63 protein-coding genes and 1 pseudogene (1 of these 64 only partly in view) are annotated in these 87,853 nt (G+C 71.3%); 32 read left to right on the top strand and 32 right to left on the bottom strand.

From position 1 onward, the window contains the following. Both CHF15_RS22820 and CHF15_RS22825 read right to left on the bottom strand, forming a co-directional pair. Positions 1 to 37 carry the start of a RipA family octameric membrane protein gene (locus tag CHF15_RS22820; protein ID WP_089225719.1) on the bottom strand. It extends 377 nt beyond the left edge of the window, so the window shows 37 of its 414 coding nt (coding positions 1-37); the start codon lies at positions 35 to 37; its stop codon lies off the left edge, out of view. A 61-nt stretch (positions 38 to 98) separates the two neighbouring features. Next, the gene (locus CHF15_RS22825) at positions 99 to 1,382 is read right to left on the bottom strand and encodes a S1 RNA-binding domain-containing protein (protein ID WP_089225720.1); all 1,284 of its coding nucleotides are present in this window, start codon (positions 1,380 to 1,382) and stop codon (positions 99 to 101) included. A 221-nt stretch (positions 1,383 to 1,603) separates the two neighbouring features. On the opposite strand from CHF15_RS22825, the gene CHF15_RS22830 reads away from it, so the two are divergent. Further along, positions 1,604 to 2,821: an AfsR/SARP family transcriptional regulator gene (locus tag CHF15_RS22830; RefSeq protein ID WP_143681617.1), complete on the top strand. Its 1,218-nt coding sequence runs from the start codon at positions 1,604 to 1,606 to the stop codon at positions 2,819 to 2,821. 45 nt (positions 2,822 to 2,866) lie between these two features. On the opposite strand, the gene CHF15_RS22835 is transcribed toward CHF15_RS22830, so the two are convergent. The 3 genes from CHF15_RS22835 to CHF15_RS22845 are packed head-to-tail and all read right to left on the bottom strand — an operon-like array spanning position 2,867 to position 12,455. Beyond that, on the bottom strand, positions 2,867 to 5,404 hold the full coding sequence (locus CHF15_RS22835) for an ATP-binding protein (RefSeq protein WP_089225722.1): 2,538 nt from the start codon (positions 5,402 to 5,404) through the stop codon (positions 2,867 to 2,869). Then, the gene (locus tag CHF15_RS22840) at positions 5,401 to 8,751 is read right to left on the bottom strand and encodes a phospholipase D-like domain-containing protein (protein WP_089225723.1); all 3,351 of its coding nucleotides are present in this window, start codon (positions 8,749 to 8,751) and stop codon (positions 5,401 to 5,403) included. The genes CHF15_RS22835 and CHF15_RS22840 overlap by 4 nt, the downstream gene beginning before the upstream one ends. After that, a complete protein-coding gene (locus tag CHF15_RS22845) occupies positions 8,748 to 12,455 on the bottom strand; it encodes an AAA domain-containing protein (RefSeq protein ID WP_089225724.1) in 3,708 nt (1,235 codons plus the stop codon). The genes CHF15_RS22840 and CHF15_RS22845 overlap by 4 nt, the downstream gene beginning before the upstream one ends. A 371-nt stretch (positions 12,456 to 12,826) precedes the next feature. Between CHF15_RS22845 and CHF15_RS22850 the strand changes: the two genes are divergently transcribed. From CHF15_RS22850 to CHF15_RS22865, 4 genes are all read left to right on the top strand, one after another. Next, on the top strand, positions 12,827 to 13,150 hold the full coding sequence (locus CHF15_RS22850; RefSeq protein ID WP_089225725.1) for a CATRA system-associated protein: 324 nt from the start codon (positions 12,827 to 12,829) through the stop codon (positions 13,148 to 13,150). A gap of 37 nt (positions 13,151 to 13,187) precedes the next feature. Further along, positions 13,188 to 14,735 carry a CATRA conflict system CASPASE/TPR repeat-associated protein gene (locus CHF15_RS22855; protein ID WP_089225726.1) on the top strand — a complete coding sequence of 516 codons (1,548 nt, stop codon included), beginning with the start codon at positions 13,188 to 13,190 and terminating at the stop codon, positions 14,733 to 14,735. 47 nt (positions 14,736 to 14,782) lie between these two features. Beyond that, positions 14,783 to 17,458 (top strand): CHAT domain-containing protein, encoded by a 2,676-nt coding sequence (locus CHF15_RS22860; RefSeq protein WP_089225727.1) that lies wholly within the window; start codon positions 14,783 to 14,785, stop codon positions 17,456 to 17,458. A gap of 73 nt (positions 17,459 to 17,531) precedes the next feature. Continuing rightward, entirely contained in the window at positions 17,532 to 18,293 is a 762-nt protein-coding gene (locus tag CHF15_RS22865) for an NUDIX hydrolase (RefSeq protein ID WP_089225728.1), read from the top strand. A 27-nt stretch (positions 18,294 to 18,320) separates the two neighbouring features. Here CHF15_RS22865 and CHF15_RS22870 read toward each other — a convergent pair whose 3' ends face one another. The 3 genes from CHF15_RS22870 to CHF15_RS22880 form a co-directional block, all read right to left on the bottom strand. After that, positions 18,321 to 18,905 (bottom strand): hypothetical protein, encoded by a 585-nt coding sequence (locus tag CHF15_RS22870; protein WP_089225729.1) that lies wholly within the window; start codon positions 18,903 to 18,905, stop codon positions 18,321 to 18,323. A 101-nt stretch (positions 18,906 to 19,006) separates the two neighbouring features. Beyond that, on the bottom strand, positions 19,007 to 19,753 hold the full coding sequence (locus tag CHF15_RS22875) for a hypothetical protein (RefSeq protein WP_245938978.1): 747 nt from the start codon (positions 19,751 to 19,753) through the stop codon (positions 19,007 to 19,009). A 290-nt stretch (positions 19,754 to 20,043) separates the two neighbouring features. Then, positions 20,044 to 20,502, bottom strand: coding sequence for a hypothetical protein (locus tag CHF15_RS22880; protein WP_089225730.1), 459 nt, complete (start codon positions 20,500 to 20,502; stop codon positions 20,044 to 20,046). 194 nt (positions 20,503 to 20,696) lie between these two features. Between CHF15_RS22880 and CHF15_RS22885 the strand changes: the two genes are divergently transcribed. From CHF15_RS22885 to CHF15_RS22895, 3 genes are all read left to right on the top strand, one after another. Then, positions 20,697 to 21,341 carry a dihydrofolate reductase family protein gene (locus tag CHF15_RS22885; RefSeq protein WP_089225731.1) on the top strand — a complete coding sequence of 215 codons (645 nt, stop codon included), beginning with the start codon at positions 20,697 to 20,699 and terminating at the stop codon, positions 21,339 to 21,341. 303 nt (positions 21,342 to 21,644) lie between these two features. Further along, a complete protein-coding gene (locus tag CHF15_RS22890) occupies positions 21,645 to 22,043 on the top strand; it encodes a hypothetical protein (protein ID WP_089225732.1) in 399 nt (132 codons plus the stop codon). Beyond that, complete coding sequence (locus tag CHF15_RS22895) at positions 22,040 to 22,234, top strand: helix-turn-helix transcriptional regulator (protein ID WP_089225733.1); 195 nt, start codon at positions 22,040 to 22,042, stop codon at positions 22,232 to 22,234. Before CHF15_RS22890 ends, CHF15_RS22895 begins: the two co-directional genes overlap by 4 nt. Positions 22,235 to 22,491: 257 nt before the next feature. On the opposite strand, the gene CHF15_RS22900 is transcribed toward CHF15_RS22895, so the two are convergent. The 6 genes from CHF15_RS22900 to CHF15_RS22920 all read right to left on the bottom strand — a co-directional run bounded on the left by CHF15_RS22900 (position 22,492) and on the right by CHF15_RS22920 (position 33,199). Next, complete coding sequence (locus CHF15_RS22900) at positions 22,492 to 29,472, bottom strand: glycoside hydrolase domain-containing protein (protein ID WP_245938994.1); 6,981 nt, start codon at positions 29,470 to 29,472, stop codon at positions 22,492 to 22,494. Between the two features lie 416 nt (positions 29,473 to 29,888). Continuing rightward, entirely contained in the window at positions 29,889 to 30,296 is a 408-nt protein-coding gene (locus CHF15_RS22905; protein WP_089225782.1) for a hypothetical protein, read from the bottom strand. A gap of 83 nt (positions 30,297 to 30,379) precedes the next feature. Then, the gene (locus CHF15_RS22910; RefSeq protein ID WP_245938979.1) at positions 30,380 to 31,126 is read right to left on the bottom strand and encodes a hypothetical protein; all 747 of its coding nucleotides are present in this window, start codon (positions 31,124 to 31,126) and stop codon (positions 30,380 to 30,382) included. A gap of 376 nt (positions 31,127 to 31,502) precedes the next feature. Next, the gene (locus CHF15_RS22915) at positions 31,503 to 31,928 is read right to left on the bottom strand and encodes a hypothetical protein (protein WP_245938980.1); all 426 of its coding nucleotides are present in this window, start codon (positions 31,926 to 31,928) and stop codon (positions 31,503 to 31,505) included. After that, positions 31,865 to 32,182, bottom strand: coding sequence for a hypothetical protein (locus tag CHF15_RS45030; protein WP_179279907.1), 318 nt, complete (start codon positions 32,180 to 32,182; stop codon positions 31,865 to 31,867). Before CHF15_RS45030 ends, CHF15_RS22915 begins: the two co-directional genes overlap by 64 nt. Positions 32,183 to 32,281: 99 nt before the next feature. Further along, the gene (locus CHF15_RS22920) at positions 32,282 to 33,199 is read right to left on the bottom strand and encodes a DUF6891 domain-containing protein (RefSeq protein WP_089225735.1); all 918 of its coding nucleotides are present in this window, start codon (positions 33,197 to 33,199) and stop codon (positions 32,282 to 32,284) included. Between the two features lie 138 nt (positions 33,200 to 33,337). Here CHF15_RS22920 and CHF15_RS22925 point away from each other — a divergent pair, with 138 nt between their 5' ends. Next, positions 33,338 to 33,574: a hypothetical protein gene (locus CHF15_RS22925; protein ID WP_143681618.1), complete on the top strand. Its 237-nt coding sequence runs from the start codon at positions 33,338 to 33,340 to the stop codon at positions 33,572 to 33,574. 29 nt (positions 33,575 to 33,603) lie between these two features. Here the strand turns inward: CHF15_RS22925 and CHF15_RS22930 are convergent, their stop codons facing one another. From CHF15_RS22930 to CHF15_RS45810, 5 genes and pseudogenes are all read right to left on the bottom strand, one after another. Further along, positions 33,604 to 33,933, bottom strand: a complete 330-nt coding sequence (locus CHF15_RS22930; RefSeq protein WP_089225737.1) for an immunity 53 family protein — start codon at positions 33,931 to 33,933, stop codon at positions 33,604 to 33,606. A 966-nt stretch (positions 33,934 to 34,899) separates the two neighbouring features. Further along, complete coding sequence (locus CHF15_RS44455; RefSeq protein ID WP_143681619.1) at positions 34,900 to 35,214, bottom strand: hypothetical protein; 315 nt, start codon at positions 35,212 to 35,214, stop codon at positions 34,900 to 34,902. 239 nt (positions 35,215 to 35,453) lie between these two features. Continuing rightward, positions 35,454 to 35,969, bottom strand: a complete 516-nt coding sequence (locus CHF15_RS22940; protein WP_089225739.1) for a hypothetical protein — start codon at positions 35,967 to 35,969, stop codon at positions 35,454 to 35,456. A gap of 573 nt (positions 35,970 to 36,542) precedes the next feature. Further along, positions 36,543 to 36,713, bottom strand: a pseudogene (locus CHF15_RS43960) (IS701 family transposase); the annotation flags it as partial. Between the two features lie 317 nt (positions 36,714 to 37,030). Beyond that, positions 37,031 to 37,267: a hypothetical protein gene (locus CHF15_RS45810; protein WP_245938981.1), complete on the bottom strand. Its 237-nt coding sequence runs from the start codon at positions 37,265 to 37,267 to the stop codon at positions 37,031 to 37,033. A gap of 73 nt (positions 37,268 to 37,340) precedes the next feature. Here CHF15_RS45810 and CHF15_RS22955 point away from each other — a divergent pair, with 73 nt between their 5' ends. The 7 genes from CHF15_RS22955 (at position 37,341) to CHF15_RS22985 (ending at position 47,437) form a co-directional block, all read left to right on the top strand. Next, positions 37,341 to 37,691 (top strand): ankyrin repeat domain-containing protein, encoded by a 351-nt coding sequence (locus tag CHF15_RS22955; RefSeq protein ID WP_322975698.1) that lies wholly within the window; start codon positions 37,341 to 37,343, stop codon positions 37,689 to 37,691. A gap of 179 nt (positions 37,692 to 37,870) precedes the next feature. Next, positions 37,871 to 38,683 (top strand): tetratricopeptide repeat protein, encoded by an 813-nt coding sequence (locus CHF15_RS22960; RefSeq protein ID WP_179279920.1) that lies wholly within the window; start codon positions 37,871 to 37,873, stop codon positions 38,681 to 38,683. Between the two features lie 296 nt (positions 38,684 to 38,979). After that, positions 38,980 to 39,513, top strand: a complete 534-nt coding sequence (locus CHF15_RS22965; protein ID WP_245938982.1) for a DUF4262 domain-containing protein — start codon at positions 38,980 to 38,982, stop codon at positions 39,511 to 39,513. A gap of 151 nt (positions 39,514 to 39,664) precedes the next feature. Further along, positions 39,665 to 40,141, top strand: a complete 477-nt coding sequence (locus tag CHF15_RS22970; RefSeq protein WP_089225743.1) for a hypothetical protein — start codon at positions 39,665 to 39,667, stop codon at positions 40,139 to 40,141. 252 nt (positions 40,142 to 40,393) lie between these two features. Further along, entirely contained in the window at positions 40,394 to 44,611 is a 4,218-nt protein-coding gene (locus tag CHF15_RS22975; protein WP_089225744.1) for a carboxypeptidase regulatory-like domain-containing protein, read from the top strand. Between the two features lie 499 nt (positions 44,612 to 45,110). After that, the gene (locus CHF15_RS22980; protein ID WP_089225745.1) at positions 45,111 to 45,911 is read left to right on the top strand and encodes an SDR family NAD(P)-dependent oxidoreductase; all 801 of its coding nucleotides are present in this window, start codon (positions 45,111 to 45,113) and stop codon (positions 45,909 to 45,911) included. 794 nt (positions 45,912 to 46,705) lie between these two features. Continuing rightward, on the top strand, positions 46,706 to 47,437 hold the full coding sequence (locus CHF15_RS22985; RefSeq protein WP_245938983.1) for a TetR/AcrR family transcriptional regulator: 732 nt from the start codon (positions 46,706 to 46,708) through the stop codon (positions 47,435 to 47,437). Between the two features lie 166 nt (positions 47,438 to 47,603). On the opposite strand, the gene CHF15_RS22990 is transcribed toward CHF15_RS22985, so the two are convergent. Both CHF15_RS22990 and CHF15_RS22995 read right to left on the bottom strand, forming a co-directional pair. Beyond that, on the bottom strand, positions 47,604 to 50,408 hold the full coding sequence (locus CHF15_RS22990; protein WP_245938995.1) for an ABC transporter permease: 2,805 nt from the start codon (positions 50,406 to 50,408) through the stop codon (positions 47,604 to 47,606). Positions 50,409 to 50,413: 5 nt separating this feature from the next. Beyond that, positions 50,414 to 51,112, bottom strand: coding sequence for an ABC transporter ATP-binding protein (locus CHF15_RS22995; protein ID WP_089225748.1), 699 nt, complete (start codon positions 51,110 to 51,112; stop codon positions 50,414 to 50,416). A gap of 69 nt (positions 51,113 to 51,181) precedes the next feature. Here CHF15_RS22995 and CHF15_RS23000 point away from each other — a divergent pair, with 69 nt between their 5' ends. The 4 genes from CHF15_RS23000 to CHF15_RS23015 all read left to right on the top strand — a co-directional run bounded on the left by CHF15_RS23000 (position 51,182) and on the right by CHF15_RS23015 (position 53,684). Continuing rightward, positions 51,182 to 51,772, top strand: a complete 591-nt coding sequence (locus CHF15_RS23000; RefSeq protein ID WP_089225749.1) for a PadR family transcriptional regulator — start codon at positions 51,182 to 51,184, stop codon at positions 51,770 to 51,772. Positions 51,773 to 51,936: 164 nt separating this feature from the next. Then, the gene (locus CHF15_RS23005) at positions 51,937 to 52,392 is read left to right on the top strand and encodes a GNAT family N-acetyltransferase (RefSeq protein ID WP_265737403.1); all 456 of its coding nucleotides are present in this window, start codon (positions 51,937 to 51,939) and stop codon (positions 52,390 to 52,392) included. A 77-nt stretch (positions 52,393 to 52,469) separates the two neighbouring features. Then, on the top strand, positions 52,470 to 52,997 hold the full coding sequence (locus CHF15_RS23010) for a hypothetical protein (RefSeq protein WP_089225751.1): 528 nt from the start codon (positions 52,470 to 52,472) through the stop codon (positions 52,995 to 52,997). A gap of 195 nt (positions 52,998 to 53,192) precedes the next feature. Continuing rightward, complete coding sequence (locus CHF15_RS23015; RefSeq protein ID WP_089225752.1) at positions 53,193 to 53,684, top strand: FBP domain-containing protein; 492 nt, start codon at positions 53,193 to 53,195, stop codon at positions 53,682 to 53,684. Between the two features lie 150 nt (positions 53,685 to 53,834). On the opposite strand, the gene CHF15_RS23020 is transcribed toward CHF15_RS23015, so the two are convergent. Further along, positions 53,835 to 54,701 (bottom strand): AraC family transcriptional regulator, encoded by an 867-nt coding sequence (locus CHF15_RS23020; protein WP_089225753.1) that lies wholly within the window; start codon positions 54,699 to 54,701, stop codon positions 53,835 to 53,837. Positions 54,702 to 54,971: 270 nt separating this feature from the next. Here CHF15_RS23020 and CHF15_RS23025 point away from each other — a divergent pair, with 270 nt between their 5' ends. Both CHF15_RS23025 and CHF15_RS23030 read left to right on the top strand, forming a co-directional pair. Then, on the top strand, positions 54,972 to 55,166 hold the full coding sequence (locus CHF15_RS23025) for an Lsr2 family DNA-binding protein (protein ID WP_220093315.1): 195 nt from the start codon (positions 54,972 to 54,974) through the stop codon (positions 55,164 to 55,166). A gap of 155 nt (positions 55,167 to 55,321) precedes the next feature. After that, positions 55,322 to 55,849 (top strand): GNAT family N-acetyltransferase, encoded by a 528-nt coding sequence (locus CHF15_RS23030; RefSeq protein ID WP_245938984.1) that lies wholly within the window; start codon positions 55,322 to 55,324, stop codon positions 55,847 to 55,849. A gap of 16 nt (positions 55,850 to 55,865) precedes the next feature. Here CHF15_RS23030 and CHF15_RS23035 read toward each other — a convergent pair whose 3' ends face one another. Both CHF15_RS23035 and CHF15_RS46715 read right to left on the bottom strand, forming a co-directional pair. Then, the gene (locus tag CHF15_RS23035) at positions 55,866 to 56,348 is read right to left on the bottom strand and encodes a hypothetical protein (protein WP_089225756.1); all 483 of its coding nucleotides are present in this window, start codon (positions 56,346 to 56,348) and stop codon (positions 55,866 to 55,868) included. Positions 56,349 to 56,444: 96 nt separating this feature from the next. Next, a complete protein-coding gene (locus tag CHF15_RS46715; RefSeq protein WP_089225757.1) occupies positions 56,445 to 57,200 on the bottom strand; it encodes a helix-turn-helix domain-containing protein in 756 nt (251 codons plus the stop codon). Positions 57,201 to 57,437: 237 nt separating this feature from the next. Here CHF15_RS46715 and CHF15_RS23045 point away from each other — a divergent pair, with 237 nt between their 5' ends. Beyond that, positions 57,438 to 58,103 carry a DUF4097 family beta strand repeat-containing protein gene (locus CHF15_RS23045; protein ID WP_089225758.1) on the top strand — a complete coding sequence of 222 codons (666 nt, stop codon included), beginning with the start codon at positions 57,438 to 57,440 and terminating at the stop codon, positions 58,101 to 58,103. Positions 58,104 to 58,230: 127 nt separating this feature from the next. Here CHF15_RS23045 and CHF15_RS23050 read toward each other — a convergent pair whose 3' ends face one another. Further along, positions 58,231 to 60,069, bottom strand: a complete 1,839-nt coding sequence (locus CHF15_RS23050) for a LamG-like jellyroll fold domain-containing protein (protein ID WP_322975699.1) — start codon at positions 60,067 to 60,069, stop codon at positions 58,231 to 58,233. An 888-nt stretch (positions 60,070 to 60,957) separates the two neighbouring features. Beyond that, the gene (locus CHF15_RS23055; RefSeq protein WP_245938985.1) at positions 60,958 to 62,154 is read right to left on the bottom strand and encodes an MFS transporter; all 1,197 of its coding nucleotides are present in this window, start codon (positions 62,152 to 62,154) and stop codon (positions 60,958 to 60,960) included. Between the two features lie 47 nt (positions 62,155 to 62,201). Between CHF15_RS23055 and pdxR the strand changes: the two genes are divergently transcribed. Next, the gene (gene pdxR, locus CHF15_RS23060; RefSeq protein WP_089225760.1) at positions 62,202 to 63,626 is read left to right on the top strand and encodes a MocR-like pyridoxine biosynthesis transcription factor PdxR; all 1,425 of its coding nucleotides are present in this window, start codon (positions 62,202 to 62,204) and stop codon (positions 63,624 to 63,626) included. A gap of 37 nt (positions 63,627 to 63,663) precedes the next feature. Here pdxR and CHF15_RS23065 read toward each other — a convergent pair whose 3' ends face one another. After that, entirely contained in the window at positions 63,664 to 65,853 is a 2,190-nt protein-coding gene (locus CHF15_RS23065; RefSeq protein WP_245938986.1) for an acyltransferase family protein, read from the bottom strand. Positions 65,854 to 66,233: 380 nt separating this feature from the next. On the opposite strand from CHF15_RS23065, the gene CHF15_RS23070 reads away from it, so the two are divergent. The 5 genes from CHF15_RS23070 (at position 66,234) to CHF15_RS23090 (ending at position 74,546) form a co-directional block, all read left to right on the top strand. After that, entirely contained in the window at positions 66,234 to 67,487 is a 1,254-nt protein-coding gene (locus tag CHF15_RS23070) for an MFS transporter (protein ID WP_179279921.1), read from the top strand. A 677-nt stretch (positions 67,488 to 68,164) separates the two neighbouring features. Continuing rightward, the gene (locus CHF15_RS23075) at positions 68,165 to 71,059 is read left to right on the top strand and encodes a helix-turn-helix transcriptional regulator (protein WP_089225762.1); all 2,895 of its coding nucleotides are present in this window, start codon (positions 68,165 to 68,167) and stop codon (positions 71,057 to 71,059) included. Continuing rightward, entirely contained in the window at positions 71,040 to 71,984 is a 945-nt protein-coding gene (locus CHF15_RS23080; RefSeq protein WP_089225763.1) for a metallophosphoesterase family protein, read from the top strand. The genes CHF15_RS23075 and CHF15_RS23080 overlap by 20 nt, the downstream gene beginning before the upstream one ends. Then, positions 71,981 to 72,706, top strand: coding sequence for a 4'-phosphopantetheinyl transferase family protein (locus CHF15_RS23085; protein ID WP_089225764.1), 726 nt, complete (start codon positions 71,981 to 71,983; stop codon positions 72,704 to 72,706). The genes CHF15_RS23080 and CHF15_RS23085 overlap by 4 nt, the downstream gene beginning before the upstream one ends. Positions 72,707 to 72,884: 178 nt before the next feature. Continuing rightward, a complete protein-coding gene (locus CHF15_RS23090) occupies positions 72,885 to 74,546 on the top strand; it encodes a flavin monoamine oxidase family protein (protein ID WP_089225765.1) in 1,662 nt (553 codons plus the stop codon). A 28-nt stretch (positions 74,547 to 74,574) separates the two neighbouring features. On the opposite strand, the gene CHF15_RS23095 is transcribed toward CHF15_RS23090, so the two are convergent. The 4 genes from CHF15_RS23095 to CHF15_RS23110 all read right to left on the bottom strand — a co-directional run bounded on the left by CHF15_RS23095 (position 74,575) and on the right by CHF15_RS23110 (position 78,586). After that, positions 74,575 to 75,633 carry a sulfotransferase gene (locus CHF15_RS23095; RefSeq protein ID WP_089225766.1) on the bottom strand — a complete coding sequence of 353 codons (1,059 nt, stop codon included), beginning with the start codon at positions 75,631 to 75,633 and terminating at the stop codon, positions 74,575 to 74,577. Between the two features lie 58 nt (positions 75,634 to 75,691). Further along, the gene (locus CHF15_RS23100) at positions 75,692 to 77,095 is read right to left on the bottom strand and encodes a class I adenylate-forming enzyme family protein (RefSeq protein ID WP_089225767.1); all 1,404 of its coding nucleotides are present in this window, start codon (positions 77,093 to 77,095) and stop codon (positions 75,692 to 75,694) included. A gap of 235 nt (positions 77,096 to 77,330) precedes the next feature. Next, the gene (locus CHF15_RS23105; protein WP_089225768.1) at positions 77,331 to 78,014 is read right to left on the bottom strand and encodes a thioesterase II family protein; all 684 of its coding nucleotides are present in this window, start codon (positions 78,012 to 78,014) and stop codon (positions 77,331 to 77,333) included. Beyond that, complete coding sequence (locus CHF15_RS23110; RefSeq protein WP_089225769.1) at positions 78,011 to 78,586, bottom strand: sugar phosphate nucleotidyltransferase; 576 nt, start codon at positions 78,584 to 78,586, stop codon at positions 78,011 to 78,013. The genes CHF15_RS23105 and CHF15_RS23110 overlap by 4 nt, the downstream gene beginning before the upstream one ends. 452 nt (positions 78,587 to 79,038) lie before the next feature. Here CHF15_RS23110 and CHF15_RS23115 point away from each other — a divergent pair, with 452 nt between their 5' ends. The 3 genes from CHF15_RS23115 (at position 79,039) to CHF15_RS23125 (ending at position 82,116) form a co-directional block, all read left to right on the top strand. Then, on the top strand, positions 79,039 to 80,049 hold the full coding sequence (locus CHF15_RS23115) for an ABC transporter ATP-binding protein (protein ID WP_089225770.1): 1,011 nt from the start codon (positions 79,039 to 79,041) through the stop codon (positions 80,047 to 80,049). Beyond that, on the top strand, positions 80,046 to 80,894 hold the full coding sequence (locus CHF15_RS23120; RefSeq protein WP_089225771.1) for an ABC transporter permease: 849 nt from the start codon (positions 80,046 to 80,048) through the stop codon (positions 80,892 to 80,894). The genes CHF15_RS23115 and CHF15_RS23120 overlap by 4 nt, the downstream gene beginning before the upstream one ends. A gap of 211 nt (positions 80,895 to 81,105) precedes the next feature. Beyond that, positions 81,106 to 82,116, top strand: a complete 1,011-nt coding sequence (locus CHF15_RS23125; protein WP_245938987.1) for an ACP S-malonyltransferase — start codon at positions 81,106 to 81,108, stop codon at positions 82,114 to 82,116. A gap of 76 nt (positions 82,117 to 82,192) precedes the next feature. Here CHF15_RS23125 and CHF15_RS23130 read toward each other — a convergent pair. Next, positions 82,193 to 87,853: type I polyketide synthase (locus tag CHF15_RS23130; RefSeq protein ID WP_143681623.1), on the bottom strand; the 5,661-nt coding region annotated here is incomplete at its 5' end.

The raw sequence follows: 87,853 nt of genomic DNA on the forward strand, positions 1-87,853 counted from the left end.
GGTGCAGCTCCGCCAGGATCGAGGGTTCGCTGTTCATGGTGCCGCTCCTTCCGGCCTGCCGGCGGCCGCGGACGCGGCCACCGGCAGGCCTGGTCGTGTCAGGTGGCCGTGGCGGGTTCCTGGTCGTCGAGGTCGGCGATGTCGCGGACGGAGATCCGGTCGCGCTCCAGGTCGATGTGGGTGATCTCGACGTCGAGCACCTCCCCGCGGTCGACACCGCCGGCGTTCAGGTCCCGGCGCAGCTCCGCCGTCATGGCCGAGCAGTGCAGGAACACCGGCCGCCTGCGTCCCTCGACGGACAGCAGCAGGTAGCCGCCCTGCCCTTCGGGCGCCACCTTCACCACTTCGCCCTCCAGCCGGTCCCCGACGGCGAGCACGGGGCCGGAGTCGGCCCGGCCCTGCGGGGCGGCCGGTGAGGTGCCCTGCGGGGCGGGGCCGTCGAGGTGGAGCGTGATGCGGCGCCGTCGGGCCTCGATCTCCGTGACCGCGACCTGCAGCCGGGCTCCGGGGACGGTGTGGAATCCCGGGGGCAGCGCACTGCGTGGTACGAGTCCGTTGAGGGGTCCCGCCACCCGCACGAAGACCCCGGCCTCGCGCACGCTGTGCACCGTGCCGGTGAACGCGCGCCCCACCGGGTGGGTGGTGGCCAGTTCCTGCCACGGGTTGGGCCGGCCGGTGAGCAGGGTGTACTTGGCTCCGCCGCTCGGCGACATCTCGAACGCGCCGTCCAGCCGGTCGCCGACGTTGTAGAGCCGGGTCATGTCGGGGACGATGCGCGCCCAGTCCACGTCCTCTCCGCCGAGCACGCCGTGTGCGCCGTCGTCGCCGCGCACGACCACGAACTCGCGGCTGACGGAGACCACCTGGGCGCGGGCCGGCACCGTTCCGCCGGTGGCCATGGGGATGAGGGCCATCTCCTGGACGGGCTCCTCGCAGACCGCCTTCAGCTGTACGCGCAGCTCGTCGCGCATGTGCGACATGTCCGCGTAGCTGTTGCTGTAGGGGATGTGGCGCAGGCCCCGGATGTCGCTGGGGATGTCCTCCGCGCTCTGGGACAGGTAGACCATCCGCTTGCCGATCAGCTTGGCCGCCATGTACTCCATCGCCACGTTCGGGGCGCGGCAGGAGAAGTCGCAGACCACCGCCTCCGCCTGCTGGATGGCGCGCCAGACGGCGTCCAGCACGGATGCCGGCCCGTAGACCGAGTCGGCGCGGACCGGCTTCATGCCGGCCTCCCGGATGGTGGCGCTGACGACCTCGGTGTACAGCCAGTCGAAGTCGAACGAGGTGCCGTCCTGGAGCGCCTTCGTACCGAAGGGCCCTATGTACAGGACGGTGCCGGGGATGGGCTGTTCGTCGCGGGTGAGGCGTATCTCGTGCATGGTGCTGTCCTTCCGGTTCGGCCCGGGGATGTCGCCGGGCGGGGATGAGGACAGGTAAGCGGCGCCAACCGCGGTGTGGGGAAAGGCCGGTGCTGAGGTTTTCGCCCGGCCGGGCACGGATCTTCCGGAAAACCTCAGTACGCCGTCAGCGTCTATCGCGACGTGACATGATGTGACATGGTGGGATAGCCGGGCCGTGCCCGTCGGTCGGGGGTGGGTGCATGAGCGAATCGGCTGGTCTTTGGCGGATCCGGGTGCTGGGTCCCCTGGAGTTGACGCGGGACGGAGACCCCGTCGCCGCCCCGGGACCCATACCTTCCGCGGTGCTGACGGCGCTGGCACTGGCCGGTCGCCGCGGACTCCACGTCCGCGAGTTGCTCGGCTCGGTGACGACGCGCAGCGGTGAGCCGGCGATGCGTCTGCGCAACACTCTGGAGCGGCACATCTCGGACCTGCGCCGGCTGGGGTTGCCGATCCCCAAGTACGGTTCGCTGGTCACCGAGGGCTATGCGCTGCCACCCGATGTGGCCGTGGACGCCTGGGAGTTCAGTGCCGGGGTCGCGGCCCTGCCGCCCGTTCCGGCACCGCGGCGGGTCGCGGAGCTCCTGGCCCTGTGGGCCGAGGATCCGCGCTCGGTCCATGTCCGTGTCGCCCCACGCCGCTGGGACCGGGTGATCCGGGCCCGTGATCAGTTGCTGCGGCTCGTCGAGAGCACCGGCCTCGGCTCCCCCGAACTCGCGGACTTCGTGGCCCTGTTCCCCTCCGACCCGGCGTGCGCCGCGTTGCGGGACCGGTTCGCCCGGCAGGCCCGCAAACGCCTGCTGGTGGTCGAGGACCAGAACCTCTCCCTCGTCGTCAGCGCGCTGGACGGCTACGACTGCCTGCCCGTCGCCGGGCGCGACGCCTGGTACGAACTGGTCAACTCCCGCCGCGAGGACGTGCTGCGGCTGGACGGCGCGCTCATCGACCTGCATCTGACCGACGGATACCGCGACGAGCAGGGGCTGGACATCGCGGAGTGGCTGGCCGATCACACGGCGACGCCCGCGGCCCTCATGACCATGGCCCCGCCGGCCGGTGATCTGGTGGAGGGCACGCAGGTTCAGCGGGCCCGCTACCGCCTCACCCAGATCATCTACAAGGGACGCGACGGACTGGACGTGACGGGGATCAGGAACGCCGCCCGCGTGCTCACCTCCGACGAGGACCGGCATGTGCGGGCGCGCCTGCACACCTCTGTCGCCTGGGCGCGCTTCCACGCGCAGGAGCGGCTGGCCACTCCGCCGACCGATCGGACCAGGCGCCGGCTGCAGGAATGCGAGCGGGAGGCCGAGGCCGCTCTGCGCGAAGTGCGCGCCGGTGACCTGCGGCAGGCGCAGTCAGCGGTGCGCGAGTTCGTCGACCGATGGCAGCCCCGGGAGGGCTCCGTCCTGCGGTGACCCCTGACGGGCGTCCGCTCGGGCGGGGCTGTGTGCGGCGGCGCTTCACGCCGGGGGCTCGCCGCCGTCCGGGCCGGATGCATCAGGCGTCGGCGTCCCGGCGGGCGCCGTGAGGCAGGGCAGCCACACCCGCAGGTGGGCACCGCCCAGTGCGGAGTGCGTCAGGATGTCGACGGTCCCGCCGCTCTCGCGGATCATCTGCCGTGCCGACCTGAGCCCTGATCCGGCGCTTCCGTGCCGGGAGAACTCTCCCCCGCCCAGCAGGACGGTGCGCTCCTCATCGGTCAGTCCCGGCCCGTTGTCCTCGACGTCCACGACGCACCACTGGCCATCCTCCCCCTCGGGTCCGCTCTGCGCCGTGTGGACCTTCATCGTGATCAGGGGGAGGTCGGGAGGTGCTGCTCGCACCGCCTGGACGGCGTTGACCAGGAGGTTCTCGAGTGAGATCTCGATGTAGGAGCGGACGGCGTGGACCTGCCGGGGGCCCGGGCCGTCGCTGAAGTGCCGGATGCGCACGCCGGTGTTGAACTCGACCCGTCGGGTGAGCGAGCGGGTGAGCTCGTCGAGGTCGAGCGGTGCCGGGGGCTGGCCGTACTCCTCGAGCGCCTGCCGGTACTGCTCTCCGCTGAGTTGCCTCACCTGGTCGATGAGCCGGTCGACCATGCCGCGGGTCTGGCCGTCGGCCGCCTGCGCGACCTCGCGCAGGTCTCCGATGACGCCGGCGACGATGTTGTCGTTGCGGTGGCCGATCGTGGCGACGGCCTGTTCGGCGAGCGCGGTCCGGGCGTGGGCCTGTGCGTCTTCGGAGCGTTCGGACAGTTCCCTCAGCGCTTCGCGCGCCAGGGTTTCCGCGCCTTCGGCGAGCAGTGCGCCCAGGCCTGAGTCGAGTGTGGTGTAGGTCTGCTTGTCGCGCTGCAGCAGTCCTGCCGTCTGCAGGCGGGACAGGGAGCGGGCCGGGGTGATCTGCCGGGCCACCCTCTCCCCCGCTTCATCGGTGACGCCCATCAGCGGCAGGTCGGTGAGGAGGTCGTCCTCACCGAAGGGTTCTGCGCGGTGCAGGGTGTAGGCGATGCCCAGGACCGCACGGTCCTCCGGATCCAGCGTGCCGAGGGCCTGCCGGCGGACCGCCTCGCGTATGCCGGCGCTGCGGATGGCGTCGAGCGCCCGGAGCTCCAGTCGGCGGGTGTGCGCCGGCAGCGGGGTGAGGAGCCGGCTGAGCACCTCCCGGAGCACGGCGGGGTGCCCGCCGGTCTCGTACAGCAGGATGTCGATGACCACGGCGTCGGCTGCCACTCCGCACAGGTCGAGGAACCAGGAGAGCGCCTCGCGCGGTGCCGCTCCCGAGTCCAGCACGATGCCGTCGTCGGGTGAGGTGAGCTGTGCGTGCGCGAGTTGCGGGACGAGGTGGCGCAGCAGGTTGATGCGGTAGGTCGGGGTGCTGCGGACGGTGCCCCGTGCGGGGCGGGCCAGCAGGGCGAGGAGCTGGGCGGCGGTGAGCACGGCCGTGCCGCCGTCTCCTTCGGCTTCCGGTGGTGTGCGCTCGGGGTGGCCGACGTCCCGTACGAACCAGATGACCGGCCGGGCCAGTTCGGCCGGTGGGGGCGTGTGCGGACCCGCCACCCACAAGGGCATGCCGGCGCGGCGGGTCAGGCGGAAGCCGGGCAGCCGGGCGTCGCCGAGACCGACGAGGGTGGTGGCGAAGCCGTCTTCCAGGGCGGTGACCGGCGAGCGGACGTCCTCTCCCAGGAGCCGTCCGAGTGCGGTGGCGAAGGCTCCCGCGGTGGGTGCGTCGAGGTGGGCCGCCAGGTGCCGCAGGGTGTCGACGACTTCCTGGCCCGCGGAGTCGACCTCGGTGACGCGGGCCAGGTGGGGTGGCAGCGGTGGCCGGACGTTGGGCCGGTAGTGGAGCAGGACGACGTCCAGGTCCCGGCCGAGTGCGGAGTCCCACAGGGGAGGCCGGGCGACCGTCGCGGGGCCTCCGCTGTAGCCGTCCGTGACCTTGGACCGCAGCAACTGCCGGGCGGTGGGGAACTCGCCGGCCACGATGCAGGCCTCGACGGCCGCGGCGTGATCGGGGTCGAGGGCCTTGCTTCTGGTCTCCGCCAGCAATTCGGCCCGGAGTGCGTCCTCCGCTTCCTCGACGAGGCGTTTCGTGGTGGCGAACGCTGCCGCGATGTCGTCCGCGGGACCCGCGGTGAGCGGCTGCGAGCCGAGGCTGAGGTTCGCCCTGCGGGCCCGTTCGACGAGGGTGGCCGTCTCTTGGTCGATGGCGGCCCGCCGGTTCCGGTGGGCGCCGGCGAGGGCCTCTTCGATGCGGTGGCGCGCGGCGGCGGGGATCTCCGTCCAGACGGAGGCCGCTGTGTCCTCCTCCGCGAGCAGGTCGTCGACGAGGGCCAGTTCGCCGTCGGCTATGAGTTGTTCGATGCCCTCCGTGACGCTCAGTGGCGCGGCGAGGCCGGCCAGGATGCCGCGGGTGACCAGGGGGTCGTCGAGGGGCTCGCCGGTGTGCACGGCCCGGGCGAGCCGCGGGTAGCGCCACCGTCCGGACCAGGAGGCGAGGATCTCGTGCAGTGGGTGCGTCAACGGGACCCCCAGCGGGCCAGTTCCTCGATGTCGTCGAGGAAGGTGCGGGTCAGGCTCCGCTCGGGACCGGTCATGTGCGCCGTGGCCTCGCCGAGTGCCTCCCAGCGGGAGGCGAGCCAGCGGCCGAACGGCTCGGCCCCCGGGGGAAGCGCCGCCTGAGTGCCCTCCTCTTCCCCGTACAGAGCAAGGACGGCCTGAGTCTGCGCGATGACCGGGTCGAGCCGGTTCAGATAGCGCTTGAGGTGCGCGCCGTGCATGGGCGGGTGCTGGGGTGAGACCTTCGCGCCGGTGCTTTCCACCAGGCGCACGGGATCGTGAACGGCCTCGGCCGTCTCGCGCCAGGCACGCAGGCCGTCGGCGGTGCGTTCCCCGGCGATGCCGGTCAGTTGCGCGAACTCGCCCTCGACGTTGTCGAACAGGTGGCGGTGGGTGCGTGTGCTGGTGGTGTTCTCGAACGTCAGCGCCTTCGCGTGGTGCAGCAGCCGCTGGAGGGTCTGCCACGCCGCGTCGAGGGTTCGTTCCCGCTCCGAGCCGCCGAGTGCGCGCCGCACCTGCGCCAGGGGTATGGGCTGGTAGGCGCGCTCCCAGTAGGTCGTCGTCTGCTCGGCCAGCTCCGCCCAGACCTCGCGGAGTTCGGCGCCGAGCAGGTTGACGACGTCCAGCGCCTCGAGGTCGCCGCGCAGCAGTATGGCCGTGGCGGCGGCCGCGAGTGCGGTGTTCCGCTCGTCCTCGTCCGGGTTGTCCAGGGCGAGTTCGGTGAGGGCATCGGTGAGGAACGGGGTGTGGCGGGCGGCGGCGAGGAGGGTGAGCGGGACCCGTGGCCGGTGCTGTGGGGCGGGCAGTGCGTGGCGCAGGACCGCCGCTTCGACGTAGCGCGCGTCACGCCAGCAGTCGGCGATCAGCCAGCGCTGCCAGCGCTCGGTGTCGCTCGCCGTGGAGCCGGTGGCGGTGGCGTGGTCGCTGAGACAGCCCGCCGCCACCGGGCGGACCAGTTCGGGCGGCGCTTCTTCACCGAGTGCGTTGAGGACGGCCCACGGGTCGCCGGAAGCGGTGAGCACGTCGCGCAGGCGGGCCGGTGTGGGCGGGGCGCCGGGGGTGTAGGCGCTCAGGAGGTCCTGGGCGCCGGCGTAGGCGGAGCCGGACCCGACGACGGAGGTGTGGCGCGGCGGTGCCGCGCCCAGGGCGGGCTGAGGGGTGGGCGCGCCGAGAGCGGCGGCGACGGTGTCTGCGGCCGCCCGGCCGGTGAGACGGACGCTGAGCTCCGAGGAGAGTCGGTGGCGTCCGTACCGGCCTTCGAAGGAGAGGTAGTTGAAGCTGCCGACGACGGCGTTGTCGTCCCACAGCAGGACCTTGGCGTGGTTGGTGCTCTCCAGGATCCGCAGGCTCTCGGGGTGTTCGCCGCGCAGGAGTGCGAGGGCCGTTCGGGCTTCCTCGTACCGCTCACGGCGCGTCCCCGTGCTGTGCTCGAGCGCGGCGTAGCAGAGGGTGATGTGCACTCCGCGTTCGAGGCAGGCGCGCAAGGCTCCCAGCATGCCCTGGTCGACCACCTCGGCGGAGAGCCCGTCGGAGGCGATCACCAGGCGGTGCGTGGCCTTGCCCAGGGCGTGTCGGAGCAGGCTGCGGTGCGCGTCGTCGGTGACGAGGCGGATGGAGGGCAGCGCCCGGTCCTCCAGGAAGGCCCGGCTGCGTTCGACGTGCTCCAGCCAGCCCTGGGTCCACACGCGCACGGACGCCTCGGCGTCCCTGTGCTCGCCCGGTGGCTGGATGGACAGTGCCGGGGGCGCCTGGGCCTCCGTGGGCTCGGTGCGGGAAGCCTGCGTCCGCCGGGCCGGGTCGCCGTCCGCGGGGCCCGGTGGCCCGGTGGCGGCGCTCTCCTGGCCGGCGTCCTTGGATGCGCGGACCTGTACCTCGCGGCTCTGCGGATAGGAGGGGACGACCGAGCGGACCCAGCCGAGCAGGTCGCTCACGACGATGGGGCCGGATGGTGCGGCGGCTTCCAGCAGGACGCCGACTTCGGGGCGGTCACCAGCAGCGGAGAGGACGTTCCTGCTGGTCACCAGGGCTGTGTGGTGGTCGCAGACGACGAGCTTCGCGTGGGTGCGGGACGTGGTGCGCGGGATGACGACCCGTTCCAGGGCTCCGGCGGGGGCTTGGCGCGCCAGGTCCTCCAGCGCGTTGCGGGTCTGCTCGTCCATGGCCTCGTCGTACGCGCTGTCGGCGTCGGCGCCCCAGACCAGCACGATGCGCACGCCGCGCCGGACGGCGGCGCTCAGCGCGTCGAGATGCCCGGTGAGGGCCCGGTACCTGATCCAGGGCCCCACGATGACCAGTTGGGTGTGCGCGGTGGCGATGAGCCGGTCCACCACCGCGTGGTGGTCCGATGCCGGCACGGTCGTGACGCGCATCTCCCGCTCGACCCGGTCCCGCAGGAGACCGTCGAGTTGCCGTGCGTCGTCGGCCATCTCCTCGTGCCACGCATGCCGCCGGCCGGCCGGAATGTCGGGGGCCCTCTCGACGCGGGCCGCCAGTCTGGCGAGCGCGGTCTCCGCGCTGGGCGGTTCGAGCAGTGCGCCCTGGGCTCCTTGGCGCAGTTCGGCGTAGACGGCGCTGCGGGGGCTGGCGGCGAAGAGCTGGGTGAGCCGCTCGGAGGCGGCCTCCCGCAGTTCGGCGGGAACGAGGTCGTCGACGACCGTCACGGTCAGCCGCTGCCCCTCCTCGTCCCAGTGGGGATGGACCTTCATCTCGATCCAGCGTCGCCCCATCGTCTCGCGCAGCCCGGGTGGGGGTATTCGGTAGGACTGGACGAGACGGGAGCGTCCCTGGATGCGGGTGCGGGTGCGATCCGGCTCCTCGGGCTCCGTACGGCGCAGTGCCTCGTTCAGCGCGTGGAGCACGCTGTGCTGCGGCAGGTCCTCCAGGCCCACGCGCCGGTCGTCGGCGGGGACGCACAGACGGGGGTGAGGCGGCCGCTGCCGCCCCCTGGCGGGCAGGACGCGCCGCGTGAGCTTGTCGATCATGAGGTCGCACGGTTGCTGCACCGCCTCGGCGCCGCCCAGGCGGCCCATGTCGTCGGCGACCACGCAGGCCGCGACCTGATCGGACACGGCGACGGTGGCGGCCCGGTGGTCGACGGTGAGGTGGCCGTGCCGCCACAGGTCGTAGATCAGGTCGTCGATGATGCGGCGCCCGAGCCCGAGCCGCTGCTCGAGCGCGCCCACCTCGTTGAGGCCCGCGTGCACGGCTCGGAGCACGAGGTCCTCCATCGGGGAGACGGTGTCGCCGAAGCCGACGCGCACGTGCACGCGCACGACCTCGCACGGCACGTAGACGATCACGACCGCGCTCATCGGGACTCCAGGGACAGTACGTCCGTCGCGTTGACGATGTGCCCGTCGGTGTCGACGCACTGGCACACCTGCCGCCAGAAGTCGTCCTCCGCCTCGTAGCGCGCGTAGTGCTCCCAGTCCCCCACGATCACCAGCAGGCGTCTGGCCCGGGAGAACATCACGTTGATCAGGTCGCGCCTGCTGAGGTGGCCATAGCTCTCCGCGGTGCTTCCGCCGCCGCGGACCTTGTTGCGTACGAGCGAGACGATCACGATGTCGGCCTCTCGGCCCTGGAAGGCGTGGATCGTCTGGACGCGGTGGGCGAGGTCGCCGTACTGGCGGAGGCGTTCGGCCTGCTGCCGGTAGGGGGTGAGGACGGCGAGCGGTTCGGCGCTGTAGCCGTCCCTGCGCGGTTCGGGCCGGGGTTCCATGGCCGAGACGATGGCGTTGACGATCTCGGCCTCACCCTCGTTGCGCCAGTGGGGCTGCTCGGCGCAACGCGCCATTCCGGCGGTGTCCACCCACACCAGGGCGCGGCCGCGGAGCCAGTGGGGGAAGCGCAGTGGCGGCGGCTGCTCGTCGTGGCGGGTCGCCAGGCCGCCGGGCCTGAGGCCGTCGGCCGGCGGTGTCTCGTTGTCGCGCAGTTCCCGCGGGTAGAAGACGCGGCTGATGATGTCGGCGATGGGCTTCCGCATCCTGAACTGGGTGGAGAGCATCGCCGTGGGGCGCTCGATGGCCTTGCCCGCCGGCGTCTTGGACGGCTCGAAGAGGTTGCGGAAGAGGTCGAAGGCCTCCAGGTAGGCGTCGCTTCGTTCGCCGTCCTCGGCGAGGCTGGTGTTGGGGTCGCCGACGCAGGCGGCGAGGAAGCGGACCACCTCGTCGCGCCGGTGGGCCGGCAGTTGGTAGTGGTCGCCGATGAGCGTCCATCGCACGCCGCGGACGAGGGGGATGGCGAGTTCCGTCGGCCAGGCCTTCGCCGCCTCCTCCACGACGACCCAGTCGAAGGCGGAGGCACCGTCGGCCGCTCCCACGTTGCGGGGGGTGGCGGTGGCGCAGGTGGCGAAGACGATGTTGGCGCCGCGTTGGAGGCGGTCCGCGAGCTCCGGCAGGATCGACACGCCGTCGCTCTCGCGCAGCAGTTTCCGCCACCTCTCCAGGATGGGCCGCAGCCACGGGTCGACGCCCGCGGCGACGGAACGGTCGATGTGCGCGCCCATCTGGCGGGCGCGGCGTACGGCGAGTTCGTCGCGCAGCCACGGCCGGACCGTGTCGTCCGGGCTGCTGCGCTGGGAGACCATGCGCAGGGCGATCGGCACGTCGCCGAGACGGTCGGTGGGTCCGTCGTCGTCGAGGGCGCCGATGTCGCGCAGGATGCGCGCGGCAAGGTTGTCGAGGGTGAAGTTGGACTGGGCGGACACCAGGATGCGGTGGGTGGAGTGCTGCTCGAGGTAGGCGGCGATGGCACGGGAGGTCACCGTGGTCTTGCCGGTGCCCGGCGGCCCCTGGAGGGCGAAGAACTGCTGGTGGGTGAGGATGTCCTGCACCGCTTTGCGGCCGCCTCCCAGCAGTCCCTCGCCGGCTCGCGCCCAGCGGTGGGGCAGTGTCCTGATCGACCGGGGGTTGCGGATCTGGGAGAGGAGGGGCCGCAGGCCGAACAGTTCCCAGCGTGCGTCGAGCTGACGGCGCAGCACGGCCTCGGAGCCCACATCGTCGGCGGGCCGGATCCAGCCCCGCCGGGGGATGCCGGGTTCGCCGTGCTTGCGGCGCAGGATGATGCGGTCCTGTCCCTCGCTGCGGACCACCTGCGCCTGGACCCCGCGGGTGCCGGCGTCCTTGCGGTCGCTGTCGCCGCCGTACAGCTCGACGTCGGCGCTGCCGCCCTCCTCGCTCTCGAGACGGCCGAAGAAGTCGCCGAAGTCGGGGCGCAGGTCGGGGTGGCGGGCGTACTTGGTCAGGAGGGGCTGGCGGAAGATGCGGTCCTGGTCCCGGCGGCGGTCCCAGGACACCAGCACCTCCACGTCGTTGTCGCCCGGTGCGTGCGGGTCGAGTTCGTAGGGGTACCGGCGGGCCTGGAGTTCGACGCCCTGGAACTCCAGCAGCCAGTCGATGGCCCGCTGGTAGTCCAGCTGTGCGGTCGTCGCGCCGCCCACGGGGCGTATCGCGTCGATGACGGCCGCCCATGAGGGCCTTCCCTGCCGCAGAGCGGTCAGCCGTGCCCGCGGCATGCGGTGGTCGACGACCTGGACATCGGGCAGGCGCCGACTGCGGGAGAGCGACTGCAGGTCGTCGAGGCGGGCCTCCATTCCCGGCGCGTCGCGCTGCGCGACGTACTTGACGAGCAGGACCTCGCGCAGCGGCGTACCCAGCGCCTGCCCTTGCACCGGGCGCATCAGCTGCCCGAACCACAGGGCCCGCCGCCCCACCAGGACGGTCGTCGCCTCGCGTTTGGCGTCCCTTGTCCCGCCGCCGACATAGGGGTCGGCGCCCTCCTGGGAGAACAGCACCTGTGTCCCGCGCAGTTCACCGGTCAGAAGATCGGCGATCTCCCGCACCCCCTCGGGGCTGACGGCCTCGTTCTCCAGCCATCCCCACCGCCCGAGGGTCTCCTCGCACCTCTCGGGCATGAAGGCGACCAGGAGCGGGCGGCTGCTGCGTTCCTGGCCGAGCGCCACCACGTTGTCCTCGTGGTTCTCGCTCAGCTCGTTGACGACCTCCGCCGCGGTGGGCCGCTGCGCGGGATCCTCGTCCAGCATCCGGCGCAGCACGGACGCGAGGGCGGGTGGCAGGTCGGTGGTACGCAGCGCTCCCCGCATGTGCTCCCCCAGGCGCCGCAGCTGCCCGCGGGTCTCGGCCACGGCCGCCGGGTCTTCGGGCACCCGGTCCGGTACGAGCTCCGGGGGGAAGGAGCCGACGAACCACTCCCAGGCGATGGCCGCCAGCCCGTACACGTCGGCTTGCACGGACTCGCTGCGGTTGGACTGCTCGCCCTCCATCGGCAGCAGGTGGCGGACACGTTCGGGCGGCAGGTACGGCAACGGCTCGGGGCCGCCGAGCGTGAGCCGGCGCAGGTCCTCCGGCGCCGCGGTGGAGTCCACGGTGGCGGCGTCCAGGAGGCTGGAGACGAAGGCGCTCATCTCGAACCGTGCCAGTCGCAGGTGGGTCTCTCCCGGTCCGGCCCGGTACTCCGGCACGACGTCGATCGTCTCCGGTGACAGGTTGCGGTGGGCCAGCCGCAGATCGTGCAGGACGGCCAGGCCGTCGGCGAGGTGCTCGAACTGCCGCAGTGCCTTGACCGGGGCGCGCCGGTACGGTTCGGGCCCCTCCTCGGCGAGGGTGTAGTCGGAGCCCTCGGTGGCGACGAAGGCCACGCCGTCGACGTCGGCGCCCGCCTCCCGTACCGTCTCGGTGTCCTGGTAGCCGCCGGCGAGCAGCTGGGGCAGGGCGGGATGGTCCAGGCCGGACAGCCGGGAGAGCGCCCGGATCTCCTGGTCCCACAGCAGACCGCCGAGGCTGGAGAGCCCGAGGTAGACATCGACGTTGATCATGCGGGCCGAGACGTCGTCGCCCTCGAGCAACTGGCAGGTGTACATGCGCCCGTCCAGCAGTGCCTTGCAGGCCGGTTCGCCGTCCGGGTCGAGCGGGACGTACGGCCCGTAGCGTGCCGTCTCCTCATCGCAGCAGAAGTACGTGACCATCCGCTGCGCGATCTGCGTGTCCCCCGCCACGGTGCCCCCTCACAGAGATCCGTGTGTACCTGCCTCGCAGTATGCCCAAGTATGCGTCAGTGCAGTGGTGATACGCACTATGTCTACGGCCGGTCGCGGCAACCGCGCCAGAACCCCGCCGACGTCGTCATCTGCATCCGTTCGGAACGCGTCCGCCGGCACCGCGCATGAGTGAGCGACGGCCGCCGGTGACCCCGGTGGGAATCAGCGGAGGCCAGGGGTCCCACGCCGCGCCGGATGCAGCAACTGCGCGCCCCGATCGCCGAGTCGGGAATTCCAGCCGCGGGCGGGCGCCGAGCGATATCCTTGGGCCCTCATTCCGGGAGCGGACACGGGAAAGCAGCAACGGGGGGCCACCGGTGGATGCGGAAGTGAGGCGGCGTGCCGTCAACCGACTGCGGGCGCTCGACGACTGGCTCCTGTCGGCCGAAGGATGGGCCCGCGTGGAGGAAGTGCTCGGGGAGCTGAACGAGGCAGTGGCCGCCGGCTCCAACGACGCGATCGACAAGAGCCTCGCCGGTCTGCAGGCAATGGAGTCCGCCAATCGGGCCCGGACCCTGCCCGGCGCCCGGAAGACCCCCATCCCCGCGGACCGGCGCGAACAACGCAACGTCCTGGTCGGCAGGCTCACCCTCGACCTGAACGGTCCGGACGGACCGCGCGACCAGAGGGGCACGCACCCCGCGACCGACTGAGCGCCATTCGCCTACGTCTGGAATCGGGTGACGCCTGGTGCAACGGTTCGTCAAACCGTCGCTGATCATCACATGCTTCGTACCGGCCACGCCGGAGGCGGAAGACACCGCCGCCCACGCATACCTCGCACGCCTGTGGGACGCGTGCGGCCTGCTCGGCATCACCGAGGCGTTCGGCGGGCTGCCGTCACGCGAAGAACCCGCCCCCGAATCCGACGCCGTCGCCGCGGAGTTCACCATCCTCGAAGCGGCGACGCGGGAGGACGGCCCGGGCATCCATGCCGCGTTCCGGTTCGCCGAGCACGATGTACGGGGGCTGGTCGCGCTGCTGGCGCCGAACGACCTCGACACGGGACTCGGGCAGTGGAACACCTTGCTGGACCAGTGGTCGACGGCCCTGACCGCCGCGGGGGTCACCGACCCCCCACCGGACGGAATCCTCGGCGAGTTCCGCGTGTTCACGGCGCTGCACCCGGCAGGGACACCCCGGTCGCAGCCGCCCGTGGCCGAATCGGTCCGACGGCACGCACCGCCGTCCGGCGCGGACGATGACACCTGGTGGCGTGGGCACGACGTCACAGAGCACGGGTTCTCGGTCTGGCGCACCGGCCCGGGAGACCCGAGGGACGTGGTGACGGACTTCTGCGTCCTCGCCCCGCTCCGAGCGGAGGGCGCACTGGACGAATGGGTCTGGGCGAGGGAGGGCGAGAACGGCTTACGGCCGCTGACCCGCTACCTGATGCACGCCGCCAAGGCCGGCTACGAGGCTCGCCGGTACCACACGCTCGCCTCCGAGAAGCCCCTGCACAAGCGCCGGGCCGCCAGCGACCAGGAGAGCCGCGCCCTGCTGCGTGCGCTGCAGCCCGGTGCCTCCGGCGAACCGGTCAGCCTCAAGGACGTCCTTGCGGCGGCCGCCATGCTCGACCAGACCCAACTCGGGCCCCACGGAACACTATGGGCGATCACCCAGCATCGCGACCTGGCCCGCACGGTGAACATCGCCGTCACGAACATGCGCCTGCACACGCCCCGGCTGCGGCGCGTCGGAGCCGGTCCGTCCTGGCCCGAGCGCGATCTGGCCGCGGCCGAGAACCTGATCGCCCAGGTCCAGAACGATGTGGAATACCTGTCGACCGCCCGCGAACGCGCCGAGGCGGCGCGCACCGCGGCCACCGCGGTCACCGACCGGGCGTTGAACGAGTACCGGAACCGGCTGAGCCTGGTGCAGACCTCGACACTGGGGTCGCTGCTCACCGCGCTGACCGTGGTGCAGTCCCTCGACTACGACCTTCCGCTCCCGAAGTCCGCCCAGTTGCCGACCATCCTCGTCCTCGCGGCCGTCGCGCTGCTCCTCCCGCTGGTCGTGCTCAGGCAGGCCGCGGTATCCGCGGCCTCGCTCCCCTACCGCTGGATCGACTCGGCGGCCGCGGGCCTGCTCGGATCCTCGGTGTGCTGGCTGGCGCTGACACTGTGGCGCCTGCACCTCGGGCACGCCCCGCCGACGCCCGTCATGACAGTGAGCGCATGCGCGGCCGTCGGCCTGGCCGTCACCGCGGCGGTCCATCGGGCGGCCCGCCGCCGCTGACTCCCCCGACCACCCCGTCCTCAACAGAAGCGGGAGCCGAACAGGCCATGCCCCAGTCGACGAGCCCACAGCCGGAAGACTCCGTCTCGGCCATTCTCGCTCTCATCGGCCAACTGGACGTCGAGGACGTCATCCTCCGATTCGACGTGGACTTCGACGTTCCCATGCGACAGGACGACGCCCTGCGCCTCCTGCGGCTGGCCGGGGAGTCCGGCCACGGCCGGCGGAACGACATCCGGGACACGGCGCGCCGGGTGGGCGCCCACTGGTGCGAGATGGTCCACGCGGACGTGACGTACAAGCTGTTCACCGGCCTGCAGCTGATCAAGGCTTCACGAGCCGACGCCCGGCTGCTCCACGATCTCCATCTCCGCGGTGAGCTGCCGGCGGATGACCCCTTCGCCGCCTACGCGGCCGCCCGGTGGTTCGACGGGGAAGGCCGGATCCGGTACCGGCTGGGCAGCTTCACCTCCGCCCGCATCTCCTTCGGCACCGCCGTGGACATCGCTCAACAGGCCGGACTGTGGTGGGCATTGCCGGATCTGCGCAGCAACCGCGAACGCGCACGGTTCGAGGAGCGCGGGCAGGCGATGCGGGACGGTGGAAAGGCATCCGCCACGGGCGAGTTCGTCATGGAACTCGAGGCGCTCCTGGAGGAGATGGAGGAACTGGCCCACCTCCATGGTGTCGACGTCGCCCGTCCCCCGACTCCCGAAACTCCCGCCCGCCACCGCGAGTTCCTCCGCGGCCATTCCAACGTCCTCCACAACCTCGCCACGGCGCTCCGCGAGGCAGGACAACCCGCACGGTCGCTTGCGGCCACCTCACGCTCCCTGGCCATCTCCGAAGGCCTCGCCGACGTCTACCGGGTGGCGCAGTCACACACCAATCAGGCGCTGTGCGACCCGGAGAACGCCCAGCGGCACTTCGAGGAGCTGCTGACCCTCCCGTGGCCACGCGGAAGGGCCATCGCCCGGCAGAATCTCGCGCTCCGCGGCGGCGGCGGCCCGGGGCTGGCGGAGCTGAGGCGACTCCTCGACGAGATCGAGCAGGACGACTCCGCGGACGGACACCACGCTGCGCTGGACGTCGACTTCTACGCCTACACCGTGCGCGGCTACCAGCGGACCGCCGAAGCCATGCCGCCCGACAGCCGTCCGAAGGACGTCCTCACACGGCGGCTGGGCCTGGCACGTTCGGTCCGATCGGCCATCGCCCTGCCCGCCTACAAGCGGACGTACGCCCGTCACATGCGACCGGCGTTCCTGCACGCCATCGCCGAAGCCGTCGTCCGCGGGCACGACGCGCAGGCGGACCAGGAGAAGGTCCTGTCCCTGGTCGAGGAATCCGCAGGCCGTGAACTGCTCGACCTGCTCGGCTCCTCGCATCCCTCGTCGCTCAGACCGCCCGCCCATCGCATCGCCGGAGCCCCCTCACCCGAAGCCTCCGACACAGGTCCCGGTCCCGCTGTGCGCGCCGCGCTCCGGGCCGCTTCGCCCGAACTGACGCAGGCCCTGCGCGAGGTGCTGGCCGAACGCGAGCGGGAGTACGAAGAGCACTTCCTGGACGCCCCGTTGAACTCCGTTCCGCACGACGAGGACATCGCGCACCGCCTCGTCCAGTACACCCTCAATCACCCGGGCTCCTGCGTGGTGCGCTACTTCCGCTACGCCGCACCCGACGGCGTCACGGGCGGCGCCGGAGCCGTGTCCGACTCCCTCGGCATCATGGTCTGCCGGGACGGACGTCTGACGACCGTGCCGGGCATCGCCTACGAAAAGGTGGCGGGCCTGGCCGATCAAGTGTGGGCCGACCTCTCCGACCCCGACTCACCGTGGCCGTCGGAGGCGACCTGCCGCCGCGTCTGGGACCTCCTCCTCGCACCCGTCTGGGACCGCGTCGACGACGGTGGCACCACGACCCATCTCACGTTGATCCCCACGGACCACGTCTTCGCCATACCGCTCCACGTCGCGGTGGGACCCGGCGACACACGTCCGCTCGCCGCACGGATCCCGCTCTCCCACTCCGTCAGCGTGGCCGCCTTCGTCACGCAGGGACGCCACCTGCTCAAGCGCCAGCTCATGGAACAGGACGACGACCTCACGGCCCTGCTGTCCACCGACGCCGACGCCTCGGGCCGCGAACTCGTCGGCACGGGCTGGCACCCCGACAAGGTCTTCGTGGCCGGCCCGCCTCCCGAGGGACTGGAGTACGCCGAGCCGGCCCACGCCGCCGACTGGGACGGTCTCAGCGCACTCGTGGCCAAGGAACCGGAGTTCTTCGTCTACGCCGGCCACGGCACCTACCTGGACGGCCAGGAAGCCGCCGGTCCGCTGCTCCACCTCGGCAGCCACGACGTGCTGACCCAGTTCGACCTCGCCCTGCGCGTCAGCCTGCCACGCAACAAGCTGACCGTCCTCGGTGCGTGCGTGGCGGGACAGGGCATGCGCTCCGACGGGGGCGACGTCCTGGGATTCATGCGCTCGCTGATCATCAGCGGCGCCGGAGCCGTCTGCCTGCCCCTCTGGTACGTCCTGGACATCGCACTGGTGCAGACCGTACGCGCGCTGCTCCGCAAGAGCAGAAGCGTCCTGGGCGATGCCGACAGCGCGCCCTTCGATGTCGTCCAGGCCCTCCACGAGCACTACCTCACGGTCCTGGACGACTATCCGAACCTGGCCGGCCGCATCCAGCACACCCCGCTGGCCCTCTATTTGTGACGTCCCAGCAGCGGCGCACAACGAACGCAGCACGAGACCCAGACGGCACGAACCGGAAGAGACGAGGCGACAGATGACACAGGCCGGATCCGAGGACAACGCGGTGCGCGAACGCAGGGACGCACGCCTGAGGGCCTACGCCGTCCTGCAAGAGCAACGGCCGGAGCTCTTCGTGAACCCCCCGGGGACCGCGTACGAGATCCTGCTCGACCGCGCCGACCAGGACCACGTGACACGCGAAGTGGAGAAAGTAGCCGTCGCGTTCGGCTTCCCCGAGGACTGCGCGGACATCGGCGTCGTCTACCGCGACCCCTACGTCTGCATGGTCCGCGACGCCGTGCGCTTCCGCTCCGGGCGCGTCAACACCTACATCCGCTTCGTCCCCGAGGGCCCGGGAGGAGGGGCCGCGGTCCTACCGGTCCTGGACGACGGCAGGATCGTCCTCCTCCACCACTTCCGGCACGCCGACCGCGACTGGCACTGGGAGATCCCCCGGGGCTTCGGTGCGCGGGACGAGGAGAGTTCCACCACCGCGCGCCGCGAACTGCTCGAGGAACTCGGAGGCGAGGTGACCGAGATGATCCATCTCGGCGAGCTCACCTCCGACACGGGGATGCACAGCGTCCGCGACCAGCTCTACCTCGCGCGGCTCGCCACGTCCTCGTTCCCCGAGACGCCCGGCCCCGACGCGCGTGAGGAGGGAATCGACGCCTTCCGGGCCCTCACCCCCGACGAGATGCGTTCCGAGCTCGCCAAGGGACACATCCACGACGGTTTCACCCTTGCCGCCTGGGCCCTGGCCACGGCCCGCGGGCTGCTGCCGTCGGCCCCCTGAGGCGCACGCCGGAAGGGAAGGCGGCTCTCAGGTCAGGACGACGGGGCAGCCACGCCGGATGGAGTGCTGGGCGGCGCGCAGGAACAACGCGACGTAGAAGGCCGCGTCCAGGTCCTGGCTCCACAGTCCTGTTCGAGTGGTGGCCAGGTCCCTCGCCTGGTGCCTGAACCACGTACTCAGGTCGAGGTTGTCGCATGTCTCCGGGGTGTCGCGCGGCAGCTCGATGGCTGCCGCCAGCTTCTCCGCAAGCGGAAGTACCTGGGGAGCACCGACGACCACGGTCGACTCGCAGTAGCCGGAGTCGACGGGCAAGCAGATCTCCTCGTCGAGCGAGAAGGGTACGAGCACGCTCCAGCCGCAGAGGGTCTCCGACTCCTCGTGCGACAGGTGCGTCTGGCACAAGGCGTCGAAGCCCGTCATGGATGGGGTCAGCTTCTCCTCGAAGGCCTGCCCTGAGCCGGCCACGAAGTCCGTCTCCAGGGGTACGTCCTCGTAGGGCGGCAGGCTTCGCCGCCCGAGTTCAGCGTTGAGCGCCGAAGCGACTTCGCCCCATTCGTCCTCCTCCTCACCGAACCATTCCTCCGCGCCGACGCTCACCAGGTACACACCCATGCGGGGAAGCTACAGCGGGCATCCGACATCGATCAGTGAGCCGGGCGGAGGCCGTCGCCGGAACCGTGCCGGCTACGGAGGCCAAGAGTGCCGCAGGTGGGTCAGAAGGGTGGGTCTTCGCAGTAGCCACCGGTCCACGAGTGGCGTTCCGCCATGCGGCGGGCGCGAAGTCCTCGGGCTTCGGCCTCGTCCGCGTTATCCAGGCTCCCGGTGTCGTGACCCCATGCCTTCATGGCGTCGAGGACACGGTATCGACGGCGGCGGTGCGTGCTGGTGGCCAGCAGACGGCGGGCGTGGTCGACCAGTTCGGTGCGGTACAGGGTGAGAACGGGGTGCTCTGCGAGGGGAATCGCAGCGACGAGGGCCGCGTCGCGTACGTCGGCGTCGTCGTGGCCGAGAAGGGGATGGACGCCGGAGAAGACAGCCGGGCGCACGTCTCGGAACTCGCGCATCTGCCTGCAGCACTCGTCGCGACACCCCTCGTCGCAACAGCGCTCGGCGATGGCGACGCACGCGTCGTCGGCGTCGTAAGCCGTGTCGCTGAGCCACTCGAGGAGTACCACCAGGGTCGGACGGTGCGCTGCCATGCCGGCTACAGGGTGGCCGAGGACGGCGGCGACGTAGAGCGCCACCGGCACGGTGGCTTCGTAGATGGTGTTCTGGTGGGTCACTGCCCCGAGCGCCATGCGAGTGGCAGCCGACCTCGCAACCGGGTCGGAGCTGAGGAGTCCCTTCAGCGCGGCCGGGAGGGATTCACCCGTTCCGCGTACCGTGGCGAGCGACGCCCAATCCGCACCGTCCAGGAGCGCTTGGTGATGAGGCAGCTCGTGAAGGCGTGGATTGGTCACGGCCGGAGGCTACAGCCTCTACGACGGCGCCTCGATCGCGGTCGGTGTCGGCCGGGAGGGAGCGCACTCCGAAGGGCGTCCCTGCGGCGCGCTCGCACCTGACTCGCCATATCCGCCGTGCGCCCTGGCCCCGGGTCGACGGGTGGGCGTCGACGAACGGCCACACTTCCCGCAGCACGGACCACACCCCGCACTCAAAGCCGAGTGGAGGAAAACCTCCGCTTTACTCTCGGCCCACCATACCTTTCGGGCGACGCCAGGTCCTCTCCGGCAGGGTGTACCGCCTTGATTCAGTCGTGCCAGCAGTAGAGGCCGAGGGCGCCGCGGGAGGCGTCGGCCGCCGCCGCGAGCTCGGCGATCCCCTTCAGAACCGTCGGAAGGTCGTCGTCGGTCATGTCGTCACCGTCTTCTAGCCTGAGCCTCGCGGTCCAGCGGGCGGCAAGTCCTTCCAGCAAGGCGGGAGTCGCGTTGGCGAGCGCGCTGGTGAGCCGCGCAGAGAGCACGAACACCCCGACCCCGTCGTTCAGAATCGGGGCGACGTAGCGGGGCCAGTCCCTCTTGTTCAGCTCGTGCTGCGGTGGGAGACGGGTGGACGGTGCGTCCATGTACATCTCCCATTCGACGACGGCATCGTCCGCGGTGACGTCATGACACACCACCGATGTCAGCGCCGGCCCGGGGCCCTTGAGCCGGGTTCTGGCGGCGGTCTCGTCGTCGGGAGCGAGGAAGAAAACGATGTCTGCGGCCACCTCGGCATGATGGCAGGTGACGGGCTGACGCGCGTCGCCGCCGCGGCGTCGTGCGTCACGGCCCCCGGGTGGTGAGCGGTGCACTCGACGCGGCGGGCGGGGATCCGGAGGCCGGATGCCGGCGCAGCGATGATTTAGCCGGCGCCCGCCGGTCTACCTACCGACCGAGCCGACCGACTCATCGGGAGTAGACCGTGGGCCTCATCCACATCGAACTGTTCGCGACCCTCGACCTCGTCGGGCAGGCGCCCGGCGGCCCCGACGAGGACCCGGCGGGCTTCCCGTTCGGCGGCTGGCAGGCACCCCTGCTGGACGAGGTCTCCGGGGCGCAGGTCGGTGCCGCGTACGAGGGCACGGACGCCCTCCTGCTCGGCCGGCGGACGTACGACATCTTCGCCGCCTACTGGCCGCACCAGAAGGGCGGCGAGGACGGCGAGATCGCCAAGCTCTTCAACAGCGTCCCGAAGTACGTGGCCTCCCGCGGCAAGCCCGACCTCTCGTGGGCCGGGTCCACGCAGCTCGGCCCGGATCTCGCCGGCGCGGTGCGCGAGATCCGGGACCGGCACGAGCGCGTGAAGGTCGTCGGCAGCCTGGACCTGGTCCAGACACTCCTGCGCGAGAAGCTCTTCGACCGTCTCGACCTCTGGGTGCACCCGATCGTGCTCGGCGTCGGCAAGAAGGTGTTCGACGGCGGCGCGGTGCCCACGAACGTCACCCTCCTCGAACCGCCGGCGGCCAGCCCGACGGGCACCGTGTACCTGCGCTACGGACTCGCCGACGGCACGCCCGGGACCGGCGACATGAGCGCACCCGATCGCGGCGTCGGGCGCGACGACTGAGCGCCGCCTTCCATCGGGAGGATCCTTGTCTCCGGCGAGCAGGCGGGACCCGAGGCGTCGTCGGCGTGCACCACGTCCGGCCTGTGGCCAGGAAGCACGTCGGGGCCCATACCCGGTGCACGAGCCGTGCGCCCGCGGCCGGGTCGGCAAGACCTGGCTCCCCTCCCCCGACAGCATCGCAAGGTGCCCCTCGTGATGGGCACCCACGCCCGCACCGGGTGCGATGTCAAGGAAACTTGACATCCGGGGAGCGGCTTGTAGCGTGTCAAGTGAACTTGACATCGCTCCGGAGGAAGGACACCCGTGCAGGCACACAGCGAGATCAAGGCGACCGCTCGGCTCGCACTCTGGACAATCGCCTGGGCCGCGACCCTCGCCCTGGCCAAGTTCGGTCCCCGGCACCTGTGGGATCCGCCGCAGGAGGTGGCGAGCTGGGCCGCCGTCGCCGTCAACCTCGTCGTCGGCATCGGCTGGATCGTCGCCTTCACGCGCTTCCTCCGCGCGGTCGATGAGCTGCAGCGGAAGATCATGCAGGATGCGCTGGCGATCACCCTCGGCGTGGGGTGGGTTATCGGATTCGCCTACGTGGTCGCGGACGCGGCCTATCTCGCCACCCGCGATGTCGACATCGCCGTCCTCCCCGTGCTCATGGGAGTCGTCTTCGTGATGGCCTTCGCCTTCGGCAAGCTCCGGTACCGATGAAGAACCGCATCACCGACCTCCGCGGCGAACACGGTTGGACGCAGGCCGAACTGGCCCGGCGTGCCGGTGTGTCCAGGCAGACGATCAACGCCATCGAAACGGGGAAGTTCGACCCGAGCCTCCCCCTCGCCTTCCGCCTTGCCAGGCTCTTCGACCAGAGGATCGAGGAGCTCTTCCTCGACGATCAATGAAGCGCTCCCGATGGCGTGTAGCCGCATCATGTGAAGTCGCCGAGGCAGGCCCGATCCCTCGGGAACTGACCCGGCGCGGAAGGCCACACCTGAGGGCCGCCGACCGGTCGGGCACGCGCCGGGATGGCGACGGCCCCTGCGGGTGAACGGCAGTCGTTCACCCGCAGGGGCCGTCTTCGGTGCGGCACTTCTCGAGGATCAGCCGGACCCTGCCGCGGCCTCACGGGACGCGGCAGGACCGGCGGTCACGTGGCGCCCTACGACATGGGGATCCACATGGGGTTCGCCCACTCCGTCGACGGCGCCCAGAATCCGGCACCACCCGCGGAGCCGGTTCCGTTGCTTCCGCGGCTGAGCAGGTCGGCGACCGCGGCAGTGCGGTCACCGCCGTTGCCGCCGGCCGCGACCGGACGGTCGTCGTGGTCCGTGGGCTGGAACCCGACCGTGTAGGTCCGGGTGACCGAACCGTTGGCCGAGGTCACCTTGATGGTGCGGGTGGTGAACCGGTGCCCGGTCGACGACAGGACCGAGCTGCCGTCGGTGACCTTCACCCGCGCGCCCGACTGTGCCGGTACGGCGGAGAGGGCCGGGATCTTCCTGTTCTTCGGCCAGTCGACGACGTACGTGGACACGGCCGGGTCGAACCCGTCGATCGCGACGCCTCCCACCGTGATCGCCTTGGCGTCGGCCACGGCGGCCTTGGTGGCGTCGGTGTGGTTCGTCACCTTGACCGAGCCGTCGGCGCCCACGACCACCTTGGCCGCCATCGCGGCCGCCAGGTTGATCCGCTCCCAGCTCGCTCCGCCGTCCGCGGTGAGGTCCAGCGGGGAGCCGGAGTCCGTCGCGGTCTGCTCGAGGATCTGGGTGCGCTGCTCGGTGGTCAGGTCCGGGAAGGCCGTGGTCAGCAGGGCCGCCGCGTCGGACGGCGCCTTGAGGGCCTGCCCGGACTTCCCCACCTGGGAGAACCCGTAGTCCAGGCGCTGCGTGTACAGGTCGACGTGCTGCGCCGTGTTCAGGCCGGCGTAGGAGTCGCCCCCGCAGGCCTCGAGCGTGTCGCCGTAGCCCTCCTTCTCGCACTGCGCGAGCAGCACGTTCTCCATCTCGGTGTGGGCCTGCGTCAGCAGCTTCGCGAAGTCGGGGTCGGCCCAGCGGTGCGCGACGGTGGCCTGTGCGGCGATGCGGCCGCCCATGACGTCCAGCGGGTAGTGGAACCCGAGGACGATGCGGTTGTCCCCGTACTCCGAGGTGCGGGCGAGGATCGACGGTGCCAGCTCCGGGAGGAGCGTGGCGAGGATGGTGCCCGCTTCGTAGCCGCCGTAGGTGTGGCCGCTCGGGTACGAGCCGCTGGTGGTGAGGCTGCCGTAGGAACCGTCCTGCGACTCGTAGATCTGACCGCCGTCGCCGACGAACCCGAGGCGCACGTACGGGCGCTGGTAGCCGTAGTGGTCCTTCGCCGCTCCGCCCTTGTCGAGGCCCTGCGTGACGCGGGAGAACAGCGCGCCGGTCTTCGGCAGCCGCCCGCCGTTCAGCGCGTCCAGGTAGATCTTGCCGAGCCGGGAGCCCAGGCCGTCGGCCATCGTGACGGTGGAGCTGTTCGTGGCGTCGACCTCGGCCCGGTCCACCTCCTTCTGCGTCGCCGCGTTGTTGATGCGCACGGCGATCCGGTCGTTCTCGGCGGTGAGCAGGGTGCCGGAGGGCACCTTGGTGTTGGCGGCGAGGATGCCGGAGTCGAGGTCCTCGAATCCGTTGAGCAGGCCGTAGAAGTAGTCGGTCCCGTCGCCGGTGCCCGGCCACTTGTCCGACGCGTAGGTGGCGTTGAGCGTGTCGTCCGGGAAGGGGGACGGCTCGTACGCCGGGTCGGAGGCCTCCGCCGCGGCGGTCGCCGAGGTGGTCACCGGGACGGTCGCGGTGGAGTCGTCCGAGGTGCCGGCCAGGGTGACCGCGGTGACGGTGGCCGCGTGGGCCTTCGCCTTGCCCGTGGTCGTGAGCAGCGCCGTGCCCGCGGTGGCGGGAACGTGCGCGGTCGTTCCGTCGTCGAGGGCCACGGTGTAGCCGACGATCGGGAATCCGCCGTCGCCGGCCGCCAGCCAGGTCACGCGGACCTGCTTGCCGTCGGTGATCACGCCCGTGACGGCCGGCTTCTGCGGCTTGCCGCCGCCGGTGACCACGGGTGCCGTGGCGGCACTCTGCTGCGAGGTGCCGACGGAGTTCACCGCCTGGACGCGTGCGGTGTACGACCTGCCGGACCGCAGCCAGGTGAAGGTCGCGTTCCGGCTGTCCGCATCGTCGATCTTGATCTGGTGGCCGTCGCTGAGGGTGATCTTGTAGCCGGTGACCGGTGAGCCGCCGGTGTCCTTGGGTGCGGACCAGGCGACGGTCACGCTCGTGCCGGACGAGGTCGCCGACACCGCGTCGGGCGCGGCCGGCACCGTCTTGGGCTTCGTGGTGAGCGCGGCCATGGCGTGGCGGAGGGCGTCGTAGCGGGCGGTGAGGGCCGCGTCCGTGGCCGCGTCGTCCGCGACCGCGGTCTTCGCCGCGGCGAGTGCCGCGGTGAACGCCTTCCACGACGCGTCCGTGTAGCGGTCGTTGTCGAGGGCCGAGGCGGTCGCGACCAGGTCCTCCAGCTTCAGCCGCGGGAGCGGGACCAGCTGGCCCGCGGCCAGGGTGAGGCTGCGCGTCTGCGTGTCGACTTCGAGCTGGGTCGCGTCGTCGGCGGCGACGAGGGTGCGTGCGGCCGCGAGTTCACGTCCGTACACACCGAAGTCGATCGCGTCGTAGCGCTTCGCGTCGGCGGAGAGCCCCTCGTACTGCTCGATCGCCTTCCGCAGGGCGGACTTGTCCGTGACGGCGGGCGTCTCGACGTGGTTGAAGGTGATCCGGCCCAGGTTCGCGACGTACGGGTGCGAGGAGTCCGGGGTGGTCGTCAGCCGCAGGTAGACGGTGTGCTTGCCGGTGATCGCCTTGGGCAGCGTCAGGCTCGTCGCCCCGCCGGACGACCACGCGGAGCCCGTGACGGGCAGCGGCACGGTCGCGTACGGCGTGCCGGGGTTGGCCGTGTCGAAGGAGTCCAGGTAGAGCTGGACGGCGGAGCCGGTGCCGCAGCGGGCGGAGTTGTTGACGTAGGTGATCGTGACGGTGCTCTTCGGGGAACCGCCGAAGTCGATGTCCCCGTAGTTGACCCAGGCGCCGTTGTAGGTGCCGCCGAGGTCGGTGGTGGAACCGGAGCCGGTCCAGCCGACGGGCTCGCTCTTGAGGCCGCCGCCGCTGTTGGAGCGCCACGCGGTGGCGTCGAAGCCCACGGGGGCGTCGGCCGTCTGCGTCAGGGCCAGCGAGTAGACGTTGCCCACGTAGGGCTGCGAGGCGGTCTGCGTGCTGGAGACGAACGCCGCGTACACGTCCTGGACGCCGGTGAAGACGCTCGGGTCGAGGTGCACGCTCGTGGTGGCGATGGTTCCCCAGCCCGAACCGCTGTAGTCGAGGGGTATGTCGACGCTCTTGGCGCCGTCCTTCGAGCCGAGGTGCAGCTCGATGTGCGAGTCCGACGCGGCCCGCGACTGGGGCTTGTCGTAGCGGACGGTGACGGTGTCGGCGCCGTTACGGAGGTCCGTGTCCTTCCACTGCGCCCACGCACCGTTCGTCACGTTCTCGAAGATGCCGTTGCCGAGGTTGAGCGGCAGCGAACCGTTGCCGGTCGTGGTGCTGTTCACCGCGGTCAGCGTGGCGAGCGTGGTCGTGGGGGACGTCGAGACCTCGTACGGCGAGAACTGGTACCAGTCGAAGTTCGACACCCACTGCTGGCCCGACGGGGCGTGGAACACGAACGTCGCGCTCTTCGCGCCCAGCAGGGCGTCCGGGTCGGTGACGGCCGCCTGCACCGTGTTCCAGTACTGCCAGCCGCCGGTCCCGGGAAGCGAGACGCTGGCGACGACGGGCCCGTCGGCCGCGCCGGCGTGGATGTCGACGCTGCTGGGCTTGGCATTCGTCGGCTGCGAGTTGGCGTAGCGGACCGAGACGGTCCGCGGGGCGACCCCGCCGAAGTCCAGCTTGGTGAACCGCTCCCACGATCCCTCGGTGACACCACCGAGGTTGCCGTCCGAGTTGTTCCGCTCGCTGATGAGGCTGGGGCCCTCCTTCTGGTCGGGGTCCTCGGCCTGCAGGACGGCGTAGCCGCCCTCGTCGATGGTCAGCCCGTCGATCGCGGTCTGCAGCGCGTCCTGCGCCGCCATGATCGTGCCCGTCGCGGAGCCGGTGTCCGCGACTACGGTCCGCGCCCGCTCGAGGGCCGACCGGAACAGGTTCCAGGAGCCGTCGGAGTAGTTGGCGCTGCGCACCACGGACGCCTGGTCGACGAGTGCGCCGAGGGCCTTGCGGTGCACGGCGGCTGCGGAGATCAGAAGCGGGTCGGTCGGGGATATCCCGGTGCCGCTCACCGTCGAGGCCCGTACGCCGTGGGCGAAGGCCGCGTCGCGGAAGGTGATGCCGAAGCGTGCGTCGACGTCGGTGGTGCCGGTGAGGGACAGCGTCGCCGTCCGCTTGTCGCTGACGCGCAGGTCCGCCGTGACACCCTTCGGCAGGCCGGTCACGCTCGCCGCCCCGGTCTTGGTGAGGCTGGTTCCCTTGTGCGCGGCGAAGGTCGCCGGGCCGGACAGGGTGAGCTCCACGCTGTCGTGGAGGGTGCCGTCCTCGTCGGTGTCGACGGTGCCCGGGCGGGCCGAGACGACGGTGTCGCCCTTGTCCGTACCCGTGTCGCCGTCACCCGTGTCGCCGGAGTCGGTGTTCAGCGAGTACGCGGGCTCGGTGTGGGCGCCCCACTGGGAGGGCTTGGAGCCCATGGTGAAGTCCAGGGTTCCGCCGGCGATGATCTGCGAGTAGTCGAGCCACGTGTTGTCGAACCGCTTCCCGTTGAGGGTCGCGCTCTGCACGTAGTAGTTGCTCGGGGACACGCCGTCGGCCTTCACCGTGAACCGGCTGCCGTTGGCGTAGCTGATCGTCGTGGAGTCGAAGAACGGGCTGCCGATCTGGAACTGGCTCGAGCCGGCGGTCACCGGGAACAGGCCGAGCGCCGCGCCGACGAACATGGTCGACATGGTGCCGGCGTCGTTGTCCATGGTCGGCAGGAAGCCGTTCGGGGACAGCTTGTAGACCTGGGTCTTGATCGGCGGGGTGAACTGGCCACCGGAGCTGGGGGCCTCGTTCGTGGAACCCGTCGCGATGTAGCGGTTCCAGGTCGTGCCGGTGTAGATGGCACGCACCCACTTCTGCGTCAGGCTCGGCTCACCGACGTAGTTGAAGAGGTAGGGGGCCTGCAGGTCGATCTCGTTCGCGTTGGAGTGCAGCATGGTCGAGCCGTCGTCGACGGTCGAGTCCTCGCCGAACATGTGCTTGACCGCGGCCTTGCCGGCCTTGTCGCCGCCCATGGCCTCGATGAGGCCGCCCATGTTGTACGCGTCGTACCAGTGGTACTGCCAGAGCGTGCCCTGGTAGAGACCGGCCGCCTCGAACTTCTCGTAGTCGGCGCTCTGCCAGTCGCCGTTCCCGGCGCGCGGGGTGAGCAGACCGACCTTCGTGCCGTCGGCCGCGGTCCAGGCGCCGGACTTCACGAGGTTGTCGATCGCCATCGTCGACTGCGTACGCAGCTTCTCGGCGTCGTCCTTCTTGCCGAGCGCGTCGGCGATGACGGACAGCGCCCACTGGTCGTAGCCGCGCTGCACGGTCGTACCGGGGTCACCCGTGATGTAGCCCTGCCGCAGCTGCGCACCCGTGTAGTAGCCGGAGTACGACAGCAGCGCCGGGTACGCCTCGTCGAGCCGGTCGAAGTTCTTGAAGCCCTTCGACAGCGCGTCGGCGACCAGCACGGCCGAGCGCTCCCAGCGCACGGTCGGAACCGAGTGGGTCAGGCTCCCGAGGCTCTTGCCGGAGGTCCGCGCGTCGGCGAAGAGCACGATCAGCGACTGGATCATGTCCCGGTAGGTGGCCGGGTCGATGTAGGCCTCGACGGAGTACTTGCGGAAGTCGTCCCAGGTGGACCATCCGTCGTAGTACGTGAAGCCGTTCGCCTTGTGCACCGCTCCGTCCGCGCCGCGGTACGTGCCGCTGGTGCTGGTGGCGTTCACCGGCAGCGCGTACATGCGGTACAGGTGCGTGTAGAACTCCTTGGTGAGCGTCGACCCGGGGTCGGACTTCGCCGAGGCGCGCACGTCGACGGCGCCGAGCGCGCTGTTCCACTCGGCCTTCGTCCTCGCTCGGGCCTGGTCGAAGGTGAGGTCGCCCACCTCGTTGCGCTGGTCGGTCGCGGCCTGCTCGGCGCTGATCGGCGACAGCGTGATGCGCAGCTCGATGTCGTCCCCGTGGGACTTGTCGAAGCCGAGGACGGCGCCGGTGTCGGCGCCGTCCTGCGCGGTCGCGTCGCTCAGCTTGCCGTCGGCACCCCAGCTCTTCAGGGAGGTCACGGGGACGTTCGTGGTGGCGTCGTAGTACAGCTTGTAGGAGGCGCCGTTGAACGAGCCCGCGATGAGGCCGCTGATGGACGTCGTCCCGTCCGGGAGCGTCGTCGCCTTCATCGTCGAGCGGGTGCGGCTGGTGAAGTTGTTCGCGAGGTCGAGGACCAACTCGGGGTCCGACCCGGCGGGGAAGCTGAACCGCTCCAGCGCGGTGCGCGTGGTCGCGGTCACCTCGGCCTTGATGGTGCCGGGGTCCTGCGTCACCGCGGACCCGGTTCCGGAGATGGCCCCGAGGCCCACCTGGTAGTAGCCGGGCGTCGCGGTCTCGTCGTCGTGGCTGTACGCGTGCGCGTACGTGCTGGGGGCCGGGCGCTTGTCGTACCGCACGGAGGTCGGGACGACCAGCAGGTCGCCACCGCCGCCCGAGCCGCCGACGCCGTCGAGGTTCGTCGCGGTGAACCCGGCGATGTGGTCCTCGTTGTAGTCGTACCCGGGGTGGTTGCGGTTCGGCGTGGTCAGCGGGCTGACCTTGGCCAGACTGTGCGGCGCCTGGGCGCCCGGCAGGTCGTTGCCGTCGTCGCCGGCGGTGGCCACGAACGGGTCGACCAGCTTCGTGTAGTCCGTACCGCCCGAGCTTCCCGCGGATCCCGAGGATCCCGCGGAGGTGGTCGAGCCGGGCGCGGCCACGGCCGCGCCACCACCCGCGAGCACGCCGAGGCCGAGCGCCCCGGTCAGCAGCGCGGCAACCGTCGCCCGCAGGGGGCTGCGACGGTGACCCGATGTTCTCGGATGTGTCACACGGGGCAAGGGCGGATGGGATCTGATGGACACGTAACCTCTCCAGCGTCGCGATACGCACGCACAGTTCGGCCTCACCAGAAGACAACGTTGTCAGCCCGGACGCCGGGCGTGCAACCCAGAGCGAGACGGCAATGGACGGGCGGGAGCGTACCCGCCGCGTTCACAGCCGTCTGTCATCAGATACGGAGAAGGCGTACGGGAAGCGAACAGAATGCGCACAGCAGGTACGTGTCGGATGCCGTATCCGGGCACCGGCCACATTTCCTCCACCTTCCGGCACGCATCACGCATCTGACGCGTTTTCGCGGGGCAGTGTGGTGGGTGCGCCATCCGGTCGGCGAGCCCGGAGCGGCGGCCGCGGAGACCCAGGGCGGGGGGCGGGGCGGGGCCAGCGTACGGAACCGCGCGGCGCCTCACAGCGGTCGAAAGCCTGCCACGATCTGGTGCGCGTACTGATCCTCCGGGCCAAGGTCCTGGGCCACGCGATCGGCCTCCTGGACCCGATCGCTCTCGCACAGCAGCCGGACGAGGACGTAGAGAGCATGACGGTCGCCGTCTTCGGCGCGGCTGCGCAATGCCGCTGTCATCCCCCGCTCGCCGAGTGAGCTGTTGAGTCTCCGGCGTGCGTGGACATCCGTGCGCGCGAGTTCCGCGAGCTCCGAGAACCGCTCCGCCCGAACGAGCAGATGCATGTGCCACAGATGGTTGTTGTGCCTGTAGTGATCGCGGGAGTAGCACTCGGCGTGGGCACTCGCCAACGCGATGGCCGCATCCCAATCGCGGGCCTCTTCCGCTGCCCGGGCCTGCTCGAACCACTCCACTGGGCCAGTGTCGCGCAGGTCCGCGCCGTGCGGCGTGGCGGTGCCCGTCCAGGTAGGAAGGGGAGCCACCGGACAGGCGCACGTCAGTGCAGGTCCACCTGGAACCCGTGGCGGTGGTCGGCGGGGCAGGTGAAGATGCGCAGGTCCCCCCACCGGCCGACGACAACGCCTGTCTCGTCGTCGCTGGCCACGGTGAACATGAGTGTCATGGCCGTGCCGCACTCATCGCAGGCGAAGACCATGGGGTGCGTCAGGTGCCAGGTCGGCCAGCCGCCGAGCTTCCAGCCGGCGAGGCGGGTGATGACGTCACCGCCGTCACCGGTCTCGCGGACCAGTTCCTCCAGGCGCGGACGGAGCTCCGCCGGCAGTTCCTCCCGGAAGGGGAAGTCGGTCACACGCTCGGCCGTGATGGCGCACGCCTGCGGCAGGTAGCCGTCCTCGTCGAACCGTGTGGGCGACGGCGGCGGAGTCGTCGTGGGGCTGAGCACGGCGGCGGCACGGCGCCATCGCACCTCCAGCACGGGGCTCACGTCGGCCTGAGGGGCCGGAGGATCCCAGTGTTCATTGGGGCACCAGAGAATCTGCAAGAGGTCGATGCCGGCGGGCCACCAGGAGCCCGGCACGTCGCGTCGGAAGATCTGCGCAACCGGCACCATGGCCGTGGCAGGCGAGCCGGCATCGTCGTTCACGTCGGGCAGGGAGCACTCGGGCCACGGTTCGTCACTCGGCCACAGCAGTGGTCCGCCGATGGAACTGCTCCAGTGGTCGGGCTCTGCACGCTCGGGATGCAAGATGACCGCGTCGCGCGCGTGGGACGCGAGTTCGGGCATCGCGGCGAGTATCGCCTCAGCCGTCGGACGGGTAGTGCGGGTCATCGTGCCTTCCGGTCATCAGGTCATGGAGCGCTCGCAGCGTATAGGCCGGCTGTGACAGTCGCCCCTCGATGACGCCCGTCAACGCGCTCAAGGGCTGCAGAGTGGTGGCGACCCGCTACGACGAGGTGAGCTGCCCAGCCGAGCGGGGACGAGCACGAACTCGTGGAACCGGTCGTCCACACGTACCCAGTCGTGAATCGCCTCATCATCGAGCGCGCTGAGGCAGTGGACGCCGTCAGCGGCACGCAGGCGGTTGAACACCTCCCATTGGAGACTTGCCTCGCGCGCGATGGGCTGGCCCAGTGCGGATCCACCGACTCGCGCAGCGATGTCAAGCTGTGTGCTTGTGCATCACGTCGAGGTAGTGCCGATCACGGTGCGGCACGTGGTTGTCCCGTCCGGGCAGGCTGAAGACCGCGCAGACGTCAGCGGGCTGGGTGAGGATGCTCGACTGCTCGCCGAATGTGAGAGTGCTGTTGACCGCATGCTGGCAGCCAGCGCCGTCGAGGGCGGCGACCAGTTCCTCGCGGAGGACGGTGGCCTCGTAAGCCTCGGAATCAGGCAGGACGAGGGGCGGAAGTTTGGCGGTCGAACCGGGCCAGAGGTTGATCCGGATTCCGCTGACGGCCTGCTGAGTGACCACCAGTTGCAGCCCGTCCCAGGAGTAGGGGTAGCCGTCGACATCGGGCCCCTTCAGGCGGTGGGCCGGGTGCGGGCGCCCCGGGCCGAGAAGGTCTTCAGCCGCGGCCAGGGACATTCCGCAGAACAGGAAGCGATGGCTCCCGCCGCCGACAGCACCCCGCCCAGGTTCTCCGAGCCGGCGGCGGTCGCGATCTCGGCCAAGCGCGGAAGTGCTGCGAAGCTGGCGGTGAAGGCAGTGTCCAGCTGCGGACACAAGTGGTCCATCAGTTCGGACCACACACCGCTGGGATCGGCCTCGAACCGGTCCAAGAGAGCAGGCACGTGCCCTGCTGAACCATACGCGTCGATGAGTGTCGACCAATCCGTCATGCGTTGATCCAACCAGTCGACTCCGGACGGCCACACCTGGCCTTCGGAACGAGGCGTCTCACGACCTCGCCGAACGGGTGCACTCCTTGACGCCGGTCCCTAGCCGATCAGGCGGCGGCGCCAGTCCAGGGGCGTGACGGTGATGGCTCGGCCGGGATCACGGTCCCACTCGGCGTGGAGGTCGACCGCTTCAAGGGCGGCCACGACCTCGTGGCCAATCGCTGCGGTGGTCTCGGTCGAGCCGTCGAAGCCGCCGTAGAGGAGCATCAGTCCGTGGCCGGCCGCGGCGGAGTCCGTGCACTGGGTGTGGAAGTAGACAAAACCGCGGGCATCGGGCTTGCCTTCGCCGCCGATCTCGGACTGTCCGCAGTTGCGGCAGCAGCTGAAGTGCTCGCGGGCTGTGATGCCGGTCTCCTGCAGGGCGGTGAACGCGCGGGTGAGTCGCTCAGGGTCGGTCTCGCCCTGCCATGCGGCTTGCTCCGCGACCCGCTCCAGCCACAACCGGTCGGCCAGCGCCTCGGCCTGGTCGCACGAAACCGGCCGGCGGTCCTCGGTGACCAGGTACTCCTCGGCGAGTTCTGCCAGTTCGGCACGGGTGACGTAACCGCCGACCAGCACCGCGCGGACGCACTTCTCCAGCTCCACGCGCTCGTCTTCGTCGAGGTCGAACGGCGGCACCTCGCGGGCGGGACCCATGTCCAGCAGCGACCAGGCCAGGCCACCGTCCCAACCGGCCTCCTGGCGGGCCCAGCCGGTGATCGCCGCGATCGCGGCTTCGGGTCCGCCGGTCATGGCCTCGAAGTGTCGGTCGGCGGCACCGTCCCGGTACTCCAGCGTGTAGTCACCACCGGACTGGTGCCAGACCTGGGCGAAGACGTCGGGCAGGTCGGGTATCCGCTGGATCACCAGGAACCGGTCACCCTCACCACCGATACGCCGAACCAACCCGGCCAGCTCTTCGGCGGGCACACGCACGTGCCGCTCCCGGTTCTCCGTCTTCACCACGATCTCGAGCATGCGCAGACTCTGGCACACCCCTCTGACTGCAGACCTCCCGGGACCGGCCCGCCTCGAACCCGGGTGATCGGTGTGCAGCTCCCGCGGCTGCGCCGGAATCGTGCACCGGGCCTGATGCCATGCTGGCAGGCTTGGTTCGTGGATCTTTCCGAGGGCTTGCCAGACTGGACGGACTGGGACGGTGCCGCCTTCGTGGTGGGCTGTTCACTGGGGATCTTCGGCGAGTCCGAGGCCTTCACCCGGATCAAATGGGTGTTCTGGACGGACAACCCGTTGGGGAATGCCCTGCATGAGGTTCTTCTGCACCTGGCCACCGCGGGAGTGCTGGAGCGTCGGGAGGAACCGGACGAGCAGTTCCGGTGGTCGATACAGTGACGTCGGACAGGTGGGCGGCCGCCCCGCGCTCACGGCGTGATGGAAGCGCCCGTCCCGCCGCGCACGGTCGCCCAGGCTCTGAACAGTGTGAGGGCCTCGGTCAGGTTGCCGGGCCCACAGGCGGCGTGGAACACCTTCCCGGAGGTCCAAGCCATTACCCAGTCATGGTCACTCCGAATGACCTGCCGTCGGGGGTACTCCCGATCCGCCAGGTCGGTCTCCTCAAGATCGATCTTGATGGACCAGCCCGGGTTGTCGAGCGTCCCGATCGCCACGCCCCATTCGTGCTCCCAGTCACCATCGCACTGCGAGCCATACCAGCGCTGCACCCAGTCAAGAACGTGCTCGGATCCGGACATGGACGCAGGCTATGCGAACAGCCGGTGAACCGAGGAGCCGGTATGCCTTCACGGTCACCGTTGCAGGTGGCAAAGCAGGACGTATCTCACGACCGCGGCGAGTGAGCGATCAGTCGGCAACGAGGACGGCGGAAAAACTCACAACGGGGCAGCCGCCGAGCATGCGTGCCAACGCGCACCGCTGGCGCCCGGTCGAGCGGCGGTCGTATGAGGGCTTGGCTGGCCAGCTCGGCAATCAGGGTGGGTAGCGTCTGCCCCCGTGGCATGATGACGGTGTGATCCTGATCCGAAAGGGCGATGCCGCGTAGGTCGCCCGGCGCGTTGCGCGCCCAGACGCAGTCGGTCCGGGGTGATTCCCGGCGGTTCAGTCAGATATCCGACCTTGGGCGTAGTGCTCAGGGTGCTGTCCGGCGCCTGGAGGCCGAGCGGTTCTGGCCAGGTTGCCTGCGCGATTCCCTCAACCAGTTCGAGCAGTTCCTTCGGCGCCCCGGGCGTTGGCTCTATGTGCCACTCGCGGACTGTCCGTGCCACGATCCGCTGGCCGGCCGGGACAACGTCGAAGCGATCTTGGAGGCCTTGCCTTTGCGCGCCCGCCGTGAGCTTCGGCAGATTGTCGCGCTACTCGACGAGGAATTCGAGCGGCGGACGCTGCCGGATCCTGCGGCGCCCGTCAGATTCGGGGCTGGCTGGTGGCACCGACGTCTGACAGGACGGTAGCCGATGAGCGGGCTCCCATGCATACGAGGCCGGAGCGGCTTTGGTCTGTGGCCTGGCGGTGGCGTCGAGCGCCAGTTTGGAAGATTGAGGCTGCAACCCCTGGGCGGACGTTGACCTGCGGCAGAGTGACCCCGTCACCGGTTCCCGTAAGTCCCCGTTCGGCACCGCCTCACTTGGCACGGGTGTGGCACGCCCGTCCTCCCAATGTGTTCTGTGGGCGGCACGGCCATTGCAGCCTGCTCGACCGATCTAGTGGTGCGGAGGTCCTTGCTGCCATGAGATCGGGCCGGGAACGGTGGCTTCTGCTGAAGCAACTGCCTCCGCGAGCGTGTGGAACCCTTCTGTGGCCGGCCAGAACGGCTGGTCGCAGGCAGGCTGGCCTGGCAGATGCTGGACGTAGTAGAGGCGGCCGTCCTCATTCAAATCCGGTGCCTCTCCAGGCTGCAGGGTTCCGTCCGCCTCGCCGATGGCGTACCAATAGTCGTAGTCCAGCATCCCTATGCGGACTGTCGTTGGCACCGTGCCGTCGTATAGCCATACGCCCATTGCTACGACTGACTTCATGCGGTGATCCTCAACGCATCGGGATTGACCGCCTGCGGTCGTTTCGGGGCTGCGCGAACAGTTCGTCTGGAAGTGGTGAGCTGTGCTCACGACCTGGGCCGATGCGCAACACGCGGCCCGCGACCTATGTCGTTGTGATCGTTGACTGCCATTGTTTGGTCAACGTCGGTTGTCCTCGGACGACCCAGGGACGGCCCGGCTTGGGGCGCGCGCAGCCATCCCGGTGCGCACCTTGGACGCTACGGCCGCTGAGGTCCCTCGGTCTGGTCAGCAGATCGGGCGCTGATGTCAGGGATCGAGCTTCCCTGTATCCGCATCGCGGTTCGTAGTGCTTCGAGCTCGGTTCGCGGGAACGAGCGGCCCCACTGAGCAGCGTAGCCTTCTTCGCCCAGCTCATGCGCGACTTGGTCGAAGGCATGCACAGCCGACCGCGACAGGGCCGAGATCGAGTGCCGCCCCGACCACAAGACGGCACCCGATGCATCCGGCGCCTCGCGGTCTTCAGCCATGGCGAGCCGGATGTCGACCTCGGAGCCGTCTCGATGGAAGAACCACCGGTAGGCCGTTGGTTCCCCCTCGAACTCAGCACGCGTGTACGCATCGCCTTCCACGAGCCTGCAAATCGCGTTCAAGAACTGCTCGGGCCCATCGGTGATGTCAGAGGCGATGACCTTTGATTCGCCTTGATCGTCAGCAACCTTCACGTGGGCCCAGCCTTGGTAGCGCAGGGTCCAAGTGATCGTGAGAGAAGCCATCTCACCCCCTAAGAGACCTGCACCTTAGTCCTCGGGTCGGTGTAGCGGCTTTGGGCAGGAGCCGCCATGGGGCGAGAGATCGGGGCCCGTACGCTGGCGGCGAATCGGGCTGACTCCTCGCCTGCCCGCAATAGCCCGAGGTGGGTCCCGATCTTCGAGGCTCGCCCCACGCTGGCTGCGTAAAGCCGCGGAGCCGACCGCCCGGACCACAGCGGGTTTCTCCTCGGCAACCCCTTCGCCGTCTGACGGGCGGCCGGCGGCCGGGGCGGGGCAGAGACGGGAGCGCGGCCCGAGCCGCAGGGCCGCGCGCCATCGCGCTGTGGGCGGCGGGGTAGAGAAACCTGTAACAGGCCTGGTCGGGCGGCTAGGCGGGTCCAGCAGAGCTATCCAGGCCCCGGTGCAGCCAGTCCGACGTCTGTGTCCATCGGGTCTGGGCAGAGTGCATCCAGTCGGGAGTGGGGTACACGCCGCTGGCCATGGAATGAAAGAACCGGACCATGCCCGAAGTCGAACCGAAAGGTAGTGGCCGGTCCGCGCGCCCACATGACGACTGGCCATGCATCCGGGTCGTCGCCATCGATCAGCATGCAGCAGGTCCTGCATGCCGTCCGGGCTGGCGTCGCCTGCGTGTTCGGCCAGGGTCCAGCAGTTCTTGCGTGGCAGGTCCGACAGGAGCCCGAGTACCAACCGCCGTACCCGGCGACGTGGTTCGACCCTGGCGAACCGGCCTGCTATCCGCCTCATCAGACCCTCGAACGCTTCCATCGGGCGGGTACTACGCTGTCGCCCGAGGCCGCCGCGTGATCATTGGATGTCCACACAACACCTAATGATCATCGGCGGCCTCACCTGCTTGGACGCCACCGGAACCAGTAGTCGAGCCCCTCGACCCGGTAGCGAGCACCCGCGTCGAGCCGCAGTTCGCCCACAAGCCGACGCGCGTCGTCCGGTGCCTGGCGGTGCGGGGCCAGTAGCAGTGTCAGTTCGTCGTAGCGGGCATCGATTCCCCCGTGGCCCGGATGACTCTCAGAGGTGACCGTCCCGGCCTCATAGCGCTGGTTTCACCGGGCGAAGATCGCCCATTGCTCGCGCTCCAGCTCCACCGCGGCCTCGTCGGCGGGCCAGGCACGGTACTCGTTGGCTTCGTGGGCGTGGTCGTAGTCGTCGTTCTGAAAGTAGTGGGGCTTGCCGTCCACGTCAGCGAGGCCGAAGCGGGGGCCGTCGTACCACTCCAACTCGACGTACACACGCTCAAAGCCGTCCGCGATCAGCTGCACTTCGTCCCAGGTCTCCGCCACGTAGGCAGACTACCGACGAGCAGCCTCCGCTCCGTGATCACGATCTACGGCTGGAGTACTAGGCTCCGGCGCCGTGGACGACGGCGAATCGGGCGACATGCCTCCGGTGCATCTGGCCGTGGAGATGGACGACCGTGAGGAATTGACCCGCCTGCTGGATGCGGGCGCCGATCCGGACGAGGTCCATGGCTTCAGCGGCTGGACTCCACTGCTGCGTGCGATCGATGGCGAGGTGGATGGGTCTCTACAGACGGGCAACCCCTTGGATGCGGCAACGACCGCGATTCTCCTTGCGTACGGTGCGGACCCCGAGCGCCCGTCGCCGGATGGACTGACGCCGATGCATCTCGCGTTCCAGACGCGGCACGACTTGGCTGTCCGCCTTTTGGAGGCACACATCGCTCGGCGTCGTGCTGATGCGTGACCGTCTGGCGCCGGCCTTGTGATCGGCAGTCGGCGCACGATCGCGGCCAGTGGCGGGCATACGGGCCGCTACCAGGCCCCGGAGAGACGCTATGGGGCCATCGCGGGACCTTCCAAGTGACACGGCAGACTGCGGAATGGCGCGGGCGAGCGCCGCCGATCGAGGGCGAGGAGAATGCCGTGACCGCAGGAAGGGCGACGCATGATGCGAAGCACGCCGCCCGGCAGCTGCTGGACCTGGGGGCTGATGCTGCAGGGCGACGGAATGCCCGCGAGCGCGTTGCGGCCGTGAAGGCCAAGCTCGTTCCTCTCGCGCGCCAGGGCGACGCGCAAGCACAGACCCTGCTCGGTGCGATCGAGCTGGAGCTGGAAGGCAACCCCCGTGGCGCTCACCCGTGGTTCGAGATGGCTGCTGCGCAGAATGATCCGGCGGGTCAGCGTGGTCTGGGACACCTCTACGCGACGGGGCTGGGGGTGCCGGCTGACCGGGACCGGGCTGTTGAGCTGTTCACGCAAGCCGCCGCGGCCGGTGACGCCTACGCCATGTACAACCTGGCGTCGGCGAACATTCAGGCAGAGGGGCAGTACCTTTCGTTCGACGCCACGGTCACGCATCTGCGGGCCGCTGCGAACCGGGGAATCCCTGCGGCTTGGGCGCGCCTCGGCGATCTCTTCTCCGCTGATGACCAGGACGCAGAGGCGCTTGAGTGCTACGTCAAGGCTGCGGAGGCCGGCCACACAGGGGCCATGAACGCCGCTGCGTGCTGGTACCGGGATGGAACAGCCGGCCAGGTGGACCTGGTCCAGGCGACTCGCTGGTTCCTGACGATGCTCCGGTACGGCAACGGAGATGGAATCCACGAGATCTTTCAGTTCGCCTCCCGCATGTCACCAGAGCAGATACGGCAGGCTGCAAGGCTCGCCGGCGACCCTGCGGCAGCCGAGTCGTTCATCAGCGTGCTGGAAGGGCGCGGCCCGAGAGCGGACACCTGACCACCGCGGCGTTGGCACGCTCTATGGCCGGTGGTCTGCCCGGGCTGGGGTCGGGCATGGCCAGGTGGCCATACGTTGACCGTCAACCGGGCCGGCTCTCACCTGCCCGCGACAAGCTCGATCGGCGCCCTGTTCCCGCACGACACCGGGCCACGGGGACAGGGAGGCCACCGACCGAAGATCGTGTCGATCTGAGCGGCGAAGTCTTCCGGCCTCACGGCCGCGGTCGGGAGCGTCCCTAGTCCTGCTCACTCCCGCCGGATCCGAGGCCGAACCACTCCCGTATCCTCACGGCCATGCCCACCGGTCACGACGCCTGCCACTGCGTTGTCTGCCAGGACAGCCACGGAATGGATCCCCACACCCAGGCGACCGTCGACGTCATCCATCAGCACGGCTGGCAGGTCATGATGATCCCTGCCGACAACCAGGGACCCGGCTGGGCCTACACGATCGGCATGTGGCATCGCCACCGGATGCCCGAGCTTGCGATGTTCGGCCTGGACATCCGCCTGATGCAGACGATCCTCAACGACCTCGGTCGGCGCGCTGTTGAAGGACATCCCCTGGAAGGGGACCAGGAGCGGGACGACGTCACGAGCGTCCCCGTCGTGCTCAAGCCCGTCGACTACCGCTGGTACAGGGCGTTCTTCGGCGCCGCGATCGGCTACTACCGCAAGCCGCCCTTCCCCTTTCTCCAGGTCGTCTGGCCGAACCGCGACGGAGCCTATCCCTGGCAGGCCGGTGGAGAGGACCTCCTCGACCTCCAGCCCCGGCTGGATCTGCACCCCGACGAGCACCCTGCCGGGGTATGGACACAGGACCTGTGAACGACGGGGCCCGCTTGGCTTGTCGTCAAAGGTGGATTCCTACGGCAGCGCCGCTCCTCGGCGATCCTGATCCCCTACGCTGACCGCGAGTCGCGGACGGGCACTTGGACCGGCGAGGCTGGGGCCGGTCGGACGGACAAGGAGAACAGCGGTGGCAGCGACCGGCGTGGTGCCGACGGGCCGATTCTGGCGCTGGTACGGCGCGGCCGCCTTGGCCTCGGGCGTGTTTTTCGCCGTGTTCGTGCAGGGCCTGCTCCAAGCGAAGTGGCAGGTGGAACACCCGGTGGTGATCCCCGGCGACGATTCGCCTGGTGTCGCCGCGAACATGGGAAACCTGATCGCCGTGCCGATATTCGCCGTCGCCGCGATCGGCTGCCTCCTGTTCCCCCTGCTGTGGGGGATCGCCGCGTTCCGCAGTTGGAGGGGCGCGGTGCTGAAGGATCTGCCGGCGATCACCACCGTTCTGCAGTGGGTCGCCCTGCTCTTGGCCCTTCCGGCCGCCATGTCTCTGCCCTACAGCTGGGTCGGCGTCACAGCTCTCGTCGCCGCGGACCTGGTCGCAGTGGGCGTCGTCCTGAGGCCGCGCTGGTCCAGCTGGTCGCGCCGGACAGGCGCTGACCCGGTGTAGCAACTTGGGCCGGCATTGCCTTGGCGGTGCTGATCGTGGCGGGTCGTGCCGGGCTCGTGGACCTGTCATGCGGGAACGCCTTGGGACGGTCTCGCGGACGCGGCGTGAACACGACACGCGGCGCCAAGACGCCAACTCCAGCCATTGACCTGGTTGTCGAGTACACGCGATCTTTCTTCGGCAACCGTCACGTCCTCCGACAACGTCATCGGGTACCGCCCTGTCCACTCCGCCCTCCATCGGAGTCGCCCTGTGCTCATACGCCGTCCCTCACGCCTCCTTTCCAGATCCCTCGGGGCCGCCCCCGCCAAGCCGGCGGGATCCCGGTGGCAACGTGCCACCGGCGCGGCCGCGGCCCTGCTGCTGACCGCGCTCGCCGTCCAACTCCCCCAGCAGAGCCCCGCCGCCGCCGACTCCGGGCCCGCGGGGGAGTCGGAGTCGCTCTGCGGAACCCCGCAGCCCGGGCACTTCGGGTGCTTCGCGGTGCGGCAGGCGGACGGTGCCGGCGGGCGCAGCGCGCGGTCCGCCGCTCCCGAGGGGTTCGGTCCGGCCGACCTGCGCTCGGCGTACGATCTGCCGGCAGAGGGCGGCGCCGGGGCGACCATCGCGGTCGTGGCCGCGTACGACAACCCCAAGGCCGAACAGGACCTGGCCGCCTACCGGGCCCAGTACGGGCTGCCGCCCTGCACCAGCGACACCGGGTGCTTCCGCAAGGTCGACCAGCGCGGCGGGACGGACTACCCGCAGTCCAACGACGGCTGGGCCGGCGAGATCTCCCTCGACCTGGACATGGTCTCGGCCGTCGCGCCGAAGGCGCACATCCTCCTCGTCGAGGCCGACAGCTCCGCCACGGACGACCTGGGCGCCGCCGTCAACACCGCGGTGGCACTGGGCGCCCGCTACGTGTCCAACTCCTACGGCGCCTACTACGACGGCCCGGACCTCGCCGCCCTGGACGCGGCGTACTTCGACCACCCCGGCACCGCCGTGGTGTTCGCCTCCGGCGACTACGGCCACGGCCTGAGCTACCCGGCCTCCTCCCCGTACGTGACGTCGGTCGGCGGCACCTCGCTCAGCAGGAGCGACACCGGTGAGCGGGGCTGGACGGAGACGGTGTGGAGCGGCACGGGCTCGGGGTGCTCCGCGTACCAGCCCAAGCCGGCGTTCCAGACCGGCACCGGGTGCGACCGGCGATCGGTGGCGGACGTCAGCGCCGTCGCCGACCCCGACACCGGCGTGGCCGTCTACAACACCTACTCCGGCGGCGGGTGGGGGGTCTACGGCGGCACCAGTGCCTCCGCCCCGATCATCGCCGGTCTGTACGCGCTGGCCGGGACGCCGGTCGAAGGCACCTACCCGGCCGCGTACCCGTACCGCTCCCCCGGCGCGCTCAACGACGTGACCACGGGCGGCAACGGCCACTGCTCCGACGACGCGCCGTGCGACCCGGACGGCCCGCCCGCGTGCGAGCCCGCGAACAGCTGCACCGCGGGCCCCGGCTACGACGGGCCGACGGGTCTGGGCACGCCGAACGGGGTCGGTGCCTTCCGGCCCGGCCCGCACGGCACCGTGACCGGCAAGGTCACCGACAAGGCCGGCGGCAAACCACTGTCAGGGGCGACCGTACGGCTGGGCGCGCTTTCGGCACTGACCGGGGCCGACGGCCGGTGGTCGCTGGCGGCGCCCACCGGCACCTACACGCTGACGGTCGACGCCTTCGGCTACGCCCGGAAGAACCTGGGCGAGGTCACCCTCGCCGACGGCACGGAGCTGACCCGCAACGCCGCGCTCAGCGCAGTGCCGACCGCCACGGTCTCCGGGACGGTCCGTGACGGCGGCGGACACGGCTGGGGCGTGTACGCCCGGCTGACCGTCGACGGCGTGCCCGGCACCGTCCACACCGACCCGAGGACCGGGCGCTACTCCGTCCGCCTCGAGCGCGGCAAGACGTACACGCTGCGCGCCACCGGCCTCTACCCCGGCTACCGGCCGGCCGAGACGAAGGTCGTGCTCGGGTCCTCGCCGAAGACCGCCGACCTCGCGCTGCCCCTGGTCGGCACCGGCGCCCTGCCTCCCGGCTACGCCGTCGAGTACGGCGGTGGCGGCTTCCAGTCCTTCGACACCGCCGCGAAGCCCGGCGGGTGGAGCATCGTCAACCACACCGACGCCGGGGGCTGGGGGTTCGACGACCCGCTCACCCGCGGCAACCAGACCGGTGGTGACGGCGGCTTCGCCCAGGTCGACGACTACGCCCTCGGCTGGGGCGCGGTCGACACCGAGCTGATCAGCCCGGAGTACGACCTCTCGAAGGAGACCCGGCCGGCGCTGGAGTTCGACACCGCTCTGCCGAGTCTGTGGCGCTTCAACGACCCCACGGCCGACATCGACGTGAGCACCGACGGAGGGAACACCTGGGAGAACCTCTGGCACCACACCGACGTCGTGGAGGGCCCTTCGCACCAGACGGTGCCTCTCAGCGCCTACGCCGGGAAGCCTTCGGTGCGGCTGCGCTTCCACTTCGCGGGCTCGCTGACCGGCATCTGGCAGCTGGACAACGTGGCCGTCGGCACCCGTTCCCTGGTCACCGTGCCCGGCGGGCTGCTGACGGGCCGGGTGACGGACGCCAACACCGGTGCCGGGATAGTCGGTGCGACCGTCTCCGCCGCCAAGGCCCCGCAGGACAGCGGCCGGAGCATCGCCTCGCCGGACGACCCGGCCGTCGGCGACGGGCTGTACTGGGCCTTCTCCTCCCGTACCGGCCGTCAGGAGTTCACCGCCGGGCTGCCCGCCTTCGGATATCCGGCCGGCACGTCCACCGTGAAGGTCGTGGCCGACGCCGTCACCTCCGCGGACTTCGCCCTTCGCCCGTCCCGGCTGAAGGCCTCCCCCGGCGCGGTGGGCGTCACCGTCCCCTGGGGTGAGAAGAAGACCGTCACCGTGAAGGTGCGCAACACCGGCGGCGCCCCGGCCTCTCTCACCGTCGGCGAGCAGGCCGTCGCGGAGACCTCGGCGCGCATGCCGGGGGCGCCCAGGGAGCGGACGGCCGCCAGGCCCGATCCGCTCGACGTCGCGACGGCCACCACCGCGGCTTCGAACGATGGCACCGGGGCGACCTCCGGGCAGGCGTGGCAGCCGCTCGCGGACCTCCCGCAGCCCATGACCGGGGGGATCGCGGCCGCGTACGACGGCGTCCTGTACAGCGGTCTGGGCCAGACGCCTGACGGCCAGTGGACCACCGCCCTGCGCTCCTACGACCGGGCCACGGCGACCTGGAAGGACCTCGCCCCGGCGATCACCAAGCGCAGCGGCGCGGCCTACGGGTTCGTCCGGGGCAAGCTGTACGTCGTCGGCGGCAAGAACCGCGCGGGCACGCCGATCGCCGGCGGCGAGGTCTACGACCCGGCGACCGACACCTGGTCGCGGATCGCCGACGCCCCGAAGGCGTACGGCAATTCGGCCGCGGCGGCGGTGGGCGACCGCCTCTATGTGATCGGCGGCTGCACCGGCGTCTCCTGCGGCACGCGCGACGTCCAGGTCTACGACCCGGCAGCCGACACGTGGTCCGCGGGACCGGCCTACCCCCTGCCGACCTCCTGGCAGAGCTGCGGGACCGTCGACGGGACGCTGTACTGCGCGGGCGGTGTCCACCAGGGCGACGGGCAGCCTCCGCACGCCACGGCCGCCGGCTACGCCCTGGACCGTGCCGCCGGCCGCTGGACGCCGATCGCCGACCCGCCGGTGGACTTCTGGGGTGCCGCGACGGGCGTCGGGGCGGGCCGGCTCATGGCTGCCGGCGGTGTGCTGGTCGGGGCCGGCGCGGTGACCAACGAGGCCTATGCCTACGATCCGGCCGCGAACGCGTGGAGCGCGCTGCCGAACCTGCCGCAGCCGCTGTACGCGGCGGCGGGTGCGCCCGGCTGGTCCGTCGTGGGCGGTCAGAGCGCCGACCGGGTGATGCAGACCTCCGCGCTGGAACTGCCCGGCTACGACGCTCCCCACGGGGACGTGGCGTGGCTGGCGGGGAGGGCGAGTTCCTCATCCGTCGGCGCGGGCAGGACGGCGGAGCTGACCGTCACCGTCGACGCGCGCGCCATGGGGCCGGCCGACGCGGGCGCGCACCGGGCGCTGCTGGTCATCGACAGCGACGGGCCGTACGCCTCCGTCACCGTGCCCGTCACCATGACGGTGGTGGCGCCGCGGGGGTGGACGCACCTGAGCGGCACCGTCAGCGGCGCCGGGCGGCACGGCGGCGGCACGCCGCTGGCCGGAGCCACGGTCCGGGTCGGCAACGGGACGGGCGCCCACACGCTGAGCACCGCCGTCGACGGCACGTACCGGCTGTGGCTCCCGCCGTCCGGAGGCAGCGTCGCGCTCGCGGTGAGCGCCGAGGGTCACCGGCCTGCCGAGCGCACCGTGCGGCCGCGCGGTCGCGAAGCCGTCACCGCCGACGTGGTCCTGACCAGGCGTTAGGCGGGGTCGCAAGCCATGGTGGGGCCGGTCCGGTGGGACCGGCCCCATCGTGCTTGGCGGGTCGTGACGGACACGTGCGGCGGCAGGCGGCCCGGGCCCACGGCAGTGATCGACGGATGCCGCGGGGAGGACCCCGCCGCCCGGCCCGGATGGCCGGCCCCTCATGCCGAAAGGCGTGGGGAAGAGCTTCATCGGCGCCGGGCGGCACGACCCGCGCCGGCTCCTCCCCCGAGCCAGGCAGTGGCCGTGGCGCTCGAGGCGGGTCACGTACTCCGCCTCGGCCGGCTGTGACGGCAGGCCTCTCGCGGGGCACTGGCTACGCCCACTCGACGACGTCCACGGCGTCTCGGCAGGTGCGTCCCGCCGTCGCCCAGACGCGCTCCCCTGCGGCGACGCCAGGGAGAACGCGGCAGACCACTAAGTCTACGGCTGTATACTTGCTCCCATAGCACCACCTGCCCGTGCTGCGGCACGGGAGCAATCCGCATGGGAGCAAGGAATGAACCTCAATCTCGAGGGCAAGCGCGCTCTGGTCACCGGTTCGAGTGCCGGCCTGGGCAAAGCCACCGCGAAGATGCTGGCGGCGGAGGGCGCCGCGGTCGTGATCCACGGCCGGGACAAGGACCGCACGGAGCACGTCGCCGCCGGCATCCGCCGGGCCGGAGGCACCGCCACCACGGTGCTGGGCGACCTGGCCACGGATGAGGGCGCCGCCGCGGTCGCCCAGGCGGCCACCACCGACGGTCCCGTCGACATCCTCGTGAACAACGCCGGCTTCTACCGGCATCTGACCTGGGCGGAGGCGAGTCCGACGGAGTGGGCCGAGGCCTACAACGTCAACGTCGTCTCGGGTGTCAGGATGATCCGGCATCTGGTTCCGGCGATGCGCGAGCGCGGCTGGGGCCGTGTGGTCACGATCGGTGGCGGTCTCGCGTCCCAGCCGATGAACACCCATCCGCAGTACAACGCCACGCTGGCGGCCCGGCACAACCTCGCGGTGTCGCTGGCCCGAGACCTCAAGGGCACCGGCGTCACCTCGAACGTGGTCTCGCCCGGCGCGATCCTCGTCGAAGCGACGAAGGAGTTCGTCACAGCGATCGGCCCCGCCCGCGGGTGGGGTGAGACCTGGGAGGAGGTCCAGCCCAACGCAGTCGAGGCCCTCATTCCGAACGACCGCGGCCGTTTCGGCAAGCCGGACGAGATCGCCGCTGCCGTGGCGTACCTGTGCAGCGACTACGCCGAGTACGTCAGCGGAGCCACGATCCGCGTGGACGGCGGACTGATCCGCTCCGCGTTCTGAGAACCGGGGGCACCGAAGTGGTCCGGGCGCCCTACGGCGCCCGGACTCGGGACACGTGGAGCGGCGGCCCGCACGGCAGGGCGAGCAGGGTAGGAACCGTGCGCCCACCGGGCACGTGGCCGCCGCGCCCGTCGGCACTGCGCCGGGTGCGGGCCGCCGGATCGACTGAACGCTTGACCTGAAGGCCCGCCGTCCCGGCGGGCGCTTAGAGCAAGGCAGTGAGCGGACCCGCGGAGCGCGAGGCCGCCGAAGGCAGCACCCGGCACAACGGGTCCGCGGCCGGGCCGAATTCGAGCTGACCGGGGACGTCGACGTCCGCGCTCGCGAGCGGCACGGCGGCTCGGTGAGCCAGGCCGGCGGCGCCGCGGCGGTGGCCACGTGATCAGCCTGGACCGCGAGGGGCGCAGAACGCAGGGTGAGGTTCAGCAGTCAGGTGACGGCGATCCGCAGGAACCGGCCGAGCCGGTTCGCGACGTCGGCCCGACTGTGGGCCGGCCCGGAGCCGTCCGGGACCTGCAGGACCTGGATGGGGTTGGCCAAAGGCCATGTACCGGCCCTGAACAGTGGGAAGCGGGAGTCGTCCCGCCCCATGACCGTAGGCACGGAGTCGGTGCCCAGGCGGCGGCACTCGGGCATTCACAGCGAGCACTCGCCCTGCGGGGCGGAGGCAGGGTGGACCATGTCGGCTCGCCACAGGACCTCCGGTGTGGCGGGCGCGCGTTCCGACCTCCGCTGCGGCCGGACGCCGACGGCCTCGCCCCGGCGTAAGCGGGGCCGAGACGGTCACACGGGCTATGGAGACCCCGACGCTCTACGACTGTAGACCGTACTTCCGGCCTCACTACACTTGTGTCGTGGAAAACGAATCGCCCCGGCCCGAGCCGCACCCTGCCTCCCCCCGTCGCTCCCGAAACGCGGCTGCGACCCGCGAGGCGATCCTCTCGTCCGCGGTGGAGGCCTTCACTCGCCTCGGCTACGACGGCGCGGGCGTACGGGACATCGCGAAGGACGCCGGCGTCACCGCGATGATGGTCAACCGCTATTTCGGCTCCAAGGAACAACTGTTCGCCGAGGTGGTGGACACAACCTTCGCCCCGCGCACCGTGGTGGGCAGCGATCCGGCGACTTTGGTCCACGACGTCGCCAGGTCGCTGGTGGAGCGCACCGCGCCCGAGGCCGACGAACTGAGCCCTTTCCTGCTGACGCTGCGGTCCGCCTCGAATCCGCGAACGGCCGAGATCGCCCGCCTGGGCATCGAGCGCCACGTGGAACGGCGCCTCGTCGGCCTGTTGACGGGCGAGAACACATCGGAACGTTCCGCTCTCGCGTTGTCGGTGATCGCCGGCGTGTGGCTGATGCGGAAACTGATCGGGAACACGGCACTGGTGGAGGCGGATCCCGACGAGTTGGCCGGGCGCCTTGAAGACGTCCTGCGGATCCTGCTGGAGGACACTCCCCGGGAGGACAGTGACCAGGCCCGCTCCGCGGCCGGGACCCCCATCGACGACTCCAATCGGACGTCGTAGTCGAACAGACCGCGACCACTCGCGTCCCGCGTGCCGGGGGTCCCGACCGTGCGTCGCAGACACAGTGGAACGCACGAGGTACATGTCGGGCGCATCCGTGTTGGTGGACGGGGGGCGAACCGACCGCGACGGGTGACCGTCCCCGCTGATCCCGGCGGCCGTCACCTCACCCCATCGCCAGCAGATGCGCGGGGGCGATGCGCGACTGGGCGCGGACCGGGAAGGCCAGGGCGGCGCAGACCAGGGCCACGGCGGCCAGGGTGGCCAGCAGCGCCGCCCCGCCGACCGCCGGAAGGCGTCCGCCCAGCGTGCCCCACCCGACCGCGAGGACCGCCGCCAGCCCGGTGACCGCGCCGACGAGGCCGCCCAGCAGGGCGAGCAGGGCGCCCTCGTAGAAGCTCAGCCGGGCGAGTTCCCGCGTCGTCCAGCCGGTGGCGCGCAGGACCGCCAGATCCGCGGCGCGTTCGCGCATGGACAGGACCAGTACGTCCACGGCGCCCGCGGCTCCCAGCAGTAGCGACAGGGCGACACTCAGGTAGTCCGCGGTGCGGGCCTGTGCGACGACGGCGTTGCCCAGCAGTGAGCCGGCCACCTCGCCGCGGAAACCCAGGGTGAGGGCGAGCAGCACGGTGAAGGCCGCCACCGCCAGTGCCAGGCCCGCCGCACCGAGCGCGGTACGGCCGGGGAAGCGCAGCAGATTGCGTACGGCGAGCCCGAGGACCGAACGGACGGGCGCCGCGCGCCCGGTGGCGGTCACCGGGGGTGTGATCGCGTCCAGTGGCCTCAGGCGGGTGGCGCGCCAGGCCGGGAGCAGCCCGGCGGTGACCGCGAGGAGCAGTGCGACGGGCAGCACGAGTGCCGCCTTCCACGCGGCGTCGGGGAGCCCGAGCAGCACGCCCAGGACGTAGGCCAGCACGGCGCCGAGGGTTCCCGCGGCCAGGCCGATGAAGAGGAGTTCACCGAGGATGAGCCGGAGGATCTCCGGTGGGCTCCAGCCCAGGCAGCGCAGGGTGCCGATCTCGATGCGGCGTGATCGCACCGACGCCAGGGCGGCCTGGGCGAGGAACAGCGCGCAGACGATCAGGACGAGGACGAACAGCGTCGCGCTCTTGGTGTCGACGGCCTTGAGGATGTGCAGGGCGACGCCCTTGGCGGTCCAGTTCTCCGTCACATTGACGCCGGGCAGCGCGACGGTCTGCGGCGCCGGCGAACTGCCGATGGTGATGTCCACCTGCAGTCCGGGGTACGCGGTGCGGATGCGGCCGGCGACGGCGTTGACCCGGGCCTGTGACGCCGCGTCGACGCCGGTGACGCCGGCGACCCGGATCCGGATGGCGCTGACGGGGGCCTTGTCCTGCACCGTCGGCTGCCGGCGGCTGCCGGTCAGGACGGGCAGCGCGTCCAGGGACGTGAGCATGGTGGGCGGTGCGGCCAGGTAGCCGCCGAGATTGCGGTCCGGACGCAGCGGCCGGTCGCCCAGCGCCTTCCGCCCGGCCTCGTCGGCGCCGGTGACCTGCGGCGCGCGGTAGGTCTCCAGCGGCACGGCGGACAGCGAGGACGAGCCCGAGAAGCCGGGGAGCTTGCCGGCGTCGTAGCGGCCGACCGGTTTCAGGTAGGGGATCGGTGTCCTGCCGAAGTCCTCGTGCTCGCAGTTGGTGGTCCCCCAGCAGGCGGTTCCGGGGTGGCTGACGACCTCCCGGAACTGGGTGCCGGTGTTCTCCTCCGGCACGAACTCGATGAACTGGCGGTCCTGGTTCGTGCGCCATGCCTCCGGGGACTGGTCCGCGCGGGCGCGGGGCGCCAGGCCCGCACCGGCGCGGCGGTAGTCGACGGGGCCGACCGTCCAGTAGCTGTCGGCCAGCGGGGCGAACAGGGACGTGCCGGGATAGCCCTGCTCGAGGTCGGCGCTGACACGGCCCACCGGTGTTCCGCGCAGGTCGTTGACGAAGTCGTGGGCGACGGGGCTGCCGAGCTTGCCGCGCAGGTCCTTGGGGTCGCCCGTGTCGAGGCGTTCCACGGTGGCGTTCACGGTCCCGGACGTCAGCGGCCGGTCGCTCAGCACCATCGGGACCGTCCAGTAGGACACGTTGGACCAGCCGTCCTTGCGGCCCCAGACGGGCTTGTCGTTCTCGGTGAGCATGCGGCCGGAGGTGACGGTCTGCCCGAGGCCCACCAGCCGGTCCTCGGCGGCGGGGTCCACCGCCGACAGCAGCACCGGGTAGGTGACGGGGATCTCGGCGACCGCCTTGCCCCCCTCCGACCGGCAGGTGAGCCAGCTGTTCATGTCGCGGTCGAAGGGCGACGTATCGCGGCGGTCCTCGGGTATGTAGCCCGGCTTCAGCGGTCCAAAACCACCGTCGTCGGTGTGCGCGATGTGCAGATCGGTCTTGTTGTAGTTGTAGAACCAGCACACCGGATAGGTCCGGTGGTCCGCGTGCTCCTCCTGCAGTCCGGGGAACGTGGAGTCGGACAACGTCGTGGACTCTTCGATCGGGTTGCGGCTCACGTACAGGTACTGGTCGGCGGCACGGAAGGTGTCCAGCCCCGCGGTCAGCTGCGGCTTGATCCGCAGCAACTGGGCCTCCGCCGTGCCGTCCACGAACGACGACAGGTCCACCTTCAGCGTTCCCGGCACCATCAGGTACCCGACGTTGGCGACGGGCGCGGCGACCTCGATCCCGGGCATCCGCTTGATCCGCTCGTACTGGCTCGTCTGGATGCCGCCGAAGATGCCGGACAGGAAGTTCGCCCCGACCAGTTGATCGCGGCGCTCCAGGGCGGTCTGGCTGCCGTGGGGGCGCACCAGGACGTCGTACGCGGAGCGGGCGTTCTTCCTGACGGTCTCCGTGGTCCGCGCCTGACTGGTGGTCACCGTCGAGGTGAGCAGGGTGAAGCTGGTGGCGGCCACGAGGATGCCCGCGGCCAGGGCCAGCGCGCGGGCCCGGTGACGCCGCAGCTGCGACCAGATCATCGCGATCACGGACGCAACCCCCCGAGCCGGTCCAGGACGTCGGCCGCCGGCGTGATGCGTTCGTCGGCCACGACCCGTCCGTCGCGCAGGCGCACGATCCGGTCGCAGCTCGCGGCGACCTCCAGATCGTGCGTCGCGACCAGCAGCGTCATCCCGTACTGCCCGGTCAGCGACAGCAGCAGGTCGATGATCTCCCGGCCCGTCGAACTGTCCAGATTGCCCGTCGGCTCGTCCGCCAGCAGCAGACCGGGCCGGTTGATCAGCGACCGTGCGACCGCGACGCGTTGCTGCTGACCCCCCGACAGCTCCGACGGCAGGGCCCCGGCCCGGTGCGCCAGGCCGACGGCCTCCAGCAGTTCCATGCCGCGGGCCCGCCGGTCGAAGTCCACCCGGCGGGGCAGCACCGGGGCCAGCACGTTGTCCAGCACCGTCAGGGCGGGCAGGAGATGGAAGCGCTGGAAGACGAAGCCGATCCGGCGGCGGTGGGCGTCGAGTCCCCCCGGGCCCAGCGTGGTGCCGTCGACCTCCACCGTGCCGGAATCCGGCACGTCCATACCCCCCACCACGTGCAGCACCGTCGACTTGCCGGCGCCCGACGGGCCGGTCAGGGCCACCGATTCGCCGTCCCCGATCTCCAGGTCGACGCCGTCCAGCGCCACCACCCCCGGATGCCGGCGGGTCACACCCCGCAAGACCACGCCCATCGTTCCGACCACCCCTCCTGCATTGCGGCAATGCAGGGGTACATTGTCACAACACAGAGGGGACGCAAAATGCCACTGCACCACGCGGTGCTCGCGCTGCTGTCCGAGGGACCGAGTCACGGCTACGAGCTCAAGGGCCGTTTCGAGGAGGCGATCGGCCCGCAGTGGGGCGGGCTCAACATCGGGCACCTGTACCAGATCCTGGACCGGCTCGTCCGCGACGGCCACGTCTTCCGTTCCCACGTCGCGCAGAACGACCGCCCCGACAAGACCCGTTACACCCTCACCGCCCAGGGACTGGACGAGCTCGACACCTGGGCCACGACGGCCTGGGTCCGCACGGGCGGCTACCGCGACGAACTCTTCCTCAAGCTCTTCGGCGCGGCCAAGCTGGGCCCCGACGCCCTCGACACCCTTGTGGCAGCACAACGCCAGACCTACCTCTCCGAACTCGCCGCCCTCACCCGGCTGCGCCGCACCCACACCCACGACCCCCTCGTCGCCCTCCTCATCGACGCCGCCATCGCCCACACCAAGACCGACCTGCAACTCGTCGACACCGCCACCGAACGGCTGGCGCCGCTCTCGCAACCCGCCGTCCCCTCGCACGAGGCGACCGAGGAAACGGAAACCCAGGAGCGCAGCGCGACCACGACGTAGCGCGGTCCCCCGGTGCGCGCCTCACCGAAAAGCGCCGACCCGGCACAGGCCACGGGTGGCTGAGCAGAAATGGCCGCCGGAGCGGGTTCGTGAGAAGACTGGTGCCCGTGGCCTTGCGAGGCCGCGCTCCCGGGAACGGCACAGGCCGCCCGGTGCCGAGACACCTGGACAGGAACCGGATCATGAGCCTTGAGGTTGCGGTCGCACGCGAAGCGGACGACGAGATGGTCGAGGCGTTCACCCGCCTGCTGCCCCAACTGTCCAGCAGCGCCGCACCGCCCGACCACGAGTCGCTGCGCCGCCTCCTGGCCGCCGAGGCGAACACGGTGCTGGTGGCGCGCGTCGACGGCCGCGTCGTCGGGACGCTCACACTCGCGATGTTCCCCCTGCCGACCGGGATGCGCGCCTGGATCGAGGACGTGGTGGTCGACGAGGCCGCCCGAGGTTACGGCGTCGGTGCCGCCCTCACCGAGGAAGCGGTACGCCTGGCCGACGCGGCCGGAGCCCGCACGGTGGACCTCACCTCCCGCCCCTCGCGGAAGGCGGCGAACCGGCTCTACGAGCGGCTCGGCTTCCTCGTGCGGGACACCCGCGTCTTCCGCTACACGCTGCAGGGTTAGACACCGCCGGTTCCCCGGAGGCCGGACGCCGGGCCGCGGTGAGGAACCGCACGGCCCTGCCTCACGTCGTACCTCCCATGATCACGCAACCCCTACGGCGCCTGCCCGGTGCCCCGCTGCTCGCCGTCCCGCTCGCGGCGCTTCTGCTCTCGTGCGCCGCGCCGTCGGACGACGGCTCCGACCGGACGGCCGGAAGCCCTCGCACGCCGGTGTCGGCGTCCGCGTCCGCCTCGGCTTCCGCACCGGCGGACTCCGCGCCCTCTTCGGACGGGCAGCCGGAGGTGACGGCGGAGAAGGTGCGCGACGCCTTCGCCACCCTGCAGGCGACCTACCACTCCGGCTGCACTCCCAGCACGTCCGCGGGTGAGTGCGAGTACTTCCTGACCCGGGTGCGCGACGAACTCGCCCAACTCGACGAGGCGATGAAGGCCGATCCGCAGGGCCCCGGGCACTTCCGCGAACCGCTCGCGTGGATGGCGGAACTTCGCGACACCCTGGGCACGGACACCTCGTTCGAGAACCTGAAGAAACACCAGGACCAGCTCGTGGCGACCCGTGACCGGATCAACCGCTGGATGCAGGGCCACCCGGAGGACTACCGCTGAGCCTCGGGGCACCGGGCCGTCGGGACTGCCCCACACCGAGACGTACGGTGTGGGGCGGTTCCGTGTGCGGGGCTGCGCCCATCCTGTCGGACCCGGAAGCTCCCACCCCAGCCACCCGAACCAGTACGCCATCGCTTCAGGGCTGCATCTCTTAATTATTTGCCTAATAGCTTTAGGCAAACTAGCCTGCCGTTCATGAAGCCATTGACCGAGTCAGAGATCCGCGGCGCCTTCGTGAACTGCAGCAAGGGCGAGGCGAAGCGCCTGCACGTGCCCCGCGACCTGGCCGAGCGGCCCTGGGACGATCTGGACTTCCTCGGCTGGCGCGACCCCCAGGCCCCCGACCGTTCCTACCTCGTCGCCGAACTGGACGGCCGCGCGGTGGCACTCGCCCTGCGCTCCTCCAGCGCCGCCGCCGGGCAGGCACGGCTCAGCATGTGCTCCATGTGCCTGACCACGCACTCCGGGGGCGTCTCACTCATGGTGGCCGCGAAGACCGGCAAGGCCGGGCAGCAGGGCAACACCGTGGGGGCCTATATGTGCAGCGATCTGGCCTGCCCGCTGTACGTACGGGGCAAGAAGGACGCGGGCATCGGCGCGCGGCTCCACGAGACGCTCACGCTGGAGGAGAAGATCCAGCGGACCGTCGCGAACCTTGCCGCGTTCTTCGCCAAGGTGACCGCGTGAGGAGGTCCGTCGCCCGGCTGCGGTAGGGCAGGCCCTGCCCACACCCAGGGACCCCCGTTCCCGTCCCTCGCCGCTGCGGCCGAGCGCTTCGGCCGGCCCGAGGGACCGGCCGAAGCGCTCACACACGCCCGCCCTGGGGCTTGCGCTTCGTCAGCCGCGCTCGGGCTCCACCGGGAGCCACAGTTCGGCGTCGGCCTCGGTCTTGTCCGGCGACAGGCGGAGGCGCAGGATCTCAGGTCCGGTGCGGCTGCGATACGGATTCGACGGGAACCACTCGGTGAAGACGTCCCGCCACAGCTCCTGGACGGCCTGCGGCGCGGGCCCGGAGGTGGTGAAGACCGCCCAAGTACCGGCCGGGACGGCCAGCGTGGTTGCGCCCTCGGGAGCGGCCGCGGAGGTGATCACGCCGTGGTAGTAGTCGAGTTCGGTGCCCTCGGCGCGGCTGGGGTCGAGGTCGTCGCAGACCGCGACGATGCCGTGCGGCTCCTGGTCCGACAACTTCTCCAGGCGCTCCTGGAGCCGCGGGTCGATGCCGCGGACGAAGTCGATGATCGCCTGGTTCGGTCCCGCGTGCACCAGCGGCACCCGGGCCTTGAGTCCGACGACGGCGAAGTCCGCCTTGTCCACAACGCGGTATCGCATGTTGCTGCTCCCTTCGATGGTGAGTCGGAAGGCCATCCGGGACTGGGAGTTGAGTGCGGCGCCGGTCCGCCGGGCCTCACCCGGCCCGATGCCGTGCATGGCACGGAACGCCCGCGCGAACGCCTCGCCGGAGCCGTAGCCGTAGCGCACCGCGATCTCCAGCAGCGTCTCACGCCCGGCGAGCACTTCGGCGCCCGCAAGGGTGAGCCGACGGCGCCGGATGTACTCCGACAGCGGCATGCCCGCGAGTGCGGAGAACATCCGACGCAGGTGGTACTCCGAGGTGGCCGCGATGCGTGCCAGCTCGTCCACCTCGATGTCCTGGTCGAGGCAGCGCTCGATGTGCTCCATGGCCTGGTTCAGCCGCTCCAGCATGCCCCGGCTCCTTCCTCTTGACGACCACCACGCTAGGCAGCGCCTGCCCTGCCGGACCCGACATCTCCTGCCCGATCAAGTCGGGTGCACGAGGCAGCCCGAAGGCGAGTTTCAGGAGTTCTCCGTGTGGGGGGCATGGCGGAACGCCGGAGCCGGCCCACATGGGCACGGGCGACAGTCATGCGTTGTCAGTGGTTCCGCGTACGGTCCGACTATGGCAGATCAGCAGTCGCCCCCTCTGGTGAGAGGTCGCCTGTGAGCGGAATCCGGATGTCCGAAGCAGGAGACCCACGGCAGGCGTGGCGCCGGGTGACCACGTGGCTCGAGCAGCACGGCCCCGACGTTTTCGATCCGCGTCCGAAGAACGGCCCCGTACGCGTCTGGGTGTGTGCGAACGGCTTCCTCGTCAGCGACCGCGGGCGGATCCCCGCATCCATTCGCGAGGCGTACGAGGCCTCGCTGTGAGCGCCGGATCTCCGTCGACCGCGTACCGGGCCGCCTTGCAGTCCTCCCGTCGAAGGGCGGAGACCGCCTGATCGGCCCGTTCCGGGATAGGGCAGCGGATCCCGCGTCGACGGAATCCGATGGCGCGACGCGGCTCCGGCGTCAAGAATCGCCGGATGCGTGAAGTGAGGCTGTCCGACGGGATCATCGCCCTGTCCCCGCTGCGGCTGGACGACGCACAGGCGCACCTCGCCGGGGAGGACGAGCCGCTGGTGCGCTGGCTCAGCGGCGGTCGCGGCACACGCGAGGGCGTCGAGGCGTACATCCGGTACTGCCGGGAACAGTGGGAGTCCGCTGGGCCACTGCGCGCTTTCGGCATCCGGGCGGGCGCCGATGAGACGCTCGCGGGGACGATCGACCTGCGGTTCGCGGCAGAGGGCCTGGATCCCGGACAGGTGAATGTCGCCTACGGCCTCTACCCGAACTGGAGGGGGCGCGGCCTGGCAACCCGGGCGGTCCTCCTGGTCTCCCGGTACGCGGCGCGTGAGGGCGGCAAGGAGGCGGTGATCCGGGTGGAGCCGGCGAACGCCGCATCTGCCGCGGTCGCCCGTCGGGCGGGGTTCCTCCCCGGCAAGCACACGCACGGTGAGGGCGGGACACGTCTCGACTGGTACGTCCGGGACCTGAGCATCGAAACCTGGTGACGACCCCGCTGCCCCCTCAGTCTCCGGAAGATCCGAAGAAACCGACGTGGGTGGGCTGGTCGTCGGCGTGAAGGAGCACATAGACGCCGGTCCAACGCATTTTGTCCTCCTCCAGCAGGCTTGTGTCTCGATCGTCCCGGCGCCGAGCCCCCATGAGCGTGTAAGAGTGAGCGATTGCGTCCTCGTACTGCTGAACAGTGGGGCGATCCGTGCCGAAGTGGATCAGGAGCCGGGCGGGAGCCAGCGGCCGCACGGTGAAGTAGTCCTCCGCACAGGACTCCCGGGGCGATTTCGTCGACTCCACGACGCGACGAACGTCCAGGATCGAGTGAGTTCCCTCCTCCTCCATGAACTCCTCATCGGCATACAGCTCCTCGATGGTGCTGTACTCCTCGCCATCGCCGTACTCCTGCGCGAAGACCTCTCCCTGCAGAGCCTCCAGGCTCGCCCCCACACTCCCGCGGTACGGCGTGACATAGCTCCACCCGCTGGCACCCATGCACCCGACTCCCTTCGCTTCCTCATGGACTCGCGCTCAACCTAGCCCTGGCCTCTGACAGCGCAGAGCGAGGAGATGACGGCGCCGCGGCACCGCCTATCCGCGCCCCGGACCTGGCCGGGTGGAGTCGTGCGAGGTGGTGGCTGGTTTGGTGTGGAGGACTTCGCGGGCCTGTTCCGCGGCGCGGGTGATGCTTTCGCTGATGAAGTCGAGGAAACGGGCGATGTTCTCCAGGCGGGCGGCGGCCGGGGTGTCGGGGCCGAGGACGGCCACGCCCTGGCGCGCGGTCGCCACCAGCTGGTCGTTGGCCCGGGCGCTGGCGATGGTCGCCTGGTAGAAGAGTTCATCGTCGACGAGGTAGCGGTCACGGCGGCGTTCGTCGCGTTCCCGGCGGACCAGGCTCTGACTCTCCAGGAAGGCGATCGCCTTGGAGATGGAGGCCGGGCTGACCTGGAGGCGCTCGGTGAGCTCGGCCGCTGTCAGACTGCCCGCGTCGGTGGTGAACAGGCACGTCAGCACCCGGGCCCCCATCTTGTTCAGACCCGAGGCCATCATGACCGTGGTGAACGTCTCCTCGTACTCGGCCACGGCCTCCGCGTCACGGCCGTGCGCCTGGGGCGCCGACTGCGCTCCCCTGACGGCGGCGGGCTTGCGCCGGTGGGCCCGGCGCTCGGTGGCCCGGTGGGCCAGGTCGGCGCGGTAGGCGGTGGGGCCGCCGTTGCGCATCACCTCGCGCGTGACCGTCGAGGTCGGGCGGTCCAGGCGCCGGGCGATCTCGGCGTACGGAAGGCTGTCGGCCAGTCCCGACGCGATCTGCTGGCGTTCCTGCTGGGTGAGCCTGCCTCCCGGCATCGTGATCTCCCTGGTGATCCCTCGCGACGTCCCCGATTCCCGCACCATAGCGTTCACTTCCCGACCATTGCAATGATCGGAGGGGCTGACGTTGCGTTATCCTCAGCATCGTTGCAACGATTTCTCCCATCCCACCTGCAGCGATGGCGACTTGATGCAACAGATGCGTTGCCACCACTTGGAAAGCAACGTAGCGTTTCCGGTGTCAGAAACAGTCAGCGAGCACAGGAGAGCACGATGCAGAAGTTCGACACCACCGCCGCCATCTCCGCCGTCCTGGACATCCCCGCCGGACGCGTCCGGTTCATAGCCGCCGACCGCGCCGACACCACCGTCGAGGTCCTGCCCGCCGACCCCTCCAAGAGCCGCGACGTCCGAACCGCCGAGCAGACCACCGTCACCTGCACCGACGGCGTCCTGCAGATCCGCACCCCCGAGTCCGGCAACCGGCTCCTCGGTCCCTCGGGATCCCTGGAGGTCACCGTCCAGCTGCCGACCGGCTCCCGTATCCAGGGCAAGGCCGCGGGCTGCGAGCTGCGCGGCGTCGGCCGGCTCGGTGACGTCGACTTCGACGGCGCCTACCGCCAGATCAAGATCGACGAAGCCGCCGGGGTACGCCTCACGGCGGTGGACGGAGACGTGGAGATCGGCCGGCTCACCGGCCCCGCGAACATCAGCACGGCACGGGGCGACATCCGGATCGCCGAGGCTGTCCGCGGCACGGTCGAGCTCCACACCCAGATGGGCGACATCACGGTCACCGCCGCCGCCGGCGTGTCCGCCGCCCTGGACGCCGGCGCCGGTCACGGCCGCGTCAGCAACGCCCTTAAGAACGACGGCGCGACCGAACTCCACATCCACGCCACGACCCCGCACGGTGACATCACCGCCCGCAGCCTCTGAGGGAGTTGCGGGAGACGCCCGCCCTCGGATGCTCGCACCGGCTGTCCCGGATCGCGTTCGAACGACACCCCACCGCGGGTTCACTCCCGCCTCCGGCCGCCGGGCCGGAGGCGGGAGGAACGCCCCGCTAGGCCGTGAGGAACTCGTCCGCGGACAGCGGACGGTTCACGATGCGGATGTCACCGACGTTGCCGTGGAAGACGACGTCGACGGCGCCCGCGTACTCGTGGCCGCCCACCAGCCAGGGCAACCCGAGCGAGGTGAGGCCCTGCGACACCCGGTTCGGATTGTCGGCGACCGGGGCGCCCTCGACGTACAGCCTCGTGTAGCGGCCGTCGTTGACCACCGCGAGGTGCCACCACCTGAGCTCCACCAGGCCGTGTCCCCAGTTGGTCGTCGGGTAGGTGGTGTTCTGCGGGTAGTGGTTGAACTGGGGTTCGCGGCCGTTGTTCGTGATGGCGAACTGTGCCAGGGGCTCGTTGGGGTCGGTGTTCTTTCCGTGCTTGCCCGCGGCCCCGGCCGAACCCCTGCGGCTGAGGAAGGACGCGTTGCCGTTCCGGCCGGAGTCCCAGTCGAGCGGCATCATCACGAACGACTCGATCGTGTATCCGGACCTGAACGTCTCGGTGTTCAGCGGCGCCTTCGGCCCGGTGGTCAGGTACGAGCCGTGCACCGGGTTCCGGCCGCCGGCGAACTTCAGGCTGGCGTGCGCGGGCTGGTCGGGGTGATGGTCGTCGGACCAGGTCAGCGCGTCGGCGGCCGTGCCCGGCACCGTCACCACGGTCAGGTCGTTGCCCTTGCCGGACAGGTCGCGGATCGTGTCGCCCGCGGCGAGCGCGGTACCGGGCGCGCCCTGAGCGTCGAAACGCCAGTAGGCCACCGTGCCCTTGACCAGTTCCCGGGCGGCCGGCCGCGCGGGCCGGACCGGGACCGGTATGAAGCCGGAGAAGCGCTGCTCGAAGTCGATCGGCACCGAGAAGTCGTCGACCGGACCGGTGATCCTGGCGTGCTCGGCCGCCAGCTTGTTGCGGGACTCCGGGTCCTGGGCCAGGATCCACGGATTGATCGTCTCGACGTCGATCGTGTTGCGGGCCAGGTCGAAGTGGTAGAGCCGGATCATGCCGCCACCGCCGAAGTAGCGGTTCTGGTAGTTCGTGATGTGCATGTGCACGTCGTTGCCGGCGGCGTTCTTCCTGGTCGTACGCCCGGACGGCCAGTAGTGGCCGTTGAGGGTCAGGAAGATCTGGTCGTTCTCCTGGATCAGCTTGTCCCAGATCGTCTGACCGTAGCCGGAGAGCTCGGCGTTGTCCTCCGGGTCGCCGGACTCGTAGGGGAAAACGTTGTCATCGTAGTCCGAGTAGACGATGTCGTGGGCCGTGAGGATCACCGGCATCTTCGGGTGGTCCTTGATGACCTTGTTGGCCCACGCGAAGCCCTGGTCGGTGGTCCGCCAGTCCAGCGCGAGCACCAGCCAGGAGAGGCCGGCCGCGTGGAAGATGTGGGCGGTGTTGTAGCCGGTCGGGTCCGCCCCGGCGAACGTCTTCGAGCGCTTGAACCGCCGCGGACCCAGGGTCTGCAGGTAGGAGCTGTCGCCGCGGGAGTCGTCGCCGGACACGTCGTGGTTGCCGGCCACCACGCTGTACGCGGCGCCGTGCGAGTCCAGCAGGGAGAACGCCTTGTCGACCTGCGCGAAGGACGACGGGTCGGCGTCCTGCGTCAGGTCACCGAGGTGCGTCATGAACACGATGTTGTCGGCGTCCTGGCCGCTGTTGTCGACGATGTAGCGGAACGACTCCTCCTGCGGCGTCCGGTTGACGCTGTCCTGGCTGCCCCAGTAGAGGAACTGGGTGTCCGGCATGACCGCGAGGGTGAACTGGAGGGCGGTCGGATCCGGGCTCCAGCTGCCGGTCCTGCCGCTCTGGGTCGCGTCCGCGGCGAAGGCGGGCGTACCGGCGAACGCGGACACGCCGGCTCCTGCGGCTGCCGCTCCCGCACCGGCCAACGCGGCGTTGCGCAGGAACCCTCGCCGACTCTGCCCGTCCTGTTCGTGTGACGAGTGGTCATCGTGAATGCACATGAGGGGGCCTTCCCGGTTCGATAGTTTCAAACAGCAACGACGTTAGTCAGAAGCAGCACGTGCCGGGCGTACGGGAGATGACGAACGACGATCCAGTGCCTGTCCGGAACCGAAATCCCGAGCCGACGGACCCGAGACCGGAGGATTGTGGAATGACGGCTGCCGGCCAGGTCACATGGCACACGGAAGCCGCCGGTGGGCCCGTTTGACCTCGGTGGATCGGGCGTCAGTCTTGCGCGCAGGGTGAATCATGACAGGCGGTCAGGCCGTCAGCGACCTCGACTATTCCCGTCGGAGCGGGGCAATCCGAGAGTTGAGGAAGTGATCCTCTTGGCTCGGAATACTCGACGCCGCGGTGGCCGCCTGTGAATGTCCGCGGCAATTCCTCGCGGACGGCGGCACGAACTCGGCCGATCAATGCCACCCCGGGAAACAAGCATTCACACGCGGGAATCACCGGAGTCCCGGAAGCGCCTCGGCGCCACGACGGCAGTACCGCGGACGCCGGGAGACGAGGCTGGAGGATCCCCGCGTCCGTCACGGCATCTTGTTTGACGCGTCAAACATCGACTCGGGCTGAGCCTAGCGACGCAGAGCACCGCAAGCAAGCGGCGTACGGCGGCACGCATCCGCCGTCATCGACCCCCGACTTCGACGCCTCCCCTTCACCTCCGGGACATCTCGCGCGGGTGGTTCGGCGCATCGCGTCGTCGCCCAGGCAGCGCCCACGCCCAGAGCGGGCGCCATGCCGTACCCCTGTCCGTGCGGCAGCCCGCTTCAGCGGTCGCGCCATGCCGGGGCCAGGGCGACGAGCATCGCGGCGGCGGTGAGCGCGAAGGCGGCCGGGTAGCCGGTGTGGGCCGCCGTCACGCCGAAGGCGAGGGCGCCCACGCCCATGCCGCCGTCGTAGGCGACGTTCCAGAGGGCGCTCACCGTGCCGTACCCGGACTCCTGGACCCGGGAGTACATGAGCGTGAGCGTCGCGTTCTGCGCCACCCCGAAGCCGGCTCCGAACAGCGTGACGCCGGCGAGCACCGCCACCGGGCTGCCCGTCGACGCCGTCAGCAGCAGGCCGGCGGCCGACGCGAGCAGGCCGGGCAGCACCAGGCGGGCCGGGCCGTGGCGGTCGCCGTACCGGCCGGCGAACCAGCGGGCCACGGTGGAGGTGGCGGGCTGGGCGAACAGCGCGACCGTCACCAGGGCGGACAGCGACGCGGGGACGGCGACCGGCAGGAACGTCACGATGATCCCCGCGCCCAGCGCGGTCGTCGCGAACACCGCGGTCGGCCGGGCGAGCGCGCCGTCGCGCAGACCCGCGACCACTCCGGCGCCCCGGCCCGCGGACCGTTCCCGCCCCGGCACTCCCGGAACCACCAGGACCGCGGCCAGCGCCACCACCCCGCCGGCCACGCACACCGGCGTGAACCCCACGTGCGCGGCCAGCCACACACCCGACGGCAGGGCCACCAGAGACGGTACGCCCGACACGATCCCGGCCAGCGCCAGCCCCTCGCCGCGCCGCTCGGCCGGGATCAGCGAGGCCGTCAGAGCGCCGCCCGCGACGACGGTGAGCGCGAAGCCCAACCCGCGCAGCAGACACATCGCGACGATCCACACCATGCCGTCCCCGGCGGTCAGCACCAGTGCGGGCGCGCCGAGCAGGACCAGCCCCGCCGCCAGCGCCGTCCGGTATCCGTAGCGGGCCACCAGGCGTGGCGTGGCCAACTCCCCGCCGACGGTGGCCAGCATCAGGGCGCCGGTGGCCAGGCCCGCGTCGCCGCCGCTGCGCTGGGCGTACAACGGCACCACCGAGAGCAGCAGGAAGAAGCTCGCGGAGGCGCCGACCACGGTCGCGAAGCGCAGCAGCAGCTGACGGGTCACCAGTGGGGGGCGGGCGGACGAGGAAGCGGGGTCGGGGAGATGTGCGGTGCCGGCGGCCGTGCCGGTGGGCGGGATGCTGGGTGGCGTGGTCATGCCGTCGACGTTATGAGCCGGCCGGTCCCCCGGTAAGCTCCATTTCCATGCCGCTCCAGTGGTCCGGTCTGTCGCCCGAACTGCTGCTCGCCGTCGACCGGAACAGCGCCGAGGGACTGCGCGCGCAGCTGGAGCGCCAGATCCGGGACGCCATACGGGCCGGCCGCCTCCAGGTCGGCGAACGACTGCCGTCCTCCCGTGAACTGGCCCGCCGCGCCGGGGTCTCCCGCGGCCTGGTCCAGGACTGCTACGCCCAGCTCCAGGCGGAGGGCTATCTCACCGGACGCGTCGGCGCCGCCACCACCGTCGCCGCCCGTGCCTGCCCCCAGCCCGCGCCCGCCGCGCCCGCCGCGCCCGCCGGGCCGCCACCTGCCGGGCCGAGGCTCCTCGCCGACTTCCGCTCCGGCGTCCCCGACCTCGCGTCCTTCCCGCTCGCCGACTGGCTGTGGGCGATCCGCGAGGCCGCCCGCACCCTGCCGGCCGCCGCACTCGACTACGGCGACCCGCACGGCGCGCCCATGCTGCGCGAGGTCGTATCCGGGTATCAGCGCCGGGTGCGGGCCGCGGCCGCCGACCCCGAACGCACCGTCATCTGCTCCGGCTACGCCCAGGGCCTCGCCCTGGCCCTGCGCGCGCTGGCCGCCCGCGGTGTGACCACGCTCGCCTACGAGGAGCCCGGCGCGCCCGCGGCGACGTCCCGGGCCGCCGCGCACGCCGGGATGACGGCCGTACCGGTGCCCGTCGACGAGGACGGCGTCGACGTGCGGGCCCTGGAGGCCACCAGCGCGCGGGCGGTCCTGGTCACCCCCGCGCACCAATGGCCGACCGGCGTCGTCATGACCGCCCGGCGGCGGCGCGCGCTGATCGACTGGGCGCAGCGCCGTGACGCGGTCGTCATCGAGGACGACTACGACGCCGAGTTCCGCTACGACCGCGACCCCGTCGGCTCCCTCCAGGGCCTCGCCCCCGACCGCGTACTGAACATCGGGACCGTCAGCAAATCCCTCGCGCCGGCCCTCCGGCTCGGCTGGCTGCTCTGCCCACCGCTCCTCCACGGACCCGTCGTCGCTTTCAAGGCGTCCGACGACCGCGGATCGCCCACGCTCGACCAGGTCGCACTCGCCCATCTGATGACCTCCGGGCGGTACGACCGTCATCTCCGCCGTATGCGCGCCGAGTACGCCGCCCGGCGCGCCACCCTGGTCGGGGCACTCGCCGCGCACGCCCCCGGCGTCCGGCTCACCGGCCTCGCGGCCGGCTTCCACGCCGTCGCCCACCTCGGCCCGGGCCGCGACGAGGAACAGGTCGTGGCGGCGGCGCGCGCCCGACGGGTCGGCCTCTACGGGATGGCCGCTCACCACACGGCACCGGACCCGGCCGGAGGGCCGCGCCTCGTACTCGGCTTCGGCAACACCGGCCGGCACGCGATCACCGGCGGCATCGCCGCCGTCGGCGATCTCCTCACGGGCTGACGGCGGCGCGACCCCTGTGCCGGCCGCGCCCGGTGGCCTATCCCCGACGGGCCGGTTCCGGGTGCCGGCTCAGGTCGGATCCGTAGAGGGTGGTCATCGTCTGGCCCAGCACCGGTGCGATGGCCTCGGCGTAGGACTCGGTGAGATGGCTGTCGTCGCGGTAGACGAAGGTGTCCTCCACCACCACGGGGCAGGTGCCGCCGGTGCCGCAGAGCCAGGGCACGGGGTCGACGACGGAGACGCCGGTGGCCGCCGCCGCTTCGGTGATCTCCCGCTTCTTGTCGGGATCCCTGACCGCGTGCCCGATGTCGGACGTGCACTGCCGCAGCTCCATCGGGTGGTCCCCCGCGCATTCGACCGCGTCCCCGTCGGGCCAGGGGGTGTCCTGGACGGCCAGCACCTCGGCGCCGGACTTCCTCAGTTCGCGGTAGGTCCGCTCGAAGCCGTCCGTCCACTGCCGGCGCGGGTCCCCGGACGGCCGGGCCAGGTCGGCGGTGTCCGAGGAGGAGGTGACGACCAGCGCGGGGTGCAGGGACCTGATCCGCGCCAGTTCCTTGGCGCGCCACCGGTCGCAGGACGTGTACGGCCTGCCCTGGTAGACGGTGGTGACGGCGGCGACCTTGCACGAGGCCTTGGTCAGGGAGACCAGCCTCCAGTGGTGCTCGCGGGCGAGCCGCTCGAGGGCCGGGAACCACTGGGCCGCGTGCGAGTCCCCGAAGAGCACCACCGTCCTGGACGCCGACGGGTCACCGTAGACGCACGGCGGGGTCGCCGTGCTCTGGTAGCCGATGTGGCAGCCGTCCCGGTAGATCGAGGACGAGGTCGTCTTGATCTCGGTGAGCGCGGGGCTCAGATTGGCCGGCAGGCTCGGCGGCGATGCCGTCAGCAGCCGGGTCAGGCGGGCCTGCGGGTCGGCGGACGCGGTGAGCACGCTCTTCAGCTGTGGCGCCGCCAGGCCCGAGCTGATCGGCGGCGGGAAGGCCGTCGCGACCAGTGCCGCCGCCACGGCGCACGCCGTCAGTCCCGCCCCGAGGCCCAGCGCTCGTACGGGACGGCCACGGAACAGGCGGTGGAAGCGCACCGGGTTCTCCACGAGGTGCAGGGTCCCCCAGGCGGGCAGGAGCGCGAACACGGCGCAGAGCAGCGTGAGCCCGACGGTCGGCTGCCTGTTCAGCGCCGCCGGGAGGATCAGCAGCGCCGGCCAGTGCCACAGGTACCAGCCGTAGGAGAGGCCGCCGACCCATGTGAGGGGACGCAGCGACAACAGCCGTCCGGCACCGAACCGGGTGGGCCGGCAGCCGCCCGCCAGCACCAGCACGGCGCCGAGCACGGGCACGAGCGCGTACCAGCCGGGGAACGGCGTGTCCTCGTCGAAGAGGAGCGCCGCCACCGCAAGCGACACCAGTCCCGTCCAGCTCATGGCCGCGGCCGGCCAGGCCGGCAGCCGCTCCAGGCTTCCCGCGCAGAGGGCGAGCAGCGCGCCCGCGCCCAGCTCCCACAGGCGGGTGTGCGAGCCGAAGTACCCCCAGGAGGGCGAGACATCGGTGACCGACACGTTCAGCGCGAAGGAGATCAGGCACAGCACGGCGAGGGGCGCGGCCAGCAGTCCGGTCCGGCGCCGCGCCAGCCTCCAGCTCGCCCACAGCAGCAGCGGCCAGAGCAGGTAGAACTGCTCCTCGACCGCCAGGGACCAGTAGTGCTGGAACGGCGACGGCGGGCTGTCGGCCCTGAGGTAGTCGGTGCCGGCGTTCGCCAGCCGGAAGTTCACCAGGTAGACGGTGCTGCTGAGGGCGTCCCCCACGTACTCCTGGAAGCGGACCTTCGACAGGAACAGCCACGCCCCGCCGAGCGTGACGAGTCCGACGGCGGTGGACGCGGGGAGCAGCCGCAGCGCGCGGCGGGCGTAGAACTGCCGCAGCGAGACGCGGCCGGTCCGCGCCAGCTCGCGCGAGAGCAGCGAGGTGATGAGGAAGCCAGAGATCACGAAGAACACGTCGACGCCGATGTAGCCGCCCGCCAGCGGCCGGACGCCGGCGTGCGAGAGCACCACCAGGACCACCGCGAGAGCGCGCAGGCCCTGGATGTCCATGCGCAGCCGGGCGCCGGCGGCCGGCGCGTCCGGGACCGGGGCGCCGGGCGGGACCGGCGCCTGACCGCCGTGTCCGGCCGGCGGTGGGGGCGCCGGCGCCGGCGTCACACTCTCCGCAGGCCACGACGCACGCACCACGAAACTCTCCCTTGATCATCACCGGTGAACGCCGAACCCTGCGACGCCACCGGCCAAGACCTCTCACCATCGGGCAGGGTTGCGGTCATTCCGACCGGTTCGCATGTTCTTCGCCGACCGCACGTCCGCTGTTGTCCGTTCGTTCATCGTTCGTGGCGTCGATGGGATGCGTGTGCCCGCCCGCGTGTGCCTGCCGTGCCGCGCCTCGACATCCGTACGGACCCCCTTCCGTGAATTAACGGGCCGTCAACCGTACGTCGCCCCGGATGTCCCCATGCGTTGCGCACACCCGCACAGCATGTCGCTCGCTCCGGACGCGCTGCGGCCGAGTCCGACACGCGACCCGTCCACCTCCAGCTCCGAGGAACCGCGACTCAACCATGAGTTCTCCCACGTCCGGCGGCCGCGATCGACTGCCACGCCCGTTCTACGCCGTGTGGGCTTCGGTGACGGTCTCCGGCATCGGCGACGGCATGCGTCTGGTCGCTCTTCCCCTGCTCACCGCCGGCCTCACGGACGACGCCCGGCAGGTCACTCTCGTGGCCCTCGCCGGGCAACTTCCCTGGCTTCTGCTGAGCTTGGCGTCCGGTGCGCTGTCGGACAGGTTCGAGCGCCGTCGCATCCTGTGCCTGGTCGACGTGGCCCGCGCGGCCGTGATGGCCGGCCTGGCACTCCTCACCTTCGTCGACGGCCTGTCCATACCGGTGCTGGCCGGTGTGGCCTTCCTCCTGGGCTGCGGCCAGACCCTCTTCAACGGAGCCTGGTCGGGCATCGTGCCCGCGGTGGTGCCGCCCGAGGGGCTGACCAGGGCGAACGCACGCCTGCAGGTCAGTCCGCTGCTCGCCGGCCCCATGCTGGGCACCCCGGTGGGGGCGGTCCTGTTCGCCGTCACGCCTGTGCTTCCGCTCACCGTCGACGCGGTGTCGTACGCGTGCTCGGCGGGGTTGATCCTGCTGGTGGCGGGGAGCACCCGCGCCCGTCCCGAGGAGGGCGTCCCGATACGGCGATCTCTGCGCGCCGACGTTCTCCAAGGGCTGATCTGGCTGTGGAGGCACCGGCTGCTGCGCGAGCTGTGCGCGGTGGCCGCCATGGGCAATCTCGTCGTGGTCGGTCTGATGTCCGTCCTGGTCCTGTACGCCCGGCGGACGCTGGGACTGGAAGGTCCCGGCTACGCGGTGCTGATGGTGGCCTACGCCGTGGGCGGCATCGTGGGGGTGCCGCTGGCGCCCCTGCTGGAGGCGCGGATCGGGGCCCGCCGGGTGCTGCGGATCGGTATGCCGGCCACGGCGCTGCTCTGCGCCGGTATCGGTTCGGCCCGGTCCGTCCTGGTGGCGGCGGTGCTGATCGCCGTGTACGGCGCGGTGGGCCTGGCGTGGAACGTGACCGCGGTGTCGCTGCGTCAGTCCGAGGTTCCGGAAGGGCTGTTGGGCCGGGTCTCGATGTCCTTCCAGATGACCAACATGTGCGCGGGCGCGCTGGGGACCCTGCTGGCAGGTCTGGCCTATCAGGGCATCGGTCCCAGGGCTCCGTTCCTCGCGGGGGCGGTGCTGCTCTGCCTGTGCGGTGTCTGTTTCCGTCGCCCGCGGGCCGGTGCCCCGGCCGAGGCGGCGGCCGCCGTCCCGACGTATCGCTGAGCCGCGCGCAACCGGGTGCGGCCGCACGGCACTTGACGGGAAAACGTGATCTTCCTCACCGGCTCCGCGGCTATTACTCCGCAAAGCGCCGTGCGTAAGATCATTCATGCCCGGCCGGTGCCGATACAGCACTTCAGCCCTCTTGTGAGCCCATTCCGCGGCCCCCGTTCGATCAGAGCGGCGAGGGATCAATTCAGGCCGTCGAGGCAAGTGGCGCACCAATCGCCCCGTCTTCGCTCACCCCTATTCTTCGCGCGGACCCCCCTATGTCGAACCCCGTTTGCGGACCCCTTCGCCGGCACGGTTCCAGAAGACCGCGTTCCGCATTTGAGGTTCTATTGAGGTTACGGTCCCCGCCTTCTCGGTCGTGCACCTGTGACCTGCGACAACACACTTCGTCCCCGCCACCCGGCGTCCACCGATTGCTCACTCTGCGGCAATACCCGGACGACAGATTGAGACTTCGTCGGCCCCAGGACGTTGATACAGTCCGGAACCGGGTCGGAACGAAATGACCGGGGGGTGTCAGTGCGCCTTGTGGGTATCTGCGAGTTTCTCTATGTTACCGCAGCGTCATTTCCGAGATCACGGACGCCGAACCGCGCGAAGCAGTCGGATATCGGAAAACATGCCCACCGTGGCGCTATTTCACAACGCATCGCGGAGGGTCGCACGTCATGCTAGTGGAACGAAATGAGCAGATCGCAAGGCTTGTCGCCTTCGCATCCGGTGAGAGCCCCGGCGCGGCCTTCGGGTCCGGCCGGATGGCGGTGATCAGCGGGCCGGTGGCCTCCGGGAAGACCGCTCTGCTCCACCGCGTCCTGGAGGACCGCGCGGTAGCGGGGCACAGGCTCCTCACCGCCGTCGGCTCCCCCGCGGAACACGCCATACCCTTCGGTGTGATGGAGCAGTTGCTGCGCGACGCCCGGCAGCCCGCTCCCGGTCCCCTGCCGCCCTTACTCGTCGGCGCGTCCGTGCCGGGCAACCCGCCCTCGTGCGCGGAACCGGTGGCGACCGAGGTCCTCCAGAGCTTCCACGCCGAACTGGGCAGGACCTCCGCACAGGGGCCGGTGCTGATCGCCCTGGACGACGTCCAGTACGCCGATCCCCAGTCGCTGCACGTCCTGTCCTACGCGCTGCGCCGGTTCCCCGCGACGGGCGCGGGTGCCGTGTCCGTGATCGTGACCCTCGGTGCCGACGCGCGGCGGACGCCACCGGGCGCCCTGGAGGAACTGCTGCACCCCACGCGGGGGTTGCACGTGAGGGTCGGCCCGCTCGGCGTCGCCGGGGTGGAGCGGCTGCTCGTCGAGCGGGCGCGCGGGGGCGAGCCGGGCGAGGACCCGGCCGGCACCGCGCCCGCCGGCCTGCTGGCCGGTTCGCTGCACGCGGCCACCGGGGGCAATCCCCTGCTCGTCCACGGCCTTGTCGAGGACCACTTCTCCCACGAACGCCCGTCGGCCCATCCCGACGACGCGGGCGCCGCGGACGGATCGCCCCACGCGGGCGAGCGGTTCCTGCGCAGCGCCCTGCTGATCGTCCACCGCGTCGGGGCCGACGGCCTGCGCGTCGCCCAGGGGATCGCCCTGCTGGGCAGCGGGGCACCGCTGCCGCTGCTGGCCCGGCTGGTGGACGTCGAGGAGAGAGTGGTCCAGCAGGTCGCCTCGGCGCTGGCGGACGCGGGCGTCCTGGACGGCGGCCGGTTCCGGCACGCAGGCGTGCGCGCGGCGGTGGCGGAGAGCCTGGACGACGAGGCGGTGACGCGGCTGCGCCGGCGCGCCGCTCGGCTGCTGTACGAGGACGGCGCGCCCTCGATGCTCGTCGCGGAGCAGTTGCTAGGGCACGACATGAGCCCGCCCGACGAGGAGTGGGTGCCCCAAGTGCTGGTGGACGCGGCTCGTGAGGCGATGGCCGCGCAGCGGGTGGGCCTCGCGGTGAGCTGTCTGCGCATGGCCGAGGGCCGCTGCAGGAGCGAACGCGAGCGCGCGCAGGTCAGGATCGCCCTGACCAGGATCATCTGGCGGGTCACCCCCTCCGCGTGGCCGCGGCAGGTCCGCTCGCTCGCCGGGGCGGTCCGGGCCGGCCAGCTGCCGCCGGTGGACGCGCTGCGGCTCGTGGGCGACCTGCTGTGGAACGGCTGGGTGGACGACGCGGTCACCGCGATGCGGCACGTGGCGGCCGCGGTGTCCCAGCCCGATGCCGAACTCGCCGCGGAAGTGCTGTGGTTGAGGTCGGTCCTGGCGAGCACCTTCCCGGAGGTCCTGGAGCGGGTCGAGGCGACGCTCTCCCCGCTGCACGTCGGCGCGGCGAAGGTCCCGGTGTCCCGGGCGGACGAGAACCGGCTCGCGGCGGCAGCGGCGCTGCACGGCGTACTGGCCGGCGGCACGGCAGGGGGTACGGCAGGGGAGGGTACGCCGGAACAGGGGGCCGACTTCGCCGACACCGCGGACCGCATCCTCGCCACCCTCCATCTGACGGAGGAGACCGAGCCGACGGTGCAGGCCTGCCTGCTCACCCTCGTCCTCGCCGACCAGCTGGGGACGGCGACGCAGTGGGCCGACCGGCTGCTGGCGGAGGCCACGGCCCGCTGGCCCGCGAGCTCGACGGCGATCCTGCGGGCCATCCGGGCGCAGATGGCCCTGCGTCACGGCCACCTGGAGCAGGCGCGGCGGCTGGCCGAGCAGGCCCTGGAGGAACTGCCCCCGCACTGCTGGGGCGTGGGCATCGGCGCCCCGTTGTCGGTCCTGATCGAGGCGAGCACCGCCATGGGCGACCACGAGGCGGCCGCCGAACTGGTGGGCCGGCCGGTGCCCGAGGGGATGCTGGGGACCCGCTACGGGCTGCAGTACCTGTACGCGCGGGGCCGGCACGAGCTGGAGACGGGCCGTCCGTACGCGGCGCTCACGGACTTCACGACATGCGGCCGGCTGATGAGGCGCTGGGGCATGGACCGCTCCACGCTGGCGCCCTGGCGGGTCGGGGTCGCGGAGGCCTGGCTCGCGCTGGGGAGCCGGGATCAGGTGGAGCACTTCGCGCGGGAGCAGCTGGCCGCTGACGCCGGACCACGGGTCCGCGGGACCGCTCTGCGCGCGCTGGCGGCGGCCCGGCCCGTCGGCGAGCGCCCACCGCTGCTCTCGGAGGCGGTCGCGCTCCTCCAGGCGGACGGCGACTGGTACGAGCTTGCACGGGCGCTGACCGATCTGGGGCAGGCCCACAAGCAGCTGGGCGACCCGGTCCAGAGCAAGCTGCACACCCGCCGGGCGTGGCGGATCGCCGAGGGCTGCGGCGCCCGGAAGCTGCGCCGGTCCCTGCAGTCCGAGCAGGCGCCGGGCCAGGCCGCGCCGAAGGAGCCGGAGCGGGCGCAGCCGGCTGCGGCGGCGGCGCTGACGGACGCGGAGCGCCGGGTGGCCTCGCTGGCCGCGCAGGGTTACACCAACCGGGAGATCGGGGCGAAGCTCTTCATCACGGTCAGCACCGTCGAGCAGCACCTGACCCGCGTCTACCGCAAGATCAACATCTCTCACCGCCGTGACCTGCCCGTCAGTTTGGACCTCGATGTCGCCCATATCGCCTGACCCCGCCGCGCCCCACGCCCCCGCCTCACCGGGCGGCGCCCCGCCTCCGGGCCCGCGGCTGCTCGCCGTGAGCGACCTGCACGTCGGCATGGCCGACAACCGGCCGATCACGGAGTCGCTGCGGCCCTCGCACGACGACGACTGGCTGATCGTGGCCGGCGACGTCGGCGAACTCACCGAGGACATCGCGTGGGCCCTCGGCCTGCTGGCCGGGCGGTTCGCGAAGGTGGTGTGGGCGCCGGGCAACCACGAGTTGTGGACCCCGCGCGAGGACGCGGTGCAGCTGCGGGGCGAGGAGCGCTACCGCCACCTGGTGGAGATGTGCCGGGGGCTCGGCGTCCTCACCCCGGAGGACGACTGGCCGCTGTGGGAGGGCCCCGGCGGGCCGGTGCGGGTGGCGCCCCTGTTCCTGCTGTACGACTACACGTTCCGGGTCGCGGGCACGTCGACCAAGGAGGAGTCGCTGGCCCGGGCGCACGAGGCGGGCGTGGTGTGCACGGACGAGTACCTGCTCCACCCCGATCCCTACCGCGGCCGCGACGACTGGTGCCGGGCCCGGGTGGCCGAGACCCGCCGGCGCCTGGCCGCGCAGGACCCGTCGGTGCCGCTGGTGCTGGTCAACCACTTCCCGCTGGTGCGTCAGCCCACGCAGGTGCTGTGGCACCCGGAGTTCGCCCAGTGGTGCGGCACCGTGCTGACCGCCGACTGGCACCGCAGGTTCACCACCGCCGCCGTGGTCTACGGGCACCTGCACATCCCGCGGACCACCTGGTACGACGGGGTCCGGTTCGAGGAGGTGTCGATCGGCTACCCGCGCGAGTGGCGGCGCCGGGGCCACCCCAAGGGACTGCTGCGGCAGATCCTGCCGTACACCCCCCAGCAGGAGGCGGCCACGGGGCTCGGGACGATGGGAGCGCGAAGGTGATCGAGGCACTGCTGCCCGGGGTGGCGGCCACCGGCGAGGCCTTCGGGCCCGACGGCTCCGCCACGCTCTACCCGGAGGAGGCGGCACTGGTGGCCCGCACGCCGGACCGCCGCCGTGAGGAGTTCAGCACGGTGCGGGCGTGCGCCCGGCGCGCCCTCGCGGCGCTCGGACTGCCGCCGGCGCCCGTCCTGCCCGGGGTGCGCAACGTCCCGCAGTGGCCGGCCGGTGTGGTCGGCAGCATGACCCACTGCGAGGGGTACCGGGCCGCGGCGCTCGCCCGGGACACCGATCTCGCGATGATCGGCATCGACGCCGAGCCCGACCTGCCGCTGCCCGGCGGCGTGCTGGAGTCGATAGCGCTGCCGGGTGAACTGGCCTGGGTGCGCGCGGGCGGCAGCCGGTCGCGGGTGAACCGTGACCGGCTGCTGTTCAGCGCGAAGGAGGCGGTCTACAAGACGTGGTATCCGCTGATGCGCACCGAACTGGACTTCGACGACGCCGACATCACCTTCGTCGAGGACGGCACGTCCGCCCGGCCGCACGGCACGTTCTCGGCGCGCCTCCTGCGGCCGCGGCGCGCTCCCGACGGCCGCCTCGTGGAACGTTTCTCCGGCCGCTGGCTCGCGGACCGCGGAATCGTGGTGACGGCCATCGCCTTTCCCGCCGTCAAGGCGGCCGAACGGAAAAGCGGCCCGGACACGGTCCGTTACCAGGGTGGATAGGGGTTGTTGCGCCGTCCGGCGCCGAAATAGCGTGGCGATACCGGCGCGACTGCGCAGCCGCCGGCCGTGGCGTCCCGTTCTCCGGGCGTGACGGCTCCACGCTGTGATTTCCCGGCTCCGCTCGAATGGTCTCCGGTCTCCTGGAAACGATGTGGAATCGGCCCGAGAGGTATTCCCGATGACGTCAGTCAGCCCGGCCCCCGTCACCATGCTCGTGCCGGATTTCCCGTTCTCCTACGACGGCTGGCTGCGCCACCCGGCCGGGCTCGGCGCACTGCCCCCGGAACGCCTGGGCACGCCGGTGGCCGTGGTCGGGGGCGGGATGGCCGGCATGACCGCCGCGTACGAGCTGATGCGCCTGGGCCTGCGCCCGGTCGTGTACGAGGCGGAGCAGATCGGCGGCCGGATGCGCTCGGTGCCCTTCCCCGGGCAGCCGGACCGCGTGGCGGAGATGGGTGCGATGCGCTTCCCGCTCTCCGCCCGGGCGTTGTTCCACTACGTCGACCTGCTGGGGCTGCGCACCACCCCCTTCCCCAATCCGCTGGCGGCGAGCACGCCGAGCACGCTCGTCCATCTCATGGGCGAGCGGCACCGGGCGCGGGTCGCCGACGACCTCCCGGACGTCTACCAGCAGGTGGCCTCGGCGTGGGAGAAGGCGCTGCAGGAAAGGGCGGAACTCGCCACGATGCGCGACGCCGTCCAGCGGCGTGACACCGAGACCCTGAAGCGGGTGTGGAACCGCCTGGTCCGGGAGTTCGACGACCAGTCCTTCTACGGTTTCCTCGCCACCAGTTCCGCGTTCCAGTCGTTCCGGCACCGGGAGATCTTCGGCCAGGTGGGCTTCGGCACCGGCGGCTGGGACACCGATTTCCCCAATTCGCTGCTGGAGATCCTGCGCGTGGTCTACACCGAGGCCGACGACAACCAGGTCGCCATCACCGGCGGCTCCCAGCGGCTGCCGTACGGCCTGTGGGAGCGGAGGCCGGAGCGGTGCGCGCACTGGCCGGCGGGAACGTCCCTGATGTCGCTCAACGGCGGGTCGGTCCGGCCCAGGGTGCGGGAGGTCGTCCGGGACGGCGCCGGCTTCCTGGTGACCGACGCCTCGGGGCGCGGCGACCGTTTCGACGCGGTGGTGTACACCCCGCACCTGTGGACGTTGCTGAACCGGGTGGAGTGCGACCCGGCGCTGCTGACCGCGCCACTGTGGACCGCGGTGGAGCGCACCCACTACATGGGCGCCTCCAAGCTGTTCGTGCTGACCGACCGCCCCTTCTGGCACGACCGCGACCCGCTCACCGGCGAGCCGGTGATGAGCATGACCCTCACGGACCGCATGCCGCGCGGGGTGTACCTCTTCGACGACGGCCCGGACCGTCCCGGCGTGATGTGCCTGTCGTACACGTGGAACGACGACTCGCTGAAGATGGCGACGCTGGACCCGGGCGAGCGGCTGGACGTCCTGCTGGACAAGCTGGCGCTCGTCTACCCCGGGCTGGACATCCGCTCGCACGTCGTCGGCGACCCGCTCACCATCACGTGGGAGACCGAGCCGCACTTCATGGGCGCCTTCAAGGCGAACCTGCCGGGCCACTACCGGTACCAGCGCCGGCTGTTCACCCAGTTCATGCAGCGTGGCCTGCCCACCGCGGAGCGCGGCTTCTTCCTGTGCGGGGACGACGTCTCGTGGACGGCGGGTTTCGCCGAGGGCGCGGTCACGACGGCGCTGAACGCGGTGTGGGGTGTCCTGGAGCACCTGGGGGGAGCCACGCACCCGCAGAATCCGGGCCCCGGCGACCTCTTCGAGGCCCTCGCGCCCCTCGACCTGCCCTACGACGCCTGAGGGACGGCAACCCGCCCCTCAGGCGTCTCTACCACTGACGGCGGGCCGTGCCCTCCAGCGCCGCGGCGCCCTCCGCGCAGGACTCGCGCAGCGCCTCCAGGTCCACCGGATCGAGCCGGAGGGCGGAGCCGCGGCGGCCGGCGCCGTCGAGGAGCCGGACGGCGGCGTCCAGCCAGTCGGGACGGGCTTCGACGCCGATGAACCCGGCCAGCCGGGTCAGCTCCTCACGCGGCCGGTCCAGCAACTGCTCGTAGGAGAGCGCGGTGTGGGTGCCGGCGGGCAGCTCCTCCAGGTTCCTCACGCCGTCGACGATCCAGCGCGACCACATCGCGCCGAAGACGGGGAGCGGGATCGGCCGGTCCATGATCAGGGCGGGGTCGTAACTGCCGGTCAGCAGCGGGGCGAGGTCGGCCGGGAGCCGGGCGAAGTGTTCCGGGGTCAGCTCGTGAGGGGAGTCCACGCCGCAGTGCTCCGTGATCTCCGCCAGCATGGGAAGCATCCGGAAGGCGATGTGCCGGCTCATGGACAGGGCGCAGTCGGGGCCGTCGCGGTGCAGGTGCACGAAGCGCGCCTGGGGGAAGAGGGCGTGCAGCTGCCCCACCCTGCCCAGGGAGAGCCCGGACCGTTCCACGACGGCGCCCGTCGTGCCGAACCGCTCGGCGAGGGTGGCGAAAAACGCCTGCCAGTGCAGCGGTGCGGGGCGCGTGGGCCAGGCGCGGATCTCGCGCTCCAGGTCGTCCAGCAGCCCGTCGGGGTCGTCGGTCAGGTGCGGGAGGACCATCATGCTGATGGCGGGGATGCCCGTCGTCGCGGCGGAGTGGCGCCACTCCGGGTGGCGGTTGTAGAGGAACTCCGGGGGCGGTGCCCCGTTGCGGACCAGGCTGTCGCTGACCGGGTTCGGCCGGGCCAGGCAGCCCCAGAACTCGGGGCCGCTCAACGGCTCTTCGGTGAGCACCACGGGATCGACGACGCTCGCGAAGAGCTCGTTGAGGCTGAGGATGCCGGGGTGCAGGTTCACCACCGCCGACAGCGCCGTGGAGCCGCAGCGTCCGGTACCGACGACGAAGGTCAACTGCTCGTTCGGCACACCGACGTCCTTTCATGTGCTGGTCGTACTCGCCATCACCCCGGGGTGGGGCGTGTCGTCATTCTGCGGCCATGCGCGCGAGCTGCTTCTTGTCCGGCTTGCCGTTGCGGTTGAGGGGGAACTGCTCCAGCACGACGACCCGGTTGGGCTGTTCGAAGGCGGGAAGCAGCGAGCACAGCCGCTCCCGCCAGTGGCCGGCGTCCCGCTGCTCCTCGTCCTCGACGAAGAAGACCAGCTGGGAGCCGCGCAGTTCGTCGGGGAGCGGCACGATCCGGGTGGGGCAGCCGGCGGCCGCCGCCTTCCGCTCGATCAGTTCGGGGTAGAGCGTGTAACCCATGCGGTGGACGGCGAACTTGCGTCCCAGGACGTGGAGGTTTCCCGCCTCGTCGAGGTGGCCGAGGTCTCCGGTGCGCTGCCAGCCGGTGGGGGCGGGGACGACGGAGCCGTCGTCGGCGATCTGGCCCTCGAGCGCGTCGGGGGTGTCCACCTCGATCTCGCCGGGCTGTCCCGCGGCCGCGTCGCGGCCGTCCTCGTCGACGATCCGCAGCCGGATGCCGTCCATGGCACGACCGCACGCGACGGGGTTGTCGAGGGTGGCGAAGGAGATGTTGCCGAGCTCCGTGGAGCCGTAGCTGTCGAGCAGCGGCAGGCCGAACTCCGCGACGTAGCTCGCCACCAGGGGTGCGTCCAGCGGCGCCGCGCCGACGCAGAACATCCGGGTGCCGGCGATGTGTTCGCGCAACGCCGGCTTGCGCGTCACCAGGCTCAGGATGCTGCGGTAGCTGGAGGGGGTTGCGTCGATGACGGTGACGCCGGCGTCGCGGGCCATGCGCAGCGCCCGGTCCAGGCGCCGGTAGGGCGCGATGACCAGGGAGCAGCGGGTGAGGTAGGCGATGAGCACCATCGACAGCCCGTACTGGTGCGCGAACGGGAGCAGCGGCATCAGCACGTCGTCCGGGCGGTGGCCTACCTGCTCGGCGTTGCGCCGCAGGTTGCGCAGGAACTTCGCGCCGGACTTGACCACGCCCTTGGGCGAGCCGGTCGAGCCGGAGGTCCACATGATCAGGCCGTCGGGCAGCTCGCCCCACGTGTCGAAGGACAGGGCGCGCTCCACGGGAGGCAGGCCCGCCGTGGCGACGATGAGCTCGTACAGGTAGAGGGGGTCGGCGCCCTGGTCGATCGGGGTCTCGTCGTCGACGATGGTGACCTTGACGCCGGTGCGCAGGGCGATCCGCCGGGTCTCCTCGACGTGCTCCTGCTGGTCGACGAGGACGATGGAGGCCCCGACGTCCATCAGCGCGTACAGGACGCAGACGTAGCTCGCCGAGTTCCCGGCCTTCAGCATGACGCGGTCGCCGGGGCCGATCCCGTGCTCCCGGAGCACGTCGGCGACGCGGAGGGCGTCCTGCTCGAACTCCTCGACGGGCCGTACCGAGTCTGCTGCAAAGATCTTCGCGGTCATCGGTCGCACTGTGTCCTTCCTCATGGCCGAACGTGGCCGGTGCTGACGTGGTCTGCGCGGTGCCGAGGGCGTGTCCGGACCCGTTCCAGGGGGCGGATCGGAGGGTGGATCGCGGGGGGATGCGCGGGCTCGCACGACGGGAGGTGCCGTGAGGTCGGTCCCGTCCCGTGGACGCGGTTCTCCACCCGTCACGCTAGGGACCAGGTCACGTGGCGCGGTACCCCTGTTCCGCCCCCTAGGCCCCCTGCTTCGGGGCGGCGCGGTCGGGCTCGGGTCCGTGGAGCGAGATCAGCTGGTCGTGCACGAGGTTGACCACCTCTCGGCGGTGCGAGTCGAGGTAGCCGGGCGCGCCGGGGAAGACCTCCAGGTCGAACGGGCCTGCCGTGCAACGCCGCCAGGCCCGTACGCCCGGCAGCGGCGCCTGCGGGTCGTGGTCCCCCGTCAGGGCGACGACACGGCACCGCAGGGCGGGCGGCCCCAGGAAACCGCGGTGACCGGGACCGGGGCGCCCGGAGACGAAGAGCGTCAGCGGGCCGGTCTCGGTCTCCCGCTCCAGCCGCTGGGCCACCCCGTAGGCGAGTTCGGCCCCCAGGCGGTGACCGAACAGGGCGAGCGGACGGTCGGTCCAGTCGAGCACCGCGTCGTAGATCTTGTCGGCGAGACCGGGGCAGTTCCCCGGTGGCTTCGGGTCGTCGGCGTGCACCAGCGGGTACTGGACGATCAGCAGTTCGACCGTGGGCAGGAGCAGTTCCGCCATGGCGAGGTAGCAGACCGAGGAGTTGCCCGCGTCGGGCAGGTCGGGGAAGCAGACCAGGCGGTAGCTGCTCGGGACCGCCGGCTGCTGGATCCGGATGAGCGCGACGTCGTCGAGCGCGAGGTCCGCGACGGTGCCCGCGTGGCTGCTGCCCTCGGTGCTCATCCCCCGACGGATCCCGCCTCGGCCGCCCCGCGCGGGGAGCCGTGACCGCCCGGTTCCCCGCACTCACGAACCGGCCCCGCGCAGGCGGTGACGCCGAGTCCCCGGTCGTACAGCCACCGCAGGGCGTCGGAGAGTTCGGGCCCGTTCCCGGCCGCCGGCCCGACGGCCTCCACGGCCGTGTGCAGGGCCGAGGTGAAGAAGTACACCTCCCAGGGCGGAGGGCCGGCGATCCGGGCCGCCACGATCTGCGCGGCGGGCCGCCGGACCCGGAACTCCTCCAGTTGTCCGCCGATCCCGCCGTCCGGGAACCCGTCGCCCGCGCACAGCACGAAGTCGTCGTCGGCCAGCCACTCGCGCGCGCTGCGCACGGCGTCCAACGTGCCCGCCCGCCCCTGGTGCCCGGGTACGTAGGTGACGCTGATGCCGAAGCGGGAGCCGTCCCCCGCCTCGGTCCTGACGCCGTCGTCCGGGCCGGCCACGACGACGCCCACGTCCACGACGCCCGCGTCGGCGATCCCCCGCAGGACGTGCGGCAGGACCGGTCCGCTCGCCGGCACCACGAGGGCCTTCACAGCGTCCCCTCGCGGGGGAGAAGCGCGCGCAGCGTATGGGCACCGGTCGCGCCGAGCACCGCCGGACACGGTGATCCAGGGTCCGCGGGAAAGCCCGTACGAGCACGACCCGCCGGAAATTCATTTCCCGCGAAGTAATTCGGCGCGATCATGCGGCGATGCTAGAGGGATTCCCGACGGGGCCGCAACACCGCTTTCCCCAATGTTTGCCGAGACAGCCGGAAAAGCGATCCGGGTAACGCCGGCCGACCCCCTATTCCCCCTTAGAATTCCCGGCCGCCACCCCTAGGCCGGCAGGGAACCGGGATACGGCGAAACCCCTTGTGCTACACAGGATCCGCACCACATCCATGTCCTATTCAGTCGGCGCTCGACGCGCGGCCGGTCACACGACTTTCCCGTGCGAATCCCCGGACTGCCGTTGCCGCGTCCCGCACGATTCGTAGGCGTCAATGACATCACATCAGACCACGGATTCCGCCGTCGTGGTGGACGGGCTGGTCAAGAAATACCCGGGGCGGGACCGGCCCGCGGTGGACGGCTTGAGTTTCTCGGTGGGCCGCGGCGAGGTCTTCGGCTTCCTCGGGCCGAACGGAGCGGGGAAGACGACGACCATCGGCGTCCTGACGACGCGGGTCGCCCCCACGGCGGGACGGGCGTTCGTCCAGGGCGTCGACGTGACCGCCCACCCCGCGCGGGCGCGCCGCGCCTTCGCCGTCGTACCGCAGCGCAACAACCTCGACCGCTCCCTGAACCTGCGCCAGAACCTCGTCTTCCACGCCGGCTACCACGGCATGAGCCGCGCCGAGCGGAACCGGCTCGCCGACGAGTGCCTGGAGTGGGTCGGACTCGCCGACCGCCGCAAGGCGCGCGGCGACGAGCTGTCCGGCGGCCAGGCGCAGCGCGTGATGATCGCGCGCGCCCTGATGCACCGTCCCGACGTGCTGTTCCTCGACGAGCCGTCCACCGGGCTCGACCCCCAGGCACGCCTGTTCATCCACGAGCGCATCGCCGAGCTGAGCGCGCGGGGCGTGACCACCGTGCTCACCACGCACGACATGGACGAGGCCGCCAAGCTCTGCGACCGCGTCGGCATCGTCGACCACGGCCGGCTGCTCGCCCTCGACACCCCGCAGGCGCTGCTGAAGAGCCTCAGCAGCACCGCGCTCACCCTCACCGTCCAGCCCGCGCAGCCTGGGGCGGAGAGCGTCGTAAGCCTGCTCGAGGGGATCGAGACCGTCGAGCGGGTGGAGGTGGTGCAGCAGGAGGAGGACGCCGCTGAGCAGGCCGACACGCAGGCCCTCGTACGCCTGCGCCTGTACAGCGACGCGCCGTCCGGCTCGGTGCTGCCGACGGTCATCACCGCCCTGGCGGAAGCCGGTTGCGACATCAAGGACCTGAGCGTGGGCACCGCCACCCTCGAGGACGTCTTCATCGATCTGACCGGCCGGGAGCTGCGATGACCACGACCACCGCCCCCGACCCCGTCGCCGGCTTCCCCGAGGAGCTGCGTCCGGCCCGCACGGGCCTGCGTACGGCGACCCGCACGTTCTTCTTCATCCTCTGGCGGGACATCTTCGTCACCGGCCGCGAGCTGGGCATCTTCCTCGCCCAGGTGCTCGTGGAACCGCTCTTCATCCTCTTCGTGTTCGGCAAGGTGCTGGGCGACCTCGGCTTCACCGCGGGCGGTTTCCAGCAGGTCCTGCTGCCCGGCGTCGTGGCGCTCAACAGCTTCCTCGTCAGCCTGCAGAACACGGCGCTGCCGCTGGTCATCGACTTCTCCTGGACCAAGGAGATCGAGGACCGGCTGCTCGCCCCGATCCCGACCACCCTGGTCGCCGTGGAGAAGCTGGTCTTCGGCGCGATCCGCGGCGTCATCGCCTCGCTGGTGATGATCCCGATCGGCCTGCTGGTCCTGGACGACGTCTCCTGGCCCCTGGACACCTTCCTGCCGACCCTGGGCGTGCTGCTGATGGGCGCGATCGCGGGCAGCACGGTGGGCCTGACCATCGGCACCCTCGCCCCGGCCCGCCACATCAGCGTGGTCTTCGCCGTGACGCTGACCCCGCTGATGTTCACCGGCTGCACCCAGTTCCCGTGGCGGGCGCTGGCCGACATGCGCTGGTTCCAGGTGCTGTGCACGGTCAACCCGCTGACCTACGTCAGCGAGGGCATCCGCGACCTGATGCTGCCGGCCGCCGGCCCGGCCTCGATCCCGCTGTGGGTGGACCTGCTCGCACTCAGCGGGGCGATCGTGGTCTTCGGGGCGATCGGCATCGCGGGCTTCCTGCGCCGGGCCCAGGACTGACCCGGGCTCCCCGTCCTCCGTTCCCCTCCGGGCCTCGTGGACCGGGCCGCGCGCGCCGCGCACGGCCGGGTGCACGGGGCCGCTTTCGCTCCGGTCCGCTCCTGCGCACCGGGACGACAGCGGGCCCGCCGCCCGAGCGCCCTTCCCGACCCCGCTCCCTACGCAGACCGATCATGCCGGGCGACCGGCCGGCGGCAAAGGCATTCACACCATGGACAATTCCGGGCTGACCCCCGACACCGACAGCACCGCCCCTTCCCGGCCGCCGCACTCCGGCGACGTACCGGACCGGACCCGCACGGCGATCGTGTTCCCCGGCATGGGGCCCTCGTCCTTCCCCGAGATCGGGAAGTTCCTGCTGCTGGACCCCTACGCGCGTCAGCGGCTCGCCGAGGCCGACGAAGCGCTCGGCTACTCGCTCTTCGACCGTTTCCGCGCGGCGGACGACGACTACTCCGCCTCTTCGCAGATCGCCTTCCTGATCGCCTCGATGGCCATGGCGGACCGGGCGGTGGACTCCCTCGGCCTCTCCCCCGACGTGTGCGCCGGGCCGAGCTTCGGGCAGAAGGCCGCCGCCGCCTTCGTCGGGTCGCTGTCCTTCGCCGAGGTCGTACGGCTCACCGCGGAGTGTGCCCGCTGCGAGGAGGACTACTTCGCCGGCTCGTACCAGGACGCCGTCACCCACTGCTTCGTCCGCGTACCGCAGGAGCCGTTCGACGCGATCCTCGCCGACTTCGACGGCCGGGGCGCCTGGTACGACGTCTCCGGGCGGCTCGACACCGGATTCCACATGCTGTCGGTGCAGGAGAAGGAGCTCGACGGGCTGAAGGCCCTGATCAGCGCGGCGGGCGGCTACTCCATGTACTCGATGCGGCCGCCGGTCCACGCCGCCTCGTTCGCGGCGCTGCGCCGCAAGGCCGAGGCGGAGGTGTTCGGGGCGTACGAACTCGCCGATCCCGCCCTGCCCGTGGTGAACGACGTGGACGGGACCGTCGTCCGCGACGCGGCCGCGATGCGCACGATGATGCTGGACACCTTCGACCGGCCGATCCACTGGCCGAACGTGGTGGCGGGCCTGAAGGGACTCGGTGTCGGCACGGTCTGCGTCGCGGGCCCCGACAACCTCTTCCACCGGCTCGACCTCACCAAGGACTCCTTCGAGGTCGTGACGGTGGGTCTGCCGAAGAAGCGCCCCCGGGAGCGGGAGCGGCGCGGCGCCTGACCCGGCACGACGGCGGAGGGCCGGACCCCACTCGAAGTGGGGGTCCGGCCCTCCGCCGTTCGGCCGGCGGCCGCCGTCAGAGCGTGTCGCTCAGCCAGTCCTCCACGGCCCCGGCGGTCGTCGCCGCGTGCCGCTCCATCATGGTGAAGTGGTCGCCCTCCACGTCCACGGCGGTGTGCTCCAGGTCCCAGTAGGAACGCCAGTCGCCGTCGGTGGGCCGGAACCAGTCGAAGAACCGCTCGCCGGCCCGGACCAGCAGCGTCGGTGACGTCACCGCCGTCGGCTTCCAGCCCGCGAAGAGCCGGAAGTAGGCGCCCATGGCCAGCAGACGGGTGTCGTCGACCGGCACATAGCTGTCCTGCCGCTCGGCGATGCCCTGGCCCAGACCGGGCTGGAGGCCCACCAGCGCGTCGTCGTCGTGCGAGTAGATGTCGATCAGCACCACGGCCGCCGGGCGCGTTCCCTCGCTCTCCAGCCGTGCGGCGACTGCGTGGGCGAGCATGCCGCCCGACGAGTGTCCGAGGAGCACGAACGGCGCGCCCCCGGTGTGCCGCAGTACGGCCTCCGCCTGCGCGTCGATCACCGCTTCGACGGTGGTCGGCAGCTGCTCGCCGCGCAGGAAGCCCGGTACGCCCATCGCCCACACGTCCCGGTGCCCCCGGAAGCCGGAGGCGAACCGGGCGTACTGGTGCGGGCCCGAGATCGACAGGATCGAGGGGAAGCAGACCACGCCGGGCCGTGTCTCGCCCCGCGAGAGCCGCACGAAGGCGGGTGCCTTGCGCAGTTCCGCGGGTGAGGAGAACGAGGGCCGGAACCGCGAGGCCTGCATCAGCATCTCCATGAACTGGCCGGAGGTGCCCTGCGCTCCGGCCTCCTGGAGCATCGCGCCGAACACCCCGCCGCCGTCCTCGCCGGGGTTTCCCGTGTCTCCGGCGACGGGCGACGCCGTGCCGCCGGAGGCCCCGGCGAGCTCGGAGCGCAGCAGACCGGCGACCAGCAGGGGGGTCGGGTAGTCGAAGAGCAGGGTGGGAGGCAGCCTCAGGCCCGTCGCCGCGTTCAGCTGGTTGCGCAGCTCCACGGCGGTCAGCGAGTCGAGGCCCAGCTCCAGGAACTCCTGGGACTCCCCCACCGCGTCGGGCGACGGGTACGCGAGCACGGCCGCCACCTGGGCGCGCACCACGTCGAGCAGGACCTTCTCCTGCTCCTCCTCCGGCAGCCCGGGCAGGTCCGCGAGCCGCCGCGCGGCCGCCGACGCCGCCGCCTCACCGGCGCTGTGCCCGGCGGCCCTGCGCGGCCCACCGCGCACCAGGCCCCGGAAGACGGCCGGAAGGGCACCGGCCTCCGCCCGGGCCCGCAGCGGCGCGGTGTCCAGGTGCATGGCGACCAGGACGCCGTCGCCGGCGGCGGTGAGCGCACCAGCCGTGTCGAACAGGGCCAGGCCCTCCGCGGAGGACAGCGGGGAGAGTCCGGCACGCGCCAGGCGCTGCATGTCGGCGGCCGTGAGCTCACCGGTCATCCCGCTGGGCTGCTCCCACAGGCCCCACGCCAGCGACACCGCCGGCAGCCCCGCCGCTCGCCGGTGCTGCGCGAGGGCGTCGAGGCAGGCGTTGGCCGCCGCGTAGTTCGCCTGGCCGGGGTTGCCGAGCGTGCCGGCCACCGACGAGAACAGTACGAACGCGGCGAGGTCCGCGCCCTGCGTCAGCTCGTGCAGATGGAGCGCCGCGTCCACCTTGGGACGCAGGACGGTGTCGATCCGTTCGGGGGTCAGCGAGGGCACGAGACCGTCGTCTAGACGTCCCGCGGCGTGGACGACGGCGGTGAGCGGGTGCTCGGCGGGGATGCCCGACAGCAGTGCCTCCAACGCCTCCCGGTCGGACGCGTCGCAGGCGACGACGGTCGCCTCGGCCCCCAGTGCGGCGAGGTCCGCGACGAGTTCCGCGGCGCCGTCGGCCTCGGGGCCGCGCCTGCTCGTCAGGAGCAGGTGGCCCACGCCTCGTTCGGTCACCAGGTGCCGGGCCAGGATGCCGCCGAGGACGCCGGTGCCGCCCGTGATGAGGACGGTGCCCTTCGGGTCGAAGGCGGGGATCCGCGCGTCGCCGGCGTCCCCGGGGGTCTCCGTCCCCGGACGTGCTGCCGGGACCCTGGCCAGCCGTGCGGCGTGCAGTGCTCCGCCGCGGACGGCGAGCTGGTGCTCCCCGCTCGCCGTCGCTGCCGCGGCGGCCGCCAGGAGGGGGGCGAGCTTCGCCGGGGCATCGCCGCCGTCGCCGGCATCGCCGCCTTCGCCGCCGTCGTCCTCCGCGTCCAGGTCGAGCAGCAGGAAGCGGCCGGGGTTCTCGGACTGCGCCGATCGCACCAGGCCCCACACGGCCGCCTGGGCCACGTCCCGTACGCCTTCGCCGGGTCGGACCTCGACCGCGCCGCGCGTCACGAACGCCAGCCGGGAAGCGGCGAGCGACTCCTCGGCCGACCACTCCTGCACGAACCCGAGCGCGGCATGCGCCGCGTGCCGGGCCGCCTCCGCGACCCGCGCCGCGCCGCGGCTCCCGGTCTCGCCACCGGGCGAGACGCACGAGACCAGCACGGTGTCCGGCGACGGCTTGCCGGCCGCCACCACGCCGGCCAGCGCGTCCAGGTCCGCGTACACGTCGACGGCCGCACCGGCTCCGCGCAGCGCGGCCTCCAGGCCGAGCGCGTCCGCACCGACCACGGCCCAGCGTCCGTTCTCCGGGGCGGAGACCCCTGGTGCGGGGGGCCACTCCAGCCGGAACAGCGAGTCGTGGAAAGCGGTGCCGGCCGACGCCCGCAGCCGGGCCGGGTCCAGTTCCCTGAGCAGCAGCGACTCGACGGACACGACCGGTTCGCCCCGCTCGTCGAACGCCGCGAGCGACACGGCGCCCGAACCCGCGGGGGCCAGCCGCACCCTCAGCGCGCCCGCGCCGACGGCGTGCAGGCCGACACCGCCGAAGGAGAAGGGCAACCGCATCCGCGGACCGTCCTCGGCCGGCGCCTCGTCTCCGGCGACGAGGAAGGAGCCCAGCACTATGCCGTGGAGCCCCGCGTCCAGCAGCGCCGGATGGACCCCGAACCGCGCGGCCTCGGTCAAGGTCTCCTCGGGCAGCATCAGTTCGGCGAACAGCTCGTCGCCGCGGCGCCAGGCCGCCCGCAGGTTGCGGAACGCCGGGCCGTACGCGAACCCGACGGCCGCGAAGCCGTCGTACAGGCCCGTCACGTCCAGCGGTTCGGCCCCGGCGGGAGGCCAGACGGCCGGGTCCTGCGCAGGCGGCGGGGTCGCCCCGGCCTCGGGCCCGAGCAGACCGCTCGCGTGCCGGGTCCACGGCACGTCCTGGCCGCTCTCGCCGCTCGCGGCCTCGGGGCGCGAATGCACGGTCAGCGCGCGCCTTCCGTTCGCGTCCGGCTCCGCCAGCGACAGCCGCAGCTGAAGCGCGCCGCGTTCGGGCAGGACGAGCGGTGCCTCCAGGGTCAGTTCCTCCAGCAGCGCCGTACCGGCCCGCTGGCCGGCGTGCAGCGCCAGCTCCACGAACGCCGTCCCGGGCAGCAGGACCGCACCCGACACGGCGTGGTCGGCGAGCCATGGGTGGGTGTCGAGCGAAAGGCGGCCCGTGAACAGCAGCCCGTCCGAGTCGGGCAGTTCCACCGCCGCGCCGAGCAGCGGATGCTCGGCCCGCCCGAGACCGGCCGACGCCACATCACCCACCGGCGATACCGGCACGTCGATCCAGTACCGCTCCTGCTGGAACGCGTACGTCGGCAGATCCACGCGGCGAGCGCCGGTCCCCGCGAAGTACGCCTCCCAGTCCACCGTGCCACGCCGCACATGCACGAAGCCGAGGGCGGCGATCACCGTCTCCGCCTCGGGACGGGCGGCGCGCAGGACAGGGGTGAGGGCGGTGTCTTCGGTGGTCAGGCAGTCCTGGGCCATGGCGGAGAGCACGCCGTCGGGGCCGAGTTCGAGATACGTGGTGACGCCGGCGGCCTCCAGGGCGTGGACGCCGTCGAGGAAGCGGACGGCCTCGCGGACGTGGCGGACCCAGAAGTCGGCGGACCCCATCTCGTCGGTGACGACGGCGCCGGTGAGGTTGGAGACGACCGGGATGCGGGGGGCGGCGTAGGTCAGGCCCTCGGCGACCTCGCGGAAGGCGTCGAGCATGCCGTCCATGTGGGGCGAGTGGAAGGCGTGGCTGACCGTGAGTTGCTTGGTCCTACGGCCCTCGAACCGTGCCACGATCGCGGTCGCCGCGTCCTCGTCGCCGGCGATGACGACCGACTGCGGGCCGTTGACGGCGGCGATGCTCACCCGGTCGGTGAGCAGCGGCAGGATCTCGTCCTCCGACGCCTGCAGCGCGATCATCACGCCACCGGCCGGCAGGGCCTGCATCAGCCGCCCGCGAGCCTCGACCAGCGTGCACGCGTCCGCCAGGGACAACACCCCTGCGACGTGCGCCGCCGCGATCTCACCGATCGAGTGACCGGATACGAAGTCCGGCCTCACACCCCACGACTCGAGGAGCCGGAACAGCGCCACCTCCACCGCGAACAACGCCGGCTGAGTGAGCTCCGTCCGGTCCAACGCCTCAGCGTCGTCACCGAACATGACGTCCTTCAGCGGCACGTCGAGGTGCGCGCAGACCGCGTCCAGCGCCTGCGCGAACACCGGGAAGCTCGCGTAGAGCTCTCGGCCCATGCCGAGCCGCTGGCTGCCCTGCCCGGTGAAGAGGAATGCGAGCTTCCCGGTGCTCACGGTGCCCTGTGTCACCGATGCCGCCGGGCCAGCGGCCTCCAGCGCGGCCAGGCCGCGCAGCAGCTCGTCCCGGTCGGAGGCCACGACCGCCGCACGGTGCTCGAAGGCAGCACGCTTGGTGGCCAGGGAGTAGGCCGTGTCGACGCCGACCGGTTCCGGGACGCTCTCAAGGTGCGTCCGCAGGCGGGCGGCCTGGTCACGCAGCGCGTCCGCGGACTTCGCCGACAGCACGTAGGGCTGTGCGGATACGGCGGGCGGTGCCGCGCTCCTCACCGGAGCGGGGTAGTCGGGGGCCTGCTCGATGATGGTGTGGGCGTTGGTGCCGCTGATGCCGAACGACGAGATGCCGGCGCGTCGCGGGCGACCGGTCTCGGGCCACGCCTTCTGCTCGGTCAGCAGCGAGACGGCGCCCTCGGACCAGTCGACGTGCGGACTCGGCTCGTCCACGTGCAGGGTCTTGGGCAGCACGCCGTTCCGCATCGCCATGATCATCTTGATCACACCGGCGACACCGGCCGCGGCCTGCGTGTGGCCGAAGTTGGACTTCACCGACCCCAGCCAGAGCGGCTGCTCGTCGCTGTGCTCCTGGCCGTAGGTGGCCAGCAGTGCCTGCGCCTCGATCGGGTCGCCGAGGCGAGTGCCGGTGCCGTGTGCCTCCACGACGTCCACGTCGGCGGCGGTGAGTCGCGCATTGGCCAAGGCCTGCCGGATCACCCGCTGCTGGGACGGTCCGTTGGGAGCCGTGAGCCCGTTGCTGGCGCCGTCCTGGTTGACCGCCGAACCGCGGAGCACCGCCAGCACCGGGTGGCCATTGCGGCGGGCGTCGGAAAGGCGCTCCACGAGCAGCATGCCGACGCCCTCACCCCACGCGGTGCCGTCAGCGGCGGCCGCGAACGGCTTGCAGCGGCCGTCGGCGGACAGGCCGCGCTGAATGCTGAACGCGACGAAAGTGCCGGGCGTCGCCATCACCGTCACACC

The organism is Actinacidiphila glaucinigra (genome assembly GCF_900188405.1).
Lineage (GTDB): Bacteria > Actinomycetota > Actinomycetes > Streptomycetales > Streptomycetaceae > Actinacidiphila > Actinacidiphila glaucinigra.

Excerpts from the sequence above, each read along its gene's own strand:
- CHF15_RS22865 (WP_089225728.1), top strand. The coding sequence starts at position 17,532 with ATGACACAGGCCGGATCCGAGGACAACGCGGTGCGCGAACGCAGGGAC.
- CHF15_RS44455 (WP_143681619.1), bottom strand. The coding sequence starts at position 35,214 with ATGAAGTCAGTCGTAGCAATGGGCGTATGGCTATACGACGGCACGGTG.
- CHF15_RS23080 (WP_089225763.1), top strand. The coding sequence starts at position 71,040 with ATGTCGCCCATATCGCCTGACCCCGCCGCGCCCCACGCCCCCGCCTCA.
- CHF15_RS23120 (WP_089225771.1), top strand. The coding sequence starts at position 80,046 with ATGACCACGACCACCGCCCCCGACCCCGTCGCCGGCTTCCCCGAGGAG.
- CHF15_RS23010 (WP_089225751.1), top strand. The coding sequence starts at position 52,470 with ATGATCACGCAACCCCTACGGCGCCTGCCCGGTGCCCCGCTGCTCGCC.
- CHF15_RS22870 (WP_089225729.1), bottom strand. The coding sequence starts at position 18,905 with ATGGGTGTGTACCTGGTGAGCGTCGGCGCGGAGGAATGGTTCGGTGAG.
- CHF15_RS23090 (WP_089225765.1), top strand. The coding sequence starts at position 72,885 with ATGACGTCAGTCAGCCCGGCCCCCGTCACCATGCTCGTGCCGGATTTC.
- CHF15_RS22995 (WP_089225748.1), bottom strand. The coding sequence starts at position 51,112 with ATGGGCGTGGTCTTGCGGGGTGTGACCCGCCGGCATCCGGGGGTGGTG.
- CHF15_RS23100 (WP_089225767.1), bottom strand. The coding sequence starts at position 77,095 with ATGACCGCGAAGATCTTTGCAGCAGACTCGGTACGGCCCGTCGAGGAG.
- CHF15_RS23025 (WP_220093315.1), top strand. The coding sequence starts at position 54,972 with ATGTCCGAAGCAGGAGACCCACGGCAGGCGTGGCGCCGGGTGACCACG.
- CHF15_RS23105 (WP_089225768.1), bottom strand. The coding sequence starts at position 78,014 with ATGAGCACCGAGGGCAGCAGCCACGCGGGCACCGTCGCGGACCTCGCG.
- CHF15_RS22840 (WP_089225723.1), bottom strand. The coding sequence starts at position 8,751 with ATGAGCGCGGTCGTGATCGTCTACGTGCCGTGCGAGGTCGTGCGCGTG.
- CHF15_RS23055 (WP_245938985.1), bottom strand. The coding sequence starts at position 62,154 with ATGACCACGCCACCCAGCATCCCGCCCACCGGCACGGCCGCCGGCACC.
- CHF15_RS23015 (WP_089225752.1), top strand. The coding sequence starts at position 53,193 with ATGAAGCCATTGACCGAGTCAGAGATCCGCGGCGCCTTCGTGAACTGC.
- CHF15_RS22990 (WP_245938995.1), bottom strand. The coding sequence starts at position 50,408 with ATGATCTGGTCGCAGCTGCGGCGTCACCGGGCCCGCGCGCTGGCCCTG.
- CHF15_RS23020 (WP_089225753.1), bottom strand. The coding sequence starts at position 54,701 with ATGCTGGAGCGGCTGAACCAGGCCATGGAGCACATCGAGCGCTGCCTC.
- CHF15_RS23030 (WP_245938984.1), top strand. The coding sequence starts at position 55,322 with ATGCGTGAAGTGAGGCTGTCCGACGGGATCATCGCCCTGTCCCCGCTG.
- pdxR (WP_089225760.1), top strand. The coding sequence starts at position 62,202 with ATGCCGCTCCAGTGGTCCGGTCTGTCGCCCGAACTGCTGCTCGCCGTC.
- CHF15_RS23125 (WP_245938987.1), top strand. The coding sequence starts at position 81,106 with ATGGACAATTCCGGGCTGACCCCCGACACCGACAGCACCGCCCCTTCC.
- CHF15_RS23045 (WP_089225758.1), top strand. The coding sequence starts at position 57,438 with ATGCAGAAGTTCGACACCACCGCCGCCATCTCCGCCGTCCTGGACATC.
- CHF15_RS22940 (WP_089225739.1), bottom strand. The coding sequence starts at position 35,969 with ATGGCTTCTCTCACGATCACTTGGACCCTGCGCTACCAAGGCTGGGCC.
- CHF15_RS46715 (WP_089225757.1), bottom strand. The coding sequence starts at position 57,200 with ATGCCGGGAGGCAGGCTCACCCAGCAGGAACGCCAGCAGATCGCGTCG.
- CHF15_RS22985 (WP_245938983.1), top strand. The coding sequence starts at position 46,706 with ATGGAGACCCCGACGCTCTACGACTGTAGACCGTACTTCCGGCCTCAC.
- CHF15_RS22915 (WP_245938980.1), bottom strand. The coding sequence starts at position 31,928 with ATGTCCCTGGCCGCGGCTGAAGACCTTCTCGGCCCGGGGCGCCCGCAC.
- CHF15_RS22980 (WP_089225745.1), top strand. The coding sequence starts at position 45,111 with ATGAACCTCAATCTCGAGGGCAAGCGCGCTCTGGTCACCGGTTCGAGT.
- CHF15_RS23000 (WP_089225749.1), top strand. The coding sequence starts at position 51,182 with ATGCCACTGCACCACGCGGTGCTCGCGCTGCTGTCCGAGGGACCGAGT.
- CHF15_RS22965 (WP_245938982.1), top strand. The coding sequence starts at position 38,980 with ATGCCCACCGGTCACGACGCCTGCCACTGCGTTGTCTGCCAGGACAGC.
- CHF15_RS22830 (WP_143681617.1), top strand. The coding sequence starts at position 1,604 with ATGAGCGAATCGGCTGGTCTTTGGCGGATCCGGGTGCTGGGTCCCCTG.
- CHF15_RS45030 (WP_179279907.1), bottom strand. The coding sequence starts at position 32,182 with ATGACGGATTGGTCGACACTCATCGACGCGTATGGTTCAGCAGGGCAC.
- CHF15_RS23070 (WP_179279921.1), top strand. The coding sequence starts at position 66,234 with ATGAGTTCTCCCACGTCCGGCGGCCGCGATCGACTGCCACGCCCGTTC.
- CHF15_RS23035 (WP_089225756.1), bottom strand. The coding sequence starts at position 56,348 with ATGGGTGCCAGCGGGTGGAGCTATGTCACGCCGTACCGCGGGAGTGTG.
- CHF15_RS22860 (WP_089225727.1), top strand. The coding sequence starts at position 14,783 with ATGCCCCAGTCGACGAGCCCACAGCCGGAAGACTCCGTCTCGGCCATT.
- CHF15_RS23075 (WP_089225762.1), top strand. The coding sequence starts at position 68,165 with ATGCTAGTGGAACGAAATGAGCAGATCGCAAGGCTTGTCGCCTTCGCA.
- CHF15_RS22920 (WP_089225735.1), bottom strand. The coding sequence starts at position 33,199 with ATGCTCGAGATCGTGGTGAAGACGGAGAACCGGGAGCGGCACGTGCGT.
- CHF15_RS22895 (WP_089225733.1), top strand. The coding sequence starts at position 22,040 with ATGAAGAACCGCATCACCGACCTCCGCGGCGAACACGGTTGGACGCAG.
- CHF15_RS22930 (WP_089225737.1), bottom strand. The coding sequence starts at position 33,933 with ATGTCCGGATCCGAGCACGTTCTTGACTGGGTGCAGCGCTGGTATGGC.
- CHF15_RS23115 (WP_089225770.1), top strand. The coding sequence starts at position 79,039 with ATGACATCACATCAGACCACGGATTCCGCCGTCGTGGTGGACGGGCTG.
- CHF15_RS22910 (WP_245938979.1), bottom strand. The coding sequence starts at position 31,126 with ATGCCCGAACTCGCGTCCCACGCGCGCGACGCGGTCATCTTGCATCCC.
- CHF15_RS22825 (WP_089225720.1), bottom strand. The coding sequence starts at position 1,382 with ATGCACGAGATACGCCTCACCCGCGACGAACAGCCCATCCCCGGCACC.